This window comes from Nonomuraea sp. NPDC003707, from assembly GCF_053587055.1.
This window is the reverse complement of sequence record NZ_JBSFNK010000012.1, coordinates 115,344-225,445: the sequence shown is the minus strand read 5'-3', so window position 1 is coordinate 225,445 and position 110,102 is coordinate 115,344. Positions and strand designations below refer to the sequence as shown.

The following is a 110,102-nucleotide window of genomic DNA, read 5'->3' as shown; positions in this document are numbered from 1 at the left end:
GCGATCACGTACCACCCGGAGACGGTCGAAGAGGCTTACGAGTCGCGCCGCGGCTACAACGCGCCCGCGTGGCAGGTGGCGGCGTGGGTGTCGACGTACGAGGCCATCGCCGCCGGTGAACTGGAGGGGGTCGGCGACGCGATCCCCACGCTCACCGGGCACGCCGCGACCACGTTCGAGGAGCTCCTGGCCAGGGGCCAAGGTTAGTCCGGCCACTCCTCGCCCCAGCTCTCGCTGTTGCTGCAGATCTTCACCGTGGCGCTCTTCGTGAACCTCCTCGGGGTGACCACCTCGAAGACGACGTTGTACGTCCCGGCCCCCTTCCAGGTGATGGACGGCAGCAGGGGTTTCGACGACGACGTGCCCTCCTGCCTGCCCTGGTTCTGGCCGTTGACGAGCCACCGGTAGCTGTAGGTGCCCGTGGCCGAGACAGTGGCCCAGATGTTCGTGTCGTTGCGCCAGCAGTCGCTCAGCTTGTAGCCCTCGTACCTGAAGGACACCGACTTCACCCCGCCGCCGCCGCTGGTCGCGGTCGGTTTGGAGGTGCTGGGTTTCGTGGTCGGTCTGGACGTTCGGCTGACGGTGGGCTCGGCGGTGGGGCGGGTCGTGGTGGTGGCCTTGGGGGTTGTGGAGGTCTTGGGCGTTTTCGGGGTTTTGGAGGTCTTCGTGCTCTTGGTGGGGTGCGGGGTCTTGGCGGATCCCTTCGCCCCGGTGCCCGAGCCGGAGACGGTCGGGGTGGAGGCCGTGACGATGTTGGCGGTGGTGGCACGGCTGGGCCACCACGGCGCCCAAGCCCAGGCGGCCACCACGGCGCCGGTCACGACGACCGCGGTCCCGCCGGCCAGGAACGCGAGGATGCGCCCGTTGCCGGAGGATCCCCGTCCGGGGTTGGTCCGGAGGTGGGCGATCGGCGGCTGGTGCGGAAAGGGCCCGCCGGGGTGATACGCGGGTCCCCGGTACGGGCCAGGCCCATGAGGTCCGCCCGGGACGGCCCCATATGCGGGCCCTCCCGGAAACGCCCCCGGACCCGCATGTCCTGATCCCATGGGCGCCACGCCCGGACCCGCCGATCCTTGAGGCACCGGACCGCCTGGGAACGCCCCCGGCCCCGGTCCTGGTGAGGCCGGATGGGCCGAACCGCCTCGCGGAGGTGCCTGGCCGCCGATCAGCTGGAAGAGGACGTCGTGCATGGCCGGGCGGGCCGCCGGATCCTTGGCCAGGCAGGCGTACACGATCGAGCGCAGCGGCTCCGGCACCCCGCCGAGCTGCGGCTCCTCGTACTGGATCCGTCTGAGCACCGCGGGCACGGAGTCGTTGCCGAACGGCGGGGCGCCCGTGGCCGCGTACACCATGACGGCCCCCCACGCGAACACGTCCACCGCCGGACCCGCGGCGGCGCCCATGAACTGCTCGGGCGCCATGTACGCGGGCGTCCCCACGACGCTGCTGGTACGGGTCAGCGCGGCGTCCATGGCGCGGGCGATGCCGAAGTCGATGACGCGCGGCCCGTCGCGTCCGAGCAGGACGTTCGCGGGCTTGAAGTCCCGGTGGACGACGCCGGCCCGGTGGATGGCGGCCAGCGCGGTGGCCGTGGCGACGGCGAGTCGTTGCAGGTCGGCTCCGCTGTGGCGGCCGGCCTGGTGGAGTGAGGGGCCGTCCACGTACTCGGTCACGATGTACGGTCGTGGGCCGCCCAGCGAGGCGTCCAGCACCTGCGCGATGCAGAACGGCTCCACCCGCCGCGCGGCCGCGATCTCCTTCGCGAACCGGCCGTCACCCGGCAGCCCCTCGTGCAGCGCCTTGACGGCGACCCGGGTGCCGTCGGGGGCGGTGGCCAGGTAGACCACGCCCTGGCCGCCCTCGCCGAGCTGCTTGACGACCCGGTACGGGCCGATGGCCTCCGGCATCATCATGTCGGGATGGCGCAGACGTTGAACGACACGCTCTTCTGCGTCGCCGACGGGGAGGTGACCTTGAGGGCGACCGTGTGGCGCCCGGCCTCGAGCATGTACTGGCCGGAGGTCGCGAACGCGGTGTACCCGCCCTCGGACACCCATGACCTGTTCCCCGTGACCGCCTTGCCGTCCAGCAGCCACTTGTAGGAGACCCACACCTTCTGCCGGGTCGACTCCACGTTGGTCTGGAAGTGGACCGGCGGCATGTAGCAGCCGCTTCCCTGGCTCTGGCCGGGGCCGCCGAACAACTCGATCTCGAGGATGCTGATCCTGGCGTTCGCGACCGGCTTCTTGGTGGTCTTGGTGGGGGTGGGAGCCACGGTCGGGCGCGCCGTGGTGCGCGTGGGCGTCGCCGACGGTGGCGTGGACGTGACCTTGGGGGTGATCTTCTGGGTGGGTTTGGGGGTGGCCTTGCGGGTCTTCCGGGGCGGCGTCTTCGTGGCCGGGGGCTCCGTGGTCTTGGTGGCGGCGGACGGGCTGAGCTGATCGGCGGCGAACGACGCCTGACCGGGCTGCTTCGACCAGGGGGCAAGCCAGACGACGCCACCGATCAGCGCCACCACCATGACCCCCGACACACCCACGGCCACCGGAAGCACAACCCGCCGCCCAGCCACCCCCCGCCGCCCCGACCCCGGCCCATACCCTTGACCTGGCCCGGGCACCGGTCCTTGCCCCGGCACCGGCCCATATCCCGGCCCGGGCGCCGGTCCTTGACCCTGCGCCGGCCCACGTCCCGGCCCGGGAATCGGCCCTTGCCCCGGCACCGACCCCTGCATCGGCACCGGCCCGTTCCCAGCCCCGAAAACCTGCCCCGGCCCTTGCCCCGATACGGCCACCGGCCCCTGCCCCGGCCCGGGAATCGGCCCTTGGCCTGGCACCGACCCGTGACCCGGCACCTGCCCCTGCCCTTGCCCCCATGCGGATCCTGGCATCGGACCGGACCCCGCTCCCTGGGGGACCCCGGCCATCGAACCCTGCCCCCCGGAGTTCTGCCCGCTCAGCAGCCGCAGGATGACGTCCCGCATCGTCGGCCGGGCATGCGGATCCTTGGCCAGGCAGTCGTACAGGATGCCCCGTAACGGATGCGGGACGTCGCCGAGCTGGGGTTCGTTGTGGAGGATGCGGTTGATGATGGCCGGCAGCGTGTCCTGCCCGAACGGCGGCGTCCCGTTGGCCGCCCACGCCATGACCGATGCCCAGGCGAACACGTCCGCCGCCGGCCCCACCGACTGCCCCGCCAGTTGCTCGGGCGCCATGTACGCGGGCGTGCCGACGATGCTGCTGGTGTGCGTGAGGGCGTCGTCCATGGCCCGGGCGATGCCGAAGTCGATGACGCGCGGCCCGCCGGGACCGAGCAGGACGTTCGCGGGCTTGAAGTCCCGGTGCACGATGCCCGCCTGGTGGATGGCGGCCAGCGCGGTGGCCGTGGCGACGGCGAGCCGTTGCAGGTCGGCTCCGCTGTGGCGGCCGGCCTGATGGAGTGAGGGGCCGTCCACGTACTCGGTCACGATGTACGGTCGTGGGCCGCCCAGCGAGGCGTCCAGCACCTGCGCGATGCAGAACGGCTCCACCCGCCGCGCGGCCGCGATCTCCTTCGCCAGCCTGTCGTCGAACCCCGCGCCCTCGCGCAGCACTTTGACCGCCACAGGGCCCCCGCCGGGAGCCTGCCCGAGGTAGACGGTCCCCTGGCCGCCCGCGCCCAGCCGGCCGAACAGGCGGTATTCCCCTACTGTCGCTGGGTCATCCTCCCGCAGCGGTTCGACTTGCGGCATGAGAGAAGTGACTCCTGAGACGGGGGCGGCTGATCGTTACGTACGATAGCGACTGCATACGGATTTGTGGCGAAGTTCCGGATCTGTCGGAAACCTTCCGGTGAACCCGGGCGCGGCCAGAAGGGTGCGATCATGCCGCTGACCACGGACGACGAGTTGGAGGGCTCGCCCGTCGTGGCCAACAGCCTCATGAACCGCGAACGCCGCCTCCCCTCCTACAACCGAGAGCTCGGCATCGACGTCATCGACGTGCTCCGCGTCACGGAAGCCCGGCCGGCGCGCTGGCTGGACCTGTGCTGCGGCACGGCGAACGCCCTCAACGAGGCCACCGCACTGCTCGGACAGGACGCCGAGATCGTGGGCGTGGACCTGGTCGACTTCTTCGCCTGCCCGCCGACCCCGCCACGGCTGCGACTGATCACAGCCTCCGTCACCACGTGGCGCCCCGATGCCCCGTTCGACCTCATCACCTGCGTACACGGCCTCCACTACGTCGGCGACAAGCTCGCACTCCTGGCGAAGGCCGCCGACTGGCTCACCGAAGACGGCCTCTTCGTCGCGAACTTCGACACCCGCAGCATCCGCCTCCCGGACGACACCCCTGCCGGCCGCCGCCTGACCACCGCCCTGCGCTCGCAAGGGATGACGTACGACGGGCGCACGAGGAGGATCAGCTGCCGGGGCCGCAGACGCCTCGCCCTCCCGTACCGCTACCTGGGCGCGGACGACCAGGCCGGCCCCAACTACACCGGCCAACCCGCCGTCAACGCGCACTACGCCCCAGCCTGACCACCCCGGAACTGTCGGTGGAGCCTGGCAGAGTGTCCCCGAATCTTCAGACCGGCACCGGCGACCAGGGGCGAGTGCCGATGCCACGCGCGCGTCGAAAGGGGGCACGGTGTCCGATCGCAGCCACCGGAGCACAACCGAGCCCCAGCCACTCGACCCCACCGCACCCAACACTCACCACCCCGCCGTAGGTAACCCCCGCCACCTCGCGGCACCCGACGCTCGCCACCTCACGACGCCACTCGGCCCGAGCACCCCGGGTGCCACGGGCGTCGAGCCCGATCCCCGTGCCACGGCCGCCGTCCCTGACGCCGCCGTTCCAGACGCCGCCGTTCCAGACGCTGCGCGCGTCCGGGCTGATGCCGGCGCTCGGCTCGTCGTGGATGGGCAGCGAGACGCCGGTGGCCGGGTGGTCTCGCCTCGTTCTCGTTCGCGTTCGATGTTCGCGCTGCTGGCGGCCAAAGGGTTCCGGCGCTACTACCTGGGTCAGACCGCCTCCGCGTTCGGCGACTCGCTGACCCCGCTGGCGATCGCGTTCGCCGTCCTGCACCTCACCGGATCACCCGTGGATCTGGGGATCGTGGTCCTGAGCACCCGGCTGCCCGTCATCCTCCTGACCCTGCTGGGCGGCGCGGTCGGCGACCGGTTCTCCCGCAGGACCGTGATGCTGCTCGCCGACCTGACCCGCTTCGCCGCGCACGGCATGACGGCGGTCCTGCTGCTCACCGGCGCCGCACACCTCTGGATGCTGGTCGCCCTGCAGCTGATCGCCGGCGCGGGATCGGCGTTCTTCACCCCGGCCGCGGCGGGCCTTGTGACCGGGCTGGCCGGCAGGGAGCATGTGCAGGCGGCCAACTCCCTGATCTCGATCTCCAGGAGCGCGGCGTCGATCCTGGCGCTGGGCGTCGCCGGAGCCCTGGTGGCGTTGGTCGGGCCGGGCTGGGCCATCCTGGTCGACGCGCTGACGTTCCTGGTGAGCGCGGCCTTCCTGTACCGTCTGCCCCTCGAGACGGTACGACCGCGCCCGAGTGGCGGTGTGCTGGCCGGCATCGGCGGCGGGTTCGCGGAGTTCTCCCGGCACCGATGGCTGTGGATGTGGACGATCCACAGCGCGCTCACGAACGTGCTCGTGGTCTCCCCGATCCTGGTCCTCGGCCCGTACGTCGCCGACCAGCACCTCGGCGGCGCGCCCGCCTGGTCGGCCATCGGCATCGCGTACGCCGTCGGAGGGCTGGCCGGGGGCTTCGTCGGCGCCCGCTGGCGGCCGGGGCGGCCCGTGGTCGCGGCGCTCCTCTTCTTCCTCCTGATGGCCCCGCTCCCGGCGCTGCTGGCGATCCCCGCCGCGCTCTGGTTACTGGCGCTCGCGGCGGCGGCCGCCGGCATGGAGCTGGTGGTCTACAACGTTCTCCAGACCACCTCGATCCAGCGCCACCTCCCCGAGGAATTCGTCGCCCGCGCCACCTCTGTCACCATGCTCGGTGCCCTCGTGGCCGCGCCCGTCGGCATGGGCCTGGCGGGTCCCGCGGTGGCGCTGCTGGGCAGCGGGCCCGTCCTGGGTGTGTGCGCCGTGGCGGCCGTGCTCGTCACGGCTGTGAGCCTGTTCGCGCCGCCGGTGTGGCGCGTTCGTGACTAATCCGGATGAACTTTCCGCCGGGTCCACCACTCGAAGCATGCGTACCGTTCGACACAGGGGAGATCATCGTGATGAAGGTGCTTGTGGCGGTCCTGGCAGGCGGGGCACTGCTCACCGCCGGCGCGCCCGCGTTCGCCCAGTCCGCCAAGCCCGCGCTGGGACCCTACGGCTATGGCAAGGTCCGGCTCGGCATGAGCGAGAAGCAGGCCAAGGCGACCGGAGAGGTCGTGCTCAAGAAGGCCGGCGAGGCGGGCTCGTGCGCGGGCTGGGACCTGAAGGCCCTGCCCACCGGCAAGGACAACGTGGGCCTGTACATCTCCAAGAAGCGTGGCGTGGCCTTGATCTTCGCCGCGAAGGGTGTCAAGACGCCCGAGGGCATCGGCCTCGGCTCCACGATGACGCAGATCAAGAAGGCGTACCCGGGCGTCAAGACCGCGGCGAGCGGATACCCGTACGTGAGCGTCCCCGGCAACTCCAAGGCCAACTACTCGTTCCTGCTCTCCAAGGGCAAGGTCTACGAGCTGGCGCTGAGCCTCAAGACGCAGGACTGCGTCAACTGACCAAGCGATCCACACGGGGGTTGTAGGACCGCGTTCACCACGCCCCACCCCCGTCGCGGCCGAAGCGGTGCCGGGGGGAGCACGGCGGAGCACCGCCGGGTCGTCGTCAACGACGGGGGAGATGCCTGCAGTTGGCCGGTGTCGGCGTCGATGATCCTCGCCGTCCGTCCCCGCGAGCACGACGACCTGCGCGTGCGCGCGGATGCGGCCGAAATCGGAAATCGGCCGGACGAACGGATGGATGGCTGCGGGGACCGCTGTGCCGCCGAGATGTGCGCGGGCGTGTTGGCGGGCTTACTGCCGGGCCGCTGAGAAGGGCGCGGGCGCGTGGCGGCTGGCCAGCCGCGGCGCTGGGGTGGGTGCGGGCGGGCGGTGGCCGGACCGACATGGCACCGAGATGGGTGCGGGCGTGTTGGTTTGGCGGTGGTTCGTGGCTGTCTGGTCGTGTTCGGTGGTGAGCCGTTGGGGACGGTCAGGGGAGTACGGAGCGGACGGCGTCCTCGGACCGGGCGACCACCGTCGTTCCGTCGTCGGCCGTGATGATCGGTCGCTGGATCAGGATCGGGTTCTCCGCCAGCGCCCTGATCCACCGGTCACGGGCGTCCGCGTCGCGCGGCCAGGTGGCCATGCCGAGCTCGGCCGCCCGCGCCTCGCCGGTCCTGGTGACGTCCCACGGTTCGAGGCCCAGCCGGGCCAGGACCGCGCGGATCTCGGCCTCGTCGGGTGGGTCCTCAAGGTAGCGGCGCACGGTGTACTCGGCGGCCTCGGCGTCCAGGATGGACAGCGCGGAGCGGCACTTCGAGCACGCCGGATTGATCCAGATCTCCATGACACCCGACAGTACCGAGCTAATGGAAGGCGAGCGGCAGCGACGCGGTCACGACCAGGCCGCCGCCCTCCCGGGGCTCCGCCCGGACGTCGCCGCCGTGCGCCACAGCCACCGACCGTACGATCGACAGCCCCAGCCCCGCGCTCCTGGCCGTGATCACGCGCTCGGCCCCGTGCCGGTGGAACGGCTTGAAGAGCTGCGGGATCTCGTATGGCGGCACGTCCGGCCCGGTGTTGCTGACCTCGACCTCGGCTCTCCCGCCCGAGCCGCCGAAGCCGCCCGAGCCGCCCGACCCGCTCGATCCGGCTGAGTCGCCCGAGCCGCCTGAGCCGCCCGGGCCGCCGGACACGACCCGGCTCACCACTCGCACCCACCCGGTTCCGTCGTCCAGGTTGTGGCGGATGCCGTTCTCGACCAGGTTGTGCACCAGCCGTTCCAGCAGCAGGGCGTCCCCGACGGTGGGCGCCTGCGCGGTGACCTCGTGCACGGTGACCTTGGAGTCGTGGGCGTCCGCGGCGGTCTGCCTGACCACGTGCGTCACCACGTCGGCCAGGTCCACCGGGGAGCGGTCCGTGATCTCCTGCTCCGACCTGGCCAGCAGCAACAGTCCGGAGATGAGCCGCTCGTGGCGGGCGTTGATCTCCAGCAGGCTCTCGCCCAGCTCCTTGATCTCCGCCGAGGCCGTACGGCGGTGCATGGCCAGCTCGACCAGCGCCCGGTTCAGCGTCAGCGGCGTGCGCAGCTCGTGGGAGGCGTTCGCCACGAACCTGCGTTGCCCGTCGAAGGACTGGTCCAGCCGCTCCACCATGGTGTCGAACGTGTCGGCGAGCGTCTTGACGTCGTCGTCCGGCCCCGCCAGCGCGATCCGCTCGTGCAGCCCGCGCTCGGCCATGGGCGCGGCGGCGATCCTGCGTGCCGTCTCGGTGACCCGGTGCAGCCGGGCCAGCACCCGTCCGGCGACCACCCAGCCGAGCCAGACGGCCACGGCGCCGACCACGACCAGCGCGATCAGACCCTGCGTGAGGAGCGACGTGATGGCCGCGCCGCGCAGCGTCAGCTCCTGCTGCCGCATCCACTCGTACGCCGCCTCGCCGGAGAGCTCGACGCCGTCCTGGACGAAGAACAACTGCTTGGACTTGCCCGGCGGGGCGGTGAACCGGCTCTCGAACGAGTTCGTCAGCTGCTGGTTGAACAGCAGATAGGTGACGCCGAGCAGGGTCAGCCCGGCGAGCATGAACAGGGCGCCGAACAACAGGGTGAGCCGCAGCCGCAGCGTGGGCCGCGGCCGTACGAGCCGCCTCAGGAAGCTCATACGAGGGAAGCTCATGCGAGGGAAGCTCATGGGATCCGGTACCCGACCCCTGGCACGGTCTCCACCACCGGCGGGTCGGCGAGCTTGCGGCGCAGCTTGAGGATGGTGAGCCGGACCGCGCCCGTGAACGGGTCGGCGTGCTCGTCCCACGCTTTCTCCAGCAGCAGCTCGGCCGAGACCACGGTGCCGTTCGCCCGCATCAGCTCCGTCAGGACGGCGAACTCCTTCTTCGACAACGGGACGAACCGCCCGTTCCTGAAGACCTCCCTGCGCGCCGGGTCCAGCGTGATCCCGGCCCTGCGCAGCACCGGCGGCACGGCCGGCCGCGAGCGCCGCCCCAGCGCCAGGACCCGCGCGGCCAGCTCGGGGAACGCGAACGGCTTCGACAGATAGTCGTCGGCCCCCAGGGACAGCCCCGTGACCCGGTCGTCGAGCTGGACGGCGGCGGTCAGCATCAGCACCCGCGCGTCGCGCTCGGACGCGACGAGCTCCCGGCACACGTCGTCGCCGTGCACGCGCGGCAGGTCGCGGTCCAGCACGACCACGTCGTATTCGTTGACCGCGATCCGTTCCAGCGCCGCCGCACCGTCGCGCGCCAGATCGACCGCGTGCGTCTCCTCGCGCAGCCACTCGGCGATCGCGTCGGCGAGCAGCGGCTCGTCCTCCACCACCAGCACCCGCATCGTGCACCTTTCTTCTGCTTACGGAGCCGAGTGTGGCGTAGACGGCATTTGCTCAAAATAAGCCGCAGAACAAACAGCTGGCGGAAACGCTGAGGAAACAGCGGCCCCTATTGCATCTCTCCTCGAACCACGTTCATTCGACGGAGGAGAACACCCATGCGAGGACCAACCCTCAGCGCGATGGCCCTGGCGCTCACCCTGACCCTGGCCGCCTGCGGCTCGGGCGGTGGCGGCGGCTCCGACGTGGCGTCGGTGTCCGGTACCGGCACCCAGGCCGCGGCCAGCGCGAAGCCCAGCGAGGACCCGCAGGAGCGCGGTCTCAAATTCGCCCAGTGCATGCGCGAGAACGGCGTCGAGGTCCCCGACCCCGAGCCCGGCAAGGGCATCATGATGAAGTTCGACGGCAGCGTCCCGCAGGAGAAGGTCGAGGCCGCCCAGGAGGCGTGCAAGCAGTACGCGCCGAAGATGGGCGGAGAGGGCGGCAAGGTCGACCCCCAGCGGGCCGAGGCGCTGCGCAAGGTCGCGCAGTGCATGCGTGACAACGGCGTCGAGTCCTACCCCGACCCCGAGGGCGGCATGGTGCGCATCAACGCCGAGGTCGGCCAGGACCCCGATTTCAAGTCCGCCCAGCAGAAGTGCGAGAAGGAGCTCTCTGAGGCGGGCATGGGAGGCATGTGATGGGGATGGCCACCATCGACGGGAAGGCGGAGCCCGGCTCCCCGCCCTCCCGGCCGCGCCGCCGGCGCGGCCGGGGCAAGGTGGTCGCCGGGCTCCTCATCGCGCTGGTCGCCGCGGGCGGCGGGTTCGTGGCGGTCAACAGCGCCGGCCTGCTGAAGGGCGGCGCCGGCCCCACCCGGTCGGCCACCGCCCTGCCCCCGGCCACCACCGCGGTGACCAGGCAGACCCTGAACGACACCAGGGACGCCGACGGCGAGCTCGGCTACGGCCCCGTGACCACGGCGATGAGCAGGAAGCCCGGCACGATCACCTGGCTGCCCGACAGCGGCGCCCAGATCACCCGCGGCCGGTCGCTGTACCGGGTGGACAACCAGCCGGTCATGCTCCTGTACGGCGACACGCCCGCCTACCGCGACCTCAAGGTCGGCGTGGAGGGCAAGGACGTCGAGAACCTGGAGCGCAACCTCAAGAAGCTCGGCTACGACGGTTTCACGGTCGACGACGAGTACACCTACGACACCGCCGAGGCGGTCAAGGAGTGGCAGGAGGACCGCGGCCTGGACGAGACGGGCGTGGTCGAGCTGGGCCGGGTCGTCTTCGCCCCCGGCAAGGTACGGGTGGAGAGCCTGGAGTCCGAGGAGGGCCAGCCGGCCACGCCGGGACAGAAAATCCTGACCTATACGGGCACGTCCAAGGTGGTCACGGTCGAGCTGGAGGCCGAGGACCAGCGGATGGCCAAGAAGGGCGCCAAGGTCGAGGTCACGCTGCCGGACGGCAAGAACGTACGGGGCAAGGTGACCGAGGTGGCCACGGTCGTCAAGCCGGGCGAGGGGCAGAACGCCGAGCCGGAGACCCGGGTCGAGGCGCTCGTCTCGATCGGCGAGTCCAAGTCCGCCAAGGGGCTGGACAAGGCGGCGGTGGACGTGACGTTCACGGCCTCCCAGCGCAAGAACGTGCTGACCGTGCCGGTCGCGGCGCTGGTGGCGCTGCAGGAGGGCGGCTACGGCCTGGAGATCGTCGAAGGGGGCAGGTCCCGCTACATCAAGGTCGAGACGGGGCTGTTCGCCGGGGGACGGGTCGAGGTCAGCGGTGACGGGCTCACCGAGGGCATGACCGTGGGGATGCCGAAATGACGTACCCCATGATCGCGCTGACGGACGTGTCCAGGACGTACCCCGGCGGGGTGGCGGCGCTGCGGGAGGTGTCGCTGCGCATCGAGCACGGCGAGCTGATCGCCATCGTCGGGCCGTCCGGCTCGGGCAAGTCGACGATGCTCAACGTCGTCGGCACCCTCGACCGGCCCACGTCCGGGACCATCCACATCGACGGGTACGACGTCTCCAAGCTCTCCGACAACCAGCTGTCGGCGCTGCGGGCCACCACGATCGGGTTCGTGTTCCAGTCGTTCCACCTCGCCGCGAAGGTCCCGGCGCTGGACAACGTGGCCGACGGCTTGGTCTACACCGGCCTGAGCCGGTCGGAGCGGCGCCGCCGCGCGGCCAAGGCGCTCGAACGGGTCGGGCTCGGGCACCGGATGGACCACGAGCCGCACGAGCTGTCCGGCGGCGAACGGCAGCGCGTGGCCATCGCCAGGGCGGTGGCGGGCGAACCGCCGCTGCTCCTGGCCGACGAACCGACCGGGGCCCTGGACTCGGTGTCGGGTACGGGGGTGATGGAGCTGTTGCACGAGCTGAACGAGAGCGGCACCACCATCGTGATCATCACGCACGACCGGGAGATCGCCGCCAGCCTGCCCAGGCAGGTGCGGATGCGCGACGGCCGGATCATCTCCGACAGCGCGCGGGTCCCGCTGGAGGCGGTGTGATGGCCGTCGTGGAAGCGCCCCGGCCGAAGTTGTCCCCGGCCAGGATGCGGCCCCGCGACGTGATGCGCGTCGGGGCGGTCGGCCTGCGTACCCGACCGTTGCGGGCCTTCCTGTCGGCGCTCGGCATCGCCATCGGCATCGCGGCCATGGTCAGCGTGGTCGGGCTGTCGTCCTCGTCGGGCGCCGAGCTCGACCGTACGCTCTCCGCGCTCGGCACCAACCTGCTCACGGTCTCGTCCGGCACCACGCTCATGGGCGAGGCCGCGCAGATGCCGAAGGACGCGGAGGCGATGATCGAACGGATCGGCCCCGTCCAGGCGGCCTCGTCGATCGGGCGCATAAGCGAGGCCAAGGTCTACCGGTCGGAGGAGATCCCCGAGGCTCAGACCGGCGGCATGACCACGTACGCGGCCCGCCTCGACCTGCCCGCCACCGTCGGCGCGACGCTGCGGAGCGGGACCTGGCTCAACGCCGCCACTGAACGCTACCCGGCCGCCGTGCTCGGCTCCTCCGCGGCCCAGCGGCTCGGCGTGGGTTCGATCGGGGCTGACACGCAGGTCGTGATCGGCGGCGTCCGCTTCGCGGTCGTCGGGGTCATGAACCCGGTGGCGCTCGCCACCGAACTGGACAGCGGCGTCCTGGTGGGCTGGCCGGTGGCGGAGTCCAGGCTGGGCTTCGACGGGCACCCGACCACGCTCTACACCCGTTCGGAGGAGTCCAAGCTGGAGGCCGTACGCCAGGTGCTGGCCGGCACCGCCAACCCGGAGGCGCCCAACGAGGTGGACGTCTCCCGCCCGTCCGACGCCCTGGCCGCCAAGCAGGCGACCAGCCAGGCGTTCGCCAACCTCCTGCTGGGGGTGGGGGCGGTGGCCCTGCTCGTGGGCGGGGTGGGGGTGGCCAACACGATGGTCATCTCGGTGCTGGAACGCCGCGCCGAGATCGGCCTGCGCCGCTCGCTCGGGGCCACCCGGGGGCAGATCCGCACCCAGTTCCTGGCGGAGTCGCTGCTTCTGTCGGCGCTTGGCGGGGGAGGGGGGATCCTGCTGGGGACGGGTGTCACGATGGGCTACGCGCTGTACAGCGGCTGGCCTTCCGTGGTCCCGGCCTGGGCCACCGTCGGCGGCCTCGCCGCCACCCTGGCCATCGGCGCCGCGGCCGGCCTCTACCCCGCCATCCGCGCCTCCCGCCTCTCCCCGACCGAGGCCCTGTCCACCCCCTGAGGCCCTCCCGGCGGCGGACCCAAGGGGTCGGGTGGTGTCAGTCGGTGGCGTAGCAGGTGGTCTTGCCGATGACCCGGACGCCGGGCCGGTCGCCGGAGAGCACGGTCAGCTCGAACGTCAGCCGTGTCTCGGGATTGCGCAGCACGGAGACGTCCTGATCCCCATCCCGCAGGTCCAGGTCGTCGACCATCTTGTCGTACCCCATCTCCTGGAGCAGATCCAGCAGCCCCGAGGAGGCGGAGGCGAGGTCGCTCTCGGCGCGGAAGTACCGCCGCACCTGCCCCGGCACGCACGAGTCGTCGTCCACCGGCGACTCGGTCGACAGCCGGAGGCCGGCGGAGCTGAGCAGGGCGCCGCCGTCGGAGTCGAGCTGCCGGGCGGCGTCTTCGAGTGTGGGCAGCTCGGCCGCCGCCGTGCAGGCCGTCATCGCCGCGACGCAGAGGAGCACCGCGGATAAGCCGTGACGGCAGGCGCGCACGATCGGACCATATCCGAGATCGTCCGGGGCCCTCCACCAAAAAAGCGAAAACAGAATGATCAACGGCGCCGGCGGAGCCGGGCACGCAGTCCCAGGTCGTCCACGCAGGTGCCGAGGCCGAGCGCCACGCACTCCAGCGGCCGTTCCGCCCGCCGTACCGGCATGCCCAGGGACTCCCGCAGCCGCTGCGCGAGCCCCGCGAGCAGCGCGCCGCCCCCCACCAGCACCGCGCCGCGTTCCCCGAGGTCGCCGGTCAGCTCGGCGGGGCAGCGCTCGACGGTCTCCATCGCCGCCCACACGATGGACTCGATCGCCGGACCGGCCGCCTCCCGGATCCGCTCCACGGGCAGCCGCACGTCGTGCTCCTGACCGGTTTCGGGGTCTCTGGCGCGTACGGTAACGGGATTCCCGTCGGCGCCGGCGTGGTGTTTGGCCGCCTCGGCCTCGCGTTCGTCGATCGTGCGGCCGTGCTCGTGCTCGACCAGGCGGGCGATGGCCCGGTCCACGGCCCGGCCGCCGCCCGGGACCGCCGTCGTGGCCACGGCCTCCCCGCCGGAGAGCACGGCGATCCGGGCGGAGTCGCGCCCGATGTCGATCACCATGCCTCCCACGTAGTCGCGGACCGGCAGGCCCGCGCCGAGCGCCGCCGCGAGGGAGTGCGGGATCAGCCGGATCTGCCTGGCCTCCGCCTCGTACGCCACGTCGCGCAGCGTGGCCCGCTCGATCGGCGTGGAGCCGTCGGGCAGCGCCATGACCAGGCGTGGCCTGGCGAGCGGGCGCCGGTGCACCTTGCTCAGGAAGTGCTTGACCATCCGCAGGGCGAGGTCGCCGTCGGCCGGCAGGCCGCCGCTGACCGGCCAGCAGATCTCCTCGCCCGTCGCGTCCGCGCCGTACCCGATGACCTTGCCGGTACGGCCGTCGATCGTCACCGCGGAGGGCTCGTCGAGCACGATGCCCTTGCCCCTGACGTAGATCCGCGTGCGGGAGCCCCCGAGGTCCATCGCCAGGTCGCGGCCGAGGAGACTCATGACGCGACTGCGAACGTGGCGATCGTGGCGGGCATGCCGGGTCTATTTCCTGGGCCGCTCCAACGCAACACCAGGAACGGAGTGGTTCCCCTTTACCTGAGCGGGCGGGCTCAACGGCTCCTGAGGGCGGCCAGGGTCTCCTCGGCCCACTCGATGCCGGTGCGGACCTGGGCCAGCCCGAGCCGCAGCGCGTAGTGGCCGGTCCCCTCCGCAGGCTGGCAGTCGAGGACCACCAGCCGTGCCTCGTACCCTGCCTTGATCCGCTCGACCACCGCGATCGCCTCCTCCGTGGAGAGCAGCGGCAGCAGGAACGCCTGCAGCGCGGTCTCGTTGCGTACGACGAAGACGGGTTCGTGCTCCACCAGCCACGTGTGCAGCTCCCGCGCCCCCTCGGGGGTGATCGTGTAGATCTTGCGCCCCCTCGCGCCCTCCGACGAGGCCGCCACCAAGCCGTCGGCCGCCATCTTCACCAGCTCGGGATAGATCTGCGTGTGCCCGGCCTGCCACACGTGGTTGAGCGAGTGCTCGAACTTCTTGGCCAGGTCATACCCGCTCGCCGGGCCCACGGCCTCCAGCAGCCCGAGAAGCGCGATCCGAAGGGACATGCGCGCCAGCATATCGAAGGCTTGACATGTCAGGAGTTACATATCAGTCTTCACATGTGAATGATGACATGAAGCCTCAAGGGCTCCTCTTGCTCGCGGTGCTCGGCGGGATGTTCCTGGCGATGCTCGACCAGACGATCGTCGGCACCGCGTTACCGCGGATCACGGCCGAGTTGGGCGGCACGACGCTCTACGTCTGGGTGGTGACGGCGTACCTGCTCACCTCGACGGTGACCGTGCCGCTCTACGGCCGGCTCTCCGACCAGCACGGCAGGAAGGCGCTGTTGCTGATCGGGATGGTGGTGTTCGTGGCCGGGTCCGCGCTGTGCGGGGCGGCGCAGGACATGCCGCAACTCATCGCGTTCCGCGCGCTGCAGGGGCTCGGCGCGGGCGCGCTGCTGCCGCTGTCGATGGCGTTGGTGATGGAGATGTTCCCTCCGGGTACGAACGGCGCCCGCGTGCAGGGTGCGCTCGGCGGCGTGATGGGCCTGACGTACCTGGCCGGGCCGTTCCTGGGCGGGTTGTTCACCGACCACGCGACCTGGCGGTGGGCCTTCTATGTGAACGTGCCAATCGGCCTCGTGCTGATCGCGATCGTCGCGCGCCGCCTGCCGAACCGGCCGGGCGTGGGCGGCGGCGGGCGCCCCGACTACGCGGGCATCGCGGTCTTCACCGTGGCCATCAGCGCGCTGCTGCTGGGCCTGACGGAGAAGGGCCTGGACGGCAACACCTGGACCGACGCCGCCGTGGCCGGGCCGATCGTGCTCGCGGCCGCGTTGCTGGCGGTGTTCGTGCTGGTCGAGAGGCGGGCGGCTAGCCCGATCATGCCCATGCACCTGTTCGGCAACCGCACCTACACGCTCGTGAACGTCACGTCCTTCTTCACGGCCTTCTGCATGTACGCCGGCGTGGTGTTCCTGCCGCGTTACTTCCAGCAGTCCCTGGGCGTCAGCGCGACCGAGTCCGGGCTGAGGATCTACCCGATGACGCTGGCCATGGTCCTGGGCAGCGTCGTCATGGGCACGCTCATGTCCAGGACCAGGGTCTACAAGCCGTGGCTGGTCGCCTCCCCATTCTTGCTCGTCGCGGGCACCCTGCTCTGCCTGAACCTGACCGCGCACACCAATGCGCTGCTGCTGGCCGGCTGGATGCTGCTGATCGGGCTGGGCATGGGCCCGATGCTGTCCGGCCTGACCGTGGCCTCCCAGCAGTCCGTCGAGCCGCAGTACATCGGCGTCGCCTCCGCGAACCTGACCTTCTTCCGCCAGATCGGCGGCTCCGTGGCGCTGGCCGTCGGCGGCACCCTCTACACCTCGACGGTCACGGCGGAGGCGCCCGTGCACGGCCTGGCCGCCGCGCACGCCTCCGCGGCGGCGGCGGTCATCCCGTCGCTGGGGGTGGCGGGGGCGCTGCTCGCCCTGATCGCGCTGGTGGCGATGCCGGCCAGGCGACTGGAGGTGCCCGCCACGCCGCAGAGCAGGGTTGAGGCCAGTTTCGCGTCATAAGCGGCGCCGTGCGAAGCTGTGATAGTCCCCAACACCATGGAGGTCCTCATGGCGGAAACACCGGAGCCGGAAGTCAGCGAGACTCCCGAGGACGAGATGAAGCGCAAGTTCCGCGAGGCGCTGGAGCGCAAGCGTAACCAGCACGCGGACTCGAGCGCGGGTGGCAAGGGCGGCGACCCATCGAAGATCCACGGGGCGCACGGTCCGGCTGCGAGTAAAAGATCGTTCAGGCGCAAGAGCGGCGGCTGAGGCCGGGAATTTCAAGGGGGTACGGCAATGCCGTGCCCCCTTTCTCTATGCCGGAGGCAGGTAGATCTTTACACCGATTCATGACGAACTGTTTGTGTTTGTCCGGAATACGTGGTTAGAGTGATGCCCACTTACCAGCCGGTGGCGTGGACCACACAAGGGAACCAGCCGGCTGGCGCCTAATCCCGATCACTCGGGAGCCGGGGACCCACCTCCCTGGGGTGAATCCGACCTTGCGTCGGTAGGGCAACTCCACCGCCCGAACCCGTCAGCTAACCCGGTAGGCGAGATGGAGAGGACATATGCAGAACTTGAATGATCACGTAGAACACCCATACAGCGTGATGACGGCCGCCCTCTGAGCGGTCCCTTCTCCAGGCTCGTTTCGCGCTCCGCGTAGCTTTCCCCCTGTCAGGTGCTTTCCCCTGCTACGCCCTTTTTCAAGCGAGCGCAATCTCCCTGCCCCCTCGCGAAGGACTGTACTTTTCATGTCTGCACGTTCTGGTTTGCGTACCCTCGCTCTGCTCACCGCCTCCACCGTCGGCGCGCTCACCATCGCCGGCACCGCGGCCCACGCCGACTCCAACACGGACGAGAAGGTCCTGCTCAAGGGCTCGACCACCGCTTCGTACTTCTGGGACGACTCCTCCGGCCGCGCCGGGGACACCGGTCTGCCCGCCAGCGGCAAGCCCATGCAGAAAGGTCTGGCCGCCAGCCCGAGCTGGCCGCTCATGACCGAGGGTTACGTGATCCACGACGGCAAGAAGCTGCCCTTCTTCGTCGGCGACCGCGGCCCGGGCGTGCCCTCCAACAACGGCGTCATGCTCGACCTGGACGGCAAGACGTTCGCGGAGCTGACCGGCGGCTCGTTCAACATGGAGACGCTCGGCGTCGACGGCGTCGGCGGCCAGGGGCACATCAAGGTCGACTACGTCATCACCAAGTGGGGCAACGGTCCCGGCAAGAAGAACTACCCGGTCCCGTTCTCGACCGGCGCCTGGTCCGAGCGCGACGACAACCCGGCCGAACCCCCGGCGGCCGGTGCGGCCGTGCCGCCGCCGGCGCGCGAGGCCGGAGAGTGGAGCGCCAGTACGGGCGCCGTCGTGGCCAGCGCCGTGGCCGCGGTGGGCGGCGGCGTGGTGCTCGCCAGCGATCGCGTTCGCAATCTTCTCAAGGGCTGAACTTTACGGACCTGGACCAGAATGTCATTCTGGTCCTCGTGACCACCCGCGTAGCCGCGAACGGCATCGAAATCGCCTACGAGAGCTTCGGCTCGCACGAGGGGCGTCCCCTGCTCCTCATCATGGGGCTCGGCGCGCAGCTCATCCATTGGGATGAAGGGCTCTGCGCGCTGCTGGCGGACCAGGGACACCACGTCGTACGGTTCGACAACCGCGACGCCGGTCTCTCCACACACTTCCACGACAAGGGCGTTCCCGCGATGGGGGCGCCCTCGCCGTATCTGCTGGACGACCTGGCCGACGACTCGGCGGGACTCATGGACGCGCTGGGCTGGCCGGCCGCCCACGTGGTCGGGGCGTCGATGGGCGGCATGATCGCCCAGGCGCTGGCCATCCGCCACCCGGACCGGGTGCTGACCCTGACCTCGATCATGTCCACTCCCGGCCCCTCGGCGGCCCCGCCCACCGAGGCCGCGCTCGCCACCCTCATGGCCGCGCCCCCCGCCGACCGCGAAGCGGTCCAGGCCCAGGCGGTGCGGACCTGGTCGGTCATCGGCTCGCCCGGATACGAGCTGGACCGCGAGCGGATCACCCTGCTGGCCGGACTCGCGTTCGACCGCTGCTTCGACCCCGGCGGGACGGCCCGGCAGCTCGCCGCCATCATGGCCTCGGGCGACCGCACGGCGGGGCTCGCCGGGGTGCGGGTGCCCACGCTGGTGCTGCACGGGGAGGCGGACCAGCTCGTCCCCGTCGCCGGTGGCCACGCCACAGCCGCGGCCGTGGCGGGCGCCCGGCTGGTGACCTACCCGGGCATGGGCCACGACCTGCCGCGCCCGCTCTGGCCGTCCGTCGTGGCCGAGATCAGCAAGCTCACCGCCCCCTAACCGAAGTGGGCACGGGTCTCCGCGAACGCCTGGTCCGTGCCCTCCAGCGCCCTGGCCACGTCGGCCTCCGTGTGCGCGGCCGACATGAACCAGTTGTGCCACGGGTGCAGGTAGACCCCGTGCCGCAGGCAGGCGTCGCTCCACCACATCGCGACGGAGAGGTCGGCGTCCCCGTCGAAGCTGAGCCACGGGATCGTGACGGGCCCCGTCTGGTTCACCACGAACCCGTGGGACTTGGCCTGCGCGTAAAGCCCCTCGCGGAGCTGTGTGCCCGCGCGTTCCATGGCGCCGATGCCGTCCGTGTCGCGTAGCGTCTCGATGGTCGCCTTGGCCGCCGCCATGGCGACCGCCGAGAACCAGAACGACCCCGTCGAGTACAGCGTCTGCGCCGGTCCGCGCAGCGCGTCCGTGCCGGTGACGGCGGCGATCGGGTAGCCGTTCGCCATGGCCTTCGACCAGGCGGTCAAGTCGGGCCGCACCCCGTACGGCTCCCAGGACCCGCGCAGGTCGACCCGGAACCCGGCCCGCACGTCGTCGATCACCAGCGCGGCCCCGAGCCGGTCGGCCAGGGCGCGGGCGCCCCGCGCGAAGGCGGGCTCCACCAGCTCCTGGTCCTCGAACGAGTCGTGCTTGAACGGCGTCACGATGATCGCCGCCACGTCGCCCTCCACGGTCGCCGCCGCGGCCTCCAAGGACTCGAGTGAGTTGTACGTGAACTCCACCAGATCGGCCCGCTCGTTGGGCGTCGTGCCCGCCAGGGAGGGCGTGCACCAGGGGTCCGCCCCGTGGTAGGCGCCGTGCGCCATCAGGACCTTGGTCCGGCCGGTGGCGGCGCGGGCGACCATGAGCGCCTGCGTGGTGGCGTCGGTGCCGTTCTTGGAGAACATCGCCCAGTCGGCGCTGGGCACGGTGTCCACCAGCAGCTCGGCCAGCTCCACCATGATCGGGCCGGGGCCGTTGAGGCAGTCGCCGAGTGCGGCCTGCCGGGCGGCGGCCTCCTCCACGCGCGGGTGGCGGTGGCCGAGCACGACCGGGCCCCAGCTGCACATGAAGTCGATGTACTCGCGACCGTCCACGTCCCACTGGCGGCAGCCCTCGCCGCGTTCGAAGAACTGCGGGAAGCCGGGGGCGAAGAGGGCGGCGTTGAGGTGGCCGTACATGCCGCCGGGGACGACCTTCAGTGCGCGCTGACGGAGTTCTGCGTCGGTCATCCGAGAGTCCTTAGAGTCGAGTCGAGATCGATGAGGCCGGCGTCCGAGCCGAGCCCGGTGGCGACGCGGGCGGCGGCGGCCGTGCCCCAGCGGGCCGCGGTCAGCACGTCCTGCCCGTGCAGGAGGCCCGTCAGGAACCCCGCGCAGTACGCGTCCCCGCAGCCGGTCGTGTCCGAGACGTCCACCTTGAGTGCGGGCACCGTCTCCGCGCCTTCCTGAGTGACCACCAGGCTGCCCGCGGCCCCCAGCGTGACGAGCACGCCGCGCGGCCCGTCGGCCAGCAGCGCCCGGGCGGCCTCGCCGACGTCGGAGGCGCCGGTCATGAGGAGGGCCTGCGACTCGTTCGGCAGCACGTAGTCCACGTGCGGCAGAAAAGCGCGAGCCATTCCCAATAAGTCGGGCATCTCCGAAAGGAGGTCCATGGTGATGACGGTGCCGGACGCGCGTACCTCGTCCAGGAGGGCGAAGAACGCCGGGTCGCCGAGGCCGAAGGTGACGTCCATCCCGCCCAGGTGGATCGCCCGAACGCCGCGCAGCACGTCGGGGTCGAGGTCCGCGTACGTCACGCCGAGGTTGGCCCCCGGCACGTGGAAGCTGGGCCGCCCGCCGTCGGGCCTGATGGGCAGGATCGACGCGGCCGTCTGCTCGCCCGCCCTGCGCACGAGGCGCGAGACGTCGACGCCGCGCTTGGCGAGCACCGCCACCAGGAAGTCACCCAGCTCGTCGTCGCCGGCGGCTCCCATGGTGATCACGGGGTTGCCCAGCTTGACCAGGTCGACGGCGGTCCCGGCGGCGGCGCCGGCGGCGGTGAGGCGGATCTGCTCCACCAGTACGGTGTCCTGGCCCTCGGGGATGTGATCGATGGGCCTGGCGAGAATGTCGACGATGTGGACGCCGACGGTGGCGACGGTCATAGTCTAAATAGACAGACGTCCGAATAAAAAGTCAATGGAGGAGCCGATGCCCAAGATCGTCGATCACGACGAGCGCCGGCGCGAGGTCCTGTCAGCCGCCCGCCGGGTGATCGTCAGGGACGGGATCGACGCCGCCACCACGCGGGCCATCGCCAAGGAGGCCGGCTACTCCAACGGAGTGCTCGCCCACTACTTCGCCGACAAGGACGAGATCCTGCTGTCGGCGCTGCGCCAGTCGCACCAGCGCATCCGCGACCGGCTGACCCGCAAGGTCGAGGGCGCGACGGGGCTGGCCGCGCTGCGCGAGCTGCTGCTGGACAACCTGCCGCTGGACGCCGAGCGCACCCAGGAGTCGCGCCTGGAGGTCAGCTTCTGGAGCCGCAGCCTGGCCTCGGAGCGCCTGGCCGAGGTCCAGCGCACGGAGGCGGACGAGCTGCGCGCCGCCGTACGCGACCTGCTGGCGCAGGCCCGCGCGGCGGGTGAGCTGCGCACCGACGACAACCTGGACGACCTCACCGAGCACCTGCTCGCCCTGGTCGACGGCCTCAGCCTGCACCTGCTCCTCTACCCGGGCCGGCTCAAGCGCGTCGACGTCGAGCGCCTCATGCTCCAGGCGCTGGATCGTTTGTGACCGTTGATGTATTTCGGACGACCGACTACATTTGCCGCGCATGAGCCTGCGCGAGCAGTTGTGCGAGTACGGCCGGCGCGCGGTCGAGCTCGGCCTGGTCATCGGCACGTCCGGCAACCTGAGCGTGCGCGAGGGGGATCTGGTCGCGGTCACCCCCTCGGGGGTGGCGCTCGATCGGCTGACCCCGGAGATGTGCCCGGTCGTGGACGTCGAGGGCTACCTCGTCGAGGGCGACCTGCAGCCGTCCAGCGAGACACCCATGCACCTGGCCGTCTACGCGACCACGGACGCCAAGGCCATCGTGCACACGCACTCGGTGTTCGGCACGATCGTGGCCACGACGATGACCGAGCTGCCACCCGTGCACTACAACGCGCTGCTGCTCGGCGGCGTGGTCAAGGTGGCCGAGTACGCCACGTACGGCACGCCCGAGCTGGCCGCCAACGTCCGGGCGGCGATGGAGGGCAAGAAGGCCGCCCTGATGGCCAACCACGGCGGGGTGACCGTCGGGGCGACGCTGGAGGAGGCGTTCGAGTCCACCCGGCTGCTGGAGTGGCTGTGCGAGGTCTACGTCCGGGGGCTCAGCGTGGGCAAGCCGGCCGTCCTCACGAACGAGCAGCTCAACGCGGTGATCGAGCGCGCGCTGAACCCCCCGACGTTCCCTCGTCGCCTATGAGAGCGCCGCCTGCTCCGCCAGTCCCAGCGGCAGCCCGCCCGACCCGGCGATCCGGTCGTGGAACTCCTTCAGCGACCCCTGGAACGACTCCCGGATGCGGTCGATCTCGATCGCGCCCGTGAGGTAGGAGGGCGCCTGCGTGGGCCACGCGCAGTAGCGGTTCACCTCGCCCTGAGCGGTGCCCGGCGACAGCGACGCCCTGGTCGCCATGAACGTCTCCGCCTCCTCGATCGACATGTCCTCGCAGTGCAGCGCGGTGTCCACGACGATCCTGGCGGCGCGGAAGATCCGGCAGTCCAGGTGGGCCAGCTCGGTGGCGGGGGTGTCGAAGTAGCCCTGCTCGTGCAGGAGCTTCTCCACGTACAGGGCCCAGCCCTCGGTGAAGTACGGGGTGCGGAAGACCTTCCTGGCAGTACGGGGGTTGCCCGCCATGTACGACAGGTGCCAGTGATGCCCCGGGTAGGCCTCGTGCACGGCGATCGAGGGCATCTGGGCCCGCGAGTTCGTACGGAGGCGCTGGCGTACCTGCTCGGGGGTGAAGTCGTCGGGCGTGTAGGGGACGAAGAAGACGCCCTTGCGCGAGGCGCTCAGCGGGGGCGGCGCCAGGTAGTGGGCGACGGACAGCACCGGACGGGTGTACTCGGCGGACGGGAGCACGTCGCACTCCTCGCCGTCGGCGAACGTGACCAGGTCCCGCTCCCGCACGAACTCCCTGGCCCGCTGGGTCTCGGCCGCGTACTCGGCCCGCATGTCGGCCAGGGTCGGCGGATGGTCGTCCATGAGGAACTCCATCGCCGCCCGCCAGTCCTCGCCGCCGTTGACCCGCAGCGCCACCTGGCGCATCCGCGCGTCCAGCTCGGTCCAGGCGGCCTTGCCCTTCTCGTGCAGCTCGGCGGCGCCGTAGCCGAGCATCTCGCGTTCGCGCAGCAGTGTGGAGTAGAGCCTCTCGCCCATCCGCCAGGTGCCGCCGCACTCGAAGCCCTCGAAGAAGGCGACCAGGTCGTCGAACGCCCGCGCGGCCGGTTCGGCGGCCTCGGCCAGCTTGGCGGCCAGGTCGGGGTCCTCGACCATGGACGGGATCGTACGCGTGAGGAAGTTGCGGCCGGTGCGGGCCTGGCCGAGCCCGCGCTTGATCAGCAGCGGGGCGGCCAGCTCGGGGTCGAGGTTGGCGCGGCAGGCGGCCAGCACGCCGGGCACCTCGGCCAGCCGCGAGACGGCCGAGGACACCAGCTCGGGCTCCGGCTTGAGGCGCCGCTGGAACGGCGTGTACATGGAGGAGAAGATCGCGGACAGGTAGACGGCCGGGTCACGCCGCCACTCGGGCCAGGAGGCGAGCGCGGTCGAGCCTCTCAGCTGGGAGAGGACCAGATCTCTGTCGATGGCGTCATCGAGGGTGGCCGTTTGGAGGGAGGAGAGGCGGTCGAGCCAGCGGGCCTCTTCCCGCTCGCGGGCGGTCCAGCCGGAGGCCGTCAAGTCGCCGAGGGTGTGATCATAACCGTCGGCCCCCAGTAAGCTGGCCACGACGGGACGGTCGGAAAAGTACCACTTGAGAAACTCGTCCACCAATGCACCATATCCTGTGGAAATGCCCCTGCAGATCACTGGCGCGCTAGGCGACCCTGACCTGATCCGCCTCCCTTGGGAGGTCCCCCTCCAAGACTGGCCGCAGTACCATCTCGTCGATCTGCCGCGCGGCATTTCACGGCACGTGGTGCGGTTCGCCCGGCTGTCCGGCAAGGTGTACGCGATCAAGGAGATCAGCGAACGGTACGCCAAGCGTGAATACCAGCTGCTGTGGGACCTGGCCCGCCTCGACGCGCCCGCCGTGGAGCCCGTCGCCTACGTGACCGGCCGCGAGGAAGGGCTGGACGCGGCGCTGATCACCCGGCACCTGCAGTTCTCGCTGCCGTACCGCGCCGTCATGTCGGGCACGCTGCGGCCCGACACGCTCACCCGCCTGCTGGACGCGCTGGCCGTGCTGTTAGTGCGACTGCACCTGAACGGGTTCTACTGGGGCGACTGCTCGCTGTCCAACACGCTGTTCCGCAGGGACGCCGGGGCCTTCGCCGCGTACCTGGTGGACGCCGAGACCGGCGAGATGCACCCGATGATCAGCGAGGGGCAGCGGCTGGCCGACATCGACACCGCGCACACGAACATCTTCGGCGAGATGCTCGACCTGGAGGCCGGCGGGCTGCTGCACCCGTCCATCGACCCCATGGAGACCGCCGAGGACATCGTCACCCGCTACCACCGCCTGTGGGACGAGATCACCCAGAGCGAGATCATCGAGGAGGTCGACTGGCACCGCGTGGAGCAGCGGATCCGCCGGCTGAACCTGCTCGGCTTCGACGTGGCCGAGATGATGGTGCGGCGCAAGGTCGGCACCGGGCGGCTCATCGTACGGCCCAAGGTCGTGGACTCCGGCCACCACCAGCGGCGGCTGCTCCGGCTGACCGGGCTCGACGTGGAGGAGAACCAGGCACGGCGGCTGCTCAACGACCTCGACGGGTTCAGGGTGGCCAAGGGGCTGCGGCACGAGGACGAGGCCATCGTGGCGCACCGGTGGCTGGCGGAGATATTCCAGCCGACGGTCGAGGCCATCCCCGCGGAGCTGCGCGGCAAGCTGGAGCCCGCGCAGCTCTTCCACGAGATACTCGACCACCGCTGGTACCTGTCCGAGGAGACGGGCGCGGACGTGGGGCTGGCCGCGGCCGTGAAGTCGTACGTGGACAACGTGCTCGTCCACAAGCCCGACGAGAAGGCGCTGCTCCCGGAGGAGGCGGCTCAGTAAGCCACGGTTATGCGCTTGCGCGGGTGGGCGCCGTTCTCCAGCTCGTCCGCGACGGCGACCGCGTAGTCCTCGGCCGAGATGAAGCTGCGGCCCTCGCGGTCGGCGAGCAGCGTGTCGCCGCCGATGCGGTAGACGCCGGTGCGCTCGCCCGGCGCGATCTCCGCGGCCGGTGAGATGTACGTCCAGTCCAGGTCCTCGACCTCCCGGTACAGGCCGAGGGCCGACCTCTGGGCCTTGGACTCCTTTTTGTAGAGCTCCGGGAAGTCGGGCGTGTCGACCAGGTCCTGTCCCGGCGCGATCTGGAGGCTGCCGGCGCCGCCCACGATGATCAGCCTGCGTACGCCGGCGGCGCGCACGCCCTCGATGAGCGCGCGGTTGGCGTCCAGGAACGGCGGCTCGGGCTCGGTGCCGTCGCGGGGCGGGGCGATGGCGGAGACGACGGCGTCGTAGTCCTTGGCCAGGGTGGCGGCGTCGTGGACGTCACCCTTGACGGGGCCCTTGCGGCTGACGGCGGTCACCTGGTGGCCGCGATTCGCGAGCTCGGCGGCTATGCGCTGGCCGATCATGCCGGTCGCGCCAAAGAGCAGGATCTTCATGTGCGCCAGAGTATCCATCGGATACTGGTTACTTCATCGTGCTATAAGTACCTTATGGATACTGGCGATGTCTTCGACCCTAACTGCCCGACCCGGGTGGTTCTGGATCGGATCGGCGACAAATGGTCGGTGCTAGTGCTCCTCAGTCTTGTCCACGGCCCCATGCGCTTCACCGCCCTCCGGGGTCGGATCGGCGGGGTCACCCCCAAGGTGCTGACGCAGACGTTGCGGGCCATGGAGACGGACGGGCTGGTGACGCGGGAGGTGTTCGCGGAGGTGCCGCCGCGGGTGGAGTACGAGTTGACGTCCCTGGGGCGCTCATTGCACGAGCCGATCTCGGCGGTGGCGGCATGGGCCGAAGACCACATAACCGAAATCATCACCCACCGCACCCAATCCGCCTAACCTCCACCCGCCCCCTCACCGCCCCACCGCCCGTCGGCTCCTCACCACCGCACCCCGCCCCTCAACGGCCCGCCATCGCCGCTCGACACCGCCCCCTCGCGTTGTCGCGCGCTTCCGTAGTCGAGGAGGGTCGGTAATGGGGGCGGGAATCCGGACATGGGGTGAGTGGTGGTGGACCACAGTGAGGAGAACGGATGGGAGTCGATCCCGAAAGCCGGTTCGAGGCGATATACGAAGCGGCATACCCCCAACTGCTCGGATACGCCTTACGCCGATGCCCGGACCCGGACGACGCGGCCGACGTCGTCGCGGAGACGTTCATGGTCGCGTGGCGCCGGATAGAGGAGGTGCCCGAAGGCGACGAGGCGAGGTTGTGGCTCTTCGGGGTGGCCAGGAAGGTGCTGGCCAACCAGCGGCGCGGTGAGCGGCGGCATGAGCAGCGCACCGCCGCCCTGCGCGAGCAGCTGGCCGCCTCGCCGCTCGTCGCCGAGTTGCCATTGCCCGGCGACGACCTCTCGCAGATGGGCAAGGTGTTCCGGGCCCTGTCCGGGGACGACAGGGAGTTGCTCGCTCTCGTCGCGTGGGAGCGGCTGGATCCGGGTCAGATCGCCAAGATCCTCGGCATCTCGCGCAACGCCGTGCGGGTCAGGCTCTTCCGTGCGCGAAAACGCTTCGCCCGTGGCCTGGCCGAGGCCGGGGTCGAGTACTCGAATGCCGTCGCGATCGAAGGGAGCAGCCTGTGAGCATCCGAAGGGAGCAGCCCGTGAACATCGCCGAGCTCGCCCGCGTACGGGACGAGGATCTGGCCGGGGACCCGGTGGGGCAGGCGTCCGGCGCGGGGGCGCGGGCGCTGAGGGAGTCCATCATGGCTGAGGAGCGGGTGCCGGCGCGCAGGCGTTCCCCGCGCCGAGGGCGGTGGCTCGGCCTGGCCGTGGTGGCGGTCGCGGCGTCCGTCGCGCTCGTCGTCGGGGTGCCGTTCGGCGGCCCCGTCACCGAGTACGCCAACGCCGCCGTCTCGGTCAAGGCCGGCGACGACTACCTGAAGGTGGCGATCAACGACCCCGAGGCCGAGGCGGCGGAGTTCACGGAGGCGTTCCGGGCGGTCGGGCTGGACGCGGAGGTGAAGAAGGCGCCGGTGGCGCCGGAGGATGTGGGCAAGCTGGTCGGCCCGATCATGGACGGAGAGTTCCCGCCAGGCACGGGGGTGACGAGCAGCCGTAAAGAGGACTGCGCTTCCGCCTGGTGCGGCACGGTCTCCATCCCCATCCACTTCAAAGGAAAGGTCATCTTCGGGATCGGCCGACCGGCCGCGCCGGGGGAGCGCTACGCCAGACAGGGCCAGGTCTCTCCGCCCTCCGACGGCGGGATGATCGACGGCTACAAGGCTCACGGCAAGCGGGTCTCCGAGGTCAGGGCCGACATGGAAAAGCTCGGGCTGAAGATCACGTACATAGTGATGTGGACCACCAGTCCCGACGGCAGCGGCGAGGGGTACAAAGTGGACGCCGCGTACGTCAAGGACGACTGGACCGTCGCTTTTGCCAGCAAGACCGCGTCCGACGCCGTCCGGCTGACGGTCGAAGCCGGTCCTGGGGTGCCGCTGCGCTCGCTGCCCAAATCCGCCCTGCTCGATGATCCCGACTGGTGGAAGAACTGAGCCTGGTCTTGCCGTTCACGTTCTGGTCCACGATGCTGGCATCTGTTCAGGCGAGTGGATCACGGCAGGGAACACGGCAAGGTCACGTCTCGATTGCGCCCCCTTGACGCGTGTCGGCGGCCGTTCGTACGTTCGGGCAAACGTTTAGGAAACTTTCCTAATTCAGGAGCCCCCATGACCCATCCGGGCGAGATCACTCGACGTCAGCTGCTGCGCCGCCTCGGTATGACCGCGTTCGTCGCCGGCCCCGGTGCGGGCCTCCTGAGCGCCTGCGCCACGGCCGGCACGGGCGGTGAGCCGTCGGCCGCCCCCAGCATCACCGCCTCGGCCGACAGCAAGAACCCGTTCGGCGTCGACCCCAAGAAGCCGCTGGAGGTGGTCATCTTCAGCGGCGGGTACGGTGACGCGTACGCCAAGGACCTGCACGAGGAGCTCTACAAGAAGGAGTTCCCCGGCGTGTCGATCAAGCACAACGCCACCCAGCAGATCGGCACCCAGTTACGCCCGCGCTTCGCCGGCGGCGACGTGCCCGACGTGCTCAACAACTCCGGCCCCGACTCGATGGACCTGGCCGCGCTGGCCGCCGAGAACCACCTCGCCGACCTGACCGTGCTCTTCGACGCCCCGTCGATCGACGACCCGGCCAAGAAGATCCGCGACACCGTCACCCCCGCCGTGATCGACAACGCCAAGATCAACGGCAAGGACCTCGTCCTGAACTACACCGTCTCCCACCGCGCGCTCTGGTACAACGCCAAGCTGTTCGCGTCCAAGGGGTGGTCGCTGCCGAGGACGTGGGCCGAGTTTACGGCGCTGGGGGACACGGCCAAGCAGGAAGGCATCCTGCTCTTCGCGTACCCGGGGCAGAAGGGCCCGTACTACCAGCTCTGGAACGTCCTCTACACGGCCGCCAAGATCGGCGGGAACCAGGTCATCATCGACATCGACAACCTGGTCGACAACGCCTGGAACGCCGAGCCGATGAAGCAGGCGGTCACGGCCTGGGTGGACATTCAGGCGAAATATGGCGACAAAGCGTACTTCGGCCTCGACCACACCCAGACCCAGGTCAAGCAGCTCCAGAACAAGCTGCTCTTCTACCCCGTGGGCTCCTGGGTCGAGAACGAGATGGCCAAGGACAAGCCCGACGACTTCGAATACGCCATCGCCCCCATTCCCGACGTCACCGCCGCCGACAAGATGCCGTACGGCGCCATCCAGGTCGGCGTCGGCGAGAACTTCGTCGTCGCGGCCAAGGGCAAGAATCCGCAGGGCGGCCTCGAATACCTGCGCATCATGCTGTCCAAGGACGGCGCGCGCGGATTCACGGAGAAGACCGAGAACCTCACCGTGGTGAACGGCGCCGCCGCCGGACTCGACCTGCCCGCCGGACTGATGAGCGCCGCCAAGGCCCAGGACGCGGCCGGCCAGAACATCATCACCGACGCGCGTTTCGAGGGCTGGTACAAGGAGCTGTTCGACTACGGCACCCAGCAGATCAACGTGGTCATGGCCGGGCGCATCACCCCGGAGAGGTTCTGCGCGAACATGCAGAAGAAGGCCGACGAGATCAAGAAGGACGACGCGGTCGCCAAGCAGACGCGGAGCCAGTGAGCAGATGGAGCGGCTGCGCAAGTACGGGTTCGTCGCCGGATTTCTCGTCGTCCCCCTGGCGCTCTATTCGGTCTTCGTCATCAGCCCCTATGTCCAGGCGTTCCAGCTCTCCCTGACGAGCTGGAACGGATACAGCTCGATCGTGCGGTACGTGGGGCTGGACAACTTCGGCCGGCTGTTCGACGACGAGGTGTTCTGGCAGGCCCTGCGCAACCACGGGATCATGCTGCTCGTGCTGCCGATCGCGACGATCGTCATCGCGCTGTTCCTGTCGTTCCTGCTGAATCTGGGCGGCGGCACGCGCGGCGCGGGCATGAGAGGGGTCTGGGGGTCGAAGTTCTACCGGGTGGTGTTCTTCTTCCCCCAGGTCCTGGCCGTCGCCGTGGTGGGCGTGCTCTTCCAGGCGGTCTACCGCCCCGACGCGGACGGCGTCATCAACGGCGTGCTGGCCAGGTTCGGCGCCGAGCCCGTCGGCTGGCTCACCGAGCCGGACCTCGCCCTCTGGTCGATCATCGCGGTGATGATCTGGCAGGGCGTCGGCTTTTACGTGGTGCTGTTCTCGGCGGGCATGGCGGCCATTCCCAAGGACTATTTCGAGGCCGCCGCGCTCGACGGTGCCGGACGCGTCCGGCTGTTCTTCTCGATAACGCTGCCGCTGCTGCGCGACACCATCCAGGTCGGCTGGATCTACCTGGGGATCGCGGCCTTCGACGGATTCGCTTTGGTGCAGGTGCTGGCCGGCGACAAAGGCGAGCCGGACGGCGCCACGACCATTCTCCCGGTCACCATCTACAAAACGGCTTTCGCCTACAACAAGGTCGGATACGCCTCCGCGATGGGCGTGGCGCTGTTCTTCCTCACCGTGACCTTCGCCGTGCTGACACTGCGGACGACCAGGCGTGAAAGGGTTGAACTCTAGATGGCCAGAAACAGGCCGCGGCCCGGCGTGCTCAACGGGCTCTCGCACGTGGCGCTGGCCGTCTGGGCGTTACTGATCATCCTGCCCCTGCTGTGGACGTTCCTGGCGTCGTTCAAGAACAACACCGAGATCTTCGGCGACCCGCTGCAACTCCCGGGGGCGCTGCGGCTGGACTCGTGGGGCCGGGCCTGGGACAAGGCGCACATCGGGCAGTACATGCTCAACACCGTGGTCGTCGTCTTCTTCGGCACGGCGGGCACGATGTTGTTCGGGTCGATGGCGGCGTACGTGCTGGCCCGCTACACCTTCATCGGCAACAGGCTGATCTACTACTACTTCGTGGCCGGGCTGGCGTTTCCCGTGTTCCTGGCCCTGGGGCCGCTCTTCTTCGTCGTCAAGCAGTTGGGCCTGCTGAACTCCCACGTCGGGCTCATTCTCGTTTACATCGCCTATTCCCTGCCCTTCACCGTCTTCTTCCTGGCGGCGTTCTTCCGGACGCTGCCGGAGACCGTCGCCGAGGCGGCGATGATCGACGGCGCCTCGCACACCCGGACGTTCTTCCAGATCATGGTGCCCATGGCCCGGCCCGGCCTGATCAGCATCACCATCTTCAACGTCCTGGGCCAGTGGAACCAGTATCTGCTGCCCCTCGTGCTCCTGGCCGGCGACCCGGACAAATGGGTCCTCACCCAGGGCATCGCCAAGATCTCCACCCTGGCCGGATACGAGGCGGACTGGCCGGGCCTGTTCGCCGCGCTGAGCATGACGATCCTGCCGGTCATGGTCGTCTACATCATCTTCCAACGCCAGATCCAGTCCGGGCTCGGCTCGGGGGCGCTGAAGTAACGTGGCGCCATGAGCGAGAACCTGCCCGAATGGCGGCGTGAGGGCGACGAGATCCGGCGCACGATCGAGGCGCGCGACTTCCCCACGGCCATCCGCATCGTCGACGAGATCGCGGTCAAGGCCGAGGAGCTCAACCACCACCCCGACATCGACATCCGCTGGCGTACTCTCCACCTGGTCCTCACCACCCACGACGCGGGCGGGCTCACCGACCTCGACTTCACGCTGGCGGCCGTCATCGATGACATCGCGGCGAAACACGGCGCCTAACCGCTGAATACTCACCGTAGTAGCTCGATTACTCGTTAGAGTGGGTGCCCTCCCGGAGCCCTCCTGTCGAAGGGGCTCGAACCATGGAGGGTCTCATGCGCGTGCCCGCACTCCTGTTCATCATGCTCACCGCAGCCTGCGCGGGCCCGCCCGCCCCGCTCCAGCAGGCCATGGGCCCCAGCGAGGGCCCCAGCGAGGGGGCCACGAGCGCGGCGATCAGGCTGTCCGGCGAGGGGGAGTTCACCGCCTCCGACACCGCCGCCATCGTCTACGACCGCAAGCTGGTCCCGCAGGGCGCCCAGGGCAGCGCCCACGTCGAGTCGGCCGACGGCCAGACCCGCACCACCCTCGTCGTCGAGGGCCTGCTCCCCAACCGCCACTACGGCGCCCACCTGCACGTCAAGCCCTGCGGGAAGAAGCCCGACGAGGCGGGGCCGCACTACCAGCACAAGGCCGGCGAGATCAGCCCGGCCAGCGAGGTCTGGCTCGACTTCACCACCAACGGTGAGGGCGCGGGCCGCTCGTCCGCCCGCAACGACTGGGTCCTCGACCCGGCCAAGCTGCCCGGCTCGCTCGTCATCCACGCCAAGGCCACCAAGACCTCAGGTCCGGAGGTCGGTACGGCGGGGGACCGCGTGGCCTGCCTGACCCTTAAAAAGGTGTCGTAACCACCCGGCCACGTGCATAATTACACAATTACATAACGGAAGGTGTAGTTGTGACCCAGTGGCAGCCACCCAGATTACGGCTGTTCGAAGACGCGCACCGCAGGGCGACCTGGCTGGAGCTCCTGTACGACCTCGTCTTCGTCGTCGCCGTGGCCGAACTGGCCGATGTGCTCCCCACGAGCCTGCCGGCCTTCGTGGGCCTGTTCGTACCGATCTGGTGGGCCTGGCTGGGCTACGTCTTCTACGCCAACAGGTTCGACACCGACGACGTCAGCCACCGGTTGCTCGCGCTGCCGCAGATCCTGGCCGTGGCGACCATGGCGGCGAGCGTGAGCGACATCGAGCAGCGTTCCGGACTTTTCGCCATCGCGTACGCGGTGGTCAGAGTGCTGCTGATCGTGGCCTACGTCCGCGCCGGTCGCCACGTGCCCGAGGCCAGGCCCCTGACGACCCGCTACGCCATCGGGTTCACGGTGGCGGTGCTCATCTGGCTGGCCTCGCTCGCCGTCGACCCGCCCCAGCGCTACGCGTTCTGGGCCGTCGCCATCGCGATCGACCTCGTCACACCCCTGCTGACCCGGCGGGCCCAGGGCAAGCTGCCGCCGCAGTCCGAGCACCTGCCGGAGCGCTTCGGCCTGTTCGTGGTGATCGTCCTGGGCGAGGTCGTGGCGGCGGTCGTCCTCGGGCTGAAGGGCCACGACGTGACGCCGGGCACGCTGCTGATCGCCCTGGCCGGGGTGGCGATCGCGATGGGCTTCTGGTGGCTGTACTTCGGCCACACCGACGAGTCCGTCGTGCTGCGTACCCGGCTGGCCGGACAGGTGTGGGTCTACTCGCATCTGCCGCTTTCGCTGGGACTGGTGGCGTTCGGGATCGGGATCGAACACGCGATCATGGACCCGTCCTCGTCGAGCTGGTCCTTCGGGCTGCCCGCCGCCGTGGTGCTCGCCGTGCTCGGCCTGCAACACCTGTGCTCGTCCGACCGGCGGGCGGGCGCCGTCCGCCTCGGCGCGGCGGCGCTCACGCTCGCCACCTCGGCGCTTCCCGTGGCCGCCGCGCTGCCCCTGATCATCCTGTACGCCGCGGCGCAGGTCGCGTACGACCTGTTCCGCCCGCAGCCGGAAGGTGCCGCATGACCGCCAAGGACCTGTTCGACCGCCAGTTGGCCGCCATCGCCGACCGTGACCTGGAGGCGCTGCTGGGCCAGTATCACGACGACGCCACGGTCGTCCGCTTCGACCGCGTCGCCCGGGGCCACGCCGAGATCAGGGACCTGTTCACCGCGTACCTCTCGGCGGAGCCCAAGGTGGACGAGATCGTCTCGGTGCGGACGACCGACGACGTGATCTTCTACAACGCTCTGATGACGATCGCCGGGAACCGCGTCACCACGTACGGCACCCTGGTCGTCAGGGACGGCAGGATCTGGCGGCAGACGGCGGCCGCCGCCCCCGTCACCTGATCGAGGCCGCCATCGGCTGCCACGGCGCCGCGTCGAAGATCAGCATGATCGTGCTGATCTTCCCGTCGCGGAGGCGGAAGTGCTCGGCCGTGCGCTGGATCCCGGCCGGCGTCGCCGTGTGCACGTCGTAGACCAGCGTCGCCTCCGACTCCCCGTACAGCTCGCTGATCATCTCCACCTCCGTCACCACCCGCAGGAAGCCTTCCAGCCCCGCCAGGTGCCCGGCCGGGTCGGCGGAGGAGATGAACGGGCTCCTGAACGAGAACGGCTCGCCGACCAGCGCCGCCGCCTCCTCGACCGCGCCCCGGAAGCGGGCGTCGTGATAGGCCCTGACGACCTCGCGCGCGCTCATCGGGCCTCCTGGGCGGCCAGATGCTCGGCCAGCCGCTGCTGGTTGCCGGCCAGCCGCAGGCACAGGTGGCGCAGCGACGTCAGCTCCTCGGGGGAGAACCCGCGGAAGATCGCCGCCATGGCGAGCTGCGACGGTCTCCTGAAAGCCTCGATCCAGGCCCGCCCCTCGGGGGTGATCCGGGCCAGCACCGACCGCCGGTCGCGCCGGTCCTGGACCCGCTGCACGAGCCCGTCCTTCTCAAGGGTGTCGACGAGGCCGGTGGCGTTCCTCGAACTCACGCCCGCCGACTGGGCCAGCTCGCCGATGCTGACGCCGTCGTCGTCCGCGTCACTCAGCCGCAACAGCAGGTCCATCGCCCCGGAGCTGAGCCCGCGGCCCTCGCTGCCGTGGGCGCGCATGCGCTCGATGGCCTGGAAGGCGGTGCGGACGGCGGCGGCGGCTTCGAAGGTGAGGGTGTCGTCGCCGGCGAGCCGGCTCATGGCGGCTCTGGCGTTGGGGTCGTAGAGCAATCCGGTGTCATCATGTTCTAGCTTCATAATGAAGCCATACTTTATTACGTACTTCCATAAATCGCCACTCAGCCGGCGCTCTCGGCGGCCTGCAGGTTCTTCCGCAGCGCCGTGGTGATCGGCTCGATGGGCGCCGACAGCTGCTCCACCCTGTGCTGGTGGCGGCGCCACTCCCGGCCGGGCAGGACCGTCTCGAGCTGGGCCGCCGCGGCCAGCGCGGCCAGGACGCGGACGTCCGGGCTCAGCCGGCTGACGGGCCGGCCGCCGTGGACCGCGCGGGCGACGCGCTCGACGAGCCTGCGCGAGAGGTGTGGCTTGCGTGGCGTGACCCGTTCGACCGGGAACAGCAGAACCCGGTGGCGCTCCACCCGGACCAGCCGGGCGCCCTCCAGCTCGTCGCGGACCAGCCGGTACGCCTCCGCGTGGTCCTTGCGGATCCAGCTCCCCCACGACCGGGGCGCAGAGCCGGCGATCTGCTCCCAGACGGCCGCCTGCAGCCGGCCGGGGGCGGCGGGGGCGGTGACCGCCCGCGCCTTGCCCGACTCGTCCGCCAGGCTGCCGCTCGTCATGAGCTCGGCGAGCGCCGCCGCGCGCAGGAGGCAGCCCAGCCGGCGGCGGTTGGTCGGCCGTTCCTTGCGGAGGTCGAAGGCCAGCAGGAAAACCGACCTTGGCCAGGGCTCACCCTGCTGCGTCGTCGTCCGCGGTTCCATCCGCCGTCTCCCCTCCTTCCAGGGCTTCTTCCGTCTCCGGGGCCTTGCGCGGGCGCCCGCGGGGGCGCATGCGCCCCACGCTGTCGGGCAGGCGACCGGCCTCCGAGAGGGCCTTGCGCAGCAGGAACTCGATCTGCGAGTTCGTGCTGCGCAGGTCGTCGGCGGCCCACTTCGCCAGCGCGTCGTGGACCACCGGGTCGAGCCGCAGCAGGATCTTCTTCCGCTCCACGGCGATTACTGGTAGAGCGTGCCGGTGTTGACCACCGGCTGGGTGTCACGGTCGCCGACCAGCACCACGAGCAGGTTGCTGACCATGGCCGCCTTGCGCTCCTCGTCGAGCTCCACCACGTCGTGCTCGGCGAGCCTGGCCAGCGCCATCTCGACCATGCCGACCGCCCCCTCGACGATCCGCTGCCGGGCCGCCACCACCGCGCCCGCCTGCTGGCGGCGGAGCATCGCGTGGGCGATCTCCGGCGCGTACGCCAGGTGGATGATGCGCGACTCGATGACCTTCACCCCGGCCGAGGCCACCCTGGCGCCGATCTCCGCGGACAGCCGCTCGTTGATCTCGTCGGCGTTGTCCCGCAGCGACAGCCGCGGCTCGCCGTGCGCGTCGTACGGATAGCTGCCCGCGATGTGCCGCACGGCCGTCTCCGCCTGGATCGCGACGAACTCCACGAAGTCATCCACCTCGAACACCGCCTGCGCCGTGTCCTGCACCTGCCAGACCACCACGGTCGCGATCTGGATCGGGTTGCCGTCGGCGTCGTTGACCTTCGTCACCTCGGTCTCGTGGTTGCGGATCCTGGTGGACACCCGCCGCCGCAGCGTGAACGGGTTGACCCACTGGAAGCCCGGCGTCCGCATGGTGCCGGTGTACCGGCCCAGCAGCTGGACGACCCGCGCCTCGCCGGGCGCCACCGCGGTGAGCCCGCAGCACAGCGTCGCGCCCACCAGGACCACGAGGGGGGCCGCCACCACCACCCACGCGCCGGACTGCCCGGCCCCGCCGGCGAGCATGATGATCCCCAGCGCGAGTAACGCCGCCCCGCCCAGGATCAGCACCACCGCGATCCCCAGCAGCACGAATCCGTTGGCCGCCCGGACGGGGTGCTCGCTGGTGCGCGGCGCCGGCATGTCCACGACGGTCCCTTCGAACGATGTGTCTGTCATCGCCCGTCCCCTTTTCTAGCTGACTTTGTCTGCTATCAAAGTGATATCACTTTTTGGGCGCACGGGGAAGAGGCCTCGACTCGGGAGGATCGGGCCGGTCAGCCGAAGACGGCGGGCGGGGGGACGGGGGCGAGGACCGGGTCGCCGTCCTTGATGGGGGCGGCGCCGGCGATGAAGTTCGTCAGCGCCTCGCCGTGCACGCATCTCGCCTGCGTCAGCCCGCCCGCCGCGCGCCGCGTCAGGAGGTCCAGCGGCAGGCCCGTACGGGACGCGGCCACGATCAGGTTGCCGAAGCGGCGGCCCCGCATGATGCCCGGCTCCGCCAGCAGGGCCACGTGGCCGAACGTGCCGGTCACCGTGGCGAGCAGGCGCCTGGCGAAGGCCAGGCCCTTGCCGTCGGCCAGGTTGATCAGGAGGGTCCCGTCCGGGCGGAGGATCCTGGCGATGTCCCCCATGTACTCGGTCGTGGCCAGGTCGACGGGCATCGTCGCCCCCGTGAAGGCGTCCAGCACCACCAGGTCCGCCGAGTCATCCCAGACCTTGGCGGTGCCCTCGCGACCGCCGGCCACGATGACCTTCAGGCGGGGCACCGAACGCAGGTCCAGCTGCTCGCGTACCAGATTGACGAGGAGGCCGTCCGGCTCGATGACGATGTGGCGGGAGCCGGGCCGGGTGGCGGCGACGTAGCGGGGGATGGTGCAGGCGCCGCCGCCCACGTGTACGCAGCTCAGCGGTCCTTCCGACAAAAGGTCGATCACATCCGCCATGAGTCGTACATACTCAAATTCCAGAAATGTCGGGTCTTGAAGATCAACATACGACTGAGGTACGCCATCTTTGGACAGCACCCAGCCGTCCTGCCGGTCCAGGTCACGGAGAAGCTCGACCTCGCCGAACGTCACCGGATACACGCCGGGCATCGGTTCCCGTTGTCCTCGTGCCACGCTGATCCCCTCCTGGGAGAAACCGTATGCGACGACGAAGGCTGATTGTGCTCGTTATCGCACTTGTCGCGGTAGTTGGGGCGGGTGCGTTCGCAGTCGCGGCGTCGAACCGGGTCAAGGGGAGCGCTTCCCAGACCGCCGCGGACTACTTCGACGCCTGGCGCAAGAGTGACGTGTCCCGCATGGCGCGCCTGGTGTACCAGCCGCCGGCCGACTTCGCCGTCCGGCATCACCGGCTGACGGAGGAGCTCCACATCGAGTCCATCCGGCTGACCCCGGGGCGGTTGAAGAGCACGGGGGAGGGGGCCGCCGAGGTGCCGTTCGCCGGGGTGCGGCAGCTCGCCGACCTCGGGGCGTGGCCGTTCGACAGCACCTTGCGGCTCGGCGTACGGGACCGGGCCTGGAAGGTGCTGTGGGCCCCAGAGACGCTGCACCCCCTGCTCAAGGACGGCGGCACGCTGGAGCTGGACGAGGTCGACGCGTCGGTGACCGAGCTGGTCACCAGCGAGGGCGAGCGGATCCCGAACGACAGCTACGCGGACGCCTATCTCAATCAGCTCAAACCCGAGTTCGGGTCGTCGTCCCGCGGCTGGGAGCTGGTGTCGAAGGCGCCGGGGCAGCCCGCCAGGCAGCTGCTGACCCGCCTGCCCAAGGCGGACGTCGAGCGCACCACGCTGTCGCGGCCCGTGCAGGCGGCGGCCGCCAGGGCGCTGGACGGGGTCGACGACTCCGCGATGGTCGTCATCCGGCCGAGCACCGGCGAGATCCTGGCGCTGGCCGACCGGCTCAAGAACAACTACAGCGCGGTCCGGGACGTCTTCCCCCCGGGGTCCGTCTTCAAGACGATCACGGCGGCGGCGCTGCTCGGGAGCGGGCTCGACCCGGCGGCTGAGGTCCGGTGCCCCGGCACGTACACCATCCCGTTCCACGCGCCCTTCAAGAACGACGGCGAGGCGGACCGCGGACTCATCAGCTTCACCGACGCGTACGCGTACTCGTGCAACACGACGTTCGTCGAGCAGGCCACCACCAGGCTCACTGCGGACCAGCTGCGTGAGACGGCGGACGAGTGGGGGTTCAGCCGGCAGATCGCGACCGGCATCGGCGGCACCTGCGGGGCCATGCAGGAAACCGACGATCCCGACATGTTCGGCCTCGACGCGATCGGCCAGGGCCAGGTGGTCGCGACGCCGCTGTGCATGGCCGCGCTCGCCGCCGCCGTGCAGAGCGGCACCTGGCGCTCGCCCCGGCTGCTGTCGGACGCGGAGGTGCGGCGGATCGACGGCGTCCCCCACAAGGACGTGCGGATGGACGAGGGGATCGTGGCCTCGCTCAGGGACATGATGGCCGCCGTGGTCGATCACGGCACGGCGAGCGACATGGGGCTGCCGGCGGGCGTGGCGGGCAAGACGGGGACGGCCGAGGTGCCGGACGAGGAACTGTCGCACGCGTGGTTCATCGGCTACCGGGACGACCTGGCCTTCTGCGTCTTCGTACGGCACGGCGGCTCGGGCCGGCAGGCCGCCGTCCCCATCGCCGCGCGTTTCTTCAGCGGCCTCTGAGCTGCGAAAGGCCACCTCCGGCGGACGCCTCCGCCTTTTCCCTCAAAGGCCCCCGGCCCCTGACTGGGAGCACCCTGGGGTCGGTGAGAAGGCGACCCTAACCTACGGTACCGTAGGTTTCATGACGACCATCACCGTCAAGCCCAGGCTGCGAGGCTGGTTGCACACCGGGGCGCTGCCCGTGACGCTGGTCGCGGGGTTCGTGCTCGTGGCGCTCGGCCCGACCTTGCAGGCGCGGGTGGCCTCCGCCGTCTACGCCATCACGTCCGGTCTGTTGTTCGGGATCTCGGCGACCTATCACCGGGGCACGATGGGGCCGCGGCTGGCGGAGTTCCTGCGCCGGTTCGACCATGCCAACATCTATTTGATCATTGCCGGCACGTACACGCCTTTCGCCCTGCTCGCGCTGGACGGGGTGGCGAGGATCGCGGTGCTCTCCGTGATCTGGGGCGGCGCGCTGGCCGGGGTGCTCTTCCGGGTGTTCTGGATGGGTGCGCCGCGCTGGCTCTACACCGTCCTCTACCTGGCGCTGGGCTGGACCGCGATCTTCGTGATGCCGCAGTTGCTGGACGGCGCCGGCGTGGCCGCCGTCGTGCTGGTGGCCGTCGGGGGCGTCTTCTACTCGGCCGGGGCCGTCGTGTACGGCCTGCGCCGCCCGGACCCGTCGCCCCGCTGGTTCGGCTTCCACGAGGTGTTCCACGCCTTCACCCTGGCGGCGTACCTGGTTCAGTACATCGCGGTGTCGATTGTGGTTTATTCGCACGTGTGATGAACCTTGGGGCAGAGCAGTACATCTCGGTGACCACGTACCGGAGGGACGGCACCCCCGTCGCGACCCCGGTGTGGGCCGTGCAGGACGGTGACGCGGTGGTCTTCTGGACCGTCGCCGACTCCGGCAAGATCAAGCGGATCCGGAACAACCCCGAGGTCGGCGTGGCCGGCTGCGACGTGCGGGGCAAGGTGAAGACCGAGCCGGTCAAGGGCCGGGCCGTGGTGCTGGACGCGGCGGAGACCGAGCGGGTGCGCGGGCTGCTGCGGCGCAAGTACGGCCTCATGGGGCGGATCACGCTGCTCGGCAGCAGGCTCCGCAGGGGGAGCACCGGCACCGTTGGAGTGCGGATCACCGACATTTGACCCCACACTGGTCTGATTTCGGGCATTACCTGGAAATCAGATCAGTATGGGAGATATCACACGGTCGTGGTGGCTTCTACTCATACGCGGCCTCGCCTCGCTGATCTTCGGCATCCTGGCGCTGATCTGGCCGGCGATCACGCTGCTCGTGCTCGTGATCTTCTTCGGTGCGTACGCGCTGGTCGGCGGTGTGGCTGAGCTGTTCGCCGGGTTCCGGCACGGGGCCGAGTCGCGAGCTTGGCTGATCATCTCGGGAATTATCGGGATATTGGCCGGTATCGCGACATTTATCTGGCCGGGTATCACGTCGCTGGCGCTGCTCTACGTCGTGGCCTTCTGGGCCGTCTTCGCGGGCGTTTCGGAGATCATCGCCGGCATCAAACTCCGCAAGTCCATCGACAACGAATGGATGCTCATCGTCGGCGGCATCCTGTCGCTGATCTTCGGCATCCTGCTGCTCATCTGGCCGGCTGCGGGACTGCTCAGCCTCGTCTGGCTGGTCGGCATCTTCGCGATCCTGCATGGCATCGCCATGATCGCTCTGTCGTTCCGCGTGAAGAACTTCACTCGCGGGGTAGGTATGCCGTAAATTTTGCGTAGATGCCCGCGTTCCTCAAGAGGAACATCCGGTCAGACCGACGCACGTGGAGTCTCTATGGACGTACACGCCCGCCTCGCCCGCCACCTGCTCGTCGACGGATACCGGCTCGTGCTCGATCTCGAGCTCAGCCGCGGCTCCTGGCTCGTCGACGCCCGAAACGGCCGCCGCTACCTCGACTTCTACACGTTCTTCGCCTCGGCCCCGCTCGGAGTGAACCCGCCCTTCGACCCCGACTTCGCCCTCCTGCTCGGCCAGGTCGCCCGGAACAAACCGGCGAACCCCGACATCTACACCGAGCATCTGGCGGACTTCGTCGACACCTTCGTCCGCGTGCTGGGCGACCCCGACCTGCCGCACCTGTTCTTCGTCGAGGGCGGCGCCCTGGCCGTCGAGAACGCGCTCAAGACCGCCTTCGACTGGAAGAGCCGCCGCAACGAGGCCGCCGGACGCTCGCGTGACCTGGGCACCAAGGTCCTGCACCTGGCCAAGGCCTTCCACGGCCGCAGCGGCTACACCCTGAGCCTCACCAACACCGAGCCGGGCAAGACCGACCGCTTCCCCAAGTTCGACTGGCCGCGGATCGACGTGCCCGCCATCCACTTCGGAGACGTGGAGGCCGCCGAGGAGCGCGCGCTGGCCCAGGCCCGTGAGGCGTTCGAGCGGAATCCGCATGACATCGCCTGCTTCATCGCCGAGCCCATCCAGGGCGAGGGCGGCGACAACCACATGCGGCCCGAGTTCCTGCAGGCCATGCAGCACATGTGCCATGAGTACGACGCCCTGTTCATCCTTGACGAGGTTCAGACGGGCGGCGGGACGACCGGGACGCCGTGGGCGTACCAGCAGCTGGGTCTCGCTCCGGACGTGGTGGCCTTCGCGAAGAAGGTGCAGGTGGGCGGGATCATGGCGGGCCGCCGGGTGGACCTGGTGCCGGACAACGTGTTCCGGCAGAGCGGGCGGATCAACTCGACCTGGGGCGGCGGCCTGGTGGACATGGTGCGCAGCCGGGGCATCCTGGAGATCGTCGAACGCGACGGCCTGATCGCCCGCGCCGGCGCCCTCGGCAACGTGCTGCTCGAAAGCCTCACCAAGCTGGAGGCCGAGCGCCCCGAGTCGATCTCGAACGTCCGCGGCCGGGGCCTGATGTGCGCGTTCGACCTGCCCGACCAGGCCGAGCGCGACGCGCTGGTGACCCGCCTCAGGGAGGAGCACGGGGTGCTGGTGCTGCCCTGCGGGCCCCGTTCGGTCCGCCTGAGGCCCGCGCTGAACATCCCGGAGGCCGACGTCGACCACGGCCTCCGGGCCCTGTCGGCGGCTCTTACTGCGTGACGCTGGTGGCCGCGCGGCGCGGCCCGAAGTAGCGCCAGAAGAAGTTCAGCAGAACGGTCATGCGGTTGCGCCCGCCCAGCAGGTACGCCACGTGGATGAAGATCCACGCCAGCCAGGCGGGCAGCCCGTACATGATCAGCCCGTTGGACAGCTGCAACACGGCCTCCGCCTTGCCGACGGTGGCCATGATGCCCGGATCGTGATACTTGAACGCCGCCGGTGACCGCCCCCGGTGCACCGCGACGATCTGCCGCCCCACGTGCTCGCCCATCTGGATCGCCGGCTGGGCGAGCTGGGGGAGCAGGTCGGGCGGCCCCGCCAGGTCGCCCGCCACGAAGATCTCGGGATGGTCCGGTACGTTCAGCGCCTGCGTGACCGTGATCCGCCCGCCCTTGCCCTGCGGCAGGCCCCAGTCGCCCGCCTGCTTGGGCGCGGTGACGCCGAGCGCCCACACGGTCACGTCGGACGGCAGCCGCGTGCCGTCGGACAGCACCACGGCGTCCGGCTCGACGGACGCCACCGTGGCGCCCAGCCGCAGGTTCACCCCTCGCTTGCGCAGCGCGGCCGCCGCCCTGTCGCGCAGCCGCGGCTTGTACGGCGCCAGCACGTAGTCGAACCGCTCCACCAGCGTCACACTGGTCTGCTCCGGCTTGATCTCGGGATGCGTCAGCGGCAGCGTGCGCCGCCGCAGCTCGGCCAGCGTGCCCGCCATCTCGACCCCGGTCGCGCCCGCGCCGACCACCACGACGTGCACGCTCTCGCGCCGGCCCGCCGCGGTGTCCTCCAGGTAGTGCTGGAACCGGCGGCGCAGCACCGCCGCGTCGCCGAGCGAGTAGATGGGCAGCGCGTTCTCCTGCGCGCCCTCGATGCCGAGCCAGTTGGTGGTGACGCCGGTGCCCAGCACGAGGTAGTCGTACTCGATCCCGCTGCCGTCGTCGAGCTCCACCCGCCGCTCGCCCGGGAGGATCTTGCTCAGCGCGGCCCGGCGCGTCCGCACGTTGGGCCACCTGGCGGCGAACGTGCGGATCGGGTACGACACGTCCGCGCTGCCCATGCTGGCGGTGGCGACCTGGTAGAGGAGGGGTTGGAAAGTCGCGTACGGGTTGCGGTCGATGAGCGTCACCAGCGCTCCGGCCTTGGCCAACTCCTTGGTGGCGGCCAGCCCGGCGAATCCGCCGCCCACCACCACGACTCGCGGTCTCTGAACCATGCCATGGGGTCTGCCCCTGAATGTGCTCACGGAACCGGCGGCTCAGGCCTGTAGGCGGCCCGCCGGATCGGGAAGCGGGTCGCTCGTGACGGGGTCGAGCAAAGCGGGCTACTCCTGGCGGGACCGCCACAGGCCGATGGCGGTGACCCGGGAGTCCACCCCTAGCTTGGCGTAGATGCGATTGACGTGGTTCTTGACCGTCTTCTCGCTGAGGAACAGCCGTTGAGCGATCTGCCCGTTGGACTGACCGGTGGCGATCAGGTCCATGACCTCGGCTTCACGCTTGCTCAGGGACGTGAACACGCTATCGAACGCTGCGTCGTCGACTCTCATCCGGCCTCCGGGTGGCGCGCAGACGGTCAGATCGCCGATGGCCCCCGTGCTTCCGGCGTTAGCGGTAGACAGCGAGCATAACTCGCAATGTCATGATTTGGGGCCGTTGTTGGGAGAAAACGACAACGGCCGGCCCCGAAGGACCGGCCGTGTCTCGTTGGGGTGAGTGAAGGGACTTGAACCCTCGACATCCAGGACCACAACCTGGCGCTCTGCCAACTGAGCTACACCCACCATGGCCACCGCTGTGTGGTGGCACAGGAAAAGTGTAGCGGGGTTCGGGAGTCTTTACGCCACTCCTTTAGCCGCTGACACGCTCAGCCAGGGATCTCGAGGTCGCCGAATCGGGCCCCGGCTGGGCGACGAAGATCGCCGCGCGGTAGTAGCGAAGCTCCCTGATGCTCTCCGTGATGTCCGCCAGAGCCCGGTGTCCGCCCTGCTTCTCGGGTGCCGCGAAGTAGACGCGGGGGTACCAGCGGCGCACCAGCTCCTTGATCGACGAGACGTCGACCATCCGGTAGTGCAGATAACCATCGACCCCGGGCATGTCGCGCGCGATGAACGTGCGGTCGGTGCCGATCGAGTTGCCGCACAGCGGCGCCTTCTTCGGCTCGGGGACGTGCCGCCGGATGTAGTCGAACACGACCGACTCGGCCTCCGCCAGCGTCACACCGCCCGCCAGCTCGGGCAGGAGCCCCGAGGCGGTGTGCATCTCGCGTACGACCTGCGACATCTGCTCCAGCGACTCCGGCGGCGGCTTGATGACCACGTCGACGCCCTCGTCGAGCTGATTGAGCTCGCTGTCGGTGATGACGCACGCCACCTCGATCAGCGCGTCGCGACCCAGGTCGAGCCCGGTCATCTCGCAGTCGATCCAGACCAGCAAGTCACTCATTCGATCTCCTCGCCCAGCGGCTCGGAGCAATCCGCCCGCTTGTTACCCCACCAGCCTAGTGCCACTGATTAGGCGGGCTTGAGCGAGCCGAGAACCTTGGCCAGCACGTCGGTGCCCAGATTGTCGGGAATGGAGGCGTACATGATGGCCGGACGCTGCCCGTCGCCACGGTCCATGAGCACGATCGCGCCGTTCTCCTTCTTCCATTTGTAGCCCTTCTCCTCCGAGACCTTGGAGAAGTCGAGCTGGAACTGCAGCACCCAGGCGTCCTTGTCGCCGATCTTCATCGCCTTGTCCTCCACCACCTTGGTCTCGTGAGCGAGCTGGTAGAACTTGGTGGAGAAGTCGACGAAGACCGCCTTGGCCGTGTCGCCCATGCCGGAGGCGCCGGAATAGGGATAGAGCTCGTTGAGCAGGCCCGTGTAGATGTTGCCGATCCAGTCGCCCTCGCCGTCGTACTTCGCCTGCGAGACGGCCTGCACCCCGCCCGACCACAGCTGCTGGGTCGGGGTCGGGTTGGAGCCGTTGATCTCGGCGGACTTGGGCACCGTCCAGCTGTCGGGCACCTGGAAGGACAGGCCGGTCTTCGGGTCGGTGATGCGGCCGCCGACCGGCTGGGGCAGCTCGGTGACGCCCTGGGAGGGCGGCTCGTTGGACGGGGGCTCCTGGCTCGGCGGGTCCTCCTGCTCGAACGTGTCGGCCGGTGTCGGCAGCGACGCCGTCGGGCTGGTGCTCCGGTTGACGAAGAAGATGCCGGCCACCACGATCAGCGCGACCACCACCAGGGCCGCCAGCCCCCCGAACACCCAGGGCAGCGGGTTGGACTGCTTGGGCGGCGGGCCGTAGTTCACGCCGGGCAGGGGCGGGCCGCCCCACTGGGTGGGCGCCGCGGGCTGGCCGTAGGTCCCCTGACCGTACGTCGGCTGGCCGAACTGGAGCGTGGGGTTCGCGGGCGTCGCCGACCAGTCGGGGCTCGACTGGGGCTGCGGCTGCGGCTGCGGCTGGGGTTGGGGCTGGGGCTGCGACGGGGGCTGCGGCTGCGGCCCGGAGGGCTGCTGCGGGGGTCCGCCCGGCCCGGGCTGCTGCTGCGCATGGAGGGCGTCGGTCCACTGGGTGCCGTCCCACCAGCGGAGCTGGGGCTCTCCGTACGGGTCCGGGTACCAGCCCGCGGGGGTCTGCGTGGTCATGTTCGCCAGATTAGTAAGAACCTCCTTGATATGCATTGTCGCGAGGGCATCAGCACTTGTACGTGAAGCTGGCCTTGTCGCTGCGGACCGGGCCGGGCGTCAGGATCCGCAGCGTGGCGGTGGCCTTGACGTTGCTCCTGCCCTGGAGCGTCCACCGGAGCGGCACCTCGTACGTCGTCTGGTCCGCCTTCGTGCGCAGCGTCCCCTTGACGACCTCCTTGTCCAGGTTCTTGCGCCACTCGTAGGTGATCTCGCCAGGCGCCCCGTTGGTGACGACCGTCCCGGTGATCAGGACGGCCTTGTCGCAGCCCTGGGTCTTCTTCGGCGCCACCACGTCGATCGACTCGACCGCCAGCTCCGGTGTCTTCCCCACGTAGAACCAGGCCAGGACCGCCCCCGCCATGATCACCGCGAAGAGGGCCGCGGAGGTGATCGTGCGCCGCCGCCGCGCCCGCGAGGCCTTGGCGAGCCTGACGCCGGGACGGTGCTCGGTGGCGGCCTGGTCGCGCCCGGCCCGCCAGATCCGCTCGGCCGTCGTCTCCGGCTGCTGCTCCTGCGTGCCGATCCCCGGCCCGAACTGCACCGGCCCCGACGACCGGCCCGGGACGTGCAGCAGCGTGACGATGTCGCCCTCGTCCCTGGGCGGCAGGACGGGCGGCGGCGCGTACGCCCGCGCCTGGGCGAACGCCGACCTCCCGCGGGCGGCCTGCGCCAGCTCCTCCCGGCCGGTGGCCTGGCCGGCCAGCAGGTCGCGGGCGGCGGCCAGGCCCAGGGTCCCGGCCGTGGCCGCGGCGCGTTCGAACAGCTCGGCCTCCTGCCGGCCCTGCCCGAACGAGGTGGCCAGCCCGCGCGCCAGCGACGCCCACCCGGCCGCGTCCCGCTCGCGAGGCGCGACCCGGCCGCGGATGGCGTCGGACAGCCCGCGCTCGGACAGCAGCGGGGCGCCCTCCGCCGTGATCACCACGGTGCCCGGGTGCACGGACCCGTGCGTGACCCCGGCCGCGTGCAGCGCGACCAGCGTCTGGGCGGTCTCCACGAGTACGGACGCCGCACCCGCCGGGCGGATCGGCCCGGCGGCGAGCAGATCGGACAGAGTGGGGCTGACCGCCTGCGCGGTGAGCAGCCACACCTGGTCGCCCGCCGCCACCACGTCGGCCACCGGGATCAGCCCGGTCAGCCCGCCCAGCACCAGCCGCTGGTCGGTCATGACCGCGTGCACCACCCGGTCGCGTACGCCGGGCAGGGCGATGATCTTCGGGTCGAACAGCAGCGCCCCCGCCCTGCGGCCATCGGGTGAGATCGCGTCGATCCAGTTGCCGAGCTCGGTCATCCAGGTGTGTTCAGTGAGCCGGAAACCGGCGATCCCGTGTCCAGGGTTGTTCATCCGCCGTCCCCCCGGCGCGTCTCAGCGCTTCCTTCTGTGGCGTCCCGCCATACGGCGTCTCACCGCAAGTGTGACCGGAACCGCGCCGGACGTCATCAGGCCGAAGGCGATCAGCGCGGCCTGCGCGTCACTCCCGCGATCGATCCGAGGCTGTTCCGGCGACGGCTCCCCTTCGCCTCCGCTTCCGCCCTCGCCTCCGCCCTCGCCGCCGGGAGGCGAGCTGGGCGTCGGGGCGGGCCGGGTGGGCGGGGCCGTGGTGGCGGGAGGAGGCGTCGGGGTGGGCGCGGCCGTGGTCGGCGGGATGTCGCCCTCGGGGTCGTGGGGCGTGCCGGTGATCCGGGACTGCTCCGGAGACGGGGTCGGGGTCGGCTTCTTGATCTTGGGAGGTGTCTTGACGGGGGTGGCGACGGCCTTGGGCGTGGGCTTGCGCGTCGGCCGCCGCGTGGGGCGCGTGGTGGCGGTCGGCTGTACGGGCGGCGGCGCGGCGCTCTGCGTCGGCGTCGCCTCCGGGGTGGTCGCCTCGGCCGAAGGAGTGGGCGTCGGCTCCTCGTCGGTCTCCACGGGCTCCGGCGTCGCGGGCACGGCCGTGGTCGGGGAGACCGTACTGGTCTGCGCCCGCAGCGCCGGCGTGTCCGACGAGGCGTTGGCGATGACCACGACCACGGCCACCAGCACGCCGACGGCGGTCGCGCCGATGGCGATCTTCGCGGGCAGCTTGCCGAGGACGCGCGACGGGTCGCGGAACCGGGTCTCGGCCAGCGAGGTCTGCGTCTGGGCGGGCTCGTCGAGGGCGGTCGGGAAGAGCAGGACCAGCAGGCCGGCGAGCGCGGCCAGGCGGCGGCGTCCGCGCTCCTCCCAGTCGGGCCCGTACCCCTCGGCCGCGACCGCCTCCAGCTCGCTCAGGAACGCCTCCGCGGACGGCGGCCGCTGGGCCGGGTCCTTGGCCAGGCCGCGTTCGACGAGGCTCTGCAGCGGCGCGGGCACCTCGTCCACCGGAGGCGGCGAGCTCTGGTGCTGGCGGGCCAGGGCGGCGACGTTGGGGGCGCGGAAGGGCCTGGTGCCGGTCAGGCACTCGAAGAACACGACGGTCGCCGCGTACACGTCGGTCGGGGGCCCGGAAGGGCCGCCCGCCCACTGCTCGGGCGCCATGTACGGCGGCGTGCCCGCGGCGCTCGCGCCCTCGCCCGCCTTGACCGCGATGCCGAAGTCCACGAGCTTGCTGGTGCCGTCGCCCTGGACCATGACGTTCTCGGGCTTGAAGTCGCGGTGGACGACGCCGAGCGCGTGCGCCGAGGCCAGACCCTGGAGCGAGCCCTTGAGGACGGTCAGCGCCGCCTCAGGGCCGGTCGGGCCCTCGGACCTGAGGATCTCGCGCAGCGACACCCCGCTGATCAGCTCCATGACGATCGCCGCGCCCCGGCCGGACTCGACGTAGTCGATCAGCCGGGCGTGGTACTGGCTCTGGAGCGTGCCGAGCAGCCGGGCCTCGTGCCGGAAGCGCGCGACGAACCCCACGTCGTTCTTCAGTTCGTCGCTGAGGTACTTGATCGCGACCTCGACGCCGTCGAGGTCGCGCCTGGCCAGGACCACACGCCCGGACGCACCCGAGCCCAGCTCGCGGATCTCGGTGTAGCCGGGGACCCCCCACTGGCCTTCACCGTGCATAACGGTCTCCTCTGGAGTCTGCCGGGCCCCCACCCTCATCAAACGGCCGTAGCTTAACCAGAGGGAACCGCTTTCCCGCTACCGATATCCCTATTAGTCAACAATGTCACCCAATGTTGTCGTCTGTGCCGGGGCTAGGTGTCTTGCTGGGCTCCTCCTCTTTGGGAGGTTCCTCCTCCCTTGGGCACTCCTGTGTGGCCCCGCTCGCGCTGTCGCTCCCGTTGCCGGCCGCCGGGTCGGTGGAGGCCGTCACGGACCACTTCGTGCCGCAGGGGAGCTTGACGGAGTGGCTCAAAGTCCTGGTGTACGACGTGTCGCCGGACAGGGTGACCGACTCCGTGCCCCCGCCCTCGCCGGCCGAGAACGACACGACGAGGCGTACCGGCTCGGTGCTCGACGTGGTCACCGAGATCGTCGCGACGAGCCCGCCCTCGCCTTGACCGGCCCTGACGATCGAGACCCGCTCCACCCGCGGCGGGCAGGGCACCGAGGCCCGCGCGGTGGCGGTCCGGTCACCGGCGCGCACCCGCACCGACAGGGTCGCGCCGCACGGGCGGGACCTGAAGGTGTGGGCGAACGAGCGCGCGTAGGAGGTCCGGCCGGACAGGGTCGCGGAACGGGTGCCGACCGGATCGCCGTTGACCGCGAACTGGGCCTCGACGGGGATCTCCCCGGTGCCGCTCGCGGTCACCCGCACCGCCGCTTCCGCGGTGCGGCCCGGCGCGTCCGGCAGGTCCAGAGAGACGCGCAGGCCGGTCACCCTCGTCGGGCAGGGCGGCACGGCCAGCGAGGCCGTCCTGGCGCCTCCTGGGGCCGCAGGGGAGGTGGCGACGGTCAGCGTCACCGTGCGACCGCACGGGCGCTCGCCGATGGACCAGGAGAGCGTGCGGGTGTAGGACCTGGCGCCGGCCAGGCGCAGGCGCTGGGTGCGGCCGCCCGCGCCGGGGGCCGACCAGGTCGCGGTGGCGATGACGGCGGCGGTGCCGTCGGTGCGCACGGTGACCGTGGCGGTGGCGTCGCCGTCCTCGTCGACCGTGAGGCCGCCCACGTTCACCCCGAGCACCTCGGTCACGGGCTCCGGGGTGGGAGTGGGAGTGGGCGTAGGAGTCGGGGTGGGGGTCGGCGTGGGGGTCGGCGTCCGCTTGGGGGTGGGGGTCGGGGTGGCCTTCTTGGTGGGCTTGGGCGTCTTGACCGGTTTCGTGGTGGTCGGTGTGTTGACCGGGGTCTTCACGGGGGTGTGTGCAGGCGTCTTTATCGGGACGACCGCCTTGGGGGTGCTCGCGGGCGTCGCCTTCGGGGTGACCTCAGGTGTGGTTTCGGGTGTGGTCTCGGGCGTCGGCTCCGGCGTGGTCGGGGGATCGGCCGCCGGCTCCGTCGTGAACTGCGAGGGCGGGACGGCCGCCGCCGCGCCGAGTTCCTCCGTGGGCGGCGACTGGCGGTTGGCCAGCACGACCACCACCGCCACGGCGGTCGCCACGGCCACGGCTCCGGCCATGGCCATGCGTGCCGCGTTCGAGCGCAGGCCGCGGAAGACCGTCCGGGCCAGCGAGGTCGTCACCTCGGGGACGGGCGTCTGCGCCGTGGGCAGGAGCAGGGCCAGCAGGGCCACGAGCGCGGCCAGGCGGCGCTTTCCGCGCTCCTCCCAGTCCTCGCCGTACGCGGCCCTGGCCATGGCCTCCAGCTCCGCCACGAACGCGTGCGCGCTCGCCGGCCGCCGCGCCGGGTCCTTGGCCAGCCCGCGCCTGACCAGCTCGCGCACCGGCTGCGGCGCGTCGTGGAACGGCACAGGGGCGTGCACGTGCTGGTAGCCGAGCACGCTCGGCTCGGTGGAGCGGTAGGGCCGGTGCCCCGTCAGGCACTCGAAGAAGACGGCGGTGGCCGCGTACACGTCGGTCGCGGGCGAGGCGGGCAGCCCCTCCCACAGCTCGGGCGCCATGTACGGCGGCGTGCCCTCGGGGTGCGTGAGCGTGCCCTGCCGAACCGCGATGCCGAAGTCGACGAGCTTGCTGACCCCGTCATCCCTGACGATCACGTTCTCGGGCTTGTAGTCCCTGTGCACCAGCCCGAGGTCGTGCGCCCTGGCCAGCCCGAGCAGCGACCCCTTCAGCACCACCAGCGCCGCCTCGGGCTCGGTCGCGCCGTTCTCGCGCAGCAGGGCCCGCAACGAGACGCCGTTGACCAGCTCCATCACGATGGCCGCGCCACCGGTGTCCTGGACGTACTCCCACATCGTGGCGATGTTCGGGTCGCGCAGGGTGGTCAGCAGCCGCGCCTCGGCCTGGAACCTGCCCAGCGCGGCGGGATCGCGCAGCAGTCCCTCGGAGAGGTACTTGATGGCGACCTTGACGCCGGTCTCGTCGTGGACGGCCATCGCCACGCGCCCGCTGGCGCCCGCGCCGAGTTGCTTGACTTCCGTATATCCGGGAGCGCTCCACTCCATCGCCGTCTCCCATCACCATCAGGAGCAGGTGTTGCCTGCTCAATGGAACTACTCCCGATGGAGGATGTGAACAGGCGCGTCGATACCTTCTGGGAGCATCGGATCTGGCTCGGGTTCGCCCCACGTGGTGACCAGGGGCAGCACCCCGGCCCAGACCGGCAGGTCGTAGTCCTCTTCCTCGTCCTTTGGCGCCCCGCGCCTGATCTTGACCGACGCCTCCTCCAACGACAGGGCCAGCACGGCGGTGGCGGCGAGCTCCTTGCGGTTGGGCTGCCTGACGTAGTCCCACTGCCCGGGCGCGAGCTGCTCCGACAGGGCCCGCAGCCCCGCCATCCGCTCCTCCGGGTCCGTCACGAGCCTGGCGTGGCCGTAGATGACCGCCGAACGGTAGTTGACCGAGTGGTGGAAGACGGAGCGGGCCAGCACGATCCCGTCCACGTGCGTGACCGTGACGCACACCTCGCCTCCGTCGGCGGCGCGCAGCGTCGTGGCCCCCGTGGAGCCGTGCAGGTAGAGGGTCTCGCCGATGCGGCCGTAGCCCGTGGGGACGACCATGGGGTGGCCGTTCACGACCACGCCCAGGTGGCAGACCAGGCCGGTGTCGAGCACCTCATAGAGATCGTTCCTGTCGGTGCTGCCCCGCTCCTTCGAGCGGCCGAGCGTGGTACGGGAAGTGGTGGAGAGCATGATTCGACCGTAACCAGGAAGTGGACCTATCCTGTAGGGCCACTATCGAGCCCTTCGCGGAGACCACTTCCGTGCGTACCCATGTTGACCTGCCCGTTTCCCTTTCCCGTGACTCGGACGCGCCGCTGACCGCGCAGCTCGCCGACTGGCTGCGGCGCGCCATGCTGGACGGCACGCTGGCGCCCGGCGAGCGGCTGCCGTCCACGCGTTCCCTGGCGACCCAGCTCGCGGTGAGCAGGACCGTGATCACGGAGGCGTACCAGCAGCTGTACGCGGAGGGGTGGCTGGACGGGCGGCACGGCTCCGGGACGTTCGTGGCCGACATGGAGGTGGCCCCGCCGCCGCGCGAGCAGACGCCGTACGTGCCCGCGCCGCCGCCCGCCCCCGCCGACTGGATCGACCTCACACCGGGCCAGCCCTGGGTGCGCGACTACGACCTGGCGGCGTGGAAGCGGGCCTGGCGCAAGGCCGCCGACCTGCCGCCGGGCGCCGACCCCACCCCGTACGGCCTGCCGCGCCTCAGGGAACTGCTCGCCGACCACCTGAGACGGGTCAGAGGCATGGCCGTCGGCCCCGAGAACATCCTGGTCACCCGGGGCACCGGCAACGGGCTCGACCTGTGCGCGCTGGCCCTGCTCGGCAACGGCACGCGGGCCGGCGTCGAGGACCCGGGCTACCACGTGGCGCGCACGGTCTTCGCGGCCAGGGGCGCACAGGTGGTGCCGTGCCCGGTGGACGAGGACGGCGTGATCGTGGACGGGCTGCCCGGCGACCTCCGCGTGCTCTACACCACGCCCGCGCACCAGTACCCCCTGGGCGGGCGGCTCCCGATCCCGCGCAGGGAGCGGTTGCTGGCCTGGGCCAGGAGCACGGGCGCGACGATCGTCGAGGACGACTACGACGCGGAGTTCCGCTACGACGTCGCCCCGCTGCCCGCCCTCTACGGCCTGGACCCCTCGCGGGTCGTGCTCCTCGGCACGCTCTCCAAGACGCTCGCGCCCGACGTGGGCGTCGGCTGGCTCGTCGGCGATCCCGAGCTGGTCGCCGCCATCGCCCGCCTGCGGCGCAGCGTCGGCGACCGTACCAGCGGGCCCGTCCAGCAGGCCGTGATCAACCTGCTGGAGTGCGGCGACCTCGACCGGCACCTGCGCAGGATGCGCCTGGAGTACGCCCGTCGCCGCGCCGCGGTCGTCGAGCTCCTGGGGCCCGTCTGCCGCCTGCGCGGCGACACGGCCGGGCTGCACGTGGTGGCCGAGCTACCGTCGTCGGTCGAGCCGTACGTGGTCGAGCGGGCCAGGGAGCGCGGGGTCCTGCTCGACTCCATCGGCCGCCACCACCACGGGCGGGCGCGGCTGCACGGCGTGGTGATCGGCTACGGCTCCGCCTCGCTCACCGACGTCCGCCGCGGCTGCCGCATCCTCGCCGACCTCATCCGCTCCACCCACCCCCACTGACCCCCGCCCACTCCTCAAGCGGTCCCGGCCGAAGTACGTCGGGTGCTCAAGGTGGATTTGAGTAGCCGAGCTCTCGCCCCCCACCCCACCCCCGAAGCATGCTGAACCCCATGAAATGGTGGCTACTCCTCGCGTCCTTGATCGTCACCCTGCTCACCGTCTGGCTGATCCTCTACGCGGGCGTGGCGCCGTCCACGCTCCTCTCCCTGGGCGCCGGCGCGGTCAGCCTGCTCTGGCTGGTCGTCGTCCTGACCGTCCCGTGGAACCTGTGCCTGGCCGCCCGCCACGTCCTCCACGAGATCCAGGTGTCCAGGGAGGCCGGCATCGAGGTGGCCCAGCACCGCGAGGACGAGGCGCGGCGCATCGCCCGGCGCATGCTCGTGCTCGCGATCTCCGGCCACGTCGTCTCCGCCGCCGTGATCGCGGTCGTCACGTTCTTCGCGGGAGCCCAGCTCGGCTACTACTTCTCCGGGTTCTACCTGCTCGCCACCGCTTTCCGGCCGATCGCGGCGTACACGAAGCACCTGCGTGACCGGGTCAGGACGCTCGGGCAGGAGGTGCGCTACCCGCGCGCGGACGTGATCTCCCTGCGCGACCGGGTCTCCGAGCTGGAGACGGTCATGAAGGGCCTCAAAAGGGACATCGACGACCTGAACGCCGCCCGCCAGGGCCTGGAGCTGGCCGACCACGATCTGGGGCGCCGGATGACGCTCATGGCGCGCCGGTTCGACGAGACCGTGGACGGGCTGAACGACAACCAGGAGGTGATCACGGGGCTGAAGGCGTTCCTGCGGCTGATCAGGGCGGACCCTGCGTAGGAGGCTCGAGGTCGCGCAGGACGGGCAGGGCGCGGGCGGCGTACACCGGGTCCACGGGCAGCACGTGCCGCGCCCACCAGCGCGCGGGGCCGGGGTCGGGGGAGGGCTCGGTGAAGGCGGGGGCGTAATCGTCGTACGGCGGGTCGTACAGGTAGCCCGTGGCCACCCCGCGCCGCTCCAGCTCGGCGATGGCCGCGTCCCTGTCGCGCACCAGGAGCGGCACGCGGAACAGCGGCCGGCGCACGTCGTCGCGCACGGCGGGCGCGACCGTGGGCAGCTCGGCCAGGGCCGCGACGCCCGCGAGCCGCCGTCCGCGGTCGGCGGAGACCTTGGCCAGGCGCCTGGACTGGTACCAGCGGGCCACGCGGCCGCGGCGGGCGCGGTAGTCGTGCAGGTCGGCGCGTACCCAGGGGTCGAAGGGCGGCAGCTCGGGGATCCGCTCGAGCGCCTGCTTCAGGGCCTCGGGCTCCAGGGCGATGCGGTAGCCCTCGCGGTCCTCCTGCATGCCGAGTGCCCGCATGAGCCTGAGCGCGGGGCGTACGAGGTCGAGCCTGAGCGCCACCTGGCGGGCCATCGAGGTGGCCACGCCGGTCAGGTCGGCCCGCAGGGAGCCGGGGGCCAGCAGGGCGTCACGGGCACGCTGGAGCGCGCGCAGGTCGGACTCGTGCTCGACGACCAGGACGCCGCCCGAGCCCGCCCCCGGGTGCTTGGAGAGGCTGAACACCCCGGCCTGGCCGAAGGTCCCCAGCGGCCGGCCGCCGATGCTCGTCTCCATGGCGTGCGCCACATCCTCGATCAGGATTTTTCCGGACATTTTTCCGGACAGGGAGGGGGCGTCGTCGGGCAGGCCGTACAGGTTGGTCGTCAGGACGGCGTCCACCGCGGCGAGGTCGACGCGGGAGACGTCGATGTTGCCGTCGCGCGGGGACAGCGGCGCGATCACCGGGCGCAGGCCGGCCGCGAGCACCAGGAACAGGATCTCGTCGGCCGAGATCGGCGACATGAGCAGCCGCTGACCCGGCTCGCACCAGTGGCGTAAGGCCAGGTAGAGGCCGAGGCGGTTGGAGGGGAGCGCCAGGCAGCGACGGCCTGTGCGCTCCTCGACGAGCCTCACCCCTGCAGGACGGTACGGAGCCGTCCGTAGGTCTTCAGCGCCCTGTCGGCGGTCTTGAGCAGGAACGGGTTGGCCATCACCGTGGCGCGCGTCTTGCGCACCGGCACCCGCATCATCCAGTGGACCCCGGCCGCCGCGCCGATCCTGGCCACCCGCCCCTCGGCCACTTCGAGCTGGCCCGTCTTGAGCTTGTCCTTGTACTCCTTCTCGCCCCGGCCCATGTCGATCACCTCGATGCCGTTGGCCGCGGCCTGCTCGGCCATCGCCAGGTGGTGGATGAGGCCGGGGGAGTACTTGGCGAAGTGGGTGTCGTAGGCGGGGAACCACCCGGCGAGCGTCGTACGCGTGCGGAGACCGAAATGCCCGGCCACCGGCCGCCCGTCCACGGAGACCATGTCGAGCACCCCGGCGAAGCTGTCCGACTGGGTGGCCAGCAGCCGCTCGACCAGCTCCACGATCCACCGGTGCGCGAACCTGTCGGTGCGCCCGGTGCGGCGATACTGGTCGGTCTTCCAACTGAGCAGCGTGTGCAGGGGCGTCAGGTCGGTGGTCGCGTAGTCGTGACGCATCGTCCCGGCCTCGCGCTGCAGCTTGCGGGACTTGGCCAGGGTGGTCTTGTACGTCTTGCCGGAGTGCTCCCGGAGGATGTCGGTGTAGTGCTCGTAGCCGCCGCGCAGGTCGATGATCGGCGACGGATGCCTTTCGTGCCGCTCGTTCAGCAGCGGCTGGCCGGAGACCAGATGGTCGAACTCGTACACCGCCAGCCCGCACTCCTTGAGGAGGCGGCGCGGATCGATGGGGAGCTCTTTGGCACGTACCATCCCCTGCGCGTCGGTCAGCCCCGCGGCGACCGGTTTGCCGATGCCGAGGGGATGTCGTTCGAAGGGGAAGAAACCGACGATGTCTGGGCCGTCGTAGAGGACCGCGACCCGTACGACATTTCGGAGTTCGCCTACCGCGATGGTGAATTCCGGGGACAAGAAGGGGCTGTCGAGCGCGGGGTCCGCCTCCTGCAGCTCTCTCCAGCGGCTCACTTCGGATTGTCCCAGCTCACGGGGCAGGGCAAGGGTGACGCGCATGGGCTCCTACCGTCGGCATGCCACTGTGTTTCAAGCTTGAGGGGGGACCTGTACAGCCAGGGTAAAGGTTATTACCAGAGCAGTCGTAACCGCAGGTCCCGAACGTTACCGAACTCTCAGGTGGTGTTCAGGACCGAGTGTCGTTCTAATGTGTGTTCATGACCGTACCTGGCATCGACTGGCCTGCACTGATCACGTGGATGGGCCGGAACGTGCCCGATGCGGGCGAGCCGCTGTCCGTCTCGCTGATCTCGGGCGGCAGGTCCAATCTCACCTACCTGATCGAGGCCCGCGACCGCCGCCTGGTGCTGCGCCGGCCGCCGCTCGGCCACGTGCTGCCCACCGCCCACGACATGCGGCGCGAGTGGCGGGTCATCTCGGCCCTGTCGGGCACGCCCGTGCCGGTGCCCTCGCCGATCGCGTTCTGCGCCGACGAGTCCGTCGTCGGGGCGCCGTTCTATCTCATGGGGTACGTGGAGGGCGCCGCCGTACGGACCCGGGAGGAGCTCGGCTCGCCGTCGCCGGCGCAGACGCGGCGGCTGTCGGAGCGGCTGGCCGAGGTGCTGGCGGCCATTCACACGGTGGACTACCGCGAGGTGGGGCTCGGGGACTTCGGGCGGCCCGAGGGCTATCTGGCCAGGCAGCTCGAACGGTGGGGGCAGCAGTGGGAGCGGTCGAAGACGGCAGACCTGCCCGAGTACGACCGGCTCGTGGAGCGGCTGCGGGAGCGGTTGCCCGCCGCCTCCGACAGCACGCTGGTGCACGGTGACTACCGGCTGGACAACACGTTGATCCGGTTCGGGGAGCCGATCGAGATCATGGCCGTGGTGGACTGGGAGATGTCCACGCTGGGTGATCCGCTGGCCGACCTGGGGCTGACGCTGACGTACTGGCACGATCAGGGGGACGAGGAACGGGCGCGGATCCCCGTGGCGGGGGACGTGACGGTGGCGCCGGGTTTCATGAACGCGGCGGAGTTCGCCGCGCACTATGCCAAGGTCTCCGGCCGGGATATTTCGGATCTTGGGTTTTATGTGGCTTTCGGCAACTTCAAGCTCGCTGTCATCGTGGAGGGTATCCACGCCCGGTTCCGGCAAGGTAAGACCGTTGGGGAGGGATTCGACCGCATCGGGTCCGCGGTGCCCACGCTGATCTCCCGTGCGCATCGCATGCTCGACCAGCCCTGACGGTCGGCCTTCGCGAAGGACACCCCCGACGCAAGGAGCACGCCATGAGCACAGTTGCACTCATCACCGGAGCGGCCAGCGGCATCGGGGCGGCGGTGGCGCGGCGGTTGTCGGCGGGCGGCGTCAAGTGCGTCCTCGTCGACCTCGACGGGGAGGGCGCCGAGAGGCTGGCCAAGGAGGTGGACGGCGCGTGGCTGGCCGCCGACGTCAGCCGCGAGGAGGCCTCGCTGGAGGCGGTGGCGCTGGCCGAGCAGCGCTACGGACGGCTCGACCTGGTCCACCTGAACGCGGGGATCTCGGGCCGGGTGGACCTGGTGGACTTCGACCTGACGCGTTACCGCCAGGTGGTCGGGGTGAACGTGGACGGCGTCGTCTTCGGCGTCCAGGCCAGCCTCCCGCTGCTCAAGCGATCGGGCGGGGGCGCCATCGTGGCCACCTCGTCGCTGGCCGGGCTCGTGGGCTTCGCCGGCGACCCGATCTACACGATGACCAAGCACGCCGTCGTCGGCCTGGTCAGGGCGCTCGCCGAGCCGCTGGCCGCCCAGAACATCCGCATCAGCGCCGTCTGCCCCGGATTCACGGACACGCCGCTGGTGGCGGAGTCGCGGGAGATGTTCGTCAACGCCGGGTTCCCCCTGCTCACGGCCGAGGACGTGGCCGCCGCCGTCGAGTCCGCCTTCTACGCCGACACCCCCGGCACGCTCCTGGTCGTGCAGCCCGGCCGGCCGCCGGTCCCGTACCGCTACGCAGGGGTTCCGGGCCCCGTGGGAGGCCAGCGTCCCCCTGTCTCCTGAACGGAAACGGCAAGTGCCTTGCAAGTGGGGCGATTAGCCTATTAAGGGTCAGGCTCTTGTACGTTTGCAGTCTCTTGGAACGTTCGCAGCCCTCGCAGAATCCAGAGCCCTTGTAGGTTCGTGAGTCCTTGTACCTTTGCCGCAGCATGAGGAGCATTCGGTGATTCCGACTGACGGCCGGCACGCACGAAGACGATCGCCGTGGCCGCTCGCGCTGGGAGCGGGCGTCCTCGCCGTCGTCCTGGTGGCGGGCATCATGGTCTACGCGTCGATGCGCAGCCAGTCACGCAGCGTGTTCAAGGGCGAGGACGTCGCCACGACGCTCCCCAGCGAGCCCGCGCCGCAGTTGGAGCAGCCGCCCGCGCTCGACAACTGGCCGCGCTGGGGCATCACCCACACCCAGTACAGCGCGGACAACGAGCCGCCGCAGGTCGTGGAGGAGGCCAGGGGCGTGCTCGGCCGGGTCCCCATGCTGCAGAACCAGCACATCATGGGCTGGGGCGTCGGCAACCCGGAGCCCAGTCCCGGACAGTTCAACTTCCGTGACCTGGACCGGCGGCTGAAGTTCATGGCGTCGTCGCGGGCGGTGCCGGTGATCACGCTGTGCTGCGCGCCGGACTGGATGAAGGGCGGGCAGGCCGGGCGTACGGACTGGAGCAAGAACCACACGGTCGCGCCCAAGCGCGAGCATTTCGACGACTACGCCAAACTGGCCGCCACGGTCGCCAAGCAGTATCCGACGGTCAAGCACTACATGGTGTGGAACGAGTTCAAGGGCTTCTGGGACCCGTCCACGAACCGCTGGGACGCCGAGGGGTACACCGAGCTGTACAACAAGGTCTACGCGGCCTTGAAGAAGGTGAACAAGGACATCCAGGTCGGTGGCCCGTACATTCCCATCGAGAGCAATTCCAAGGGCGGCCCCTCGGAGCTGAGCGGCCCGTGGGGCACCGTGGACCAGCGGGCGCTGGACGCGATCACGTACTGGCTGGAGCACAAGAAGGGCGCCGACTTCGTCGTGGTGGACGGCGCGTCCATGACGAACGACCGGGGCAACGTACCCGACGATTTCGCCGCCCAGGCCAAGTTCGCCGCCATCACGACGTGGCTGCGGCAGCAGAGCAAGGACCTGCCCGTGTGGTGGGCCGAATGGTACGTCGAGCCGGAGAACTCCGGCTGGTCGGAGGCGAAGCGCACGGCGGTGCAGGCGACGGCGCTGATGGAATTCGCGAAGAGCGGCGTGACGACGGCCCTTTACTGGAACCCGCAGCAGAAGAGCGAAGGCGACTGCGCCGGCTGCCTCTGGAGCCCCAAGGTGGGCGGGGAGATGCCGATGGCGGGCCTGCTCAGCGGCTTCACCAAATGGTTTCCGGCAGGCGTACGCGTCGAGCCCGTGACAACCTCGGACCCCAAGATCAAGGCAATCGGCCAGGAACGCCAGGTGGTCATGGTGAACACCTCGGACCGCGAGGTCACGGCCACGGTCGACGGCCGCCAGGTAACCCTGAAACCCCACGAAATCAAATGGTCGGGCCGCGGCGGCACCTAAAAGCACGGCCTTCCACAGGGGGCGCTTCGCGCACGGGATTCCAGGCTGTGCTGCCCAAGGGGGGCTCCGCCCCCCTTCGATCCCCCTCAACCCCCGCTCGCTCCGCTCGCCAGCCCCGCCCGTTGCCCTGTTACCGGGTGAGCCTGCTGGAGCCCACCCCGAAAACCCCGCTCGCTTCGCTCGCTTGAGGCCCCGCCGGTTGCGCGGTTACCCAGTGGGCCTTTGGAGCCCACCCCGAGCGATCCCCGTGCTGGTCGGCCTGGGTCGGCTCGCGCTCTAGCGAGGGTCGTGCTCGGCGAGGAACCGCAGGCTTTCCCGCAGATTCCGCGATATCCGGACATCGTCGGGCTGCTCCGTCGATGACCCTCGCCGCCCTGGCTGACGCGCGCGGCCGTCGTCTTCCCGATTCGGCGCCTGAGGCTTGCCGGGGTGGGGTTTCTCTTCGGGGCGCGACGGGCGATTCTTCGAAGCGCCCTCTTCCTTGATTGCGGAAACTCTCACGACAGAGACCTTTCTACGTCTTCCCACCTGCGACGTTACGGTCATCCGTCGTAGCCGCACATCCCTCCGGGCGTGTGTGGAGGCTTCCATCGCCTCGGTGTAGGGATCTTGGTGTGCAGGAGGAAGGAGGAGGGGCTTGGAAGGGATTAGAGCCCCTCCTCCGTGCTTCCGGCTAGAAGTCGAATTCGCCCTTGGCCATGCCGTCTTTGAAGGCGGCCCACTCTGGTGCGGTGAATACCAAGGCGGGGCCGGTGCGGTCCTTGCTGTCTCGCACGGCGACGCGTCCGCCGCTGAGGGGAGCCACTTCGACGCAGCTCCCGCCGTTGTCGCCGGACGCCTTGGCCTTCCGCCATGCGGCGGTTACGAGTTCGTTGTCAGTCTCCATACCTCTCCATCACCTCGCGAATGACCTGCTCGCTGACGTTCACCGGATGGGCCATGCTGCTCAAGGCATCCCATCGCACGTTGAGGGCTCGGACGCCGTCGAAGTGAGTGATCACCTCTCCCGTGAGGGCGCTCTCCAGGTAGCCGGTATCGGGTGAACCGACTATCTGGGCGATCTCGAATGCGCCCAGGAGGCCGGTGGTCATCCCTGCAGACAGCGGGACGATCCGTACCGTGATGCACGGGTGTTGCATAGCGGTGAGAAGGCGCGCGAGTTGCTCGCGCATCACGGACGCCCCGCCGACCGGTCGAGACAGGACACCCTCATCGATGAGGGTCGAGTACATGGGTGGGTTCGGCGAATCGAACACTTCCTGGCGTTTGAGCCGAATCTTGACGGCCTTTTGCGCCTCATCGAGTGTGATCCCGGGTTTTCCAAGGAAGACCTGCTCGGCGTACCTCTCCGTCTGGAGGAGTCCAGGAATCAAGGATGGTTCGGACGTGCGGATGGTGTGGGCGGTGGCCTCGATGCCGGGCCAGGGTCTGAACCACTTGGGGCCGAAGTCGCTGTGGATCTCGGGCAGCAGTTCCTTCAGTTCCCCATTCAGTCCGAGAACGCGCTCGATTTCCTCCGTGAAAGCCTCGCTCGGCGTGCGCTTACCGCGTTCGACGGCCCCTATCTGGCTCTCGCTGTAGGTGACCCCGGGAGCCGCCGCAAGGCGTTCCTGTGACAGCCCTTGACGTGTCCGAAACTTCCGCATCCGCGCGCCATACTCCGCTCGTGCGCGTAGGCCAGGTTCTTCTCCGTTTACGGTCATATCACGCCCCTTCGCCTCTGTCTTCGCACGTCCCTACAGAGGCCCACACACACTTGGCCGGTGGTTGGCGGAAAGTGAAGCCGCCTTTTGGAAACACAACGTAACCGCCTGACTCCATTCTGTGCAGTGGCTACGGAGTTTAGGCCTGTGTAGCCCTCCACCTTCCGACCGCTCTTGTGTGCTTCGAGGTGATTTCCATGCGGCAAGGCGCGACAGTGCCTCGGCGATTGCGGTGTACCACGCTGCCGCAGGATCAGTACGCACCGCACCGCGCCAGGCTGGCCGTGAGAGCCTGGCTGGGATCGGCGCATTCCGCGCTGCACGACACCGAGCTCGTCGCCTCCGAGCTGGTCGCCAACGCTGTCAGGCACGCGCTCAAGGGTCCCGGTCGCGACTGGGTGCGCCTCCGTCTGGACGAAGGTCTGGCCGAAGCGGCGTCTTGCGTCCGCCTCGTCTCACCGATCCTGGCAACCCCATGTCGGAGCCGGAATGCCTGCCGCTCCCGGCTGACTGGAATGACTGGATCCCGCATATGAGGCGGCCCGGAGGCATGGGTATCGCCACAGTCGCCGCGATCTGCGAGGGGACTTGGGGAACGTGCCTCACCGAGCGAGAGGAACGCGTGGTCTGGTGCCACGTCCCCATTCGGTGATCCGCGAGTCCATTTCATCCTGAGCAGCAGTCTGGGCATCGCAATGTTCACGATATCCTGTTAGGCAGGATATCGTGGATGGGTGAACATAACGGAGCCCATGTTCCTTGCGATGACCGCGTTGGCGGATGAGCCCCGGCACGGCTACGGGATCGTCCAGGAGGTCGATCGGCTGTCCGACGGGCACGTGCAACTCAAGATCGGCACCTTGTACGGCGTGCTCGACCGGCTCTCGGCTGCCGGCCTGGTCGAACTCGACCGCGAAGAGGCCCAGAACGGACGGCTGCGGCGCTACTACCGGCTGACCGATGATGGCGCCAAGGCGCTCAGGGAAGAGGCCGTCAGGATGGCCGCCACCGCCGAGGCCGCCACCGCCCGCCTGCGGGCCAGGACGGCCGGAGGCGCCGCATGAGCCTGCTCGAACAGCGCTACCGCTCCGTCCTGCGCCTGCTGCCGGCCTCCTACCGCGCCGAGCGCGAGGAGGAGATGGTGGACGCGTTCATGGAGATGTCGGGCGAGGCGCCCGACGAGGCGAACCCGCGGCCCCGGTGGGGCGAGATCGCCAGCGTGCTCTCTCTGTCCTTACGGGTGCGCCTCGGCGGCCCGGGCGCATCTCCCCGCTTCGTCGCCTGGGGTGAGGCCGTCCGGCTCGTGGCACTGCTCGGACTGGGCTATCAGGCCGTGGGCAGCGTCTACCAGTTTCTGTACTGGGGGCACGCGCTGGCGTTCGGGACGGACGTCGCGTGGACGGGCTCGCCAGGCTCCGTCGAACGGCTGGTGTCGATCGCCGTCTCCGCGGCGGACCTATGCTCGGCCGTCGCGTTCGTGGCGATCATGCGCGGCCACGTCAGGGCGGCGAAGGTCACGGCCGTGATCGGTGTGGCAGCCCCACTGGTCTACACACTGATCCCGATGATCCTGGCCGGACCCCTGACCGACCGGCCGCTGTCGGAACCCGCGACCCTGGTGTTCACCGCGGCGCCAGTGCTCGCGCTCCTGATGGGCTTCCACAGCGATATCACGCCGCGACGCCGGTCGTGGGCGGCCACCCTGTCACCGGCGGCCGCCGGCCTGGCGGTGCTGTGCGGCACCTGGCTGGTCGTCGCCCTGCGACCGTACAACCTGGACTGGCCCTACCTGTGGCTGGGCTTCGGCACGACGATCCTCGTATGGGCGGCGGGCGCCGTGGTCGTCCTCGCCCGCCGGAGCTCCCCGTCATGGGCGCTGGCCATGACGGCCACCGGGCTGCTCCTGCTGATGGTGCGGCTGCCCCTGCTCGACAACCTTCCCGAGGGCGCCTCGTGGACGATGGTCTGCGCCCAGTGCGCGGTGCTCTGGGTTCTGTCCACCGCGCTCGCCTGGATGGGTACGCGGGGCCTGCTGGGCGCCTCCGGGATCGCACCCGTGACTCCCAAGGTCGGGGAAAGATCGGGGTAGGCGGCAAGGCGATCGGGTGTCTATGTCATCTCCGCTGAGCGCCAACAACGAGATCCACGCTGTCGCAAATAGCAGGTCCCGTCCCACTCTCCCCGAAGGTCGACCGCATTCGAGATGAAAAGGGTTCCGTGAACGTCGCGCAATCGGGCCGGTGAACGGCTTCTGACCTTTGTTTATACATTTCCAGCTTCGTTGAAGGGGAGCCTTCACACCGTGGTGTCGCTCAGGTGTCTAGGAACTCGTTGACGTCGTTCGCGAACTCTTCCGTGTGCTGATAGAGGAATCCGTGCGCGGAGTCTGGATAGAGCTTCACGGCCGCGTTCGGAATCAGGCTGGCCGTCAGGTAGGAGTACCAGGGCAGGATCATCCGGTCGTCGTCGCCGTTGGCGACGAACACCGGCTGTTGCAGCGCGGTGAGCCGTTGCAGGAGGCCGAAGTTCGGTGTGCCCCACTTGAGGACCGCGTCGTATTGGGCGTTGCGGGTCCGCCAGGTGGTGTCGGTGTCACGGCCCTCGGTGCGGCTGAAGACTCGTCCCAAGTACTGCTCACCTGCGGCCCGGCTGGCTGCCGATTTCGTGAAGAAGGCGTGCAGGACTCCTTCGGCGTCGACTTTCGGCGTGCCGACTGCGTCGATGATGTCGGGTGCCCAGCCGTGCATGCCGGGCGCGCCCTGGGGCGCGGTCGAGGCCAGAACCACCTTGGTGACGAGCGAGGCTCGGGTGAGTGCGATCTCTTGCGCGATGAAGCTGCCGATGGAGAAGCCCAGCAGGTCGACGCTGTCGAGGTCGAGGGCTTCGAGGAAGATGATGGCGTCGTCGGCCATCTGGGCGATGGTGGTGGGAGTGGTCCCTGTCGTCGCGCCTACACCGGCGTTGTCGAAGGCGATCACCTCGTGCGACGTGGCCAGGGCGTCGACAAGGTCGGGGTCCCAGTTGTCGAGGTTTCCGCGGAAGTGCTGCAGCAGAACCAGCGGCCGGGTGCCCGTCGGTCCCACGCGCCGGTAGGCGTAGGTGATTCCGTTTGAGCCCTCGACTGTCGAGGTCTTGGCTTGCAGGTACTTGGTGTTACTCACCGTTGTTCCTTTTCCTGATCCAGTTGAGGATGGTCGGGTCGTATTCGTCTGCGGCCTCAGCGTTCGATGAACCTGACATCGCGGTAGTCGATGGAGACGACGAGCAGATCGCGGATGGGCGCTCCGTCGTCGCCGCGTGGGTAGACACGGTGACGCATGGGCACCTTCAGGCCCGAGACGGTCTGGTATTCCGACATGTAGTGGGCCGCGGGCGTGTTGCCGGAGATCTCGACGGAGTAGTCGTGCCGGTAGATCAGACCGTCCTCATCGAGATACAGGCTCTGGTTGCGGTTGTGGGTGGCCAGGTCCGTCGGCCATGTGACATCCATCCGCCGGAAGGTGCGGCCGTCCTCGGTCCACGGCTCGCCCTCGGTGATCACGAATCCCGGCATCGTCAGCGAGAACGGCTGCGTCAGGTACGTCCACATTGCGGCGCCCGCAAAGTAGGCCAGCTGCGGCAGCGTCCAGGGAGTGTCCTGCCCGTGGCCGGCGAACGACGCCCTCGGTTCGGTGAGTTCGTCCAGCACCGAACCGGATGCCGAGACGATCGCCACCCGATCCGGGCTGAACTCGGTGTGGATGCCATCGGGGCCGAACGGGCCGTGGGACACCCGCTCGGTGCGCAGTTCGGCGAGCACGCCGACGTCGTCCAACACCCCCGGCTGTTGTTTCATCGCCCACAGTGCCCCGCCTTGGCTGAGATGGGCGAAGACTGAACGGAAACGGTTCCACCGGTCGAGGCCGCCGTGGCCGTCGAGCGCGAAGTTCAGGATGTCACCCATATGTTGCTCCTGGTGTCGGGCGGAGTGGGTCTGATGTGTCGCGGGTGACGAACAGTGGGAGCGGAGGGTTGTGCCGTTTCTGGCCGGTGGCCGCGATGGTCGTCGCCGCCACCCGCCTGTGTGGCTGGGCCGGTGGTCAGAGCCAGCCGCCGGCGATGAACTGGACGGGGTCTTGTCCGGGGTTGTCGCGGATGCCGTACACAGCCTGAGCCGTGGCCCACAGGACCGTGCGTCCGAGCCGGTCGGGGTAGCGCTCGACCATCGCGTTGAAGTAGTCGACGGCGGTCTTTCGGGTACGGAACAGTTCTTCGGCGACGTCGAGGTATTCGCGCGTCTCGGCGATGGTGCGTGCGGCGGCGTCGTCGAGGGTGGCGTTCTGGTGGCCGGCCACGATGGAGCGGGCGCCCAACGACGCGACCCGGTCGATCGCCTGCCGCCAGGCGTCCAGGCCCGCCAGCGAGGTCTCGGACAGGTAGAGGTGAGCTCCGTTGTAGATGACGTCGCCGGCGACGACCAGTCCGAGATCGGGAACGTGCAGGACGCTGGAGGCGTCTGTGTCGGTGTACCCGGCCTCGACGATGACGAGGTCGTTGCCTTCGAGGGTGAACCGGTTGTCCGGCACCGTCACCGCGGTCACCGGGGACTCCGGGATACCCGGGTAGACCTTGTCCCAGACGAACGGGCGTGCGGCGACGTTGGCGTGCATCTGGCCGATCGTTCCCTCAGTCGCCACGACGCGTGCGCCGAACCGCGCGGCCAGCAGGTTGGTGTTGAACCAGTGGTCGCCGTGGCCGTGGGTGATGAAGATGTCCGTCAGTCTCCGGTTCTTGCCGGCCACCCAGTCGCCCAGCGCACGCGCCTGGTCGGCAGTTAAGCCCGGATCGACGAGCACGGCGTCCTCGGCGCCGTAGATCAGAGTGCTGGCCAGCGGAGGGAACAGCCTGGCCTCTCCGTTCGGAAGCGCGCCGTTGTCCTGCTGCGGAGGGTCGTTGATGAACACGTCGTAGGCGAGTTCCGTCGAGCTCATGGCGTTGGTCCTTTCAGACGTCGAATCGGCGGGTGTCGTTGCCGGGCTCCCGGTTCACCTGATCGCGGGAGGCTCGGCCGGTTGGTTCGGGGCCGGGTCGTCGGCCACGTTGCTCCCCGCCCCTTGAAGTAAATCGATCGCTATACATTTGCGAAGCTACACCGCCTTAGCGCGGATGTAAAGCGATCGATATACTTGCAGGATGGAAACATCGGAATCGGCCGTTCGGGCGGCCCGCGGCGGGCGCGGCGCGCGTGCGCGGATCCTGCAGGCGGCGGCGGAGCTCTTCTACACGCGCGGCATCCACGCCACCGGGGTGGCGGCGCTGATGAAGGCCGCGCACGTCTCGCCGCGAACCTTCTACGTGCACTTCCCGACCAAGAACGCGCTGGTGGAGGAGTACCTGCGCCGGTTCGAGACCGACACGCCGCTGGCCGCCGAAGCGGCGCTGGAGCGCGGCGACCTGAGCCCGGCTCAGCGGCTGCTGGCGATCTTCGATCTGGTGGAGGGCGACTCGCCGGCGCTCTATCGCGGCTGCCCGTTCCACAACGCCGTCGTGGAGGGCGCCGGAGAGTTCCCGGAAGTCGCCCAGCTCGCACAGCTCCACAAGCAGGCCTTCCGCGATCGTGTGGTGGCCACCGCCGCCGAAGCCGGAGCGGCAGACCCGGAAAATCTCGGCAGGCAGCTCGCCGTCATCTTCGAAGGCGCCAACGCACTGGCGGCCTCCTGCAACGACACGCAGGTGTTCACCGATGCCCGGCAAGCCGCCACCACGCTCCTGGACGCGGCCCTGCCCACCGCGCCCGCACACCGAACCGCACGATGACCTGGCGATGTCCGCTCTTGGCGGCAGTCCAGATGTCCTTGCGGGCTCTGGGCGTGGTCACGGCGACGATGAGGCCGTCGTCCTCACACAGCGCGAGGTCGGGACGGTAGACGGCGGGGTCGGCCCCGGACCTTCATCGGCTCTATGGCGACGTCGTGGGCTTCGGCGACGATCGCCGGCCCGGGGCGGCGACCTTCGTACGTTGGGTGGAATGTCCGTGGATAGGGTGTGCTGGTGGGATTCTCTGGTGCTTCTGGTGCGCGGGTGCAGTATTCCGTCTCTACGTGGCAGCAGCCCTGCCCGGCCCCGGCCTCGCCGGAACGCTCCGCGCTCGTGGCGCGAGTCGCCGAGCAAGCGCTGGCCTGCGGCGGTGGACGGGTGCTGGTGGGGATCGACGGGTTCACCGCCTCGGGCAAGACGAGCTTCGGGCACGAGCTGGCCGAGGAGATCGTCAAGGCGGGACGGCCCGCGCTCCGCGCCACCCTGGACGACTTCAAGAAGCCGTGGAAGGACCGGCACCTCTACGACCGCGAGTCGGGTAAGGGCTACTACCGCAACGCCTACGACTATGAGGCGGTCAAGAGGCTGCTGCTGGAGCCCGGCCGGTCCGCGGAGGCGGTGTCGTGCGCGCTGTGCGGCATCGATCCGCTGACGCAGATCGATCATTCCGGGACGACGACGCCGCTGGCGGCCGACTCGGTGGTGGTCGTGGACGGGGTGTTCGCGTTTCGGCCGGAGATCGACAAGTACTGGGATCTCCGGATCTGGATGGACGTGGACGCCGAGCTGTCGGTACGCAGAGGGGCCGAACGCGACCAGGACTGGGCCGGGTCGGAGGCCGAGTCGATCCACCGGAACCGGTACCTGGTAGCCGAGCGCATCTACCTCGAGGAGACCGACCCGCTGAGTCGGATGGACGTCGTCATCGACAACACCGTCTTCGACCGGCCTCGCATCAGGTGAGCCCGAAGAGCGGCAGGCAGGGCTCCAGGTTGTCGATCCGCACGGGGACGGGGTCGGTGAAGTCGTCCCGGCCGAGGCGGAGGCGCTGCTGGAACGCCCGCTTGCCGCGTACCTCGTCCACTATCACCCCGTCCGGCCGGTAGCCGAGCTTGCGGGAGACGCCCAGTGAGGCCGGGTTGTCCAGGAACGCGCTGGAGACCGCCGTCAGGGCCCCGAGCCCCGTGAAGGCCAGGTGGAGGACGGCGGCGCGCATCTCCGTGCCGAGGCCCTTGCCCTGATGGGCGCGGCCCAGCCACGAGCCCGTGTGCACCTCGCGGGTGACCCGGAAGCCGTGCCCGGACAGGTCCTGGGTGCCGATCACCCGTCCCTCGTGGACGACGACGAAGTTGCAGCACCACCGCTCGGGCTGCCACCGCGAGATGAGGCCGAGCTGGTACCGGACGACGTTCGCCGGCAGCTCGTCGGCGGGGACGTCCGTCCACGGCACGCCGAACGGCATCACATCTGGATCGTGCACGCCTTCCACGGCCCGGTCGGCCAGCTCGTCGAGATCGTCCAGAGAGGGCATGCGCAGCTCGAGGCGGGGCGTGGTGAGGCGGAGGTTGAACACGGGCCAGTGGCGCATAGTCCGTCATTTCTCCAAAGAGTGGCGCGCCTGGTGCGGGCGGCTGGGGCCTGGTTTGCGCCAGTACGTGAGGAAGCGCAGGAGCCACTCCACGGGACCGTACCGGTGCCTCTTGAGCCACCAGTGGCTGTAGAAGACCTGGCAGACGAAGACGCCGAGCGCGATCAGCACCTCCAGCGGCGGGCTGACCCGATCCACGAGCGCCAGCCCGTACCCGGTGAAGATCAGCGAGCAGATCAGCGACTGCGCCAGGTAGTTGGACAGCGCCATCCGGCCCGGCGCCGCGAGCGCCCGGGCGATGCGCGGCATGTACGGCAGCAGCCGCAGGAACGTCGCCGCGTACGCCGCCGCCAGCAGCGGGGCCGTCACCAGGTCCACGGCCTCGCCCCAGAACTTGTGCATCGTGCCGTGCCAGGCCGACGTCGTGTAGATGAAGGCGCCCGCGAGCCCGACCGTGAACCCGGTCCACTGCAGCTTGCGCAGCGTGCCCGTGTGGGCCGACAGGTCGCGCATGGCGCCCAGCTTGCCGACCGCCAGGCCGATCAGGCACGCCGCCAGCACCGCCGGGCCCTGGAACAGCACCCGGAAGACGATGATCAGCGACAGCTTCCTGAGGTGCTCGGAGATGATCTGCAGGGCGGAGGCCGCCAGCGCCGTGTCCGCCTTGGTGGCCTCCGCGGCCGAGTCCGCCACCGTGCCGCCCATGTCCAGGCCGAACGTGGCGAGCAGGGCCAGCAGCACGAAGCCGAGCGCGAGCATCGCGGTCAACATGACCGCCAGCACCACCGCGGCCTTGGGCCGGAGCTTGCGGAAGATCAGCAGGGCCAGGCCCACGGCCGCGTACGTCGTCAGGATGTCCCCGGGGAACAGCAGCACGGCGTGCGCCAGCCCGATCAGCAGCAGCCCGGCCAGGCGGCGCAGGAACATCGGCCCGAACGGGCGACCCTGCCGCGCCGCCGAGTCGACCTGGAGGGTGAAGCTGTAGCCGAACAGGAAGGAGAACAGCAGGTAGAACTTGTTCTCCACGAGCAGCGTCACGGTGAACCGCACGGTCCAGTCCAGCGGGGACTGGAAGGCGGGTTCGGCCATCCCGGCCATCCGGTAGCCGGAGGCCAGGAAGGCGATGTTGACTACGAGGATGCCCAGGAGTGCGAAGCCTCGTAAGGCGTCCACGGAAGCGATCCTCGCAGCCGCGAGTCGTGCGTTCGGCATGGCGGGAAGCGTCTCCTGTGTCCTCATATGGAGAACATCATCCCGTACAAGCTGAGTGTTTCCTGTGAATTCAGTTATTTTGTGCGATATAGATGAATCGCTCGATGATCACCGCTAGCGCGACCACGAAGGCGGGCACGGCGAGGAAGAGCAGGCGCTTCCTCGCCTTGCGCGCCCGGTTGGGGCCGTTCAGCCGGATGACCTCGTACGCGAAGAGCGAGACCCAGGTCACGGCCAGCGCGCCGATGCCCACGGGCGTCCACGGGGTGGTGGGGTCGCCGCGTCCCTTGTACGGCTGTGGTTCGGGGATCTCGGTGCCCCGGACGAACTTCTTCCAGGTGTAGAGGGCCGCGTCCTCGTTGGAGAACACCCGTTTGAGGTCCGGCGAGGCGTCCAGCGCCGCGCGGAACTTCGTCCCCCAGTCATCCGGGAAGCCCTCGTTGAGCTGCAGGTAGCTCACCTGCCCGCGACTGACGATCAGGTACGAGTTGCGCGGTTGCTCCTTGAGCGCCGCGATCGCGTCCGCGACCTGCGTCGGGTCCTTGTGCACCAGGGCCTGCACGCCGAAGTTGACCAGCTCGACGTCCTTCTCGCCCCACGGCAGGGTCGGCGTGACCTCCGGCCCCGTCTTGGGGACCAGGTAGAGCACCTTGGCGCTCGGCTTGTCGTGCTGGTAGACGTAGTGCAGCGCGGCCACCTCACCCACGGTGACCCGCTCGAACTTCTCGTTGCCGTACCTGGCCAGCAGGAACGCGAACGCGAACAGCACCGCGAAGCACGCCGCGAGCACGACCGAGAGCTTCTTGGTGAGCTGCGGGTTGAAGCGCACGTTCCGCCTGCGCAGCGGCACGGTCTCCTCGCGCACGTCCGCGCTGTCGGCCGGCAGGTTGGGGAAGAACGCGTACGCGGCCAGCAGACAGGCCCCGGGCAGCGCGAACATGTAGATCCGCAGCCCGATCTCGCCGCCGTAGCTCTGCAGCCCCAGCGCCAGCACCGGCACGCAGAGCAGGATCAGCGCCGACCGGTCGAACACCCCGCGCCGGAACCGCCGGAACAGCCCCGTGGCCGCCAGGCTGAGGATCACCACGAGAATGCCGAGCCGCGCCTGCAGCACCAGCGCGTGCGCGGGGTCGCTGCCCTCGATCCGGTCGCCGGTGCTGTTGCCGATGTTCTGCAGGATCCGGCCGAAGCCGCCGAAGATGGCGCCGATCTGGCTGGACCAGAAGCCCACCGTCATGTAGCTGATCCAGGCCAGCACGAGCAGCCCGAGGAAGAACGGCAACCCCCAGGTCAGCGACGTCCGCTTGAAGATGAGGAACGCCGTCACGACCCCGAGCATCATGAACGGGGTGATCTGGTGCGAGGCCACCGACGCGACGAACAGCGCCAGCAGCATCATCAGCATGAGCAGCTTGTCGGCCCGGTACGTGCCGGTGTTGGCCAGCTCGCCCGGGGTCATCGCGTCCAGCTTGCCGAGCAGCTTGCGCAGGCCCTTGGGCGGGATCGGCTTCGTCCGCTGTTCGACCCGTCCGAACCATCTGAGCAGGATCGCGATGAACGCCAGGTACAAGGCGAACGTGAAGCCCTGCGGCGAGAAGTAGTCCTGCCCGATCCACTGCACCAGCACGAACAGCAGAGCCGCGAACCACCGCGCCCGCGTGGTGGCCACGACCTGGCGCAGGATCAGCACGAACGGGAGCAGGTAGAGCAGGTTCGAGACGAGCGGCGTCCACTGCAGGATCGGCGTCAGGTCGGTGATCCCGGCGGCCTTCGTCACGAAGGCGAACAGCGCGAAGAAGCCCGGCCAGCCCATGCGGGCGTCGATGCTGATGGCCGACTCGCCGGTCCTGCTGATGAACTCCACGAAACCGGCGTGGATGTACGCCGTGGGGAAGCGCGGCGCCGTGGCCACCAGAGCTCCCGCGCCGTGCAGGGCGAAGGTGATGGCGGCGATCTGGAACAGCAGGAGGAACTTGCGGTCGGTGCTCTGGGCGACCGTGACGAAGAACGACACGATCATGATGAGGATGGCGATGAACGCCGTCGTCGGGAGGGCCGAGATCAGGCCCAGGCCGTCGATCTTGTCGGGGTCCACGCCACGCAGGGGTCCTGGCGCGACCTTGAGGGCCAGGATGTACATGGCCAGGCCCTCGAGGACCAGCAGCACGGGCAGCCACTTGGGCGCACTGGCGACCAGCGCGCCGATCCGACCGCCGAGCGTGCGCGGCTTGCCGGGGGCCGGTTGGGGGGTCGCCTGCTGGGGCGGGGCCTGCTTCGTCGCGACCTGGGGGGCCGCGGGCTGCGGGGGCGCGGTGGGCGGGGCAGCGGCGGGCATGGGCGAGGCTTGCGGCGCCTCCACAGGCGCGGCAGCCGACCCACTCGCGGCCGACGCGCCGGCGGCCGATCCACTCGTGGCCGACCCACTCGCGGCTGACGCGCTGGAGGCCGAGCCACCGGCGGGCGTCGTTCCGGCCGGTGCTCCTCCGCCGGCGGAGGGCGCCGAGGCGGGACGGACTATCGGCACGGGCACGGTCCCGGCGGCCGCGGTCTCGGTGACGGGCCGCTTGGCAGGCGCCGCCCCCTTGGCGGGCGCCTTCCCGGACGCGGCGTCCTTGGCGGTGCCGGCCGTGGCGGTGCCGGACTTGCCGTCCGACCCCTTGGCGGGCGCTTCGGCCGACGACGCATCCTTGGCGGGCGTCTTCCCGGGCGCGGCGTTCTTGGAGGTGCCGGGCGCGGCGGGGCTGGAGGTAGCGCCGCTGGGCGTGGTGGTGCCGGGTTTGGCGGTGGTGTCGGGCTTCGCGCTCGTCGCCTCCGGCGATGACCCACGCTGCCCATCGCCATCGGCCCGCGCCCCATCGGCAGGCTGCGGCCCGCTCGCCGGCTGCGACCGCAGTCCAGGCTTGGTCGCGGAGGTGTCAGCGGGTGGGGCGGTCTGCGCCGGGGTGGTCACCGTGCCCGTCGCGTCCGGGTCGGCGGCCTCCTCCACCGTGGGCGGGTGCCCGATGTGCAGGGCGGCCGGCAGCCGGATCATCGTCGTCGTGTCCGAATCCGGCTCGGCGTCCTCCGCAGGCGGATCCTCCGCAGGCGGGCCCTCCGGGGGAGCGGTGTCGAACGTCAGCTTCGGGATGACCCCGGTCGCCTCCGGATCGAAGGGCACGTCTGACTCCTCCTTGTCTCCGCGCACCTCCCCTCGCACCTCCGAGGAGCTTGCCATGCCATCGCCGTCCCGTTGCTTCACGTTGACCATCATGCGGCCCCGGACGACCCCTGGGTGACAACCGGCGTACGGGTTTCGCCGAACTTGAGAATTTTACGTAGATTCCCGAAGATCAAAACTGCCACGAGAAGTTCGCTGAAGAGCAGCCCGTACCCCACCGCGTTCACACCCGCGTACGGGAACAGCGCGACGGTGGACACCAGCACGAGCACGGCCAGCCCGATCTGCACCGTCGCCAGCGTACGGGCCCGGCTCTGCGCCCGCAGCGCGCTCAGGTAGACCTCGATCAGCACCCGCGGCAGCACGGCCAGCGACATCAGCCGCAGCAGCGTCGTGCCCTCGGCCGCGAAGGCCGAGCCGAAGATGGTCAGGATCAGCGGCGCCGCCAGGATCGCCACCGCGATGATCGGGGTGACGATCATGAAGGCCCGCCGCAGCGCTCGCCGACAGTTCTCGGCCAGTTTGGCACGGTCGAAAGAGCCCTCGACGGTCAGCGAGACCGCCATGTTCATGGCCAGCAGCTCGATCATGCTCGCGAGCGTGTGCGCCATCGAGAAGCGGCCGAACGTGGCCTCGCCCACCTGCGTGGCGACGACCACGGGCACCAGGTAGACGATGCCGAGAATGGACAGCGTCCCGGGGAAGTCCCCAGCTAGGAACCTTCCAATTTCGCGCAGCCGAGGAGGCTCCTGCTCGGCGTCGCTCTTCTCCACGTGTCTGGGCACCACGACGGCGAAGATCAGCCAGTTGACGGGGATCAGCGCGAGGGCGGTCGGGATGACCCACGAGACGAAGATCCCGCCCGACGGCAGCGCGCCGGCCAGCGCGACCAGCAGCCCCATCTTGACGATGCCGAAGACCAGGTTGTTCAGGGGCACGAACGTGGCCCGCCGCAGCCCGGTCAGCACCACGTCCTGGAGCGTGAAGACGGCCCACACCAGCACGGACGCCAGGAAGAACAGCCCGGGCCAGAAGCCGCTCAGCACCGAGTACGTCTTGCCCCACATCGGCAGCGTCAGCAGGAAGCCGAGCGCCGCGACCCCGCCCGTGGCGGCGGCCAGGCCGTACCCGCGCAGGGCCAGCTCGGGGGTGCGGCGCCCGGCGACCGGCAGGAAGCGGGCCAGCGCGCCCACGAACCCCAGCGCCGTCAGCGACGCGAACAGCCGCATCGCCGTGATCACCGCCTGGCCGCGGCCGAACTCCTCCGGGGAGTAGAGGCGGGCGGCCAGCAGCCAGTAGCCCATGCCGAGCACGCCGGTGACCACGGTGTTCGCCATGAGCGCGTAGCCCTGGCGGAACAGCGGGTTGCGGAGGTCGTGGAGGATCTTCCCCCAGACGCTAGACATTTCCGCGCACCCGCTGCAGCCCGTACCTCGTCCTGCGCACGACCGCGTACCCCTTGGTGAGGATGCGTTCGCGCAGGTAGATGAGGGGGACGGCGTTGCCTTCGACGGCGCGCTTGAACATGCTGATGGTCGTGTGCTTGCCGACCGTCAGCCGGGGGATGGCGAGCATGTCGTGCCGGTCGGCGGCGATCGTGTTGCTCACGGCGCAGGCGGCGAAATAGCCGGCCTTGCGCACCTCGCGGCGGACACGGGCGCTGGAGTAGCCGTACGGGTAGGCCATGGTGGCGACCGGCGCGCCGATCTTCTCCTCCAGCAGGCCCTTGTTCTTGCGCAGTTCCTGCCGCAGGTCCTCGATGCGGAGCTGGTCGAGCTGCGGGTGGCTGTGGCTGTGGCCGCCGATCTCGATGCCGGTCTGGGCGATCTCGCGGGCCTGGCCCCAGGACAGCATGTCGTCCAGCGGCCGGCCCGCCGCGTCCTTGCCCGCGTCGGACACCCAGCCGCTGGTCAGGAAGACCGTGGCCGGGAAGTTGTAGCGCTCGAGCAGGGGCAGGGCGTGGCCGTGGAAGTCGGCGTAGCCGTCGTCGAACGTCACCACGATCGGCTTGTCCGGCATCGAGCGGCCGTTGTTCTGGTTGAGGGAGGCCACGAGGTCGCCCAGGGTGAGCGGGGTGAAACCGCTCTCCGACAGGTACGCGAGCTGCTCGGCCAGGTCCGAGGGCCGCACGGAATGCGGCTTGGTCTCGTCGTTGGGCGTGTCGGTGACCGAGTGGTACATCAGGATCGGGATGCGGGTCATGATCGTGCCGCCTTCAGCCGTACGGAGCCCACCACGTAACCCCAGGTCGTCCAGGCCAGCCCGATCACGATCGCGGCGGCCCGGCCGAGCCCGCCCACGTCGCCGCGGACGGCCTCACCGACCCCGCGCAGCGCGCCGAGCGGCAGCGTCTTGAGCGCGTGCGCCCGCTCGCTGGCCAGCCCGTCCTGGGTGCCGACCTCCTTCGTCACCAGGGCCTTCGACAGCCCCTCCGCGTAGCACCTGGATCTGAAGTAGGCGAACCGTTCGCGCTGCTTCGACACCTTGTGCCCGATCACGGCACGCGGCTCGAACAGCATGACCGAGCCGGGCTTGCGCTGGCTCAGCCGGATGCAGAACTCCGTCTCCTCGCACCCCAGCGGACGCGACTTGCGCCCCTGCACGCTGCGCCCGATGCCGCTGTGGAAGCCGCCCACCTCGGACACGACGTCGCGCAGGAACGCGGCGTTGCCGCCCATGACGTTGCGGATCGGCGCGCGTACCGCGGGCATGCCGCGGTACGTGCAGCCGACCGTCCAGTCGAACTCGTACGGGAACCACCGCGGGCGTCGCTCGGACGCCCACAGCGGATCCGTGCGGCCCCCGACGCCCACCACACCGGATTCCTGGAAGCCCTCCTCCAAAGCCTCCAGCCATCCGGCGTCGGCGACCGCGTCGTCGTCGAGGAACGCGACAATCTCACCGCTGGCGGTGGCCACTCCGGTGTTCTTGCCCCCCGACAGCCCTTTCTCATGCGTGTTCTCCACCACAATGGCCTGCGGATACGCGCGCTTGAGCTTGAGGTGCAGGTCGGTGTTGTGGTCGACCACCAGGATCAGCTCGTGTGCCGGGCTGGTCTGGTTCTCGACCGACTCGATTGCCTGCCTGATGTCCTCCCACCGCTCGTCGGTGTAGACGCAGATGACAACAGACGTGTTCACAGCGTTCCTTCTTAAGCGACGCCTCGGTCAGCGGCAGGAGTGGCGGTCGGCTCAGGCTGAGCGGGAGCGGGCTGGCGACGCCACTCCCTCAGGATGGTCTTGAGCACGCGGAAGCCATCTCGTACGGCGTGCAGGTTGCTCTCGCCGTGAATGCGGTTGCGCTCGTGGCTGGGCACCTCGTGCACCTTCAACCCGGCCTTGGCCGCGCGCACGTTCATCAGCGTCTCCACCTCGAAGCCGTCGCAGTCGAGGTTGAGCGCGTCGAGGTGACGGGCCCAGAAGGCGTTGTAGCCGTAGCACAGGTCGGTGTACTTGGTGTTGTACATGACGTTGACCATGCCGGTGAGGACCTTGTTGCCCAGCCGGCGGTTCAGCGTCAGGTCGTCGCTGCCGCCGCCGGAGGCGTAGCGCGAGCCCTTGACGAAGTCGGCGCCCGTCACCAGCGCGCCCACGAAGTTGATGATCTCGCGGCCGTCGGTCGAGCCGTCGGCGTCGATCATGACGATGATGTCGCTCGTGCACGCGGCGAAGCCGGCGGACAGGGCGTCACCCTTGCCCTTGCCGGTCTGCGTGACGATCTTCACGTTCGGCCGCAGTCGCTTGGCCACGGCTACCGTGTCGTCGACGGAGTTGCCGTCGACGAGCACGATCTCGTCCACCCACTGGGGGATGGTGGCGAAGACGTGCGGCAGGTTTTCGGCCTCGTTCATCGCCGGCACGACCACACTGACCGTCGGCGAAATGGCCAGGTGCGGGGTGACGGGCGTGAAGCTCGAAGGGGGCGGCATCGACCGCAAGGGCGAGGCTTGCAGCTTGCCGTTGTGCTTGGCTATCTCGGGACTCATGGCGAGGGAAATCCTTCCGGGACCCCGCCCTGCTGCGGTCCGGTCGCGGCCACCCCCGGGTGCTGCGGGAATGGCGAAGCCGGTGAACGGTGCATTGAAGGGTCCTGTGCTGTGAGGGTGTCTGCCGGGACTTGGGAGCGCTCAGCGCGCTCCCGTTGGTTCTTTGACTACTCCGTTGGGTGACTCCTGCTGCTGCATCGAGGTGCGCACCCGACCGAAGCCCTTGAGGACACGGTCGGCCGCCCTATAAAGAGACGGCCGGTCCATGACAATTGTTCGGGCTTTGTTGAAAGGAGTTCGGCCCATCCAGTGAACGGCCGCGGCGGCGGACGGTCGCGAGATGCGGCCTTCGGCAACGTACAGGACCCCGCTCTTCAGCCAGTCTTTGTACTCCTTGCCGCCCTTGCCCATGTCCACCATGTGCAGGCCGTCGTTCGCGGCGGCCTCGGCCATCTGCAGATGATGGACGATGCCCGGCGAGTAGCGGCCGAACTCGGTGTCGTAGGCGGGGAACCACCCTACAAGCGTGGTGGCCGTGCGGAGGCCGAAATGTCCGGCTACCGGGACGTCCCCGGCATAAAGCATGGTCAGGACGCCCCCGAAGTCCGATGACTTTTCGGCATGCATCATGTCCGTCAATTCGACGATCCACGGCTGGGCGAACCTGTCCACGCGGCCAGTTCTTCGATACTGGTCGGACTTCCAGTTCAGCAGCGTGCGGAGCACCTCGGGGTCGGCCGAGGCCCACTCGAAGCGCAGTTCGCCCTGCTCCCTGCCGAGCTTGCGCTCCTTGTAGCGGACGGTCTTGAGGTTCTTGGGGGAGTTGGTCTTCACCTGTTCGATCCAGGCGTCGTACCCGGCGGTGAAGTCCATGACCGGCGCGGGCCGGACATCCTGCTCGTACGGGGCGAAAGTGGGCTGCCCCGCCACCAGGTGGTCGAAGTCGAACACGCTGAGCTTGCAGGCCCGCAGCAGGGCCTTGGCGTCGAGCTCGAGGTCCGGGCCGGCGATCAGGCCGTGGCACGTGGTGAGGAAGCCGCCGAGCGGCTTGCCGATGCCGAAACTGTGCCGCTCGTACGGGAAGAACCCCACGATGCCGCTCGCGTCGGAGATGACCGCCACCCTCACGTAATCGCGCAAGCGGTCCATCGCCACGGCGAACTCGACAGACAGGAACGGGTTGTCCAGACTCGGGTCGGCCTTCTGCAGCTCCCGCCATCGTGCCCGCTCGGAGTCCCCGAGCTCTCTGGGCCGAACTACCTGGATGTTCACCTGGCCCCCTGTTGGGTCTGCATGCTCTTCCCCCGGTACAACACGCGAAGCACGTACATGAACCCTCCGAGCACGGCGACCGTCGCGACGCCCGCCCGGGGCGACCACGCGCCGAAAAGCAGCATGGCCTGAGCGAGGAGCACGTTCAGCACGAGACTTGCCGCGGCTCCTACTGATAGTGCGGCAAGGGGGTCACGATCACGCAACAGTCCCACCACTGCCGCCCCTGGGACGACGAGAAGGAACAGAGAGATCAAGAACGGGCGCAGCGGTGTCTCTATGTCGAACAGCGCGACGACCGCTCCCGCTATGCAGGCGAGCGCCAGCAGCCAGGCCGCCGCTCTCCGGTGCTTGAGCATCTCCCTTTTCTCTCCTGCTTCTGCTGGTTAAAGCACGATTGATCGCAGTTCATGGGACCAATCTGCGCCAGGACACGTCAATGCCGACGCTTGAGGACGCATCCCGGTTTACCGGCAGGCAGAGATTTCTCGTGTGATGTTCAACACACGGTCAAGTGACTCCGGCCCGGACGTGGCCCCCAAGCACACCAGAATGCCCTATGTGACCGAGGTTCTTCGAGCCAGGGTCCGATTTATCCGGGTTTGTTGGCAAGAAAAGTTGATCTACTCCGGCTTGGCGTCCGTTTTACCCCTCCAGCGTCTCCGTATTCTCGGCTGACACGGTTACGGAGGGTGATGGATTCGGTTCGCTGGAGTTCGTCGGCTCGTCGGTCGGGTCGGACGTCTCGGGACCGTCGCCGTCCCAGGACAGCGAGCAGCTCGCGCTCCCGCCGTTCGACGTGAACGCGACGCGGCCGCGGCCGGCGGCGTTCGGGTCGACGATCGTGACCCAGATCGCCACCGACCCGCCCGACTTGATCGACCCGCTCGCGGGGAACACGTCCAGCCCCTGCGAGGCGGTCGCCACCCACGAGACCGTGGCGTTGCGGGCGCCGAGGCCGATCTTGGCGGCGCCGTCGATCGCCTTCGGGCAGGAGGTGCGGAGCCGGGCGCCGGGCGCGGGCCTGCGGCGGGTGGGCGTCGGCCCGGCGGCGTGCCGGGCGCTGGGCCGCTCGGCCGGCGTGGCGCGGGTGCCGGGAGTGCGGCTCGGGGTCGGGGTGGGGGTGGGGGCCGGCGTGAGCTCGTCCTCCTCCGGTGAGGGATCGGGCGACGGGCTCTCCTCGCCCGGGTCGAGCGAGGCGGCGGGGGAGGAGGGGGAGGGCGCCGACCGCAGGGGCGTGCCGGTCGAGACGTCGCGGCCGTTGATCACGACCATGGCCCCCGTCGCGGCCAGCACGCACGCGCCCGCCAGCAGCACCGGCGCCAGGCGGCGCGGCCTGCGCCGCCGCGAGCGGTTCTCGACGGCCACGGGGAACCCGGTCCGGTCGAAGCTGTCGCCGCGATCGGTGATCAGGGTGCGGGTCTGGTCGCGCTCGGGGTTGACGCACGTGTCGATCACCCGGCGGCGCAGCGAGATGGGCGGGTACGCGACCGGGACCAGGTCCAGGAGCCTGGTCGCCGAGACCTGCCGGTGCCGGCCCTCGGTGCACACCTCGCACCCGCCGATGTGGCCCGACAACCTCCGCCGCAGCAGCGGGGTGAGCGGGCCCTCGCACCCGTCCAGCATCGCCGACAGGTCGGGGCAGTGCGCCCGGCCCGTCCTGGCCAGCACCACGGCCGCGGCGGCGTTCTCCAGCTGGTCGCGAGCCCTGGTGAGCCTGCCGGTCGCCTGCCGCGAGGTCAGCCCGAGCACCGCGCCGACCTCCGCCGGGGTCAGCCCGTGGCGCAGCGACAGCTCCAGGACCTCGCGCTCGTTCCTGCTCAGCTCGCCCAGCGTCTCGTGGACGAGGTCGGTCAGCTCGGGGTCCCCCTGCGCCTCGAGCTCCGGCAGCGGCACGCCGTCCACGGGGGTCCGGCGGGACATCCTGGCCCGCACCTGGAACCTGGTCAGCGCGTACAGCCAGGCCCGCATCCTGGCCGGCTCCTTCAGCCGGTGCACGCACCCCTGCGCGGTGACCAGGGCGTCGTGCACGGCCTCGGCGGCCAGGTCCTGGGCGAAGGAGGCGGCGTAGTCGTGCAGCCGCTCGCCGTAGCAGTCGTACAGCTTGGCGGGAGCGTCGGTGTCCGCGCGCCGCAGAGCCTCGAACAGCTCATGATCCTCGGCGCGACCGACGGACGGCCATCCAGGCACGAATTCCTCCCCCGCGGGTAGAACGGGCTCTCAAGCCCCACGCGGAGAGGACGCGGCCTCATCGTGACGGGTTCGCCCCTTATGCCCATCGGGCATGGCGAGGGAGCGCCGCCGCCTGGACTGAGGAGCGGCGGGAGCGGAGCGACCAGAGCGACGAGGGAAGGCGGCGGCTCCATGGCGACTGAGCCCGCCTCACGAAGTGAGGCAATAAGCAGGGTGCACCTCAACCGGCCCTCAGCCGTCGCAGCCCGGCATGCAGAGGCGGCGTTCCATGCCCTGGAGGAAGAAGTCGCGCACCTGAAGGACGTTCTTGGCGATGTACGCCTCGCCGCCCGCGGCCTTGGCCAGGGCGTCCATCTGCTGCTTGCCCTTCTCGGCCTCCGGGCCGAAGGCGATGAGCAGGATGCTGATGGGCCGCTTCGGGTTGTAGGTCTTCTTCAGGAACTGCAGGATCTCGCTGTTCTTGACGCCGCCGTCCGGGTCGTCGTTGCCGGCGCCGTCCGTGAGGACCAGCAGCGTGTTGATCTTGTCTTCCTGGTACGTCTTCGTCAGCTGCGTGTACGCGGCCTTGATCGTGTCGTTCAGCCCGGTGTCGCCCGTGGGCTTGGCCTGGATCGAGGAGAACGCCTTGCCCAGCATGTCCTTGCGCAGCGTGCCGTTGACCGACTCGCTGACCGGTCCGATGGAGACGAGCTCCTTCCAGTCCTTGCCCTGTCCGTCCAGATGCGTGGAGAACGTCCACAGACCCAGCTCGGAGTCGGCGGGGAACAGGCCCAGGCCCTCGGTGGCGATCTTGTTGATGGCCTGCATGCGGGTCATGCCCGTACCGGGGACCGGCAGCGCCATCGTGCCCGAGACGTCGAGCAGCGTGAGCAGGCGGCTGCCGAGGTTCAGCCGGGACCAGGTCTGCACCATCCTGGCCACGGTCTTGCCGTCCGGCGGCTCCAGCGCGGTCGGGGTCTCCTGCTTGAAGCCCTTGTCCGTCGCGAGCGCGTCGCCCGCCTTGCCGTCCGTGCTGCGGAAGCCCGCGTCGCGCAGGGTCTTCTTGGCCGACTCTGTGGCGAGGTCCTGCTTGAAGTCCGCCGCCGCCTTGAGCACCGCCGGGTCCTTGGTCAGGACCGTGACCGGGTAGTCGAGGTTGAGCGTGCCTTCCTTGGGATAGAGCGCGACCACCGGCGCTTCCGGCTTCTTCGCGTTGTGGGCGTAGATGGCCTGCTCGGAGGTGACGCCGATGGGCACCCTGCTGCCGGACTTCACGGTGAGGCTGGCCAGCAGCGCCGTGGGGTCGGAGGCGAGCTGGCCCGACAGCTCCTTCATCGCGCCCACCAGCGCCTTGTCCAGCCCGGCCTCCTTCGCCGTGCCGGCGGCGGCCAGCAGCGCGGCCAGCCCGGCGGAGTTCTTCTGCGGGTCGAGAGCGAGGACGCGGACCTTCTTGCCCGGCCCGTCCACGTTGGCCACGTTCGCGGCCGAGATCATGGCGGCCCAGCTCGGCTGGAGGGCGCCACTCAGCTTCGACGCGAACGACTTCGCCGTCGCCAGCACCACGGGCGAGGTCGCGATCGACCCCTCGATCTGCGGCAGGGCCTGGCCGGCCGGGGTGTTGCGCAGGCTCTCCATGAGGAGGCTGGAGTCCGCCACCCAGAAGTCCGCCTTGGCCTTGCCGGCGGCCACCGCGTTCGCGGTCCTGGCCGCGGCCTCCTTGGCCACCGTCACCTCGACGCACTTGCTGTCGATCGAGTGCATGGCCTTGTTGTAGTTGCCGGCGACCTTGTTCAGCGCGGGCTGGATGTCGGGCGTCGCGACGACCCGCAGCGCCAGCTTGCCGCCCGAGCAGTCGTGGTCGCGGTTGAAGATCACGAACGCGGCGACACCGAGGAGCACGGCCAGCGCGACGGCACCGGCCAGCGGTACGAGAACCCTGCCGCGGCCGTTCGACCTTCTGCGGGCTGGGGGTGGTTCGTGCGCTCTGTATCCGCCATCAAGCTCGTCTGTGCGGTGTCGCCCCACGATGTCCTCTTAGGTGTGCTTGAGACCTTCCGGAGACCCTAGCGGGAGATGCTCCGCAATACTCCGGGAACGATACTCGGTGTGGCGAGTGCGGGAAAACAGCCCTTTTGGTGCGGTGATTACCCTGTGTGGGTGGTGTTGGCCGCGTGCGTGACGGTTTCTGAGAGATATGCATGATCGGCGAATCGGGGGCTAATGGCAGCACTGATGGCCGCGCCACGCCCGGCTTCCCTCCCGTACGGCGACCGCCGCCAGCACCACCGCCACGACCGGATCGACCCACCACCACCCCAGCGTGTTGAGCCACAAACTCGCCAGCACTCCCGCCGCCATGGCCGCGCAGATGAGGTTCTGCGTCCCCTCGCCGGACGTGGCCTCCGACGCCAGGCGCGCGCCGAGCCGCCGCTTGGCGATCCCCAGCGCCGGCATGCTGACCAGGCTGAACATCGTCACCACGATCCCCAGCACGCTCGGCGTGGCCCGGTGCCCCGCGTCCAGGTCGTGCGCCACGTGCAGGACGAGGTACGGCGCGAGCAGCCAGAAGCTCACCGCGACCGCCTTCCTGGCGGTGTTCTCCGCGTTCGGCGAGAGCGTGCGGGCGCCGGTGAACCGCCACACCACGATCAGGCTGGCCGCCGCCTCCACGAACGCCGACAGCCCCCAGCCGATCAACGCCAGCGAGTGGGCCGCGAAGCCGGCGGCCAGGCCGAGCGTGCTTTCCACGCTCAGCCAGACCAGGGTGGCGACGGAGAGCGACCGGGCGGCGCGGGCTGCGCGCAGCCAATCGGCTGACGCGGCCGGACGCTCATGAATCCGCTGGTCAGGCACCATGACCCCCCGCACTCTCGGCTATCCGGCCGTCGACAGCGATACGTACCGTACCCATTACAGAAAGTAGCGTAGTTTCGTCCGGGCAAAGGATGGTCAAGCTTGCCCGCATAATGAGCGTTGATCGCCAGGTCGCGAAGGTTGCCCGGAACGCCGAGGGAGGGCCGGTTGCCGTTCACGCCCAGTCATATGGCCGCGATGGTGCCGCTGATTTCGTCACAGCGCGTACGCAGGTTCGCCGATCCGTGGGCGATGGCGTTGGGGGCGATGGTGCCCGATCTGCCGATCTTCCTGCCGTTTCTGCCCGACTACGGCAACTGGCACTCCTGGCTCGGTGTCGTCACCATCGACCTGGCCGCCGTGCTGGTGCTGCTGCCGCTCTTCCACGGCGTCTTCAGGGACCCGCTGATCTCGCTGCTCCCGTCCTCGCTGGCCGGCCGTGCCGCGCTCCTGGCGCCGTCCCGGCTGCGGCTGCTCCCCATGGCGGTCGGGGGCGTGATCGGCGCGGCCAGCCACGTCCTGTGGGACTCCTTCACCCACTCCACCGGCCCGGTGGAGTGGGGCGGCTGGCTGGCGGTCTCGGTCATGGGCGTGATCAGGCTCTTCCGGCTGCTGCAGTACGTCTCGTCCGTGATCGGCCTGGCCGTCGTGGTGTGGTGGGGCTGGCGCCGTCTGTCCCGGATGCCCGCGGCCCCCGTACCGGAACGCCTGCGGATCGCCCCGCGCGTGCGTGCGGTCGTCATGACGCTGTGCTCGATCGGGACGGTGGCTGGAGCGTTCCTCTGGCCCCTCGTGGACGAGCCCGTCCCGCACCTGGGCCTGCCCAGCGTGATCACCAAGACGGGCGCCGGAACGTTGATCGGCCTGTGCCTGGTGCTCGCTTGCTACGCGGCGGTCTGGCAGGTCAGGCGGCGCATGGCAGTATCGGAAGGTGCTTGAGTACGTAACCGACGCCGACGACCCCCGCCTGTCCGACTACACCCGGCTTCGGGACATGGAGCTGCGCAAGAGCCTGGAGGCGTCGCGCGGCCTGTTCCTGGCCGAGGGGGAGAAGGTGATCAGGCGGGCCATCGGCACCGGCCACCCGATCCGCTCGGTCCTGACGACGCCTCGCTGGCTGGCCTCGCTCGAGGACGTCCTGGGCGACGCGACGGTCTTCGTGGTGAGCGACGAGATCATGTTGGGCATCGCCGGCTTCCAGGTGCACCGCGGCGCCCTCGCCTCGATGGAACGCCTCCCGCTCCCCGCCGTCGAGACCCTGCTGAAGGGCGGCGCCCGGCGGCTGCTCGTGCTGGAGGACCTGGTCGACCACGCCAACATCGGCGCCATCTTCCGCAGCGCCGCCGCCCTGGGGGTGGACGGGGTCGTGCTGTCGCCCCGGTGCGCGGATCCGCTCTACCGGCGGGCGGTGAAGGTGTCGATGGGGGCGGTGTTCTCGATCCCGTACGCGCGGATGGACGACTGGTTCGGCGGGCTGGCGCAGCTGAGGGAGGCGGGCTTCCAGACCCTGGCCCTCACTCCGGACCAGGCGGCCACGCCCCTGGACACCGTCGAGCTGGCGGACCGGGTCGCGCTGCTGCTCGGCGCCGAGGGCGACGGGCTCTCCTCCCACTGGCTGCACGAGGCCGACCGGGCGGTGTGCATCCCGATGAGCCGGTCGGCGATGGCGGCGGGCGTCGACTCGCTCAACGTGGTGGCCGCCGCGGCCATCGCCTGTCATGGGTTGATGCGATCTGCGGGCTGATTGAGCCGGTTTTGTCCGTCTTGTGTACTGTCGAGACGCTGTTTTCATGATCGGAACATAAGGAGAGCCGTCCGAGATGTCCTTGTGGAAGGCGCTGGAAGGGGCGCGTGTCCTTGATCTCGCGCAGCCGATGCGCAAAGGCATGCCGCAGTCACCGAACCACCCCCCGTTCCGGATGGCGCTGGAGCGCAGGCACGGCGACATGGTCAGGCCGGACGGCGGCTCCGCCGCCAACGAGATCATCGTCACGGGCGGCCACGTCGGCACGCACGTCGACGCGCTCGCGCACGTCTCGCAGGAAGGGCTCCTGTACGGCGGGCGGCCCGCGTCCGAGGTGATGTCGCACGAGGGGTTCGGCGCGCTCGGCATCGACACCTTCGAGCCGTACGTGGGCCGGTGCGTCCTGCTCGACGTGGCCGCCGTGCACGGCGTGGACACGCTGCCGGCCGGCTACGAGATCACCGCCGACGACCTGTCGCGGGCCGCCGGCGACCTGGAGATCCGCGCCGGCGACGCCGTGCTCATCGGCACCGGCTGGTCGCGGCTGTGGTCGTCGGCGGAGGAGTTCGTCGGGCAGCGGGGCGGCGTCCCCGGGCCGGGCGTCGAGGCGGCGCGCTGGCTGGCCGAGCGCCGTCCGCGTGTGGTGGGCGGCGAGTCCATCGCCTTCGAGCACATCGCGCCCGGTCGCGGCCATGCCACGCTGCCCGTGCACCGGATCATGCTGGTGGAGTCGGGCATCAACATCGTGGAGACCATGCGGCTGGCCGAGTTGCTGGACTCGGGGGCACGCGAGTTCGTGCTGGTGCTTAACCCGCTGCCGGTCGTCGGTGCCACCGGCGCCCCCGTCCGTCCGCTCGCCGTGATCGACTGACCTGAGAGGGACCATGACAACCCATGTCCAGCGGCTGGCCGAATTCGCCGTCGCCTGCCGTGACAAGGGCGTTCCCGACCGGGTGCGCGACGACGTGACCGGACGGGTGCTCGACGTGCTGGGCAACTGCCTGGCCGCCTACGCCGAGCCGGCGGGCGACGCGGGACCGGCCGTGCTGCGGGCCGTACGCCGGTGGGGCGGCGTCGAGGAGTCGAGCGCGATCGGCAGCGGCGACCGGCTCCCCGCGCCGGCGGCGGCGCTGGTCAACGGCACGCTGGCGCACGCGCTCGACTACGACGACACGCACCTGCCGTCGGTGCTGCACCCGAGCGCTTCTGTGGTGCCCGCCGCGCTGGCCGTCGCCGAGGCGACCGGGGCGAGCGGCGCCGCGCTGGCCGCGGCGATCGCGGCGGGCGTCGAGGTGTGCAACCGCCTCGGAATGGCCTCCTACTTGCCTGAGGCGCGCAATTCGCTCTTCTTCGAGAAGGGCCAGCACGCGACGTCCATCTGCGGCACGCTGGGCGCCGCGGTCGCGGCGGGGCTGCTGTTCGACCTGACGGCGGACGGCATCGCGCACGCGGTCGGCGTGGCGGCCAGCATGGGCGCGGGCGTGATCGAGGCCAACCGCACGGGCGGGACGATCAAGCGGGTCCACTGCGGCTGGGCCGCGCACGCGGGCGTCTCGGCCGCGGTGCTCGCCCTGGAAGGCGTGACCGGGCCGCCGACCGTGCTGGAGGGCCGGTTCGGGTTCTTCCAGGCCTGGCTCGACGGCCGGTACGACGACGCCGCGCTGCTGTCCGGCCTGGGCGAGCGGTGGGAGCTCCTGCGCACGGTCTACAAGCCCTACCCGACGAACCATTTCACCCACCCGGCCATCGACTGCGCCCTGGCGCTGCGGGCCGGCGGCCTGTCCCCGGACGACGTCGAGGACATCGAGCTGGGGGTGCCCGCCCCGGTGCTGCGCACGATCGCGGAGCCCAGGGAGGAGAAGACCGCGCCCAGGTCGCCGTACCACGCGAAGTTCTCCGGCCCGTACACGGTCGCGGCGGCGCTGCACGGCGGCGGCGGGCTCGGGCTCTCCCTGGACGACTTCGCCGCCCTGTTTCCGGAGCGGCTGGAGCTGGCCAAGCGGGTGCGTTGCGTGGCGGACGAGCGGGCGTCGGAGATCTTCCCGCGCGCATTCGCGGCGGTGATGCGGGTACGGCTGCGTGACGGCTCGACCCTGGAGCACCGCGTGGACTCCTCTCGGGGCGGGCCGGAGCACCCGTTGACGGCGGACGAGCTGGGGGTCAAGTTCCGCGCCAACGCGGGACGGGCGCTGCCGCCGGACAGGGTGGACGCCCTCCTGGCGGCGGTCGGGGACCTTCCCTCGGCGCCTTCGGCGGCGCCGCTGCTCCGGCTGACTGTTGCTATGTGAAGTTGATCATCCTCCGCCGGTGATCGGGCTAATGTGGTGATTCGACACGTCTGATCGCGGACCCTGAGGAGGGCGCGTGTCCGTGTTCGAGGTGCTGCGGCCGGAGGATCCGCGGAAGGTGGGACCGTACCGGATCGAGGCGCGGCTGGGCGCCGGCGGGATGGGGCGGGTCTTCCTGGGGCGGTCGAAGAGCGGGCGCGCGGTGGCGGTCAAGGTCGTGCACCCGGAGCTCGCCGCCGACCGGGACTTCGGGCAGCGGTTCGCCCGCGAGATCTCCCTGGCCCGCACGGTGAGCGGGTTCTTCACGGCCGGGGTGGTGGACGCCGATCCGGAGGGGGCGCCGCCGTGGCTGGCGACGGCCTATGTGCCCGGCCTGTCCCTGGACGAGGCCGTCGCCGAGCACGGGACCTGGCGCGAGGAGGCCGTTCTCGCGCTGGGGGCCGGGCTGGCCGAGGCGCTGGAGTCGATCCACGCGGCGGGGGTGGTGCACCGGGACCTGAAGCCCTCCAACGTGCTGCTGGCCGTGGACGGGCCGCGGGTCATCGACTTCGGCATCTCCGTGGCGGTGGAAGGCAGCAGGCTGACGCGGACCGGCGTGTCCGTGGGAACGCCGGGGTTCATCTCTCCCGAGCAGCTGACGGGGGACTCGGTGGGGCCGGCCAGTGACGTGTTCTGCCTGGGGGCGGTGCTCGCGTACGCCGCCAGGGGTACCGGGCCGTTCGGGGGCGGGTCGTGGCAGGGGCTGTGGTACCGGACCGTGCACGAGGAGCCGGACCTCGAAGGGCTCCCGCCCCGGCTGCGCTCCATCGTGCGCCGGTGCCTCGAGAAGCGGCCCGAAGAACGGCCGAGCGCGACGGCGCTGCTGGACGAGCTGTCGGACGGTGCCACGGGGGGTGGCGCGCTCGCCGAGCTGTACACCGAGGCCCGGTGGCTGCCCGATCCCGTCGCCGAGGCCGTCCGCACCCTCGTCGCCGAGTCCGCCCCACCCCCGGAGCAGCCGGATGACGTGCCCGCCGTGGTGGAGCCGATCGCCGACGCGCCCGGCGGTGCGTCCACTGTGGTGGGGTCGCCGAGCCCGAGGTCCACGAAGGCCAGGAGCGCCGGGCTTTCGGCGCACGAGCAAGAGACGCGGCTGTCGCCCGCACGGGGCCGGGAGGTCCCCGCGCCGCCGCGCCCGGCGAAGGCCGTGGACCCGACCTCTCGGAGGTTACGCGACCGGATCATGGTGGCCCTCTTCGTGAGCCCCTTCGTGGCACTGGCGATCATCGCCCTCTCCCCGGGGAGTCCCGAAATGTCGGACTTCTCGGACCTCTCGGACTCCGAGTTCACCGCAAGCCCGACGCCACAGGAGAGCGGCCGGTTCTCGCGGCCCATCGACTACTGCGCCCTCCTCGAACCGGGTCAGGTCCGGCAACTCGTCCCGCGGCCGCGGGAACGGTACGACGACAAGACCGGCGGCTGCACCTGGACGTCACAAGGCCGGGCCCTCGACGTGACACCGCTGGGGCCCGAACCGGAGGCCGCCAGATCGTGGCACCCGAGGACATCGGCGGCGCGCCAGGAGTTCCTCCGGCGGCAAAAGCTCGCCCCCGGCGCCTCCTCGGGGATCGAATGGCGGCGGGACGACATCGGGGTCGAGCGGGTGTTCAGGGACTTGACCACGGGGCCACGGGACGTGCCGGGCATCGGCGAGGAGGCCTTCGCCGCCGACGTCGGCCCCCGCGCGGGTGGCGTGCACTACACGGAGCTGACCTTCCTCCAGGACAACCTCGTCATCGAGGTCAAGTACACCGCCGTGGAGGCGAGCGACCGGGACATCCGGACCGGCGCGGTGCGGGCCGCCGAATGGGTGGAGAACGCCCTCAGGCGAGGAGGCGCTCAGAGCCAGTCGGGGTAGCCGTCGGCGTCGGGCGTGACCGGCCGGCTGGTGACGGAGCAGCCGTCGGCGGTCTCCCTGATGCGCCGTTCGAGCGTGGTGGCCTGACCGTCCGTCGTGATGAGCGTGAGCTCCCAGACGGTCGTGTCACGGCGCGGGGACGGCACTTCGGCGATGTCGATCGAGGCCGCCAGGCCGGCGCTGAAGATGCCCTTCGCCAGGGCGGCCGCCCTCTCATGGCCCTCGACCGTCGCTCGGACCTCGATGAATTGCGCCATGGGGCTGTCCTTCGGGAGAGGTGTGAGGGCAACCTTACCTACGTGACTCCCGGTCGGTAACCGATTTCCCGCGGCCGGGCCGGACTCGACCCGAGGAGTGCGGATGACGAGCAGAGCAGTGGTTCTGGGTGGTGGCGGGGTGCTGGGGATCGCCTGGGAGACCGGTGTCCTGGCCGGGCTCGCCGCGAACGGCGTCGACCTGCGGGAGGCGGACCTGGTGGTGGGCACGTCCGCCGGCGCGCTCGTGGGCGCGCAACTCGCCTCCGGGCTCGATCCCGAGCACCTGTACGCCAGGCAGCTGGAGCCTCCGACCGGGGAGAGCAGGCCGAAGTCGTCGCCACTGGGCCTGTTCCGCATGGTGTGGAACCTGTCCAGGTCCAAGACGTCCCAGGAGTTCGGCGCGCGGATGGGGCGGCTCGCGCTGGCCGCGAGGACCGTACCGGAGGCGGAGCGGCGCGCGCAGGTGGCCCGGTGGCTCGGCGAGGAGGTGCGGGAGTGGCCGGACAAGCGGCTGGTGATCACGGCGGTGGACGCGGAGAGCGGCGAACCGGCCGACTTCGACGCCGGCAGCGGCGTCGATCTGCTGGACGCCGTCTGCGCCAGCACGGCCGGCCCCGGCGTACGGCCGCCTGCCACGATCGGCGGTCGCCGTTACATCGACGGCGGGATGCGCTCGCCCGCCGGCGTCAGCCTCGCCGCCGGCTACGACCGCGTCGTGGTCATCGCGCCGATCACGCGGGGCGGGGGGATCATGCCCGGGGTGGAGCAGCAGATCGCGGAGCTGGGCGACGGCGTGCGGGCCGCTGTCCTGGTGGCGCCGGATCCGCGGGGCTGGCGACAGGTCGCGGGGAGCTCCATGGGCAGCCTGCTCGATCCGGCCCGCCGCGCGTCGGCCGCCGAACTGGGCCGGTCGCAACGGATCGCCGAGGAGGTGGCCGCGGTCTGGCATGACTAGGCGACCAGTTTTCTAGCACTGCTAGACATTGAGTCATCGCTAGGTTAGCGTTGCTAGCACTTCTACCGATGACTCTCGCTTGGAGTGCACAAGATGGTCACCACCGCTTATGTGATCGCAGCCCTGGTCGGCATCGGCCTCGTCGTGGTCAGCCTGCGCTTCTTTTTCGTCCCCGAGGCCGCGGCCAAGGCGTACGGCGTGCCGGGCTCGGCCTCGGGTATGGACACGGGCGCCTACTTCTCCGTGAAGGCCGTTCGTGACCTCGGCACCGCCCTGGCCATCTTCGTCATGATCGCCGTGGCGGACGCGCACACGCTGGGGTGGGTCATCCTGGTCATGAGCATCATCCCCGTCGGCGACGCGCTCATCGTGGCCAGGCGCGGCGGCCACCCCAGCATCTCGTGGGGCATACACGGCGCCACCGCCCTGGTCAGCGCCGCGGCGGGCGTGCTGCTCCTCCTGGCGTGATCTGGTTCGTCAAGCGTGTGCCGGGGGAGCGGTCGAGGCGCGGACGATCAGCTCGTGCGGGAACACCAGCCGCTCCGGCTCCGCCGCGGCCCCCGACAGCAGCAGCCGCCCCGCCGCCGCTCCCATCTCCTGCTTGGCCTGCCGGATCGTGGTGAGCCCCGCCTCCTCGGCCGCGCTGTCGGAGAACCCCACCACCGACAGCTCCCCGGGCACCTCCAGCCCCAGATCGGCGGCGGCGTCGAGGACCCCCAGCGCCAGCACGTCCGTGTTGGTGAGGATCGCCGTGGGGCGCGGGTCCCGCCCCAGCAGCGCGTGCCCCGCCTTCCTGCCGGCCTCGCGGGAGTTGCGCGCCACCTCGTAGAACGGCACTCCTGACCAGTCGATCCCGGCTTCCTCGCACGCCTGCCGGTAGCCGCCCGCACGCCGCCGCATGGCCTCGAACACCGCGCCCTCCTGGCGCTCCGGGGAGGCCCAGCCGGTGTGGCCGTCGTCGTGCAGCCCGACCATGGCCACCCCGATCCGCCGGTGTCCGAGCTCGAGCACGTGCCGCGCCGCCGCCGCCGCGGCCGCCGGCTCGTCGGTCCCCACGAACGGATGCCCCGGCACGTACGGCTCGTCCACCACGACGACGGGCAGCTTCCTGGCCAGCACCTCCGCCAGCGCCGGATGCCCGTCGGGCAGCGACATCACGCAGAACGCGTCGACCACCGCGTCCCTGACCGTCTCGCTCCGCCGGTCGCCGTGCGGCAGCGGCAGGATGAGCAGCCCCACCCCCGCGTCCTCGGCCGCCGTCGCCAGCCCTTGGAAGAAGCCGATCGCGTACGGGTCGGCGAACGCGTAGGCCAGCGTCTCGCTGAACAGCAGCCCGAGCGCCCCCGCCCGCCCCAGCCGGAGCGATCGCGCCGTCGGGTTGGGCCCCGCGTAGCCGAGCTCGTCGGCCACCTCCATGATCCGCTGCCGCAGCCCGTCGCTGAGCTGGTCGGGCCGGGAGAACGCGTAGGACACGGTGGCCCGGGACACGCCCAGCCGGTCGGCGATCGTCTGCAGTGTCACCCTGGCCATCGTCCCACCGTACCGAAGAGCTTGCCCGGCCTGTCTTAATCGATTAAGGTCTTAATTGATTAAGGAGGATTTATGGACGCCATGCAAGTGCTCGCTCACCAGACCGCGATGGGCTACCAGGAGTCGCTCGGCGAAGCCCTGCCGGGCGCGCCCCGGCGGCCGCACCGCGCGAGGGCCAAGGTGCGCGTACGGGTGGCGCACTCGCTCAGGTGGACCGCGGATCGGCTGGATCCGGCGTGCCGTACCGCGTGATGCCGCACAATGTGAGGTGCTGATTACGTACAGCAGCCAACGGGGAAGGCTTATGTACCTGGACTGGATCATCGCGATCGCCACCTCGGCCCCGGCGGGCCTCCCGGACCCGGCCCTGACCTGCGCCGTCGCCACGCCGTCCGAGCGGCCGCTGGCGTTCACGCCGCAGGTCGGCCTCACGCCGCGGCGCGTCGCCGCCCGGGGGAACCTCCAGCTCACCGACTGCACCTCACCCGACGGCTCGGCCCCGTCCCTCCGCTCCGGCTGGGTCGCCGTCAAGGCGACCGCGGAGGCCTCGTGCACCAGTGCCCGCGATGTGCGCGGGGGTGCCGTCATCACCTGGTTCGGCGGGGACGGCCGGCCCGTCGGCACCTCGAGGCTGCGCATCAAGGCCGACCGGCTCGCCACCCAGCATCCGGCCGACGCCCTGCTCACCGGCACCATCGCCGCCGGCGCGCTCAAGGGGGAGCGCGTCCGCGGCGGCCTCTCGCCGGCGGCGGCCATCCTCGGCTGCGCCGCTCGGGGGATGAGCACGCTTCCCGGGAGCGGCAAGATCACCTTCGGGTGAGCCCTTTTCGCGGGCCCCCTGGCCTCTGGGGGATGGCTCGTCCTCAGGGTGCCCGCCCGTGACCCGTTCCGCGGCGCGGGCGCGGAACGTCGCGCCCCTTGGCCGTCGCGTGTGGCGTGGGGACCACCGCCGTGGGGGCGACCGCGGGTCGCCGTCTGCGGTCGTGGGGGCCCATGGTGGCCGCCTGCGGTGTGGGCGCGTCGTCGACGTCGGTTGTCGGGCTGGGGGAGTGGGTAGCGGCTGCGTCTGAGGTGGGGGTGGCGGTCGTGTGGTTGCGGTTGGTGGGGGTCGGTGCGATGAACTCGCCGCGCTACAGCCCGGCCGGGCTGCTGGTCGGCTGGCGCGGTCACCGCGTCCTGCTCGACGGGGGTGGCGACGCCGCGGCCGGTGAGCGGCTCGACGGCTGGCTGGTCTGCGATGAGCGGGCCGAACTGATGCCCCGGATCCGCCGCACCGCGCGGGCGCTCGGGCTGGCCGCCGCGGCGGCGACCTTCGAGACCGCGGGAGTGGAGATCGTGCCACTGCCGGTCAGCCACACCTCTCACCCCACCTACGGCTACCTGATCAGGACGGCCGGGGCGCGGGCCGTCTGGGCGCCGGAGTTCTGGGCCTTTCCGGACTGGGCGGCCGGGGTGGACCTGATGTTCGCCGACGCCGCCGGTTGGGACCGGCCGATCCGCTTCGCCGGGGGTGTGGGCGGGCATGCGGGCGTGCTCCAGGTCGCGCGGGAGGCGCGCGATCACGGGGTGGGGCGGCTGGTGTTCGCCCATGTCGGCCGCCCTTCCATCCGGGCGATCGACCGGGGAGAGCGGCTGCCGTTCGGGGAGTGGGGCGTCGAGGGGCGCGTCTATCGAGTGTGAATATGGAAACGGTTATCATGTGCTAGCGTCTCGTCCCGCTCATTCCCCCTGAATTTGGGACAATCCGTGCAACATCGCAGCCTCTGGCTTGCCCTCATGACAGTCCTCTCCCTGTCCGCGTGCTCCGCCCCGGGGGGCGGGCAGAGCACGGGCCGGATCAAGGTGGCGATGCTCCAGCCGCCGCGTTCCGGCCTGTCGCCCTTCAGCGACGACGCCTTCAAGCTCTCCCGCTGGTCCACCGCCGAGACCCTGGTCAACCTGGACGCGAGAGGCGACGCGCGACCCGCCCTCGCCACCGCGTGGACCCGTACCTCCGAACGGACCTGGGAGTTCACCGTCCGCGACGGCGTGACCTTCCACGACGGCAGCCGGTTGACCGCCCGGGTCGCCGCCGCCGCGCTGACCCGCGCCACCCGGGCCACGCCCAAGCCGCGCATCCTCGACGGCGTCGAGCTGACCGCCAGGGCCGAGGGCGGCAAGGTCGTCGTGACCACCCGCGAGCCCGACCCGCTGGTCCCGCACCGCCTGTCCTCGCCGCAGCTGGCGATCCTGGCCGAGCACGCGTACGGCACCGACGGCAAGGTCGATCCGGTCGGCACCGGGAGCGGCCCGTTCAAGCTGGTCAAGGTGAACGGCACCACCACCGCCACCCTCGACCGCCACAACGGCTACTGGGGCACGAAGGCCAAGGCGCCGGGCATCGACGTCTCCTTCGTCCCGGACGGCGCCGCCCGCGCCGCCGCCATCCGCAGCGGCGAGGCGCACATCGCGGAGGCGGTGCCGGTCTCGCAGGCTGCGCTGCTGGCGAAGGAGACGATCAGCGAGGTGCCGATGCCGCGCACCAACACCCTGTACCTGAACACCGCCAAGGGGCCGTTCAAGAGCCCCGGCCTGCGCGCCGCCGTGCGCGCGTCCGTCGACGCGGGGCAACTCGTGCGCGGGGTGTACGAGGGGCGCGCCGACGTGGCCTCGGGCCTGCTGGGGCCCGCCCTGCCGTGGGCGGCCGAGGGCCGCAAGAGCCTGGGGGAGCGTACGGCTCCCGCGAGCGCCAAGGGCGTGGCGATCACCCTGGCCACCTACTCCGACCGGGCCGAGCTGCCCGAGGTCGCCTCCGTGCTGCAGCAGCAGCTCCGGGGGGCGGGGTTCGCGGTCGAGCTGGTGGTACGGGAGTACGCACACATCGAGGAGGACGCGCTGGCCGGGAGGTTCGACGCGTTCGTCCTTTCCCGGGCAACCGTGCTCGACTCGGGGGATCCGGTGGCGTACATGCGGGCCGACTTCACCTGCGACGGCTCCTTCAACCTGGCCCGCCTGTGTGACGAGGACGTCGACCGGGCGGTGCGCGAGGCCGCGGCGGCGGACGCCGGTCCCGCCAGGCACGCGGCGACCCTTGAGGCCGAGGCGGCGATCCTGCGTACCGACGCCGCCATCCCGATGCTGCACGAGCGCGTGATCCAGGGCGATGCCACCACGGTGCTGGACTCGGCGAAGGACCCGCGCGAACGCGTCCTGATCACGGCGGAGACCCGCCTCAAATGACCGGACTCCCCACGCGCGCCCGCAGGGCGCTGCTCTCGCGTAGCGGGGTGCTGTTCTCGCGGGGTGTCGCGCTCGTGGCGATCGTCGTCGTGGTCGGGCTGTTGCCCTGGCTGTCCGGTCGTGATGCCGCGCTGTCGCTGCTGCGGGCCCGTTCGGCCGAGCAGGAGCCGACGCCTGAGTCGTTGGAGGCCATCCGCCACGAGCTGGGCCTGGACGGCGGCCCGCTGCCGCTGCTCGGCGAGTGGCTGGGCGGCGTCCTGCGCGGCGACTTCGGCCGCTCGTGGGCGGACGGGAGCGCGGTGCTGCCGTCGGTGCTGTCCGGTCTCGGCGTCTCGCTGACGCTGATGGCCGCCGCGCTGGCGGTGACGCTGGCACTGACGTGCGCCCTGTGCGCGCCCACCCTGGTGCGCGGCGCGCGGGGCACCCTGCGGGGCGGTGGTACGGGGGCGGTGGCGGCGGTGCTCGGGGCCTTGCCCGAATTCCTCATCGCGACGGTGCTGCTGGTGACGCTGTCGGTGTGGCTGGGCCTCCTGCCGCCCTACGGCTGGCAGGAGCCGCGACACCTGGTGCTGCCCGCGTTGGCCCTGGGCATCCCGGCCGGCGGGGTCCTGGGGCGGCTGGTGGACGACACGCTGCCCGCGGCCTTCGCCGAGCCGTGGGTGGGGCTGTGGCGTTCGGCGGGCTGTGGTCCCGGCGTCATCGCGCGGGCGGCGCTGCGCCGCGCGCTGCCCGCGCTGGTGCCCCAGCTTGGGCTGGTCGCCGTGGGGCTGGCGGGAGGGGCGGTGGCCGTGGAGACGGTGTTCGCGGTGCCCGGCATCGGCCGGACCGCGCTGGGGGCCGCGGAGGCTCAGGACCTTCCGCTGCTCCAGGCCGCGGTACTCGCCCTGGTCCTGCTGGGTGTGCTCGCCGGGATCCTGGCGAGCGCCGCCCGGCACTGGATGCTCGGCCCCGGCCTCCGCGACGCCGCCCTCTCGCTCCCCGCACCGGCCATCGGCGGCGGCCAGGGCAACGGCGGCCGGCGAGGCGGTGGCGGGCGAGGTGGTGGGCCGGTCGCCGGCGTGTGCGGGGTCGTGCTGGCGGTCGCCGTCGGGTGGGGGTCGCTGCTCGACCCCCTGACCGTGGACGTGGCCGCGCGGCTGGCGGGGCCGAGCTGGGATCATCCGTTGGGCGCCGACGCGCTGGGCCGGGACGTGCTGGCCAGGGTGGGTCATGGCGCCGCGGCCACGCTCGGCGTCTCCGCGCTGGTCTGCGCCGGCTCGTACGTCATCGCCCTCACGGTCGGCCTCCTCCCCGGGCTGGCCTCCGGCGCGGCCGAGGTGGCCAACGCCGTTCCGCCGGTGATCGCCGGGATCCTGGTCGCGGCGGTGCTCGGGCCCGGCACGCCGGGCGCGTCCGTCGCGGTCGCCCTCGTCTCGTGGCCCGCGCTCGCAGCCCACGCCGCGGCCCTCGTCGCAGAGGTACGTGCTGCGGCCCACCTGACCGCCCAGCGCGCCATCGGCTCCTCGCCCGCCTGGATCCTGACCCGCCACGTCGTGCCCGCGATCGCGGGCCCGGTCGCCAGGCACGCGGTGCTGCGGCTGCCGGGGATCGCGCTGGCCATGGCCTCCCTCGGCTTCCTCGGCCTGGGAGCACAGCCGCCCGCTCCGGAGTGGGGCCTGACGCTGGCCGAGTCGCTGCCGTACGTGGAGCGCGCGCCATGGGCGGCCCTGGTCCCCGCGGGGATGCTCCTGCTGCTGGCCGCCCTGGCGGTCTCGCTCTCCACAGCGGGCCGCCGGACCGGGGGTGCCGCATGACGCTGCTGCGCATACGGGACCTGCGGGTCGGCGTGGCGGGCACGGAGGTCGTACGGGGGCTCTCGTTCGACGTGGCCGAGGGCGAGACGCTCGCCGTCGTCGGCGAGTCCGGCGCGGGCAAGTCGCTGACCGCCCGGGCCGTGCTCGGGCTGCTGCCGCCCGGCGCGCACATGTCCGGCAGCGTGCGCCTGGACGGGCGGGAGCTGTCCGGCGCGCCCGAGCACGTCTACCGGCAGGTACGCGGCCGGCGGATCGCCTTCGTGCCGCAGGACGCGCTGTCGGTGCTCAGCCCCGTGTACCCGGTCGGAGACCAGCTGGCCCGCGCCGTGCGGCGACCGGGCCGCAAACAGGCCTGGGAACGCGCGGTGGCCGCGCTGGAACGGGTCGGCATCCCCGACGCCGCACGGCGGGCCCGGGCCTACCCGCACGAGTTCTCCGGCGGGATGCGCCAGCGGGCGGTGATCGCCATGGCCACCGTCAACGACCCCGCCCTCGTCGTCGCCGACGAACCGGCCACCGCGCTGGACCCCGTCCTCCAGACCCGGATCCTCAGCCTGCTGACGGAGCCCCGCGACGGAACGCGGTCGGCCGTGCTGCTCATCACGCACGACCTGGGGGCGGCGGCCGCGTACGCGAATCGCGTCCTGGTCATGTACGCGGGACGGCTCGCCGAGTCGGGCCCGGCCGGCGCGGTGCTGCGCGGGCCGCGCGCCCCCTACACCGGCGGCCTCGTCGCGTCCCTCCCGCCGCGCGAGGTGACGGGACGGCCGCTACCGGCGATCGCCGGTTCGCCGCCCGCGCCGGGAGCGCTGCCGCCCGGGTGCGCCTTCGCCCCCCGTTGCCCGGCCGCCGCCGACGTCTGTCACGAGCGGGAGCCACAGCCGCAGGAGGCCGGGGAACACAGGCTGGCCGCCTGCCACCGGCTCGGCGAGCTGCCCGGCCCGGCCACCGATCTCTACCAGGAGCCCGCATGACGACACCCCTGCTGGAGGTGCGCGATCTCACCGTGCGCTACCCCACGCCGATCCTGGCGGTGGACGGCGTCTCGTTCACCCTGGCCGCCGGTGAGACGCTCGCCCTGGTCGGCGGGTCGGGGTCGGGCAAGTCGAGCATCGCCGCCGCCGTCCTCATGCTGCGCAGGCCCGAGGCGGGCTCGGTGCGCTTCGAGGGCCGCGAGCTCACCGCGCTCGACGAGCGCGCCCTGCGCCCGCTGCGGCCCGCGCTGCAACCGGTCTTCCAGGACCCGTACGGCTCGCTCAGCCCGCGCCTGCGGGCGCACGACGCGATCGCGGAGCCGCTGCGCGTCCAGGGCCGCTGGGACCCGCTGACCGGCCCCGCCCGGGTCCGCGAGCTCCTCGACCTCGTCCGCCTGGACCCCGCGCTCGCCCGGCGCAGGCCGTACGAGCTGTCCGGCGGGCAGTGCCAGCGCGTCGGCATCGCCCGCGCCCTGGCCTGCGAGCCCAGGCTGCTGGTGCTGGACGAGCCCGTGTCCGCGCTGGACCCGTCCGTACGGGCCGGGATCGTCAACCTGCTCACCGAGCTGCGCGACGAGCTGGGGCTGGGCCAGCTGTTCATCGGTCATGACCTGGCCCTGATCCGGCACGTGGCGCATCGCGTGGCGGTGCTGCGCCACGGCCGGATCGTCGAGACCGGTCCGGCCGGTCAGGTGTGGGCCGCCCCCGCCGACCCGTACACCCGCGAGCTGCTAGCCGCCGGCGATCTGCTCGCCCGCGTAGTCCAGTAGCCGCTCGGCCGTCTCGAAGCGGCGCTCGTTCTGGTCCCCGAGCAGCACGCCGACCACGCGCTTGCCGCCCCGCTCCCCGGCGAAGAGCAGGCAGTAGCCGGCGGCGCGCGTGTAGCCGGTCTTCACGCCGAGCACGCCGTCGGCCCGCGAGAGCAGCTTGTTCGAGTTGCGCCAGGTGTGCGCCCGGTGCAGCGCGGTCTTGGCCACCTTGTGCACCTTGGTGCCCGTCACGGCCGCGAAGGTGCTGTTGTCCAGCGCCTTTTCCGCCAGCTTGACCTGGTCGACGGCCGTCGAGTAGCCGCCGTTCCCGGGGGTGGGCAGGCCGTCGGGGTTGGTGTAGCGGGTGTCGGACAGCCCCAAGGCGCGGGCGGCGCGGTTCATCTTGGCGACGAACGCCGTCTTGCCCGGGCCGTAGCGCCGCGCCAGGGCGTTGGCCGCGTCGGCCCCCGACGGCAGCATGAGACCGTACAGCAGATCGTTGACCGTGAGCCGCTCACCCTTCTTCAGCGCCGCCGTGGTCGCGCCGTTGCTGGTCGCGTGCTTGACGTCGGTCGCCGTGATCGTGATCGTGTCGTTCAGCCTGGCCTCGCGCAGCACGACGTACGCCGTCATGACCTTGACCAGGCTGGCCACGGGCACCCGGCGAGTCTCGCGCTTGCCGAAGTGGATCGTTCCCGCAGAGTCGACCAGGTACGCCGACTTTGCCCCGACCTCCGGCGCGTCCGCCGCCGCGGCCGGGGAGGCGACTCCCACAACCAGCGCGAGTACGGCGGAGCCAATGAAACCCCCAATACGCATGGCAATCATGTTGACAGGAGATCAAGGGTCCGTTTGCCTAACTACGCCATAAAGCCCGATCAGATGGGGGTAAATCAATGCCAGGTTAGAGAGGAGCAGCAGTGGCGGGCAGGTTCGTGATCAGTGAGGACGGGCAGGGCGGATTCCGGTTCGCCCTCGTGGCGAACAACGGGCAGACGCTCGCGGTCGGCGAGGGCTACCCGAGCAAGGCCGCCTGCGTGAACGGCATCGAGACCGTGCGCAGGAACGCTCCCGAGGCCGTCATCGACGACCGGACCGGGCGGGGCCTAGGAGACCAGAGCCTTCTCTGACGCGGCCGCGCGCCGCCTCCTCCTGCGCCGCACCACCAGCCAGAACGCCGCCGTGACGGCCAGCACGGCCACGACCCCCGCCGTGACGGGCGAGCGCGCGGCCAGCTCCAGCCAGCCCCACACGAGCGCCGTGATGCCGAACCACCAGATCGGGGCCCAGGTCAGGCAGCCCAGCGCGCTCGCGACCACGTACCAGGGGTAGGACACCCGCAGCGCCCCCGCCACCCACGGCAGCGTGTGCCGGAGCATGGGCACCCAGAAGCAGCCGTAGACGGCCAGTGCGCCCCACTTCTCGACGACATGCTCGATCTTCGCGATGCGCTCGCGTCCCACCCGGGCGCCGACGCGCGAGTCGTAGAGCTTCACGCCGAGCTTGCGCCCGACCCAGTAGTAGACCTGGAACGCGCCGAACAGGGCCAGGATCAGGATGGCGCCCACCAGCCAGTAAGGCAGGCCGAGCCAATAAGGCCTCGTGGGATCGGCGATGCCGGTCATGCTCTCCCACCCCTCCCAAGCCTTAGGTCAGGCTTACCTTAGTTCAAGTTGCAAGCTTTCGCCATATCGGCTTGCAAGCCGCCGCAACCAGCCGACAAGCAGGCCTCAACCACCCGAGCTCACTCTATGGGTGAGGCAAAAGGGGTGTTGAAGATGGCGTCGAGAAGCGCGGCCGTCCTGGCGAGTGGCACGACGAACGCGGTCAAGCTCATCGTGGCCGCCCTGGCGTTCACCAGCGCGTACATCGGCTTCTCCGCCTACAGCGCCGCCGACGGCGCGCCGGCCGCCGTGACGACCATCACCCTGTCGGCCCGCGAGGTGCCCGTCGCCGAGGAGCTGGCCCCGGCCGCCCAGCCCGGCCAGGTCACCCTCGGCGATCTGGCCGGCGCCTGCTCGGGGCCGCTCGTCGCGCGCAGCGTGCTCGTCAGCCCCGAGCCCGGCCGGAGCGTGCACTACGGCTGGAAGCTCGCCCGCTGGAGCCCCTCCACCAAGTCGTGGCGCACGTACCTGGTCGACTACGACGGCTTCGTGGGCGCCGCGCAGACCGTCGAGTGGCGGCCCGAGCTCTCCGGCGACCCCGGCTGGTATCGCGTCGAGCTGTCGGCCAAGGGCGTCAAGACCGTCACGAGCGACCGTTTCCAGGTGAGCTGCTGACCGACCGCCGTGCCGCCTCCACCCAGCGCGGCACGCCGACCCGCTCGGCCACCTCCAGGGCCTTCTCGTAGTGGGCGCGGGCCGCGTCCGGCTGGCCCAGGCGCACGGCGAGGTCGCCCAGCGTCAGCGCCACCGGCCACAGCGCCACCACGCCGGTGCCCGCGCCCGCCACCCGGTCGGCGAACGGTTTGAGCTTGTCGTAGCAGTCGACCATCCGCTCCCGGTCGTCGAGCAGCATGCCGGCCAGCGCCCGCCAGGTCATCGCCAGCTCGTAGAGGAAGTCGGGCCGCACCGGCGGGCGGGTGGCGGCCACGGCCTTGGCGTCCTGGAGGTGCCCGGACGAGGCCAGGGCCAGCGCGTACGCGTCGAGCGTCCACTTGGCGCCCCGCCGGTGGGCGTCGGCGAGCAGGTCGACCATCTCGGCCGCCCGGCCGTCCACCAGGTGCAGGCAGAACGTCGTGATCAGCGGGAGGTCCTGGCGGCCTTCCAGCATGCCCGCCCGCGCCGTCATCCTGGTCGCGTCGCGATAGGCCCGCTCGGCGCCCGTGTAGTCGCCGGCGATCATCAGCCGCTGGCCCGCGTACCAGACCACGACCGCGGCCGGCGCCGACAGGTCGTACTGCCTGGCCAGGGCGTCGGCGGCGGACGCGTGCTGGTCGGCGACCGCGAACTCGCCCCTGGCCGCCGCGCACTCCAGCAGCACCAGGTGGGCCAGCGCCTGCGTGGCCATCTGCCCCGAGCGCTGCGCGACCTCCAGCAGCTCCCTGCCGATGCTCTCCCGGGTGTCCACGGCGGGGATGTCGTACGACTGCCGCAGCCGCCCGCTCAGCGCCGCAGCGATCAGCGTCGGGTCGCCGCTCTGCCGGGCCAGCTCCAGCGCCTCCAGCGACGCCTGACGCCCGCGCTCGGGGGAGGAGGAGCCCTCCAGCTCCAGCGCCAGCGTGGTCAGCAGGCTGGCCCGCAGCCGCTGCTCACCCTCGGGCAGCTCCATGAGCGCCTTCTCGGTGATGTCGACGATCTCCCACGCGGTGCGGGTGAAGTCGCGCGCGATGCCCTTGTGCGGCACGGCCAGCGACGCCGCCACCTTGGCGGTGATCTCCAGGTCGCCCAGCGGCAGCGCGGCGTCCATGGCCTGGCGGCGCAGCAGCCGGGCCGCCGTCATGTCGCCGCACAGCGCCAGGGCCCTGATCTGGCGCAGCATGAGCCGCAGGCGCTCCTTGCTGCGCTCGGGCGTCTGCGCGCCGCTCTGCTCGTCGCGCGAGCGGTCGAACGCCGCGATGGCCTGCTCCCACAGGGTGGCCGCCTCGCGGTGGGCGAAGCGCCGCTCCGCCTGCTCGGCCGCCAGCCCCGCGTAGTGGACCGCCTTCCCGGCCGCGTCGGCCAGGAAGTAGTGGTGGGCCAGCGCCGCCACGTCGGACGGCGTGTGCTGCTCGATGACCGCCGCCACGGCCGCGTGCAGCCGCGTGCGGCGCAGCCTGGAGGCGTCGGAGTAGATCGTGTCGCGCACCAGGTCGTGGTCGAACCTGAGCAGCCCGGGCCCCGGCTCGGTCACCAGCCCGGCCAGCAGCGCCGCCTCCACGGCCTCGATCACCGCGTCCTCGTCGCCCGACACGGCGATCAGCACGTCGAGATCGACGTCACGCCCGATCACGGCGGCCTGGAGCAGGATCTGCTGGGCGCCCGACGGCAGCCGCGAGATGCGCCGCCGCAGCACGTCGCGCACGCCGGAGGGCACCTGCGAGAGCACCTCGGTGGCGCTGGCCCGGTCGGCCGCGCCCTCGGAGTCGAGCAGGCGCACGGTCTCGCGGACGAAGAACGGGTTGCCGCCCGTGCGCTCGACGATCGACTCGACCGCGTCCTCGTCGATGTCGCGTACGCACGTCGCCTTGACCAGCTCGGCCACGGCCTTCGGGTCGAGCCCCGACAGGCCCACGCGGACCGGGCCCAGCCTGGCCAGCGCGGCCAGCACGTCGGACTGGCGGTCGTCGAGCTCGCTCTCCCTGCACGTCACCACGAGCAGCACCCGGCTGGTCGCCAGCAGGCTCGGCAGCGCGCGCAGCAGCGCGAGCGTCTGGTCGTCGGCCCAGTGGAGGTCCTCCAGGGTCAGCAGCACCGGCGCGCGGCGCGCGACCCCGGCCAGGTAGCCGCCGACCGCGCGGTGCAGCCGGAAGCCGCCGGACGCCTCGTCCTCGTCGGGATCGGGGGCGGCGTCGTCGAGCAGCGGCGCGAGCAGCTGCGCGTATTCGCCCGCGCCGGTCGCGACGGTGAGCGTGCGCAGGATCTCCACCCATGCCCAGCCCGGCGGGGTGGCGCTGGAGTCGGGGCACGCGCCGGACGCGGTGGTCCAGCCGTCGGTGGCGAGCCTGCTCTCCAGCTGGCGCAGCAGCGTGGTCTTGCCCGCGCCGGCGACCCCGGCCACGATCGCGACCTGGAACCGGCCCGTGCGCGAGGCCGCCGTGGTCAGCCTGGCCAGCTCGGCGTCGCGGCCGACGAACGGCTCGGGCTCCAGCGGCGGCGGCTCGACGGCCGCGGCCGGTCTGGGCGGCCAGGTGTCGGTGACCGGCGCGGCGGGCCGTGCGGGGCGCGCCGTGACGGCCAGATCCAGCTCAGGGGACTGGGCCAGGATGTCGGACTCCAGCTTGCGCAGCGCGGGCCCCGGGTCGATGCCCAGCTCGTCGGCCAGGATGTTTCTGGCCCGGCGCAGCGCGGCCAGCGCGTCGCCCTGCCGGCCGCAGCGGTAGAGGCCCAGCGCCAGCAGCCGCCAGCCCTCCTCGCGCAGCGGGTTTTCGGTGGTGAGCGCCTCCAGGTCGGGAACGGTCTCGGCGTGCAGGCCGAGCCGCAGCCCGGTGTCGGCGTGCCGCTCGCGGGTCACGAGGCGCAGCTCCGCCAGCCGGTTGACCTCGGCCTCCGCCCACGACTGGTCGGCGAAGTCGGAATAGGGAGTGCCGCGCCACAGGCCCAGCGCCTTTTCCAGGCGGCCTCGGGCGGACTGCGGATCGCCCTCTTCGAGGTGCTCGCCCGCCGCGCGGACGAGCTGCTCGAACTTGAGCGCGTCGACCTGGTCGGAGGCCACCCGCAACGCGTAGCCGGACGCGACCGTCACCAGCAGCCGGTTGGGCCCCCCGCGCGGGCGGCCGGGCTCCAGCACCCGGCGCAGGCGCGAGATGTAGACCTGCAGGCCCGACTGCGCGCCCTTGGCCCCGTCGTCATCCCACAGATCGTAAAGAAGCGTGTCAACGGGCACGACCTGACCTCTGGCCACGAGAAGCCGGGCGAGGACGGCCCGCTGCCGCAACCCGCCGAGGTCGAGTTCGTCGTCGTGTTCGTACGCCTCGACTGGCCCCAGAACTCGGAACGCCACCATGTCAGCCGCCACGCTATGCGGGCCTAGGAATCACGCACAAGGTCTTTGATGGGTTTGGGATTGTCACTACTGGGCCTTCGAGATCGCGGACGGGGGCTCCGCCCCGGCGTTCCGGCCGTTGCGCCTGCGCAGGAGCGCCCATGCGCCCAGAGCCAGGCCGCCGAACGGGATCTCGATAGTGTAAGTCCAGAAGCCGAAAAGCAGTGCGGTCGCGGTGGCCGGAGCGACTCCGACACCGAACCCCTCGGTGAGGAGGAGCACCACGCCGCCCTCCATGATCCCGGCCCCGCTGGGCGTGATCAGGACGGCGGTGAGCACGCGGGAGAGGGCGAAGACGGCGATCGACTGGGCGAACCCCGGCCAGGCGCCCGTCACCTGGAGGCACAGCGCCATGATCGACCACTGGAACCCCAGGAAGAAAACCATCGCCAGCGACAGCCCGGGCCATCTCGACCTGACGACGCCGGCGGTGTCGGCACGCAGCTTGTGGAACGCGTCCGAGGCGTGGATCTTCAGCCGCAGCAGCCGGGTGACGCCGTCGAGCGCGCGGCCGAGGGCGACGGCGGCGCGGTCCCAGTAAAGAGCGACCGCCACGATCACGCAGAGCACGAGGATCGAGATCGCGCCCGTCCAACCGGCCTTGGCGACGGTGGGGTTGGGCGCCTCGCCGGCCGCCAGCAGCGCGATGATCCCGACCGCCGGCAGGATGAACCTGAACATCGTGTTCCAGATGCCGCTGACCAGCGTCATGACCACGATCGACCGGCTGGAGAAGCCCCAGCCCCTGGTCATCGCGAACGACACCGCCACGCCGACCGCCCCGCCGAACGGCAGCAGGTTGCTGACCGCGCTTCCGGCCGCGTTGAGCGTGAGGCCCTGGAGGTTGTTGAGGCCGGGCAGGGAGTTGGTCAGCACGAACGTGTACGCCAGCAGGCTCAGCAGCCACAGCACGGTCATCAGCGTGATCTCGCCGGCGCCGAGCGTGCCGAAGACCTTGCCGATCTCGTGCCAGGAGACGGGCTTGCCGGTGAGCGTGCGCACGATCTGCGGAAGGTAGACCACGAGCAGCACGGCCAGCCCGAGCGACAGCACGGACAGCGCGATCTGGAGCCACTTGTTCTTCATCGGGGTCCAGTCTGACGGGTCGCCGGACGAGGATCCTCCTTCGGAGGAATCATTTCGGCCACTGGTCGAAGGGATGAGTGAGCCGGGTGCCCGGCGGCAGGTCGCGGCGGACGTACCACTCGGTGCCGAAGACGAGGCGGTAGATCGGGCGCGGGACCTTCAGCATGACGGCGAGTGTGCGGTCGCTGTCGCCGCCGCTGGCCTGGGAGGCGTGCGCGGCCATGGACGCCCGTTTCTGGCGGGTGTATTTCCTGACGTTGACCCGGTGGGTGATCGTCTCGCTCGACGAGTACGCGCTCTCGAACGTCCGTACGTCGAACTCCGGCGGGAACTTGTAGAACCGGCCCGCCAGCCGCAGCAGCCTGACCAGCGGATCGCGGTTGACCGTCGCCTCCAGGACGATCTCGGTCCCGGCGATCTTCGCCGCCCGTTTGCCCACCCGGTGCACCTGCACGTGATCGGGGTGCCCGTAGCCGCCCGCCGGATCGTAGATCGCCAGCAGGTCGGCCTCCTCCTCCTGCAGGATCGCGGCCAGCGCCTTGGCCGCCGCCTCGGTGTCGGCGTCGATGAAGGCGTTGTCGGGCCGCTCCTCGGCCTTGCCGCCCTTGGGGCTCAGCCCCGAGTCGCCGTAGCCGAGGCACTCCACGCGGGCGCAGCCGAGCAGCGCGGCCGACTCGTAGAGCTCCTTGAGCCTGGTCTCGCCGAGCGCCTCGCCGGGCTCCATCTCGGCCAGGCCGCGCTCGCCCGCGGTGGCCACCACGAGCACCACGCGGTGTCCCTCGGCCGCGAGCATCGCCATGGTGCCCGCCGTCAGCAGGGCCTCGTCGTCAGGGTGAGCGTGAAAGAACACTGCGGTACGTGGAGGCACACGCCCAGATTAGTCTGGGAGGGGTGCGGATCTTTCACGTGAGCGACTGTTACCTGCCGCGACTCGGAGGGATCGAGGTCCAGGTGGCCGATCTCGTGCGGATGCAGCGGGAGGCGGGACACGACGTCTCCGTGGCCACCGCGACGAGAGGCGAGCCGCTGCCCGGGGTCCACCGGATCGTCGCCAGAATGCCGTTCGACCTGCCTGTTCACCCGTTCGGGGTGGGGCAGCTCACGCGCCGGCTCACTTCCCTGCGCCCGGACGTGGTGCACGTGCACGCGGGGGCGGTCTCGCCGTTCGCCTGGATGGGCGTGCGGGCGGCCGCGCGGGCCGGGCTTCCGTGTGTCGTGACCGTGCACAGCATGTGGGATCCGGTCACGCGGGCGCTCTACCGGCTGCTGCGGCTGGGGTTCGGCTGGCAGCGGTGGCGGCTGGTGGCGACCACGGTCAGCAACGCCGCCGCGGTCCCGATCCGCGCCGTGGCGGGGCCCGAGGTACCGGTCCGGGTGGTCTCCAACGGCCTTGACCTGTCGGGCTGGGCGCCGCCTCCCGGCACGCCCGACCGGCGGGAAGAGGCGCACGAGGTGCACATCGTCGCGGTGGGCCGGCTGGCGCCGCGCAAGCAGCCCGTACGCCTGCTGAGGCTGCTCCAGGCGGCCAGGCGGCGGGTGCCCGCCAGGATCCCCATGCGGGCCACGATCGTCGGCGACGGGCCGGCTCGCGGCCAGATGGAACGTTTTCTCGCCCGGCACGGCATGGCCGGCTGGGTCTCCCTGCCGGGCCGCTACACGCGGGAGCAGATCGCGAAGGTGCTGGAGGCCGCGGACGTGTTCGTGGCGCCCGCGCCGCGCGAGTCGTTCGGCATCGCGGCGCTGGAGGCGCGGGCCGCGGGGCTGCCGGTGGTGGCCAGGGCGCAGAGCGGGGTCGCCGACTTCGTCGCGGACGGCACGGAGGGGCTGCTCGGCCACACGCTCGGCGACCTGGCCCGCGCGGTGGCCCGGCTCTGCACGGACGCGGCGCTGCGCGAGTCGATCGCCGCGCACAACCGGGCGACCCCTCCGGCGGCGGGCTCGTGGCCGTCGGTCCTCGACGGGTTCGACCGGGCCTACGCGGAGGCGCTTCAGCCGCGCCGGAGCACCACGTAGCCGTCGCGCTCGAACACCTTCGCGTACCCCTGGCCCTGCAGCGCGTCGACCGCGGCGCGCTGCTCGTCCGCAGAGCCGAAGGGGAACTCCCAGCGGGAGGTGTCGGCCACCACCCACGGCGCGCCGTGCGACTGGGCCGTCCACAGCAGGACGGTGGTCCTGGAGGTCAGGGCGGGGCCGACGGAGTTGACCGCCTCGACGGTGACCCCGGAGGGCACCTTGCTCACGGCCTCGGCGGCGGCGGCAGCCTTGGGCTCCTGGTAGAAGGGCGGATGGTAGAGCTGGTCCAGCGCGAATCTGGGCACCAGGGTGATCGCGACCACGCAGGCCGCCGTCGCCCAGGCGAGCTTGAGCGAGGTGTCGTCGGAGCGCTTCATCCAGCGCAGCAGCCTGGCCAGCCCGTCAACGCCCGCGCAGAAGAGGATGACCACGGTGAACGCGCTGTACTGGAAGTCGGCCTGCCACCACTGGGAGCGGTCGGACAACATGCGCTCCAGCACGTGCGGCAGCGCCACCAGCGACAGCGGCGAGAGCAGGCACAGCAGCAGCGTCGGCCACACCAGCAGGAACAGCGTGTCGACCTTGGCCTCCTCGCTGAACGGCAGCAGCACGGCCGCGATCGGGTCGCGCAGCAGCGCCAGGATCGCGCTCGGCACGTCGGGGCCGAGATGGTTGTAGGCCCAGAAGTCCTTGGAGTCGCCGCCGAAGGCCGTGATCGCCAGCCCGCGTACGAGCAGGACGGCCCCCGTCCCGAGCGCCATGCAGAGCAGCCCCCGCAGCCGGTCGCCCAGGACGATCAGGCACAGCCCCGCCCCGATCACCATCAGCCCCATGTCCTCCTTGACCAGCAGGAGGTCGAGCATCGCGATGAGGGCGGGCAGCCGGTGGCCGGCGTGGTAGCGCTCGATCATGATCGCGGTGAGCACGGGGACGAACATGACCTCGTGCGCGTCGAACGCGACGGCCTGCGCGACGGGCCACGACAGCGCGTACGCCACGGAGACCAGGTAGGCGGGCGCCACGCCGAGCACGCGCCGGGTGAACAGCCAGATGAACGGGATCGCGGCGGCGAACAGCAGCGCCTGCGCGACGATCAGCGTCTCGGGCCCGTCGTGGATCCAGTAGAAGGGCGCGAGCATCGCGTAGACGGGCGAGAAATGGTCGGCGAGCTGCACGTAGTCCATGCCCCGCCCGTGGAACATGCCCAGCACGGGGATGTGCGGCGGCCGAAGCGCCGCGTAGTTGCGCACCGCCTGGTCCACGATCACCAGGTCGAACGACGTGGCCCGGAACGTGGCCAGCTTGACCAGGCCGAGCACGGCGTAGGCCACCGCGGCGACGAGCGCGATGGCGCCCACGCGTACGCGGTGGCCGGACAGCCGGATCTTCCAGAGGAAGGCGGCGGCGGACGCCCCCTGTCGCGCCGCCAGAGTGTCACCCGTCACGGGCAGCAAGGGTAGAACGAATCCACCCGAACGTGGCGCGGCCGCCGCGCCGTCCTGCCCCCCACAGGCGGAACGGCGACCGCGGGCTCAGCGTCAGCTGCAGGCAGAGGTGATCTTGGTCGAGAAGCCCTGCATCTTGCCCGTGAACGAGGACACTTCGGCCAGGTCGCCCTTCTCCAGGGTCTCGAAACCGGCGGCGAGGTCGTTCAGTGCGGCGGCGACTTCGCCGTCGTACTTGCCCGCGAGCTCCTTGGTCTTGCCCGCCGCGTCCTTCGAGGCCGTGCCGATGGCCTTCGTGTCGGTGGCGTCCTTGGTGATCGTGGTCGTCCACTCATTCATGATCTTGGTGGCCTCCTGGGCGGCGGTGTTGCAGTCAACCGCCTGGCCCAGCGCACCACAGCCGGTGCTCGTGAGGACAGCAAGGGTCAGCGTCGCGGCCGCGACGGCCAGGCGACGACGAGGGGGAGTCATTTCTTGCCCTTCGGTGGTTTCTACGAACGAAGGGAACATTATGGATCAGTCCTTGACTGTCGCTTGCACCCCACTAACACCACGCGTATCAAGTGGGCGTAAAGCCTCAGCGGGCGAGCCAGCGTTTGCGTGGATAGCGGACGGTCAGGCTGCCGTACTTCGTGGTGCCGCTGATCACCACGTGGACGGCGCCGGGGCGGGGCCTGCCGGGCACGTCGGAGGTGTGGACCTGGCCCCAGTCGCTGCGGAAGGCGTCCACGTTCGCGACGCCGCCGTCCGGGAGGATGATCTTGGCGGAG

112 protein-coding genes, 1 tRNA gene and 1 riboswitch (2 of these 114 cut by a window edge) are annotated in these 110,102 nt (G+C 70.5%); of the genes, 57 read left to right on the top strand and 56 right to left on the bottom strand.

Annotated features, from left to right (window positions below; translation table 11 throughout):
* On the top strand, positions 1–207 hold the 3' end of the coding sequence (locus tag ACWDRB_RS30545) for an SDR family oxidoreductase (protein ID WP_449899377.1). Its footprint begins 636 nt before the window's first position; only the last 207 of its 843 coding nucleotides appear in the window; its start codon lies beyond the left edge, outside the window; it ends in the stop codon at positions 205–207.
* Here ACWDRB_RS30545 and ACWDRB_RS30540 read toward each other — a convergent pair.
* The gene (locus tag ACWDRB_RS30540; protein ID WP_449899375.1) at positions 204–1,913 is read right to left on the bottom strand and encodes a serine/threonine protein kinase; all 1,710 of its coding nucleotides are present in this window, start codon (positions 1,911–1,913) and stop codon (positions 204–206) included. The genes ACWDRB_RS30545 and ACWDRB_RS30540 overlap by 4 nt on opposite strands.
* The gene (locus ACWDRB_RS30535) at positions 1,910–3,730 is read right to left on the bottom strand and encodes a serine/threonine-protein kinase (RefSeq protein ID WP_449899373.1); all 1,821 of its coding nucleotides are present in this window, start codon (positions 3,728–3,730) and stop codon (positions 1,910–1,912) included. Before ACWDRB_RS30535 ends, ACWDRB_RS30540 begins: the two co-directional genes overlap by 4 nt.
* 132 nt (positions 3,731–3,862) lie before the next feature.
* Between ACWDRB_RS30535 and ACWDRB_RS30530 the strand changes: the two genes are divergently transcribed.
* The 4 genes from ACWDRB_RS30530 (at position 3,863) to ACWDRB_RS30515 (ending at position 7,024) form a co-directional block, all read left to right on the top strand.
* Complete coding sequence (locus ACWDRB_RS30530; RefSeq protein ID WP_449899371.1) at positions 3,863–4,519, top strand: class I SAM-dependent methyltransferase; 657 nt, start codon at positions 3,863–3,865, stop codon at positions 4,517–4,519.
* A 439-nt stretch (positions 4,520–4,958) separates the two neighbouring features.
* Complete coding sequence (locus ACWDRB_RS30525) at positions 4,959–6,152, top strand: MFS transporter (protein WP_449899368.1); 1,194 nt, start codon at positions 4,959–4,961, stop codon at positions 6,150–6,152.
* A 71-nt stretch (positions 6,153–6,223) separates the two neighbouring features.
* A complete protein-coding gene (locus ACWDRB_RS30520; protein WP_449899537.1) occupies positions 6,224–6,712 on the top strand; it encodes a hypothetical protein in 489 nt (162 codons plus the stop codon).
* Positions 6,713–6,862: 150 nt separating this feature from the next.
* The gene (locus ACWDRB_RS30515; protein WP_449899365.1) at positions 6,863–7,024 is read left to right on the top strand and encodes a hypothetical protein; all 162 of its coding nucleotides are present in this window, start codon (positions 6,863–6,865) and stop codon (positions 7,022–7,024) included.
* Between the two features lie 160 nt (positions 7,025–7,184).
* On the opposite strand, the gene ACWDRB_RS30510 is transcribed toward ACWDRB_RS30515, so the two are convergent.
* Genes ACWDRB_RS30510 through ACWDRB_RS30500 form a run of 3 tightly spaced genes read right to left on the bottom strand, consistent with a single transcriptional unit; the run spans position 7,185 to position 9,536 of the window.
* The gene (locus ACWDRB_RS30510) at positions 7,185–7,541 is read right to left on the bottom strand and encodes an ArsC/Spx/MgsR family protein (protein WP_363981664.1); all 357 of its coding nucleotides are present in this window, start codon (positions 7,539–7,541) and stop codon (positions 7,185–7,187) included.
* A 19-nt stretch (positions 7,542–7,560) separates the two neighbouring features.
* Positions 7,561–8,868, bottom strand: a complete 1,308-nt coding sequence (locus ACWDRB_RS30505; protein ID WP_449899361.1) for a sensor histidine kinase — start codon at positions 8,866–8,868, stop codon at positions 7,561–7,563.
* Positions 8,869–8,879: 11 nt separating this feature from the next.
* Positions 8,880–9,536 carry a response regulator transcription factor gene (locus ACWDRB_RS30500; RefSeq protein WP_350728207.1) on the bottom strand — a complete coding sequence of 219 codons (657 nt, stop codon included), beginning with the start codon at positions 9,534–9,536 and terminating at the stop codon, positions 8,880–8,882.
* A gap of 156 nt (positions 9,537–9,692) precedes the next feature.
* Here ACWDRB_RS30500 and ACWDRB_RS30495 point away from each other — a divergent pair, with 156 nt between their 5' ends.
* The 4 genes from ACWDRB_RS30495 to ACWDRB_RS30480 are packed head-to-tail and all read left to right on the top strand — an operon-like array spanning position 9,693 to position 13,259.
* Positions 9,693–10,214, top strand: a complete 522-nt coding sequence (locus ACWDRB_RS30495; protein WP_449899358.1) for a hypothetical protein — start codon at positions 9,693–9,695, stop codon at positions 10,212–10,214.
* Complete coding sequence (locus ACWDRB_RS30490) at positions 10,214–11,347, top strand: efflux RND transporter periplasmic adaptor subunit (RefSeq protein WP_449899356.1); 1,134 nt, start codon at positions 10,214–10,216, stop codon at positions 11,345–11,347. Before ACWDRB_RS30495 ends, ACWDRB_RS30490 begins: the two co-directional genes overlap by 1 nt.
* Entirely contained in the window at positions 11,344–12,039 is a 696-nt protein-coding gene (locus tag ACWDRB_RS30485) for an ABC transporter ATP-binding protein (RefSeq protein ID WP_449899353.1), read from the top strand. Before ACWDRB_RS30490 ends, ACWDRB_RS30485 begins: the two co-directional genes overlap by 4 nt.
* The gene (locus ACWDRB_RS30480; RefSeq protein ID WP_363981679.1) at positions 12,039–13,259 is read left to right on the top strand and encodes an ABC transporter permease; all 1,221 of its coding nucleotides are present in this window, start codon (positions 12,039–12,041) and stop codon (positions 13,257–13,259) included. Before ACWDRB_RS30485 ends, ACWDRB_RS30480 begins: the two co-directional genes overlap by 1 nt.
* A gap of 37 nt (positions 13,260–13,296) precedes the next feature.
* Here ACWDRB_RS30480 and ACWDRB_RS30475 read toward each other — a convergent pair whose 3' ends face one another.
* The 3 genes from ACWDRB_RS30475 to ACWDRB_RS30465 all read right to left on the bottom strand — a co-directional run bounded on the left by ACWDRB_RS30475 (position 13,297) and on the right by ACWDRB_RS30465 (position 15,370).
* On the bottom strand, positions 13,297–13,737 hold the full coding sequence (locus ACWDRB_RS30475; RefSeq protein ID WP_449899350.1) for a hypothetical protein: 441 nt from the start codon (positions 13,735–13,737) through the stop codon (positions 13,297–13,299).
* 59 nt (positions 13,738–13,796) lie between these two features.
* Entirely contained in the window at positions 13,797–14,765 is a 969-nt protein-coding gene (locus ACWDRB_RS30470) for a rod shape-determining protein (RefSeq protein ID WP_449899348.1), read from the bottom strand.
* Positions 14,766–14,875: 110 nt separating this feature from the next.
* Positions 14,876–15,370 carry a PadR family transcriptional regulator gene (locus ACWDRB_RS30465; RefSeq protein ID WP_363981688.1) on the bottom strand — a complete coding sequence of 165 codons (495 nt, stop codon included), beginning with the start codon at positions 15,368–15,370 and terminating at the stop codon, positions 14,876–14,878.
* Positions 15,371–15,426: 56 nt separating this feature from the next.
* On the opposite strand from ACWDRB_RS30465, the gene ACWDRB_RS30460 reads away from it, so the two are divergent.
* The 4 genes from ACWDRB_RS30460 to ACWDRB_RS30445 all read left to right on the top strand — a co-directional run bounded on the left by ACWDRB_RS30460 (position 15,427) and on the right by ACWDRB_RS30445 (position 19,189).
* Positions 15,427–16,875: an MDR family MFS transporter gene (locus ACWDRB_RS30460; protein WP_449899345.1), complete on the top strand. Its 1,449-nt coding sequence runs from the start codon at positions 15,427–15,429 to the stop codon at positions 16,873–16,875.
* A 48-nt stretch (positions 16,876–16,923) separates the two neighbouring features.
* Positions 16,924–17,124: a DUF5302 domain-containing protein gene (locus ACWDRB_RS30455; RefSeq protein ID WP_355199524.1), complete on the top strand. Its 201-nt coding sequence runs from the start codon at positions 16,924–16,926 to the stop codon at positions 17,122–17,124.
* A gap of 166 nt (positions 17,125–17,290) precedes the next feature.
* Positions 17,291–17,426, top strand: a riboswitch (cyclic di-AMP (ydaO/yuaA leader).
* A 186-nt stretch (positions 17,427–17,612) separates the two neighbouring features.
* Positions 17,613–18,305 carry a hypothetical protein gene (locus ACWDRB_RS30450; RefSeq protein ID WP_397365777.1) on the top strand — a complete coding sequence of 231 codons (693 nt, stop codon included), beginning with the start codon at positions 17,613–17,615 and terminating at the stop codon, positions 18,303–18,305.
* A gap of 38 nt (positions 18,306–18,343) precedes the next feature.
* Positions 18,344–19,189 carry an alpha/beta fold hydrolase gene (locus ACWDRB_RS30445; protein ID WP_397365776.1) on the top strand — a complete coding sequence of 282 codons (846 nt, stop codon included), beginning with the start codon at positions 18,344–18,346 and terminating at the stop codon, positions 19,187–19,189.
* Here ACWDRB_RS30445 and ACWDRB_RS30440 read toward each other — a convergent pair.
* Positions 19,186–20,400, bottom strand: a complete 1,215-nt coding sequence (locus tag ACWDRB_RS30440) for an aminotransferase class III-fold pyridoxal phosphate-dependent enzyme (protein WP_319719253.1) — start codon at positions 20,398–20,400, stop codon at positions 19,186–19,188. The two genes, ACWDRB_RS30445 and ACWDRB_RS30440, sit on opposite strands and share 4 nt — an antisense overlap.
* Complete coding sequence (locus ACWDRB_RS30435; RefSeq protein WP_449899340.1) at positions 20,397–21,314, bottom strand: carbohydrate kinase family protein; 918 nt, start codon at positions 21,312–21,314, stop codon at positions 20,397–20,399. The genes ACWDRB_RS30440 and ACWDRB_RS30435 overlap by 4 nt, the downstream gene beginning before the upstream one ends.
* Before the next feature lie 46 nt (positions 21,315–21,360).
* On the opposite strand from ACWDRB_RS30435, the gene ACWDRB_RS30430 reads away from it, so the two are divergent.
* Together ACWDRB_RS30430 and ACWDRB_RS30425 are read left to right on the top strand one after the other, a co-directional pair.
* Complete coding sequence (locus tag ACWDRB_RS30430; protein WP_357741240.1) at positions 21,361–21,945, top strand: TetR/AcrR family transcriptional regulator; 585 nt, start codon at positions 21,361–21,363, stop codon at positions 21,943–21,945.
* Positions 21,946–21,985: 40 nt separating this feature from the next.
* Positions 21,986–22,621, top strand: a complete 636-nt coding sequence (locus ACWDRB_RS30425) for a class II aldolase/adducin family protein (protein WP_449899337.1) — start codon at positions 21,986–21,988, stop codon at positions 22,619–22,621.
* Here ACWDRB_RS30425 and ACWDRB_RS30420 read toward each other — a convergent pair.
* Positions 22,616–24,142, bottom strand: coding sequence for a DUF885 domain-containing protein (locus ACWDRB_RS30420; protein WP_449899334.1), 1,527 nt, complete (start codon positions 24,140–24,142; stop codon positions 22,616–22,618). The genes ACWDRB_RS30425 and ACWDRB_RS30420 overlap by 6 nt on opposite strands.
* 64 nt (positions 24,143–24,206) lie before the next feature.
* Between ACWDRB_RS30420 and ACWDRB_RS30415 the strand changes: the two genes are divergently transcribed.
* Positions 24,207–25,415, top strand: a complete 1,209-nt coding sequence (locus tag ACWDRB_RS30415) for a DUF4032 domain-containing protein (protein ID WP_363981711.1) — start codon at positions 24,207–24,209, stop codon at positions 25,413–25,415.
* On the opposite strand, the gene ACWDRB_RS30410 is transcribed toward ACWDRB_RS30415, so the two are convergent.
* Positions 25,409–26,011 (bottom strand): NAD(P)-dependent oxidoreductase, encoded by a 603-nt coding sequence (locus tag ACWDRB_RS30410; protein WP_350728190.1) that lies wholly within the window; start codon positions 26,009–26,011, stop codon positions 25,409–25,411. The two genes, ACWDRB_RS30415 and ACWDRB_RS30410, sit on opposite strands and share 7 nt — an antisense overlap.
* A 54-nt stretch (positions 26,012–26,065) precedes the next feature.
* Between ACWDRB_RS30410 and ACWDRB_RS30405 the strand changes: the two genes are divergently transcribed.
* The 10 genes from ACWDRB_RS30405 (at position 26,066) to ACWDRB_RS30360 (ending at position 33,852) form a co-directional block, all read left to right on the top strand.
* Positions 26,066–26,416: a winged helix-turn-helix transcriptional regulator gene (locus tag ACWDRB_RS30405; RefSeq protein WP_449899329.1), complete on the top strand. Its 351-nt coding sequence runs from the start codon at positions 26,066–26,068 to the stop codon at positions 26,414–26,416.
* Positions 26,417–26,610: 194 nt separating this feature from the next.
* Complete coding sequence (locus ACWDRB_RS30400) at positions 26,611–27,159, top strand: RNA polymerase sigma factor (RefSeq protein WP_449899327.1); 549 nt, start codon at positions 26,611–26,613, stop codon at positions 27,157–27,159.
* Entirely contained in the window at positions 27,156–28,073 is a 918-nt protein-coding gene (locus tag ACWDRB_RS30395; protein ID WP_449899325.1) for a hypothetical protein, read from the top strand. The genes ACWDRB_RS30400 and ACWDRB_RS30395 overlap by 4 nt, the downstream gene beginning before the upstream one ends.
* A 174-nt stretch (positions 28,074–28,247) precedes the next feature.
* Complete coding sequence (ngcE, locus tag ACWDRB_RS30390; protein WP_449899323.1) at positions 28,248–29,687, top strand: N-acetylglucosamine/diacetylchitobiose ABC transporter substrate-binding protein; 1,440 nt, start codon at positions 28,248–28,250, stop codon at positions 29,685–29,687.
* A 4-nt stretch (positions 29,688–29,691) separates the two neighbouring features.
* A complete protein-coding gene (locus ACWDRB_RS30385) occupies positions 29,692–30,606 on the top strand; it encodes a carbohydrate ABC transporter permease (RefSeq protein WP_350728185.1) in 915 nt (304 codons plus the stop codon).
* Positions 30,607–31,452 carry a carbohydrate ABC transporter permease gene (locus ACWDRB_RS30380; RefSeq protein ID WP_350728184.1) on the top strand — a complete coding sequence of 282 codons (846 nt, stop codon included), beginning with the start codon at positions 30,607–30,609 and terminating at the stop codon, positions 31,450–31,452.
* 9 nt (positions 31,453–31,461) lie between these two features.
* A complete protein-coding gene (locus ACWDRB_RS30375; RefSeq protein WP_449899321.1) occupies positions 31,462–31,722 on the top strand; it encodes a 4a-hydroxytetrahydrobiopterin dehydratase in 261 nt (86 codons plus the stop codon).
* A 95-nt stretch (positions 31,723–31,817) separates the two neighbouring features.
* On the top strand, positions 31,818–32,390 hold the full coding sequence (locus ACWDRB_RS30370) for a superoxide dismutase family protein (protein ID WP_397365766.1): 573 nt from the start codon (positions 31,818–31,820) through the stop codon (positions 32,388–32,390).
* Positions 32,391–32,440: 50 nt separating this feature from the next.
* The gene (locus ACWDRB_RS30365) at positions 32,441–33,526 is read left to right on the top strand and encodes a low temperature requirement protein A (protein WP_449899319.1); all 1,086 of its coding nucleotides are present in this window, start codon (positions 32,441–32,443) and stop codon (positions 33,524–33,526) included.
* Positions 33,523–33,852: a nuclear transport factor 2 family protein gene (locus tag ACWDRB_RS30360; protein WP_449899316.1), complete on the top strand. Its 330-nt coding sequence runs from the start codon at positions 33,523–33,525 to the stop codon at positions 33,850–33,852. Before ACWDRB_RS30365 ends, ACWDRB_RS30360 begins: the two co-directional genes overlap by 4 nt.
* On the opposite strand, the gene ACWDRB_RS30355 is transcribed toward ACWDRB_RS30360, so the two are convergent.
* The 6 genes from ACWDRB_RS30355 to ACWDRB_RS30330 form a co-directional block, all read right to left on the bottom strand.
* On the bottom strand, positions 33,845–34,204 hold the full coding sequence (locus ACWDRB_RS30355) for a nuclear transport factor 2-like protein (protein WP_364248095.1): 360 nt from the start codon (positions 34,202–34,204) through the stop codon (positions 33,845–33,847). The genes ACWDRB_RS30360 and ACWDRB_RS30355 overlap by 8 nt on opposite strands.
* Entirely contained in the window at positions 34,201–34,740 is a 540-nt protein-coding gene (locus tag ACWDRB_RS30350) for a MarR family winged helix-turn-helix transcriptional regulator (RefSeq protein ID WP_350728179.1), read from the bottom strand. The genes ACWDRB_RS30355 and ACWDRB_RS30350 overlap by 4 nt, the downstream gene beginning before the upstream one ends.
* Before the next feature lie 41 nt (positions 34,741–34,781).
* On the bottom strand, positions 34,782–35,423 hold the full coding sequence (locus ACWDRB_RS30345; protein WP_449899312.1) for a GOLPH3/VPS74 family protein: 642 nt from the start codon (positions 35,421–35,423) through the stop codon (positions 34,782–34,784).
* Complete coding sequence (locus ACWDRB_RS30340) at positions 35,392–35,658, bottom strand: hypothetical protein (protein WP_363982047.1); 267 nt, start codon at positions 35,656–35,658, stop codon at positions 35,392–35,394. The genes ACWDRB_RS30345 and ACWDRB_RS30340 overlap by 32 nt, the downstream gene beginning before the upstream one ends.
* Complete coding sequence (locus ACWDRB_RS30335) at positions 35,658–36,596, bottom strand: SPFH domain-containing protein (protein ID WP_449899309.1); 939 nt, start codon at positions 36,594–36,596, stop codon at positions 35,658–35,660. Before ACWDRB_RS30335 ends, ACWDRB_RS30340 begins: the two co-directional genes overlap by 1 nt.
* A gap of 98 nt (positions 36,597–36,694) precedes the next feature.
* On the bottom strand, positions 36,695–37,516 hold the full coding sequence (locus ACWDRB_RS30330) for a spermidine synthase (RefSeq protein WP_350728176.1): 822 nt from the start codon (positions 37,514–37,516) through the stop codon (positions 36,695–36,697).
* A gap of 50 nt (positions 37,517–37,566) precedes the next feature.
* On the opposite strand from ACWDRB_RS30330, the gene ACWDRB_RS30325 reads away from it, so the two are divergent.
* The 5 genes from ACWDRB_RS30325 to lat all read left to right on the top strand — a co-directional run bounded on the left by ACWDRB_RS30325 (position 37,567) and on the right by lat (position 42,166).
* Positions 37,567–39,102: a penicillin-binding transpeptidase domain-containing protein gene (locus ACWDRB_RS30325; protein WP_449899307.1), complete on the top strand. Its 1,536-nt coding sequence runs from the start codon at positions 37,567–37,569 to the stop codon at positions 39,100–39,102.
* A 121-nt stretch (positions 39,103–39,223) separates the two neighbouring features.
* The gene (gene trhA / locus ACWDRB_RS30320; protein ID WP_350728174.1) at positions 39,224–39,871 is read left to right on the top strand and encodes a PAQR family membrane homeostasis protein TrhA; all 648 of its coding nucleotides are present in this window, start codon (positions 39,224–39,226) and stop codon (positions 39,869–39,871) included.
* Entirely contained in the window at positions 39,871–40,236 is a 366-nt protein-coding gene (locus tag ACWDRB_RS30315; RefSeq protein WP_449899303.1) for a PPOX class F420-dependent oxidoreductase, read from the top strand. The genes trhA and ACWDRB_RS30315 overlap by 1 nt, the downstream gene beginning before the upstream one ends.
* A gap of 46 nt (positions 40,237–40,282) precedes the next feature.
* On the top strand, positions 40,283–40,825 hold the full coding sequence (locus ACWDRB_RS30310) for an HdeD family acid-resistance protein (RefSeq protein WP_449899300.1): 543 nt from the start codon (positions 40,283–40,285) through the stop codon (positions 40,823–40,825).
* Positions 40,826–40,891: 66 nt separating this feature from the next.
* Entirely contained in the window at positions 40,892–42,166 is a 1,275-nt protein-coding gene (gene lat / locus ACWDRB_RS30305) for an L-lysine 6-transaminase (protein ID WP_363981759.1), read from the top strand.
* On the opposite strand, the gene ACWDRB_RS30300 is transcribed toward lat, so the two are convergent.
* The 9 genes from ACWDRB_RS30300 to ACWDRB_RS30260 all read right to left on the bottom strand — a co-directional run bounded on the left by ACWDRB_RS30300 (position 42,156) and on the right by ACWDRB_RS30260 (position 51,967).
* Positions 42,156–43,376 (bottom strand): NAD(P)/FAD-dependent oxidoreductase, encoded by a 1,221-nt coding sequence (locus ACWDRB_RS30300; protein ID WP_449899297.1) that lies wholly within the window; start codon positions 43,374–43,376, stop codon positions 42,156–42,158. The genes lat and ACWDRB_RS30300 overlap by 11 nt on opposite strands.
* Before the next feature lie 108 nt (positions 43,377–43,484).
* Positions 43,485–43,679: a helix-turn-helix domain-containing protein gene (locus ACWDRB_RS30295; RefSeq protein WP_235030925.1), complete on the bottom strand. Its 195-nt coding sequence runs from the start codon at positions 43,677–43,679 to the stop codon at positions 43,485–43,487.
* Positions 43,680–43,867: 188 nt separating this feature from the next.
* Positions 43,868–43,943 (bottom strand) — tRNA-His (locus ACWDRB_RS30290).
* A 67-nt stretch (positions 43,944–44,010) separates the two neighbouring features.
* Positions 44,011–44,604, bottom strand: a complete 594-nt coding sequence (orn, locus tag ACWDRB_RS30285; RefSeq protein WP_449899294.1) for an oligoribonuclease — start codon at positions 44,602–44,604, stop codon at positions 44,011–44,013.
* 68 nt (positions 44,605–44,672) lie between these two features.
* Positions 44,673–45,791 carry a DUF2510 domain-containing protein gene (locus ACWDRB_RS30280; protein WP_449899291.1) on the bottom strand — a complete coding sequence of 373 codons (1,119 nt, stop codon included), beginning with the start codon at positions 45,789–45,791 and terminating at the stop codon, positions 44,673–44,675.
* A gap of 49 nt (positions 45,792–45,840) precedes the next feature.
* Positions 45,841–47,175, bottom strand: coding sequence for a hypothetical protein (locus ACWDRB_RS30275; protein WP_449899289.1), 1,335 nt, complete (start codon positions 47,173–47,175; stop codon positions 45,841–45,843).
* 21 nt (positions 47,176–47,196) lie between these two features.
* The gene (locus tag ACWDRB_RS30270) at positions 47,197–48,840 is read right to left on the bottom strand and encodes a protein kinase domain-containing protein (protein ID WP_449899286.1); all 1,644 of its coding nucleotides are present in this window, start codon (positions 48,838–48,840) and stop codon (positions 47,197–47,199) included.
* Between the two features lie 106 nt (positions 48,841–48,946).
* Positions 48,947–51,280, bottom strand: coding sequence for a serine/threonine-protein kinase (locus ACWDRB_RS30265; RefSeq protein ID WP_449899284.1), 2,334 nt, complete (start codon positions 51,278–51,280; stop codon positions 48,947–48,949).
* A 48-nt stretch (positions 51,281–51,328) separates the two neighbouring features.
* Positions 51,329–51,967: a pyridoxamine 5'-phosphate oxidase family protein gene (locus ACWDRB_RS30260; protein WP_449899281.1), complete on the bottom strand. Its 639-nt coding sequence runs from the start codon at positions 51,965–51,967 to the stop codon at positions 51,329–51,331.
* A 71-nt stretch (positions 51,968–52,038) separates the two neighbouring features.
* On the opposite strand from ACWDRB_RS30260, the gene pdxR reads away from it, so the two are divergent.
* Both pdxR and ACWDRB_RS30250 read left to right on the top strand, forming a co-directional pair.
* Complete coding sequence (pdxR, locus tag ACWDRB_RS30255) at positions 52,039–53,421, top strand: MocR-like pyridoxine biosynthesis transcription factor PdxR (protein WP_449899279.1); 1,383 nt, start codon at positions 52,039–52,041, stop codon at positions 53,419–53,421.
* Positions 53,422–53,531: 110 nt separating this feature from the next.
* Positions 53,532–54,239, top strand: coding sequence for a hypothetical protein (locus ACWDRB_RS30250; protein WP_449899276.1), 708 nt, complete (start codon positions 53,532–53,534; stop codon positions 54,237–54,239).
* Here ACWDRB_RS30250 and ACWDRB_RS30245 read toward each other — a convergent pair.
* Together ACWDRB_RS30245 and ACWDRB_RS30240 are read right to left on the bottom strand one after the other, a co-directional pair.
* Positions 54,220–55,353: a DegT/DnrJ/EryC1/StrS family aminotransferase gene (locus ACWDRB_RS30245; RefSeq protein ID WP_449899273.1), complete on the bottom strand. Its 1,134-nt coding sequence runs from the start codon at positions 55,351–55,353 to the stop codon at positions 54,220–54,222. The genes ACWDRB_RS30250 and ACWDRB_RS30245 overlap by 20 nt on opposite strands.
* Positions 55,350–56,432 carry a GNAT family N-acetyltransferase gene (locus tag ACWDRB_RS30240; RefSeq protein ID WP_449899270.1) on the bottom strand — a complete coding sequence of 361 codons (1,083 nt, stop codon included), beginning with the start codon at positions 56,430–56,432 and terminating at the stop codon, positions 55,350–55,352. The genes ACWDRB_RS30245 and ACWDRB_RS30240 overlap by 4 nt, the downstream gene beginning before the upstream one ends.
* Before the next feature lie 158 nt (positions 56,433–56,590).
* Between ACWDRB_RS30240 and ACWDRB_RS30235 the strand changes: the two genes are divergently transcribed.
* From ACWDRB_RS30235 to ACWDRB_RS30225, 3 genes are all read left to right on the top strand, one after another.
* Positions 56,591–57,619 carry a phosphotransferase family protein gene (locus tag ACWDRB_RS30235; RefSeq protein WP_449899269.1) on the top strand — a complete coding sequence of 343 codons (1,029 nt, stop codon included), beginning with the start codon at positions 56,591–56,593 and terminating at the stop codon, positions 57,617–57,619.
* 44 nt (positions 57,620–57,663) lie between these two features.
* Positions 57,664–58,413 (top strand): SDR family oxidoreductase, encoded by a 750-nt coding sequence (locus tag ACWDRB_RS30230; protein ID WP_449899266.1) that lies wholly within the window; start codon positions 57,664–57,666, stop codon positions 58,411–58,413.
* A 160-nt stretch (positions 58,414–58,573) separates the two neighbouring features.
* Positions 58,574–59,962 (top strand): GH39 family glycosyl hydrolase, encoded by a 1,389-nt coding sequence (locus ACWDRB_RS30225; protein WP_449899263.1) that lies wholly within the window; start codon positions 58,574–58,576, stop codon positions 59,960–59,962.
* 673 nt (positions 59,963–60,635) lie between these two features.
* Here the strand turns inward: ACWDRB_RS30225 and ACWDRB_RS30220 are convergent.
* Positions 60,636–60,848 (bottom strand): DUF397 domain-containing protein, encoded by a 213-nt coding sequence (locus tag ACWDRB_RS30220; protein ID WP_350728156.1) that lies wholly within the window; start codon positions 60,846–60,848, stop codon positions 60,636–60,638.
* Complete coding sequence (locus tag ACWDRB_RS30215; protein ID WP_350728155.1) at positions 60,838–61,665, bottom strand: helix-turn-helix domain-containing protein; 828 nt, start codon at positions 61,663–61,665, stop codon at positions 60,838–60,840. The genes ACWDRB_RS30220 and ACWDRB_RS30215 overlap by 11 nt, the downstream gene beginning before the upstream one ends.
* Before the next feature lie 764 nt (positions 61,666–62,429).
* Here ACWDRB_RS30215 and ACWDRB_RS30210 point away from each other — a divergent pair.
* Entirely contained in the window at positions 62,430–62,729 is a 300-nt protein-coding gene (locus tag ACWDRB_RS30210; RefSeq protein ID WP_449899258.1) for a PadR family transcriptional regulator, read from the top strand.
* On the top strand, positions 62,726–63,754 hold the full coding sequence (locus ACWDRB_RS30205) for a hypothetical protein (protein ID WP_449899255.1): 1,029 nt from the start codon (positions 62,726–62,728) through the stop codon (positions 63,752–63,754). The genes ACWDRB_RS30210 and ACWDRB_RS30205 overlap by 4 nt, the downstream gene beginning before the upstream one ends.
* 223 nt (positions 63,755–63,977) lie before the next feature.
* On the opposite strand, the gene ACWDRB_RS30200 is transcribed toward ACWDRB_RS30205, so the two are convergent.
* The 3 genes from ACWDRB_RS30200 to ACWDRB_RS30190 form a co-directional block, all read right to left on the bottom strand.
* On the bottom strand, positions 63,978–64,826 hold the full coding sequence (locus ACWDRB_RS30200) for an alpha/beta fold hydrolase (RefSeq protein WP_449899253.1): 849 nt from the start codon (positions 64,824–64,826) through the stop codon (positions 63,978–63,980).
* 56 nt (positions 64,827–64,882) lie between these two features.
* On the bottom strand, positions 64,883–65,608 hold the full coding sequence (locus ACWDRB_RS30195; protein ID WP_449899250.1) for a hypothetical protein: 726 nt from the start codon (positions 65,606–65,608) through the stop codon (positions 64,883–64,885).
* Positions 65,609–65,744: 136 nt separating this feature from the next.
* Positions 65,745–66,635 carry an MBL fold metallo-hydrolase gene (locus ACWDRB_RS30190; RefSeq protein ID WP_449899248.1) on the bottom strand — a complete coding sequence of 297 codons (891 nt, stop codon included), beginning with the start codon at positions 66,633–66,635 and terminating at the stop codon, positions 65,745–65,747.
* 202 nt (positions 66,636–66,837) lie between these two features.
* On the opposite strand from ACWDRB_RS30190, the gene ACWDRB_RS30185 reads away from it, so the two are divergent.
* On the top strand, positions 66,838–67,461 hold the full coding sequence (locus ACWDRB_RS30185) for a TetR/AcrR family transcriptional regulator (protein WP_449899245.1): 624 nt from the start codon (positions 66,838–66,840) through the stop codon (positions 67,459–67,461).
* A 333-nt stretch (positions 67,462–67,794) separates the two neighbouring features.
* Positions 67,795–68,424, top strand: coding sequence for a uridine kinase (locus tag ACWDRB_RS30180; protein WP_449899243.1), 630 nt, complete (start codon positions 67,795–67,797; stop codon positions 68,422–68,424).
* Here ACWDRB_RS30180 and ACWDRB_RS30175 read toward each other — a convergent pair.
* The 12 genes from ACWDRB_RS30175 to ACWDRB_RS30120 all read right to left on the bottom strand — a co-directional run bounded on the left by ACWDRB_RS30175 (position 68,417) and on the right by ACWDRB_RS30120 (position 83,703).
* Complete coding sequence (locus tag ACWDRB_RS30175; protein ID WP_449899241.1) at positions 68,417–69,049, bottom strand: GNAT family N-acetyltransferase; 633 nt, start codon at positions 69,047–69,049, stop codon at positions 68,417–68,419. The genes ACWDRB_RS30180 and ACWDRB_RS30175 overlap by 8 nt on opposite strands.
* A gap of 6 nt (positions 69,050–69,055) precedes the next feature.
* Positions 69,056–70,222, bottom strand: coding sequence for a DUF418 domain-containing protein (locus ACWDRB_RS30170; protein ID WP_449899239.1), 1,167 nt, complete (start codon positions 70,220–70,222; stop codon positions 69,056–69,058).
* Positions 70,223–70,331: 109 nt separating this feature from the next.
* Positions 70,332–73,418 (bottom strand): hypothetical protein, encoded by a 3,087-nt coding sequence (locus ACWDRB_RS30165; RefSeq protein WP_449899237.1) that lies wholly within the window; start codon positions 73,416–73,418, stop codon positions 70,332–70,334.
* Positions 73,419–73,507: 89 nt separating this feature from the next.
* Positions 73,508–74,824 (bottom strand): lipopolysaccharide biosynthesis protein, encoded by a 1,317-nt coding sequence (locus ACWDRB_RS30160; RefSeq protein ID WP_350728141.1) that lies wholly within the window; start codon positions 74,822–74,824, stop codon positions 73,508–73,510.
* Positions 74,817–75,620 (bottom strand): polysaccharide deacetylase family protein, encoded by an 804-nt coding sequence (locus tag ACWDRB_RS30155; protein ID WP_363981833.1) that lies wholly within the window; start codon positions 75,618–75,620, stop codon positions 74,817–74,819. Before ACWDRB_RS30155 ends, ACWDRB_RS30160 begins: the two co-directional genes overlap by 8 nt.
* A complete protein-coding gene (locus ACWDRB_RS30150; protein ID WP_449899234.1) occupies positions 75,617–76,558 on the bottom strand; it encodes a glycosyltransferase family 2 protein in 942 nt (313 codons plus the stop codon). The genes ACWDRB_RS30155 and ACWDRB_RS30150 overlap by 4 nt, the downstream gene beginning before the upstream one ends.
* An 11-nt stretch (positions 76,559–76,569) precedes the next feature.
* Positions 76,570–77,403: a glycosyltransferase family 2 protein gene (locus tag ACWDRB_RS30145; protein WP_350728138.1), complete on the bottom strand. Its 834-nt coding sequence runs from the start codon at positions 77,401–77,403 to the stop codon at positions 76,570–76,572.
* Positions 77,404–77,544: 141 nt separating this feature from the next.
* Complete coding sequence (locus ACWDRB_RS30140) at positions 77,545–78,675, bottom strand: GNAT family N-acetyltransferase (RefSeq protein WP_449899230.1); 1,131 nt, start codon at positions 78,673–78,675, stop codon at positions 77,545–77,547.
* Entirely contained in the window at positions 78,672–79,034 is a 363-nt protein-coding gene (locus tag ACWDRB_RS30135; RefSeq protein WP_397365728.1) for a hypothetical protein, read from the bottom strand. Before ACWDRB_RS30135 ends, ACWDRB_RS30140 begins: the two co-directional genes overlap by 4 nt.
* Positions 79,035–79,320: 286 nt before the next feature.
* Positions 79,321–80,865, bottom strand: coding sequence for an RNA polymerase sigma factor (locus tag ACWDRB_RS30130; protein ID WP_449899228.1), 1,545 nt, complete (start codon positions 80,863–80,865; stop codon positions 79,321–79,323).
* A 234-nt stretch (positions 80,866–81,099) separates the two neighbouring features.
* Positions 81,100–82,746, bottom strand: a complete 1,647-nt coding sequence (locus ACWDRB_RS30125) for a substrate-binding domain-containing protein (protein WP_449899226.1) — start codon at positions 82,744–82,746, stop codon at positions 81,100–81,102.
* A 318-nt stretch (positions 82,747–83,064) separates the two neighbouring features.
* Entirely contained in the window at positions 83,065–83,703 is a 639-nt protein-coding gene (locus tag ACWDRB_RS30120) for a hypothetical protein (protein WP_449899223.1), read from the bottom strand.
* A gap of 165 nt (positions 83,704–83,868) precedes the next feature.
* On the opposite strand from ACWDRB_RS30120, the gene ACWDRB_RS30115 reads away from it, so the two are divergent.
* The 5 genes from ACWDRB_RS30115 to ACWDRB_RS30095 all read left to right on the top strand — a co-directional run bounded on the left by ACWDRB_RS30115 (position 83,869) and on the right by ACWDRB_RS30095 (position 89,629).
* Positions 83,869–84,639: a DUF4184 family protein gene (locus ACWDRB_RS30115; RefSeq protein ID WP_449899221.1), complete on the top strand. Its 771-nt coding sequence runs from the start codon at positions 83,869–83,871 to the stop codon at positions 84,637–84,639.
* Entirely contained in the window at positions 84,632–85,444 is an 813-nt protein-coding gene (locus ACWDRB_RS30110; protein WP_449899218.1) for a TrmH family RNA methyltransferase, read from the top strand. The genes ACWDRB_RS30115 and ACWDRB_RS30110 overlap by 8 nt, the downstream gene beginning before the upstream one ends.
* A 76-nt stretch (positions 85,445–85,520) precedes the next feature.
* Positions 85,521–86,315 (top strand): cyclase family protein, encoded by a 795-nt coding sequence (locus tag ACWDRB_RS30105; RefSeq protein ID WP_449899215.1) that lies wholly within the window; start codon positions 85,521–85,523, stop codon positions 86,313–86,315.
* A gap of 13 nt (positions 86,316–86,328) precedes the next feature.
* Entirely contained in the window at positions 86,329–87,732 is a 1,404-nt protein-coding gene (locus ACWDRB_RS30100; protein ID WP_449899213.1) for an MmgE/PrpD family protein, read from the top strand.
* A 76-nt stretch (positions 87,733–87,808) separates the two neighbouring features.
* On the top strand, positions 87,809–89,629 hold the full coding sequence (locus tag ACWDRB_RS30095; RefSeq protein WP_449899211.1) for a protein kinase domain-containing protein: 1,821 nt from the start codon (positions 87,809–87,811) through the stop codon (positions 89,627–89,629).
* On the opposite strand, the gene ACWDRB_RS30090 is transcribed toward ACWDRB_RS30095, so the two are convergent.
* Complete coding sequence (locus ACWDRB_RS30090; RefSeq protein WP_449899208.1) at positions 89,611–89,886, bottom strand: hypothetical protein; 276 nt, start codon at positions 89,884–89,886, stop codon at positions 89,611–89,613. The two genes, ACWDRB_RS30095 and ACWDRB_RS30090, sit on opposite strands and share 19 nt — an antisense overlap.
* Positions 89,887–89,989: 103 nt before the next feature.
* Between ACWDRB_RS30090 and ACWDRB_RS30085 the strand changes: the two genes are divergently transcribed.
* Complete coding sequence (locus ACWDRB_RS30085) at positions 89,990–90,841, top strand: patatin-like phospholipase family protein (RefSeq protein WP_449899205.1); 852 nt, start codon at positions 89,990–89,992, stop codon at positions 90,839–90,841.
* 93 nt (positions 90,842–90,934) lie between these two features.
* Positions 90,935–91,309: a DUF4267 domain-containing protein gene (locus tag ACWDRB_RS30080; RefSeq protein ID WP_350728126.1), complete on the top strand. Its 375-nt coding sequence runs from the start codon at positions 90,935–90,937 to the stop codon at positions 91,307–91,309.
* A gap of 9 nt (positions 91,310–91,318) precedes the next feature.
* Here ACWDRB_RS30080 and ACWDRB_RS30075 read toward each other — a convergent pair whose 3' ends face one another.
* Positions 91,319–92,371 (bottom strand): LacI family DNA-binding transcriptional regulator, encoded by a 1,053-nt coding sequence (locus ACWDRB_RS30075; protein WP_449899201.1) that lies wholly within the window; start codon positions 92,369–92,371, stop codon positions 91,319–91,321.
* Between the two features lie 72 nt (positions 92,372–92,443).
* Between ACWDRB_RS30075 and ACWDRB_RS30070 the strand changes: the two genes are divergently transcribed.
* The 7 genes from ACWDRB_RS30070 (at position 92,444) to ACWDRB_RS30040 (ending at position 99,127) form a co-directional block, all read left to right on the top strand.
* A complete protein-coding gene (locus ACWDRB_RS30070; RefSeq protein ID WP_364758455.1) occupies positions 92,444–92,623 on the top strand; it encodes a hypothetical protein in 180 nt (59 codons plus the stop codon).
* A gap of 52 nt (positions 92,624–92,675) precedes the next feature.
* On the top strand, positions 92,676–93,191 hold the full coding sequence (locus ACWDRB_RS30065; RefSeq protein ID WP_449899198.1) for a hypothetical protein: 516 nt from the start codon (positions 92,676–92,678) through the stop codon (positions 93,189–93,191).
* Between the two features lie 266 nt (positions 93,192–93,457).
* Positions 93,458–94,051 carry an MBL fold metallo-hydrolase gene (locus tag ACWDRB_RS30060; protein ID WP_449899195.1) on the top strand — a complete coding sequence of 198 codons (594 nt, stop codon included), beginning with the start codon at positions 93,458–93,460 and terminating at the stop codon, positions 94,049–94,051.
* A gap of 96 nt (positions 94,052–94,147) precedes the next feature.
* Positions 94,148–95,590: an ABC transporter substrate-binding protein gene (locus tag ACWDRB_RS30055; protein ID WP_449899192.1), complete on the top strand. Its 1,443-nt coding sequence runs from the start codon at positions 94,148–94,150 to the stop codon at positions 95,588–95,590.
* On the top strand, positions 95,587–97,383 hold the full coding sequence (locus ACWDRB_RS30050) for an ABC transporter permease subunit (RefSeq protein ID WP_449899190.1): 1,797 nt from the start codon (positions 95,587–95,589) through the stop codon (positions 97,381–97,383). The genes ACWDRB_RS30055 and ACWDRB_RS30050 overlap by 4 nt, the downstream gene beginning before the upstream one ends.
* Positions 97,380–98,357 carry an ABC transporter ATP-binding protein gene (locus ACWDRB_RS30045; protein ID WP_449899188.1) on the top strand — a complete coding sequence of 326 codons (978 nt, stop codon included), beginning with the start codon at positions 97,380–97,382 and terminating at the stop codon, positions 98,355–98,357. Before ACWDRB_RS30050 ends, ACWDRB_RS30045 begins: the two co-directional genes overlap by 4 nt.
* Positions 98,354–99,127, top strand: a complete 774-nt coding sequence (locus ACWDRB_RS30040) for an ATP-binding cassette domain-containing protein (RefSeq protein WP_449899185.1) — start codon at positions 98,354–98,356, stop codon at positions 99,125–99,127. Before ACWDRB_RS30045 ends, ACWDRB_RS30040 begins: the two co-directional genes overlap by 4 nt.
* Here ACWDRB_RS30040 and ACWDRB_RS30035 read toward each other — a convergent pair.
* Positions 99,089–99,925, bottom strand: coding sequence for a D-alanyl-D-alanine carboxypeptidase family protein (locus ACWDRB_RS30035; RefSeq protein WP_350728118.1), 837 nt, complete (start codon positions 99,923–99,925; stop codon positions 99,089–99,091). The two genes, ACWDRB_RS30040 and ACWDRB_RS30035, sit on opposite strands and share 39 nt — an antisense overlap.
* Before the next feature lie 101 nt (positions 99,926–100,026).
* Between ACWDRB_RS30035 and ACWDRB_RS30030 the strand changes: the two genes are divergently transcribed.
* Positions 100,027–100,236, top strand: coding sequence for a YegP family protein (locus ACWDRB_RS30030; RefSeq protein ID WP_192787332.1), 210 nt, complete (start codon positions 100,027–100,029; stop codon positions 100,234–100,236).
* Here the strand turns inward: ACWDRB_RS30030 and ACWDRB_RS30025 are convergent.
* Positions 100,213–100,731, bottom strand: coding sequence for a DedA family protein (locus ACWDRB_RS30025; protein ID WP_449899181.1), 519 nt, complete (start codon positions 100,729–100,731; stop codon positions 100,213–100,215). The genes ACWDRB_RS30030 and ACWDRB_RS30025 overlap by 24 nt on opposite strands.
* Positions 100,732–100,884: 153 nt before the next feature.
* On the opposite strand from ACWDRB_RS30025, the gene ACWDRB_RS30020 reads away from it, so the two are divergent.
* Positions 100,885–101,385: a hypothetical protein gene (locus ACWDRB_RS30020; protein WP_449899179.1), complete on the top strand. Its 501-nt coding sequence runs from the start codon at positions 100,885–100,887 to the stop codon at positions 101,383–101,385.
* On the opposite strand, the gene ACWDRB_RS30015 is transcribed toward ACWDRB_RS30020, so the two are convergent.
* From ACWDRB_RS30015 to ACWDRB_RS30005, 3 genes are all read right to left on the bottom strand, one after another.
* The gene (locus tag ACWDRB_RS30015) at positions 101,354–104,749 is read right to left on the bottom strand and encodes a BTAD domain-containing putative transcriptional regulator (protein WP_449899177.1); all 3,396 of its coding nucleotides are present in this window, start codon (positions 104,747–104,749) and stop codon (positions 101,354–101,356) included. The genes ACWDRB_RS30020 and ACWDRB_RS30015 overlap by 32 nt on opposite strands.
* 66 nt (positions 104,750–104,815) lie before the next feature.
* A complete protein-coding gene (locus tag ACWDRB_RS30010; protein WP_350728113.1) occupies positions 104,816–105,874 on the bottom strand; it encodes a lysylphosphatidylglycerol synthase domain-containing protein in 1,059 nt (352 codons plus the stop codon).
* 49 nt (positions 105,875–105,923) lie between these two features.
* Positions 105,924–106,742, bottom strand: coding sequence for a PIG-L deacetylase family protein (locus ACWDRB_RS30005; protein WP_449899174.1), 819 nt, complete (start codon positions 106,740–106,742; stop codon positions 105,924–105,926).
* Positions 106,743–106,765: 23 nt separating this feature from the next.
* Here ACWDRB_RS30005 and ACWDRB_RS30000 point away from each other — a divergent pair, with 23 nt between their 5' ends.
* Positions 106,766–107,887: a glycosyltransferase gene (locus ACWDRB_RS30000; protein WP_449899172.1), complete on the top strand. Its 1,122-nt coding sequence runs from the start codon at positions 106,766–106,768 to the stop codon at positions 107,885–107,887.
* On the opposite strand, the gene ACWDRB_RS29995 is transcribed toward ACWDRB_RS30000, so the two are convergent.
* The 3 genes from ACWDRB_RS29995 to ACWDRB_RS29985 all read right to left on the bottom strand — a co-directional run.
* Positions 107,863–109,332: a DUF2079 domain-containing protein gene (locus ACWDRB_RS29995; protein WP_449899169.1), complete on the bottom strand. Its 1,470-nt coding sequence runs from the start codon at positions 109,330–109,332 to the stop codon at positions 107,863–107,865. The two genes, ACWDRB_RS30000 and ACWDRB_RS29995, sit on opposite strands and share 25 nt — an antisense overlap.
* Before the next feature lie 93 nt (positions 109,333–109,425).
* A complete protein-coding gene (locus tag ACWDRB_RS29990) occupies positions 109,426–109,842 on the bottom strand; it encodes a hypothetical protein (RefSeq protein WP_355199455.1) in 417 nt (138 codons plus the stop codon).
* Positions 109,843–109,909: 67 nt separating this feature from the next.
* A protein-coding gene (locus tag ACWDRB_RS29985; RefSeq protein WP_449899166.1) for a DUF1707 SHOCT-like domain-containing protein crosses the window boundary here: on the bottom strand, positions 109,910–110,102 show its final stretch. Its footprint extends 362 nt past the window's final position; 193 of the gene's 555 nt are visible here — the last part of the coding sequence; its start codon lies beyond the right edge, outside the window; it ends in the stop codon at positions 109,910–109,912.

Excerpts from the sequence above, each read along its gene's own strand:
- ACWDRB_RS30505 (WP_449899361.1), bottom strand. The coding sequence starts at position 8,868 with ATGAGCTTCCCTCGTATGAGCTTCCTGAGGCGGCTCGTACGGCCGCGG.
- ACWDRB_RS30010 (WP_350728113.1), bottom strand. The coding sequence starts at position 105,874 with ATGAAGAACAAGTGGCTCCAGATCGCGCTGTCCGTGCTGTCGCTCGGG.
- ACWDRB_RS30025 (WP_449899181.1), bottom strand. The coding sequence starts at position 100,731 with ATGACCGGCATCGCCGATCCCACGAGGCCTTATTGGCTCGGCCTGCCT.
- ACWDRB_RS30495 (WP_449899358.1), top strand. The coding sequence starts at position 9,693 with ATGCGAGGACCAACCCTCAGCGCGATGGCCCTGGCGCTCACCCTGACC.
- ACWDRB_RS30435 (WP_449899340.1), bottom strand. The coding sequence starts at position 21,314 with ATGACCGTCGCCACCGTCGGCGTCCACATCGTCGACATTCTCGCCAGG.
- ACWDRB_RS30455 (WP_355199524.1), top strand. The coding sequence starts at position 16,924 with ATGGCGGAAACACCGGAGCCGGAAGTCAGCGAGACTCCCGAGGACGAG.
- ACWDRB_RS30250 (WP_449899276.1), top strand. The coding sequence starts at position 53,532 with ATGAAATGGTGGCTACTCCTCGCGTCCTTGATCGTCACCCTGCTCACC.
- ACWDRB_RS30440 (WP_319719253.1), bottom strand. The coding sequence starts at position 20,400 with ATGACCGACGCAGAACTCCGTCAGCGCGCACTGAAGGTCGTCCCCGGC.
- ACWDRB_RS30235 (WP_449899269.1), top strand. The coding sequence starts at position 56,591 with ATGACCGTACCTGGCATCGACTGGCCTGCACTGATCACGTGGATGGGC.
- ACWDRB_RS30210 (WP_449899258.1), top strand. The coding sequence starts at position 62,430 with ATGACCGCGTTGGCGGATGAGCCCCGGCACGGCTACGGGATCGTCCAG.
- ACWDRB_RS30280 (WP_449899291.1), bottom strand. The coding sequence starts at position 45,791 with ATGACCACGCAGACCCCCGCGGGCTGGTACCCGGACCCGTACGGAGAG.
- ACWDRB_RS30430 (WP_357741240.1), top strand. The coding sequence starts at position 21,361 with ATGCCCAAGATCGTCGATCACGACGAGCGCCGGCGCGAGGTCCTGTCA.
- ACWDRB_RS30195 (WP_449899250.1), bottom strand. The coding sequence starts at position 65,608 with ATGGGTGACATCCTGAACTTCGCGCTCGACGGCCACGGCGGCCTCGAC.
- ACWDRB_RS30335 (WP_449899309.1), bottom strand. The coding sequence starts at position 36,596 with ATGACAGACACATCGTTCGAAGGGACCGTCGTGGACATGCCGGCGCCG.
- ACWDRB_RS30220 (WP_350728156.1), bottom strand. The coding sequence starts at position 60,848 with ATGGAGACTGACAACGAACTCGTAACCGCCGCATGGCGGAAGGCCAAG.
- ACWDRB_RS30330 (WP_350728176.1), bottom strand. The coding sequence starts at position 37,516 with ATGCCCGGCGTGTATCCGGTGACGTTCGGCGAGGTCGAGCTTCTCCGT.
- ACWDRB_RS30465 (WP_363981688.1), bottom strand. The coding sequence starts at position 15,370 with ATGTCCCTTCGGATCGCGCTTCTCGGGCTGCTGGAGGCCGTGGGCCCG.
- ACWDRB_RS30405 (WP_449899329.1), top strand. The coding sequence starts at position 26,066 with ATGGATACTGGCGATGTCTTCGACCCTAACTGCCCGACCCGGGTGGTT.
- ACWDRB_RS30400 (WP_449899327.1), top strand. The coding sequence starts at position 26,611 with ATGGGAGTCGATCCCGAAAGCCGGTTCGAGGCGATATACGAAGCGGCA.
- ACWDRB_RS30525 (WP_449899368.1), top strand. The coding sequence starts at position 4,959 with ATGTTCGCGCTGCTGGCGGCCAAAGGGTTCCGGCGCTACTACCTGGGT.
- lat (WP_363981759.1), top strand. The coding sequence starts at position 40,892 with ATGGACGTACACGCCCGCCTCGCCCGCCACCTGCTCGTCGACGGATAC.
- ACWDRB_RS30315 (WP_449899303.1), top strand. The coding sequence starts at position 39,871 with ATGAACCTTGGGGCAGAGCAGTACATCTCGGTGACCACGTACCGGAGG.
- ACWDRB_RS30240 (WP_449899270.1), bottom strand. The coding sequence starts at position 56,432 with ATGCGCGTCACCCTTGCCCTGCCCCGTGAGCTGGGACAATCCGAAGTG.
- ACWDRB_RS30055 (WP_449899192.1), top strand. The coding sequence starts at position 94,148 with ATGACAGTCCTCTCCCTGTCCGCGTGCTCCGCCCCGGGGGGCGGGCAG.
- ACWDRB_RS29990 (WP_355199455.1), bottom strand. The coding sequence starts at position 109,842 with ATGTTCCCTTCGTTCGTAGAAACCACCGAAGGGCAAGAAATGACTCCC.
- ACWDRB_RS30490 (WP_449899356.1), top strand. The coding sequence starts at position 10,214 with ATGGGGATGGCCACCATCGACGGGAAGGCGGAGCCCGGCTCCCCGCCC.
- ACWDRB_RS30100 (WP_449899213.1), top strand. The coding sequence starts at position 86,329 with ATGACAACCCATGTCCAGCGGCTGGCCGAATTCGCCGTCGCCTGCCGT.
- ACWDRB_RS30345 (WP_449899312.1), bottom strand. The coding sequence starts at position 35,423 with ATGGAACCGCGGACGACGACGCAGCAGGGTGAGCCCTGGCCAAGGTCG.
- ACWDRB_RS30090 (WP_449899208.1), bottom strand. The coding sequence starts at position 89,886 with ATGGCGCAATTCATCGAGGTCCGAGCGACGGTCGAGGGCCATGAGAGG.
- ACWDRB_RS30520 (WP_449899537.1), top strand. The coding sequence starts at position 6,224 with ATGAAGGTGCTTGTGGCGGTCCTGGCAGGCGGGGCACTGCTCACCGCC.
- ACWDRB_RS30085 (WP_449899205.1), top strand. The coding sequence starts at position 89,990 with ATGACGAGCAGAGCAGTGGTTCTGGGTGGTGGCGGGGTGCTGGGGATC.
- ACWDRB_RS30515 (WP_449899365.1), top strand. The coding sequence starts at position 6,863 with ATGATCCTCGCCGTCCGTCCCCGCGAGCACGACGACCTGCGCGTGCGC.
- ACWDRB_RS30270 (WP_449899286.1), bottom strand. The coding sequence starts at position 48,840 with ATGCACGGTGAAGGCCAGTGGGGGGTCCCCGGCTACACCGAGATCCGC.
- ACWDRB_RS30020 (WP_449899179.1), top strand. The coding sequence starts at position 100,885 with ATGGCGTCGAGAAGCGCGGCCGTCCTGGCGAGTGGCACGACGAACGCG.
- ACWDRB_RS30425 (WP_449899337.1), top strand. The coding sequence starts at position 21,986 with ATGAGCCTGCGCGAGCAGTTGTGCGAGTACGGCCGGCGCGCGGTCGAG.
- ACWDRB_RS30540 (WP_449899375.1), bottom strand. The coding sequence starts at position 1,913 with ATGATGATGCCGGAGGCCATCGGCCCGTACCGGGTCGTCAAGCAGCTC.
- ACWDRB_RS30470 (WP_449899348.1), bottom strand. The coding sequence starts at position 14,765 with ATGAGTCTCCTCGGCCGCGACCTGGCGATGGACCTCGGGGGCTCCCGC.
- ACWDRB_RS30360 (WP_449899316.1), top strand. The coding sequence starts at position 33,523 with ATGACCGCCAAGGACCTGTTCGACCGCCAGTTGGCCGCCATCGCCGAC.
- ACWDRB_RS30040 (WP_449899185.1), top strand. The coding sequence starts at position 98,354 with ATGACGACACCCCTGCTGGAGGTGCGCGATCTCACCGTGCGCTACCCC.
- ACWDRB_RS30265 (WP_449899284.1), bottom strand. The coding sequence starts at position 51,280 with ATGGAGTGGAGCGCTCCCGGATATACGGAAGTCAAGCAACTCGGCGCG.
- ACWDRB_RS30450 (WP_397365777.1), top strand. The coding sequence starts at position 17,613 with ATGTCTGCACGTTCTGGTTTGCGTACCCTCGCTCTGCTCACCGCCTCC.
- ACWDRB_RS30535 (WP_449899373.1), bottom strand. The coding sequence starts at position 3,730 with ATGCCGCAAGTCGAACCGCTGCGGGAGGATGACCCAGCGACAGTAGGG.
- ACWDRB_RS30135 (WP_397365728.1), bottom strand. The coding sequence starts at position 79,034 with ATGCTCAAGCACCGGAGAGCGGCGGCCTGGCTGCTGGCGCTCGCCTGC.
- ACWDRB_RS30300 (WP_449899297.1), bottom strand. The coding sequence starts at position 43,376 with ATGGTTCAGAGACCGCGAGTCGTGGTGGTGGGCGGCGGATTCGCCGGG.
- ACWDRB_RS30510 (WP_363981664.1), bottom strand. The coding sequence starts at position 7,541 with ATGGAGATCTGGATCAATCCGGCGTGCTCGAAGTGCCGCTCCGCGCTG.
- ACWDRB_RS30080 (WP_350728126.1), top strand. The coding sequence starts at position 90,935 with ATGGTCACCACCGCTTATGTGATCGCAGCCCTGGTCGGCATCGGCCTC.
- ACWDRB_RS30415 (WP_363981711.1), top strand. The coding sequence starts at position 24,207 with ATGCCCCTGCAGATCACTGGCGCGCTAGGCGACCCTGACCTGATCCGC.
- ACWDRB_RS30230 (WP_449899266.1), top strand. The coding sequence starts at position 57,664 with ATGAGCACAGTTGCACTCATCACCGGAGCGGCCAGCGGCATCGGGGCG.
- ACWDRB_RS30480 (WP_363981679.1), top strand. The coding sequence starts at position 12,039 with ATGGCCGTCGTGGAAGCGCCCCGGCCGAAGTTGTCCCCGGCCAGGATG.
- ACWDRB_RS30105 (WP_449899215.1), top strand. The coding sequence starts at position 85,521 with ATGTCCTTGTGGAAGGCGCTGGAAGGGGCGCGTGTCCTTGATCTCGCG.
- ACWDRB_RS30145 (WP_350728138.1), bottom strand. The coding sequence starts at position 77,403 with ATGAGTCCCGAGATAGCCAAGCACAACGGCAAGCTGCAAGCCTCGCCC.
- ACWDRB_RS30155 (WP_363981833.1), bottom strand. The coding sequence starts at position 75,620 with ATGACCCGCATCCCGATCCTGATGTACCACTCGGTCACCGACACGCCC.
- ACWDRB_RS30050 (WP_449899190.1), top strand. The coding sequence starts at position 95,587 with ATGACCGGACTCCCCACGCGCGCCCGCAGGGCGCTGCTCTCGCGTAGC.
- ACWDRB_RS30355 (WP_364248095.1), bottom strand. The coding sequence starts at position 34,204 with ATGAGCGCGCGCGAGGTCGTCAGGGCCTATCACGACGCCCGCTTCCGG.
- ACWDRB_RS30485 (WP_449899353.1), top strand. The coding sequence starts at position 11,344 with ATGACGTACCCCATGATCGCGCTGACGGACGTGTCCAGGACGTACCCC.
- ACWDRB_RS30160 (WP_350728141.1), bottom strand. The coding sequence starts at position 74,824 with ATGTCTAGCGTCTGGGGGAAGATCCTCCACGACCTCCGCAACCCGCTG.
- ACWDRB_RS30065 (WP_449899198.1), top strand. The coding sequence starts at position 92,676 with ATGTACCTGGACTGGATCATCGCGATCGCCACCTCGGCCCCGGCGGGC.
- ACWDRB_RS30075 (WP_449899201.1), bottom strand. The coding sequence starts at position 92,371 with ATGGCCAGGGTGACACTGCAGACGATCGCCGACCGGCTGGGCGTGTCC.
- ACWDRB_RS30350 (WP_350728179.1), bottom strand. The coding sequence starts at position 34,740 with ATGAAGCTAGAACATGATGACACCGGATTGCTCTACGACCCCAACGCC.
- ACWDRB_RS30120 (WP_449899223.1), bottom strand. The coding sequence starts at position 83,703 with ATGGTGCCTGACCAGCGGATTCATGAGCGTCCGGCCGCGTCAGCCGAT.
- ACWDRB_RS30325 (WP_449899307.1), top strand. The coding sequence starts at position 37,567 with ATGCGACGACGAAGGCTGATTGTGCTCGTTATCGCACTTGTCGCGGTA.
- ACWDRB_RS30175 (WP_449899241.1), bottom strand. The coding sequence starts at position 69,049 with ATGCGCCACTGGCCCGTGTTCAACCTCCGCCTCACCACGCCCCGCCTC.
- ACWDRB_RS30375 (WP_449899321.1), top strand. The coding sequence starts at position 31,462 with ATGAGCGAGAACCTGCCCGAATGGCGGCGTGAGGGCGACGAGATCCGG.
- ACWDRB_RS30205 (WP_449899255.1), top strand. The coding sequence starts at position 62,726 with ATGAGCCTGCTCGAACAGCGCTACCGCTCCGTCCTGCGCCTGCTGCCG.
- ACWDRB_RS30045 (WP_449899188.1), top strand. The coding sequence starts at position 97,380 with ATGACGCTGCTGCGCATACGGGACCTGCGGGTCGGCGTGGCGGGCACG.
- ACWDRB_RS30260 (WP_449899281.1), bottom strand. The coding sequence starts at position 51,967 with ATGCTCTCCACCACTTCCCGTACCACGCTCGGCCGCTCGAAGGAGCGG.
- ACWDRB_RS30310 (WP_449899300.1), top strand. The coding sequence starts at position 40,283 with ATGGGAGATATCACACGGTCGTGGTGGCTTCTACTCATACGCGGCCTC.
- trhA (WP_350728174.1), top strand. The coding sequence starts at position 39,224 with ATGACGACCATCACCGTCAAGCCCAGGCTGCGAGGCTGGTTGCACACC.
- ACWDRB_RS30385 (WP_350728185.1), top strand. The coding sequence starts at position 29,692 with ATGGAGCGGCTGCGCAAGTACGGGTTCGTCGCCGGATTTCTCGTCGTC.
- ACWDRB_RS30500 (WP_350728207.1), bottom strand. The coding sequence starts at position 9,536 with ATGCGGGTGCTGGTGGTGGAGGACGAGCCGCTGCTCGCCGACGCGATC.
- ACWDRB_RS30035 (WP_350728118.1), bottom strand. The coding sequence starts at position 99,925 with ATGCGTATTGGGGGTTTCATTGGCTCCGCCGTACTCGCGCTGGTTGTG.
- ACWDRB_RS30530 (WP_449899371.1), top strand. The coding sequence starts at position 3,863 with ATGCCGCTGACCACGGACGACGAGTTGGAGGGCTCGCCCGTCGTGGCC.
- ACWDRB_RS30370 (WP_397365766.1), top strand. The coding sequence starts at position 31,818 with ATGCGCGTGCCCGCACTCCTGTTCATCATGCTCACCGCAGCCTGCGCG.
- ACWDRB_RS30215 (WP_350728155.1), bottom strand. The coding sequence starts at position 61,665 with ATGACCGTAAACGGAGAAGAACCTGGCCTACGCGCACGAGCGGAGTAT.
- ACWDRB_RS30015 (WP_449899177.1), bottom strand. The coding sequence starts at position 104,749 with ATGGTGGCGTTCCGAGTTCTGGGGCCAGTCGAGGCGTACGAACACGAC.
- orn (WP_449899294.1), bottom strand. The coding sequence starts at position 44,604 with ATGAGTGACTTGCTGGTCTGGATCGACTGCGAGATGACCGGGCTCGAC.
- ngcE (WP_449899323.1), top strand. The coding sequence starts at position 28,248 with ATGACCCATCCGGGCGAGATCACTCGACGTCAGCTGCTGCGCCGCCTC.
- ACWDRB_RS30190 (WP_449899248.1), bottom strand. The coding sequence starts at position 66,635 with ATGAGCTCGACGGAACTCGCCTACGACGTGTTCATCAACGACCCTCCG.
- ACWDRB_RS30070 (WP_364758455.1), top strand. The coding sequence starts at position 92,444 with ATGGACGCCATGCAAGTGCTCGCTCACCAGACCGCGATGGGCTACCAG.
- ACWDRB_RS30410 (WP_350728190.1), bottom strand. The coding sequence starts at position 26,011 with ATGAAGATCCTGCTCTTTGGCGCGACCGGCATGATCGGCCAGCGCATA.
- ACWDRB_RS30275 (WP_449899289.1), bottom strand. The coding sequence starts at position 47,175 with ATGAACAACCCTGGACACGGGATCGCCGGTTTCCGGCTCACTGAACAC.
- ACWDRB_RS30185 (WP_449899245.1), top strand. The coding sequence starts at position 66,838 with ATGGAAACATCGGAATCGGCCGTTCGGGCGGCCCGCGGCGGGCGCGGC.
- ACWDRB_RS30380 (WP_350728184.1), top strand. The coding sequence starts at position 30,607 with ATGGCCAGAAACAGGCCGCGGCCCGGCGTGCTCAACGGGCTCTCGCAC.